We start from the raw sequence: 104,870 nt of genomic DNA, 5'->3' as shown, positions 1-104,870 counted from the left end.
CTTCGATGGCGTTATGGCGCAGCATCCGCCGCCTCGTCTGCGGGATTGGGTAGTCGGGTGGTCGCCAGTGAAACGTCCGCAAGATCACCCACTCCGTATAAGCCGTTGGGACGTCGGGTTTGAACTGAACAACTTTGTTCTGATCGGAATTCACAAGCCAACCCTCACCCCCTGCACTCACAGGTTGATCGTTGGGATTGGGGCGGTACAGGGGCATCGGAGAAGTCTGGCCAGCCATTTCGGATGGCATGGGCAACATGCAGCCAGCCAATCAGTAACAGAAGAGAGAGATCTGCCACAGTTTTAGCAGTGGGATCAATCAAACCCCTTTTCAGTCTCCCCCACATCCATGGGAAACCGCGTGGTGAACTCCTCGGCAATTCAGCAAATCTTGGAGGATGTTTATGCACGCTTTAGAGATCTTCGCGAAGGTCGGCCAGCTGACTACATCCCTGAGTTAGCCAAGGCCAATCCCGACGATTTCGGCATCGTCATCGCCACCACCGATGGTCGCCTTTAGCAAGTGGGGGATACAGCGAAGGACTTCACGATTCAGTCGATCTCCAAACCATTCGCGTTTGGGCTGGCCCTGAAGCTCCTCTCCTCAGATCACATGCTCGCGAAGGTAGGAGTTGAGCCCTCTGGCGATGCCTTCAACGCCATCAGCCTTCATCCGGTCACAGGAATTCCCCGGAACCCGATGATCAACGCCGGCGCCATTGCCACCACTGCCCTGATCTGGGCCCACGATCCCGAACGAGCGGAATCGCTCTTGCTGGATTTCCTCTCCGATATGGCTGGCACACCCAAACGCCTCTCTGTTGACGAAGACGTGTTCCGCTCCGAGCGGGACACCGGACACCGAAACCGGGCGATCGGATACCTGCTGCGCAACTCTGATGTGATCACATCCTCACCTGAGCAAGCGCTGGATCTGTATTTCCGAGAGTGCTCCGTGTCTGTGAGCTGCCGCGATCTTGCTGTCATGGCGGCCACTCTTGCCTGCCAAGGGCGAAATCCCATCACGAACGTGGTGGGGCTCGATGCCATGTGCAACACCGATGTCCTCGCGGTGATGGGCAGCTGCGGCATGTACGACTACACAGGCCAGTGGCTCTACAACGTGGGCATGCCTGCGAAGAGCGGTGTCGGTGGTGGCGTGATGGCCGTCGTGCCAGGGCGCCTTGGCATCGCTGTGTACTCACCGCCCCTGGATACCTACGGCAACTCCTGCCGGGGCATCGCTGTTTGTGAGGAGCTGTCGAAACGACTCGAGCTGCACCTCTTTGACCAGCCCAATCGTGGAGGAATGGTCATTCGTTCCTCCACCAGTGGCCAAAAGCGCTATTCGCGCCGCTGGCGAAGCAAAGTCGATTTCGATCTCCTGAAAGAACACGGCGAGCGGATCAAGGTGCTGCAGGTGCAAGGGGTTCTTGACTTTGCAGCCGTGGAAGAACTGCTGGCCCACCTCGAAGGCAGCACGACGAATGAGTCGTTCGTCGTGCTCGACCTGGCTCAGGTGTTGGCGTTACCGGAAGTCAGTGTCCAATTGCTTCGCGATGCCCTCAGCAATCTGCAGAAGCAAGGAATTTGTTGCCTGGCATGTCGAGGAGAACACCTCAAAAATTTCTGGCCAACGGAGGAAAGCGAAGCCGCGGGCTGGTTCGAAAGCCTTGATAGGGCACTTGAAACGGTCGAGAACCGCCTCCTGGAGCAGTTGCACCGCACGCAGGTTGGCGAACGACTCCCCCACAACTCCATCACCCTGTTGGCAGACCTCGGCGAGCAAACCAGGACTCGTTTGATGCCGCTGCTGGAGCGACGCCACTACAACACCAACGATCTGCTGTGCCGCAAAGGTGATGCAGGGTCCGAACTCTTTTTGGTGGAGACCGGCCTTATCAGTGCAGGAATCGAGAGTTCGACAAGAAGCAAACGGATCCGCTTCGCCACGTTCAGCTCAGGTGTATGCATCGGTGAAATTGCCTTCCTCAACAACCTGCCCCGCACCGCCGACCTCGTGGCGGATGAGGACAGCACCTGCCTTGTGCTGCACCGCGACACCTTCGAACAGCTTCAGCACGAGGAGCCGGACGTTGCGATCGACATCATCTTGGCCCTCCACCGCGACCTGGCACGCAAGGTGGATCGCGCCAATCAACAGCTCAGCCTTCTAAAGCAGCGATGAGCTTGGGCGGGCCAATGTCCGAGACTGATCCCATGACAGTTTCACCGTTAACGAAACCACTGCCTGGAGCCCCAGCAGCTTCCTCTAACCGTGGCAGTTACTGGATCACCACTTTCGGCTGCCAGATGAACAAGGCGGATTCCGAGCGGATGGCGGGGTTTGTTATTACTTGAGAAAAGAGTGGAACACTTCAGACAGTTACGTCTGACCCACAACGCCACACGCAAAGCCTCAACAGGCGAGACATGCCGCGTGACCATCAGGATTACCGGCCGATAGGCATGAGCTCGGACCCACCAAGGGCTTTCCCTTTGGTCGCTAAATCGTACATTTCCTGGTGAATATTCTCCGATTCCTTACTAAACCAGTTGGCTAACTCTGGCTGCACAATTATTTTTGGGCCAAGGTCAACGAATGAATACTCAAGCGTAATAAAGTCACCTCCAACAGTTCGATAACCAAGCTCAAGAAGAACCCGGCCGCTTGTAAATGGTATATCAATCTGTGCTTTTGTTGCGTTGGGGCCGAGTTCCACCACCTTTGTAGCAACAGTGCCATCACCGGACGCATCTCTGATTCTGATCATCAACGCTGCTTCTTTACTTTGGCTCAGCAAGACCTGAGTTTGCTTCCTAAGGCCCCATTGGCACGCGATGGCATTGGAGCAAACCGAGGTCTTCAAAAACGAGAGATCTTGCTTCAGGACCTGGGTTTTCTTGCCCTGTCTGAGCAAACCAAGTTTCGAGAGCAGCCATTTCATCGCATTGATTTCAAACGTGATCGTTGATAGCCCATTTTTGGGCTGGCATGAGAGATTCTTTTTAACGCTTAATCCGAGTATCTGTTGTTACCATGGAGCTTGAGCGATTCTTCCTGCTCAACCATGCGGCTGGGCTAATGAGCGAGAGACATTTTTGGCAATACGACTTGCCGCTAATTATTGCTGGATTGTGAGTTGGGAAGCCTGATGCCAAAGCAGAGCGGCTGAAAGCTATACAAAACCCGCGAGGTGAAGACTGGGCAGTTTGATTATGCTGATCGATCTTCCGACAAAACCTCACACACACTCCCTCCGTCTGCAATGGCGGGGTTTTGGTGGTCAGAGGAGTGCCGCCAGATAGGAGAATATCTATACCTCAAAATCCCTGGTACAGGTGATGACACAGTCGAGGCGAGAAGCCATTCTGTGTTGCCGGGGCGAGAGCTTCACACATCACAAGAATCAGATGAAACCCTTCAGCGCAATCACAGCTGCCACTGCGGTCGGTGCTTCTTTTTTTGCGGCTTCCCCTGTTCAGGCTGTTGATTTTCCCTTTAGGACACTTGGATTCGACTATGAGCAGAATTATCCTTGTACATTGATTGTCATAAGTGATCAGCCTTCTGAGAACCAAGATGACTTGGGTTTTTGGCTGTCTCCACCGAATCCTCAGGGCCTGGTGAGGTACCCAGCTGAGTGCGTTAACGAATACGAGGGAAGCAGTGAGAGTATGCCCACAAATTTAGAAGTTGATTGTACAAATAAGCGAATGAGTTCAAGTTCTTGGGGTCCACTCGGTGTCTTCTATGATGAAGACGAGAAAGTATTTACATCAAATGATTTTGGATCGGAGTTGTCAATCTATGGTAAGAATCATGAGTCCTATTTGCATAATGTTGTCTATAAGCCGATATACCAAGCGATTTGTCAAAGCTAAATTGCTGGATCAATAGAGGAGCCAATTCTGAAGATTCATTTCTGCAGCACGAAATAAGCTCTGGATGTTGATTTAACAAAACCTCCATCCCGTCACAATGGCGGGCTTTCTGTGTTTGTAGATCAGATACAGGCAGGTTTGGCTAAACAGAGCTATAGATCAATCATCCATGCACTCCTCAGGATGCCTCGTGTCACAACTGCCTTTGCTGCTGCGTTGGCCCTGATCCTGCCAATAGGACGCCCGTTGCTGGTTGGGCTGACGCCTGCCATTGGAATTGGTGCAGGGTTGCTGTCAACGCAGACGGCACAAGCACAAATCATAATGAGCCTTTATGAGTCAGGATTAGAGAAGTTTCAGAAAGGCGATTATGAAGGAGCAATTTCTGATTTCAGTAAGATGATCAAATTAGATCCTCAGAATCGGTCTGGATACTACGCTCGAGCTATGTCAAAATTAAATACAGGACAATATAAAAGCAGTGTCAAAGATTCCACCAAAGCGATAAAGATTGATCCCAATTTTGCCAGAGCCTATCTGGTGCGAAGCCAAGCAAAGATGAAATTAGGTAATATTCAAGGAGCCGTAAAAGATCTTGATAAGGTAATTATATTGGATTCCAAAAATGCTTTTGCATACAGAGTTCGTGGTCTCCACAAAGAAAAATTAGCTGACCTTGAAGGCGCTTGTGCTGATTGGAGAAAGGCAGCGGAATTAAGTGATAAGTCACCTGTTGCTGAATGGGTAAGAGATCAGTGCTGAAATCTGGCGCTGTCTGATTCAAACGCTTTCAAGGCATCCCTCCGTCATCGAATGGCGGGGTTTTTGTGTTTTTAGAGCAGATATAGACAGGGCTGGCTGATCAGAGCTAGAGATGAATCCATCCATGCAGCTCTTAGGATGACCCAGGCTACAACTGCCTTTGCTGCTGCCTTTGTCCTGCTCTTGCGAGTAGGACGTACGCTGCCGGTTGGGCTGACTCCTGCCGTTGGAATTGGTGCAGTGTCGAAATCATGAGTCACGTCGGATCAGAGACACCTGTCAAACTCAATGACGATTGCTGCCTGTTGGAAGGTTATAATATGAAATCAATCAAAACGCTGAATGACATGAAGGTATAACATGAGTTATTGCTTCGTGGAGAAGTATGTTCGCGTGAACTAGTCAACAATGAAGGCAGACAATTAATGCGTTAATCAGCATTGACTACCATGGCAAATAAAGGTGGTTAGGTCAGCTATTTAACTCTTGGGTGTGGTGTCTCAAGAGCAATTGTCAAAGCTACGTAGTCAGCCAAGACAATACCGACTGCAACGACGTTTCATTCCATTGCATGTCTGATCAATCGATCCCATAAACAAAGGCCCAGGCATGACGTCCGGGTTGTTTGGTTTGAATGTTAGAAATGCTTTTGCCTGCTTCAAATCTTTATGATATAACAGTAAAATTTATTTTTTTCCATAGCGACAAACATAAGCACCAGCGTATCTACAGCAACGTACGATGACGTTTTTGTTAAGCCCAAGCGCAATGGGAAAGCCGATCTGGTGATCAATCATGAACATGCAGGTGAAATGGCGAAGATGCATAAGAAGAATTTCAAAAAATATGGAGATAGCATCATCAGTTATAAGCCTTACGATGAAGATGAATTTTGCTCGTCTAAAATTAAAAAAATCAAAAGTAGCTCCAATCAAATGATCATCAAAGGTAAAAAGAGTAACTGTAAAAATTTGCCGTTGCCATTTGATTCGACCACTGTTTCCTTCGCCTGGGGTTACGATTCCTTTGGCGAGGCTGAAAAGGCTGCAGAAGGATATGGGGATTTATTCGCCTTGGTTGACTACTAAATTGTCAAGTACCAACACTTCAAAGTCCCGAATCTAACGGATCTCTCACGGCCAAGAATGCTTAACTACCCCTCAACGGGAATGTCGGTAGTTGACTACTGAATCTTGGTTAGTCACTGGAACTTGCCCATTCCTTGAGGAGAGCTTGGCATTTTGGAGAGTCCTCCAATTCTTGGATTACTTTAAAGACAAGCTGCTTATGTGTGTCGTCGATTTCTTTATCAGTTCCAATATTCGTAAATGTTTCAAGGACCATAGACCTGGGAATCATTCCTTTCTGGTAAGCGTTGCACTCTGCGGCAGCATATCCAATGTAAACACCATACAAGTAAATCTGCAATTCTTTTCCGCTGAGCTGGGCTGAAACTGGGGGATGCAAACTGCCCAGCAGCAGGGCTGTTACGGAAGTACAGATTGAAAGTTTTTTCATTGATTCATCATACGTCCTATCGATACAAACGCCAGCCGCGACTGATAAGCGCTTACGCTTTTAACCAGCCGCCGCAATGGCCTGTTGCTGTTGTTTGAATGCCGCTAGGCCTACAGGCTCTTGAGACCTGTTTTCACGGTCCTGCCGAGCCCGTTTCAGCAGCCTCTGCCGACTTTGTTCAGCACTGATTCCTTAGGATGTATTGGCGGCTTCCTCCCGACCTTTCATTTCAAAAGTGACGTTAACAACACTATAACCCATGCTAATAACTCTACTTAACACAATTAAAGTGTCAGGGTCAGTTTTTAAACCAAGGTCAATCCGAGTTTCGAAAAACAACACTATTTGGACAATTGATCCCAATCCGTAGTTTGTTCTAGCCGTTTCTATTCTTGACGTCTGTCAGATATGGACGAAGATCCTTTAAGGCATCCGCGTAACTGCCCCTTGCAGACATCAGGCTGCTTCATTAACGCTGATTAGAACCACGACTGACACCAGAAAAAGGTGACACCCCCATCACCAAATCCTGAAAAGTAGTTGTCAATTGCAGACTGATCGTGCGCCCTGCTAAGTGCGGCTTACTTAACGTACTGATCGTTGCCTGATTTTCAGCTTCCAGCTGCTCTGCAAAGGTAGATGGCTCACTTGCAAGGTGACGTCGACGACGGTCGAGATGATCACCCTGAGGGATCGGCCTGCCGGAGCAGCTGCAGCGATCAATCTGATCCAGGCAGAATCACGAGAGAGGATGGGATTCCAGCCGTCTGGGACTGCCCTTGTCTCCCGCCTCTTCCCTGCCGCCTCTGCGCTTGGCCGTCGTTGGCCATGTCGAGTGGGTGGAATTTCTGGCAGTGGACCAATTGCCCCGTCCCGGGACCATCGGTCACGCCCTGCGGACCCTTCAGGAACCCGCTGGTGGTGGTGCCGTCGTTGCTGTTCAGATGGCGCGGTTGCAGCAGCAGCCCGTCCAGTTCTTCACGGCCCTAGGCCGCGATTCGGTCGGTGAAGCCTGCGTCAAGCGGCTCGAGCATCTGGGTCTTGAGGTGCATGTCGCCTGGAGGGAGGTGCCAACCCGGCGGGGCCTGAGCTTGGTCGATGGCGAGGGGGACAGGGCGATCACAGTGATAGGCGAGCGGCTGACCCCAGCACTCGACGATCACCTGCCCTGGGAGATTCTCGGCGAATGCGACGGACTCTTCGTCACGGCAGCTGATGCGCCTCTGTTGAAAGCCTGCCGTTCTGCTGCGGTTCTAGCCGCGACGCCGAGGGTTCGTTTGCCTGTGCTGCAGGAGGCCAGGGTGTCCCTCGACGCCCTGATTGGCAGTGGCCTTGATCCGGGTGAGCGCGTGGAGCCGGAGCAGTTGCACCCAACTCCCCACACGCTGATTCGCACGGAAGGTGCCGCGGGAGGACTCAGTCTTCCGGGCGGTCGCTACGACCCTGCACCCCTCCCCGGGCCATTGGTCGAGAGCTATGGCTGCGGTGACAGCTTTGCGGCGGGGGTGGTCACCGGTCTTGCTGCGCGCTGGTCTTTGGCGAAGGCCATCGCCTTGGGTGCCCAGTGTGGAGCCGCCTGTGCGACGCGCTTCGGACCCTATGGCTGAGGAACTGAGACGGTTTTTGAACATCAGGTTCCGGAAGGGCGCGGCGCACGGTTGGTGTTGACGCCCACGACAATGCTTCGAGACACCTGGTCGTATGGCACCCACGAAAAGAGAGATTCTCGCCGCATCAGCAGGCTGGGTAGCCGTCACCTTGAACGTGATTCCGGGCATAGGCGCCGGGTACCTGTACCAGCGCCGCTGGAAGGCGTACTGGATTACATCTGCTCTGGCGACAACCTGGTTTGCACTTGGTGCAGTGCTGGGACAAGGTGCGGAGGGTGCCGAACAAATCCAAAATCAACTCATTGGCTTGCTCGGGCTGGTCGCTCTGGCGATTGGAACAGCCATTGAAGCCGGACTGGCCGCGAAGCAATCTCGTGAACAGAACTGAGATGGATTGAGGCAACAAAACTTTCAGCTGTGCCTCGGAACAAAGTTGAGGAACTCCTTGTCACTGGCGCAGCAACACAAAAGTCACCAGAGCTAGACGCGTTCTGTCACCCTGGGTTTTTTGTTGCCTGAGAACAACGGGGAATAGTTCAGGTCGTCACGACTGACCAACGACCCTCGAACCCCTCATTGTTCTGTTGCTCAATGAACTCCTCTCAGCGCTAAGGGCCAATGACCCTGACAGCTTCAAGAGGTGGCTACGTGGCGGGGTGCAGGACCTTGGAAAGCCTGCAGTGGAAGAGCTGCTTCTGGACTGGCTTGCCCCTTTTCTGACTGAAGACGAAAAGGACAGGTTGATTGCTTGGCATTTGGGGGTGAGCCTGTGAAACCCAGCCTTAGCAGTGCTTTAGAGGACCTGTGACCAAGATCACAGCTGCGGATGACCTGGGTCATCGCTTGAGTCGTTGATTGCAGAGATGGTGAGTTAGCTGAGGAGAGATATCTCCAAAGCAACAATCACCATTAACAGGTATTTTCCTCATGCCCAAAACCAATGCCATTGATGGAGAGTCTTTCTTTCACGACGGTTCAATAGGCCTAGGCCTATCAGAACCTCATCGCATGGAAGGATCAGATGAGTTGAATGAAAACTCCTCCGGGGTTCTGGCAATACAGGCAAATGGCGGTACTGGCCCAGAACTTTATGATCCCAATGCGGGTCCAGAGTTTCTCGAAGGTGTTCCTCAGCATCAGCATGATCTGCTCGATGTCAATCGAAATCAGGCATATATTGACCCGCTGATAGGTGTCAGTTTCCATGTACAGAAAGCCTACATGGCCCAGTCAAGCAATATTCAGCAATTGCTCAAGGACCAAGTGGTGCAAAACAGTACTGAAACCACTACCCAAGGAACATGGCCTTATTCGGTTGATATCACCACAACGTATAATGAACATGGGTACACAACAGGCAAACTATGGAAGCACGATAATGGTTATGAGGCGTATATCAATTCAGATGGGGAGACGACTTATAAAGATTCAAGTGGAAACGAGATAACTCATGATCAATACCAAGAAGGGAGCGGCAGCTGGTGGGAGCGGGTAAAGAAGTGGTTTTCCGACCACAAAGGTGACTCAAACATTACAGCCGAAACAGACATCTATTTGGGGAATTTAATTGACACTCCAGGAAGCCTCGGCTACGAAATGCAAGCCGGTCTTGATCTCAGGAGCGATAACCGCTTTGTCATCGAGCCCATCAACCTGTTTCAGGGGCTTGATGCTGGCGTCATGAATGATGCCGAAGCCAAAGGGCTTGACTCTCGTCTTACTAACCACGATGACTTCCTCCTGGTCAACAACCTCAGCGGCAGCGCAGATCCTGGTGGTAACGACATCTAGTACAACACCAGCGCTTCATCAACCCGTCAGCAATGGCGGGGTTTTTCTATTCGCAGACCAGACGTAGACAGTGTTTGTCAGCAAAGGCTAGAGATGACGTAGCCACCCACTGCAAAAGATGCTTCTTCGGGCTGCAGACTTTGGCTCAATATTATTTTTGTGCTTCCGCTGAGTCCCGTAGGTTTGGTTCCTGCTGAACACATGCATTGTAGGAACGGGCCTGCTGCGCAATGGGAGCGATCTGAATGGCTCCATAGATCACCGCGAAGGTCGCAAGCACTGGATAGAGGTGGGCGTTGATCAGGTCTCTGGATTTGGACATGTGGCAGGTCTTATTTGAATGGATTGTTTTCAGTGCAGATCTTGCGCGCCACCCCATTTCTGGCTGGGATCTCCGGGTAGCAACTCAAGTATCGCCATACATAGGACAAGCCTGATGTTCCTTTGGTTACTAGTGATCCCAGCAGTTAAGGCAAAGATCGAATGGTGTTGAGCTGTTTTTAGATGGCTTGCTTCATAATCCATTGGTGTGCTCCCGACCCCAACAACGAGAAATACGCCCAGGTGATGGTGGATTACGTCAAGGGCGGGAAGCCCATGGATGAATTCGTCGGCTTCAAAAAGCTCTCGCCTCAGATCCACCCTCACCAAGGTGGAGGCTTGCTTCTTTTGAAAGCAGATAATCTGGCAGTAGTGCAGGTACACACCTATCCCTGGACCAAAGGACTGGGTGTCACGGCGACTATCACCCCTGGTCTCAGCGATGGGGCGTAGTGCGATTGGTGCGAGCAAACAACTGAAGAGTTCAGAACGAACAGAGGGAGCGCGTTGCCATCTGGGCTGTGTTCACGGAAATCAAGCGGTATCCCGCTCTCACAGGTTGCCGTCTCTTAACCGTAATTGCTAAAGTAGTTTTATTTTAAAAATAGCAAGTGTTCAAATATCTACTGGGTAAAGGCTTCAAAATTAGCTTTGACGAAAAATTTAAGCCGGAGAACAAGGTTGCAAAAACTAATTTTGTTGTTCGTACGAGTCTAAAAGGATTCTAGAAATATGTAACCCAAAAGAACCTTATCCAAAACCAAGATGCCTATATTTCAATGGACGCAGTGGACGGAGAACATACGAATATTTTGACTGGAGATCTTGTTGGATCTTGGCTAGCTGCCCCACAAGAAAGCCCAGAGAGTTGGCGCATCAGTGGGAGAGCGGGTGATGATTTTATTCAAGGAAGCGATGCTGGATTGAACTACCTTTTGGGAGGTATTGGTAATGACATCATTCATGGTGGAATTGATACTGAAAATACGATTGTCGGAGGTCATGGTGACGACAAGATGTGGGGGATACAATGGTGAAGATACAATCCTTGGTGAACGCGGAGATGATGTAATTTACGCTGGTAAAAATGATGATCACCTTGACGGCGGCTTGGGTAACGACAGGCTTTACGGATACCATGGCAATGACACTCTCATTGGAGGCCAAGGAGATGATTTGCTTTTGGCAGGGATAGGCTCCAATGTCTACAATGGTTGAGCAGGTGCTGACAGATTCGGACTAATGAAGAAACATGAAAATACCATTTATGATTTCGATCCGTCCCAGGGTGATCAGCTTTTGATTCGCAGTAAGCATAGAGATTATATTGAAATAACGGTTATGCCAGATCATTCCGAAGGTTCTTCTTTTGAACTAAAATCCAAAATCGGAACGTGCATCATTTATGCAACTTTAGAAGCCTCGTCAGCTGATATTTTTAATTCTATTAAAGTTATGTAAGTTGTACTTTCAGCGCTGGCCGATCTTCCATTAAAACCCTACACTTCCCCCCTTCAGCAATGGCGGGGTTTTTGTTGTCCGTTGCTCAACGGCACACCCGGGGGAACACTTCAGACAGTCATGTCTGGTGTGCTCCAAGACGCATCATCTTTCATGTTCGACTTTTACGCCCGTAATGATGCCAAGCATGAGCTTTGGTTTCTGATGGTTAGATATCACCCTATGCCTTCAACCCCTCAGCAGAGCATTTGATCATCAGTATCATCGATTGATAAAGCGGTCAAATACCCAATTGTTTTCCAGTGGTCGCGTGATTAAATTGCATGGTAACAAACGAAATCATTGTGACTCACGTCGTTAGATTGGCCTTGGGTGCTGCTGTGGCTTTTTCAGCGTCTGCCGCCCAGGCATCCGACTGCATCACGATCATGAGTGGCAATGATCCAAGCCAAAAAAACGTGGGGGTGACGTGCAAGCGTGTTGCGCGTAACAGTAACAATGGCAATCTTGGCTTTTGGCGTTGCTGCCCAGACGACGAATGAAATGAATAACGCCAGCGAAGATTTCATTCAACTTTGTTGAGCAAACCGATTTCAAGTATTTATAGTTTGGCTTTCAGACTGAGTACATGTCATGCATAAATGGCAGTTCGTAGGGCTGAGTTATTTGGTTTGCTTTTACTGCCTAGTGATCTTGATTGATGAGCTCTATCTGGTCAGTGCGATTCATTTAATTTGGGAAGTGCATTGTGATCAGGTCAACAGAGGCAAGCTGACTCTGTGAAGTTTCTCTGATTCAGGCTTCCATTGAACAACATGATCAGGGTTGATTTTATTCCTTTTAAGGCAATCCCAGATGTCGTCTCCTGCCAAGGTGCCTTTGGACCAATGATCGCCTTGACTGATCATCTGTTTCCTGTTCTCGTCTTTCCAGTCGCTCCACTCCACTTGCGGATATGCAGTAACGTGCTCGTCGAGAATGACGATCGTGAAATTCATTGATTTACCTGACATAAAAGAAATCTTACCGTATTGCTATTGTCTGGTTCGTACGGTGTCGCACGGTATTCACCAGAAGGAATTGTCTTCAGAATAATCTGCTTTTAATGAAGAAAGAATTTTTCAACACCACGTTCACTGCTTTTGGCCTCCTGTCTGCTTTGACGCTGGCATTGCCTTGTTCAAACCTGGCTGAAGTGCGTGATCTTGTCAGGATTGAAGACTGTTATGACGGTGATACCTGTCGGGCGACATCAGGTGAGCGGATTCGTTTGGCCTGCATTGATGCTCCTGATCGTCGTGGCAACCCTGCCGATCAGGATCGTGCTGTTGCAGCGCGAGATCGACTCCGATTGATCGTTGTGGGCAAGACTGTTGATCTTCGACGGATCACCATGGATCGCTATGGCCGAACGGTGGGCGAATTGTTCCTCAATGGAATGAATATCCAGCAGTTGATGGTGGTTGGCGGTCATGCAGTTATTCTTCCAAGGTATGCCCACCAATGTCCCTGGTCACACGTACAAGTGCACCATGACGGGTATGAGTGGTATGCATGCTTGGCATCATACGGCGTTACTGCCACTGATTGGTTCCCACACTTTTGAATACGAGCTGGTATTGATCACCTTTGATTTCACGGCTTCTGTTGATCGTTTTACTTCAGAGTTTTTTCAAGCTGTTTCCAATATCGAACCTTCCAAGATGCGTTCTGTTCTTTCCACCTTTGAGAGATGCATTGGTGAATTAAATCAGTGTCCCAAGGTGTTCGTGGTTAGATTCCATTGGACTTGCGAGCATTTGTTGCGGCACGTCGCCTTTAAACGTTAAAACCCCTTTGCTCTGCGTTGATTGCAGAGTGAATGTTCACATCTTTGGCGAGTCTGATTCCCTTAGGAGTGACCTAAGGAACCTGGACCTACCCCACAAGCTCAGTTCCCATTCAGTCTCTGGATCGCTCCCAATGGATGCTGTCAAGGGAGTTGCCCGGGTGTTCTTAATACATTGAGATGAACAGGGAGGCGCCACGGCCCGGCTTGCTCTGATGATGCAACGAGGAGAGCACTTTTTCTGAAGAGATTGTGAAAATTTGGTTGTAGAGGCACACAAATTGCCTCTGGCGTTGATTTGACTGTAATTTCGTTTGCGACCGCAGGAGATCCAATGCCCGTCTGCACGTATCGTGGCGTCAGCTACCAGAAAGCTTCTCTTCCGAAGCAGGATCTTCTGAAATATGACCGTAAAATCTACAACGACCGTGTCAAGAATGCTTCGAAAGATTTTCGCATGGTCTACCGGTGGGTGAGGCACTAGGGCTCTCGACATCCTGAGCCCCACGTCTTGTACAATGATCTTGATATGTGTAGGCGAATCGTTGACTTTGGGCATGTCTCGAATTTCATTCGCTAAGAATCTTAATTGATATAGACTTTTACCCTCTGATATAAAAACAATGCAATTTGCATTCAGCGAATTGTTAAGCGATATGTTTTTATTTTGTTATGGTCTGTCCCTTCGTTTTGGAAGGCATCAACCTCTAATTCTTATCGTCAAGGCTATAAGAAAGCTTTTTGATGCGGTTTTGTTGTTTCATCGGCTCAATTTTGCAATGGCAATCATAGATGTCTTGAGAGGATTTGATTCGTTCATTTTTCTCGAGGATCTTGTTGTTCTTTGGGGGATGGATGCGTGAAGAGTTTCTGTCAGGTATGTCCTGGCATTGTCTGCGTTGCTTGTCTTTCTTTTTGCTGGCGCGGAACGATCTCCAGGTCGAGCTGAATCGTCTGGATGCTGGTTGTTTTGTAGTTGTTCCCCTTGAAATGTGTCTGAATGATGTGTCTTCACTTGATTCAACTTGAGCTTTGTCGTGCTGCTTTGCTCCCTTGGTGATGCTTTCTGCTTGCGCGTCGTTTTCAGGCGTCGGCCTTATTCATCTCTTCATGGCAGCGTTCATAGAACAGGAGTCGATCGATTGGCAGGCATGCCTTCGGTCCTGATCGACCTTTCCAATTGGTTGTGACGATTTTGAGAGTCTGTTCTGTGTCTTTTTTGATGGATTTGAGTCAGTATGAATAAAAGGTTTGATTTCTATGGAAAAGTTAACTTGAAGTCTTGTTTCGCAGGCTTTTTGCAGAGAAATTTTTTGTAGGTTGAAGTGACTGTTCTCAGATGTTGTGAAAACAGCTGCACGTCCTGAGAATGAGTCGGAACGCCTGGCAGCGCTCCACGAATACAGGATTCTCGGGACCAGGCCAGAGCAGTCCTACGACGACATCACCACAATCGCGTCTGAAACCTGCCGGACTCCCATTGCGCTGTTGAGTCTTGTCGATGCAGATCGCCAATGGTTTAAGTCCCGCGTCGGGCTCGATGTCGAGGAGACGCCTCGCGACTGGTCGTTCTGTGCCCACGCCATTCTCAGCGCAGAGCCGCTGATTGTTCCTGATGCCCACAGGGACGAACGCTTCAAAGACAACCCCCTGGTGTCCGGTGACCCGGGCATTCGCCTGTACGCCGGCTTTCCTCTTCAGAACGATGCGGACCATCGCATTGGGACCCTTTGTGTGATTGATCGCAGGCCTGGCGATCTCGATCCTGCTCAGTGCAAGGTGATGGAGGCTCTGGCTCGCCAGGCTGTGACCTTTCTGGAACTGCGTAAACGATCCATCAGATTGTTGGAGTCCGTCTGCCAGATGGAAAGCAAAGGCGGAATGATCTCAACGTGCTCCTACTGCCGCAAGGCCAAGGATGAGAAAGGACACTGGCTACATCTCGATCAATATCTTTCCCAGCACACCACCCTCAGCTTCAGTCACGGAATCTGCGATGCGTGCATGGAAACGCATTTCCCTGAAGTGATTGAGCTATGGCAGCAGGAGGGGCATCGATCAAACTGACCTCATGACTCTTTTTTTTCAAGGTCGCGCCTGATGAGGGCCAGTAGGTACGAGGGGGATTTGTAACGCGTCGGCAGGCAGCGGTTGAGGGTCTCGAGATGTCCCCAGCAGACGGTTCGTTCGATGTCTTTGGGCGACTTTCCCTGCTGAAGCAAGCGTCTCAAGGCCTTGCAGTACAGAGGGTATCCCGCCTCCAGTTCACCGATGGTCAGCTTCGCCTGGGGCATGAAATCCGTTCCACCACCACCTAAACCTATGAAACCGTCGGACTAGCTTCCCCGGCCCCTCGTCGGGCAAGGGGTGGCAGGTCAGTCGATGTCCTCCGGCGATCTGCTCAGTACAGATGGTCTGCATCCTGAAATGACTGTCGCTCGCAGGGATTTGGCTTGATCTCCGGCGCTGGGCGAAGGCAGTGAAAACGTTGAAGACACCCCCCTCAAACTGCAACACAACGAAGTCTTCTGCGTGGCGAGCGTGTCAAGCGGCGGTTGCGTCGGATCCAAGCCAGGCAATGCAGTCAATCTCAACGCGGGAGCCTTTCGGAAGAGCCGACACCTCCACGCATGCTCTGGCGGGACTGACGCCCTCTCCGAAAACCTCGGCGTACAGCGCATTCACCGTCTGGAAGTCTCCAAGATCCGTCAGGTAGACAGTGCAGCGCACCACCTGGCTGGGGTTGGCGCCAGCTTCCTTGAGAACGGCGATCAGATTGTTCAGCACCTGGCGTGTCTCTGCCGTCACATCCCCGTTGCCCACCATCGATCCCGTGGCCGGATCAATCGGGATCTGTCCTGAGCAGTACAGCCAACCACCCGCCAGCACAGCCTGGTTGTAGGGACCAACCGGCGCAGGGGCTGAGGACGTCGTGATCGCTCGAGCGGACATGACAGGAACGCAAAATGAGAGGCGATCATCGCGTTTCGCCGTTGTCCACCACACCTCCGCCGGTCATACCGCCACCGGTGGAGCTTCGCGACCTCTGGCATCGGTTTGACGGGGCTGGCCAGAGCTGGACGCTGAAGGGAATCGATCTGAAGCTGGCCGCCGGTGAGTTGCTGGGTCTGCTCGGTCCGTCGGGTTGCGGCAAGACCACGCTTCTGCGTCTGATCGCCGGATTTGAGAGGCCCTCCCGTGGCAGTGTTCACCTTCAGCAGGGCCTTGTGGCGGGTGACGGTCGCTGGGTCCCACCGGAACGCCGCGGTGTGGGAATGGTCTTTCAGGACTACGCCCTCTTCCCCCACCTGAATGCCTGGCAGAACGCCTGTTTCGGTCTGAGGCCTGGTCAGGATGTCAGCCGTGCTCGCTGGTTGCTTGAGCTGCTCGGATTGGCGGATCTGGAGGAACGGTTCTCCCATCAGCTGTCAGGGGGGCAACGGCAGCGTCTGGCGCTGGCCAGGGCTTTGGCACCGGCGCCCGCCGTTGTCCTGATGGACGAACCGCTGTCCAACCTCGATGTCGAGGTGCGTCTAAGGCTGCGTGGAGAGCTCACATCGGTCCTGAAGCTCTGTGGAGCCAGTGGCCTGATCGTCACGCACGATCCTGGAGAGGCGCTGGCGATCTGTGATCGCGTGGCGGTGATGAATGACGGCCGTTTTGATCAGTGCGCTGAGCCGCGACAGCTTGTTCAGGACCCATCAACGCCTTTTGTCGGACGCTTTGTGCTGCAGGCCAACCTGCTCCCGGTGATCTCCCGCTCATCAGAGACGCTGCATTGCGCCCTGGGTTCCATGCGGGCACACCATTCCGGCCAGGCGACGCTTCCTCCGGGGGCTGGGTCGGTGCTTGTCGATCCAGCCGCCATCAGCCTCGATGTCGACAGCTCAGCCAAAGCCTGTGTGATGGGTCGTGAATTTCTCGGTGAGGGATGGCAGTACCGGGTTCAGCTCGACTCGCAGAGCGTGAGGGTGAATCTTCCCCTCGACCAGGACCATCCCCGCGGGACCCGTTGCCGATTGGGTCTGCGGCCCGAAGCATCCGTTGTGTTGTTTCCTGAGCGGATCAGGCTGCGCGCCAGTGATCCTTGTGATGGCGCAAGCTCCCCAGCTCTTCGGCCGTCGCAGCCTGCATGAACAGATTGGTCTGCTGCTCCAGGGCGATCGTGCTGGGCAGGCTGAGCTCGCCCCGCACACGCAGGCTCTTCACCGCCTGGTAGCGCTGTTGGATGTCGGCGTTTTGCGGACATCGCTCGGCAGCCCAGCGCAGATTGTTCTCGGTGTATTCATGGGCGCAGCACACCTTTGTGGCAGCTGGTAGCAGGGCCAGTCGAGCCAGGGCCTGAAACATGTCGGACGGTGTCCCTTCAAACAATCGACCGCAGCCCCCGGCAAAGAGCGTGTCGCCACAGAACAGGACCGGACCGATTTCGTGATCAGCGCTGTTGGGGACATAGAAGGCGATGTGATGGCTGGTGTGAGCAGCCACATCGATGACGTGAACGTCCTGTCCCATCACCGACAGCCGATCACCGTCAGCGACGGAGATGGTCTGAAACGGGATCCGGCGTCGATCGCTCGCTGCTGCCACCACCTCTGCGTCAGGCCAGCGAAGCAGCAGTTCGGGGGTTCCTCCGATGTGATCGGCGTGGTGATGGGTCTGGAGAACGGCTGTCAATGTCAACCCTTGCTCCTCCAGCCACGTCTGGACAGGAGGAGCAACGGCTGGGTCCACGACAACGGCCTCTCCTCCGCAGATCCAGATCCAGATCACGTTGTCCTGCAGAACCGGAAGGGCGTGGAGGGCGGAGTGCATCGTTAAAGTCCAGCCTGGTTTCCAGGACGGTGCTGACACCATGATCACCGTCGCCTTGGCCAAAGGAGGGTTGCTCAAGCAATCCGTGGCTCGGTTCGCAGCGGCTGGACTGGACTTCTCGGCGTTTCTGGATCCTGATAATCGCCAGTTGATGTTGCCGACACCCTGCGGGCGTGCCAGAGCCCTGCTGGTTCGCAATGGTGATGTTCCGACCTACGTGTCCTACGGGCAGGCCCAGCTCGGGGTGGTGGGATACGACGTGCTGCGTGAGCACCAGCTCCCGGTGGCTCAGCTGGTGGATCTCGGCTTTGGTGGCTGCCGGATGTCCGTTGCCGTCAAGGAGAGCAGTGGCTACCGCCGTGCAGCAGATCTGCCTCCGCACTGCCGGGTGGCCAGCAAATTCACCAACTGCGCCCGGGAGTTTTTTGATGCCCTTGATCTCCCAGTCGAGCTGGTTCAGTTGAACGGATCGGTGGAGCTCGGGCCGATCACAGGCATGTCCGAGGCGATTGTCGATCTCGTGGCGACGGGGCGCACCCTGCGGGACAACGGACTCGTCGCGATCGAGGATCTGTTCCAGTCCACGGCGCGTCTCGTCGGCCACCCTCTCTCCCTTCGCCTCGATGGCGGCGATCTCAAGGCTGTTGTCGAGGCCATGCGAGGGACCTGCGCGACGGCAGGAGTGTCCGGCTGATGCCTGTCGTCAGCGACTGGCGAAGGACGGTTCGCCTCGGTCGATATCTCGGCCATGACCGGCGCCGTCTGCTGCTCACGCTTCTGCTTCTGGTCCCTGTGGCGCTTGCGGGAGCGCTGCAGCCTCTGCTGGTTGGTCAGGCGATCAGCGTGCTTCTTGGAGAGGCCAGCCTTCCCTGGTTGCAGGATCTCCCAGCCGCAGCAGCGATTCGTCTGCTTGTCAGCTGCCTCTTGGTCACCATCGTTGTGCGCATGGGCCTGCAGGGAGTCCAAACCTTCAACATTCAGGCCGTCGGCCAGCGTTTGACAGCCCGGATCCGTGATGAGCTGTTCAGGCATTCCCTATCGCTGTCGCTGCGTTTTCACGATGGAATGCCCGTCGGCAAGTTGCTGACCCGGCTCACCAGTGACGTCGATGCCCTGGCCGAGGTTTTCGCCAGTGGGGCCGTGGGAGTTCTTGGGGATCTGGTCAGCCTGCTGGTGATCGCGGCTTCGATGCTCTTCTTCGAATGGCGTCTTGGTTTACTCCTGCTCCTCACCCAGGTTCCTGTCACCCTGGTCGTCCTCTGGCTGCAAGGTCGCTACCGCAAGGCCAACTACCGCGTGCGCGAGGAACTGTCGCAGCTCAATGCCGATTTTCAGGAAAACCTTCAGGGCCTTGAGGTTGTCCAGATGTTCCGCCGTGAAGCCGTCAATGGTTCCCGTTTCGCCAGAACGGGATCGGCTTATCGCAGTGCGGTGAACGGCACAATTTTTTTTGACAGCAGCATCTCGGCCTTCCTCGAGTGGGTGGCGTTCTGCGCTGTCGCCCTTGTGATTGCTCTCGGCGGATGGATGGTGACCGGTGCGGCGATGGGTCTGGGTACGTTGACGACCTTCATCCTGTATGCACAGCGACTGTTTGATCCGCTGAGACAACTCGCTGAGCGATTCACCCAGATTCAGGGCGGACTCACCGCCGTTGAACGCATCGGTGAATTGCTTGAACAGCCCCTTGAGATCGTCGAGTCGCGCGACGCGGTTCCCCTCGGCTCCAACGGCTCAGGAGAGGTGGTGTTCGAGAACGTCAGCTTCAGCTACCGACCGGACGAACCCATCCTGAGCGATCTTTCGTTCCGGATTGCTCCAGGGGAGCATGTGGCATTGGTGGGTCCGACGGGCTCTGGTAAAACCACCGTGATTCGGCTGTTGTGTCGCCTTTACGAGCCCCAGCGTGGCCGCATTCTTCTCGATGGACTGGATATCCGGCAGCTGCCCATCGCAGACCTTCGCCGACAGCTCGGTGTCGTTCTGCAGGACACCTTTTTGTTCAGTGGCAATGTCGCCGACAATCTCCGCCTGAATGCCGACATCAGTGATCGCACTCTTGCAACGATCTGTCGGGACCTGGGGCTTGAGAGCCTGCTGGCGCGTCTGCCGAATGGTCTTCTCACCGAACTGCGAGAACGCGGAGGCAATCTCTCCTCTGGAGAGAGGCAGTTGCTGGCGGTTGCACGGGTGGCCATTCGTGATCCAGCGGTTCTGGTGATGGATGAGGCGACGGCCTTCATGGATCCTGCAACCGAGGCCTCTCTTCAGCGAGACCTTGATCGTCTGCTTCAGAAGCGCACCGCCGTTGTGATCGCCCATCGCCTTGCAACTGTGGAGGCATCGGACCGGATTCTGGTGTTGCGCCAGGGCCGCTTGATCGAGCAGGGCACCCATCTTGAGCTGCGTGCGCGTGGGGGGCTTTACGCTCAACTGGCAGAGCTACAGGAAAAGGGGTTGGCCAGACTTTGATGACCCAGTCGCTGCCGACGGTCACCGAGCCTCTCCAGCAGCTCTATGGATCTGAGGCGCGCCTGTGTCCCTGTGCCAATGACCAGCTCACCCTGATTTTCAGCCAGACACGCCCGTTTGATCTGGTGGAGCTGGAGCAGTTACTCGAGGCCGTGGGCTGGAGCCGCCGACCGGTGCGAAGGGTCAGGAAGGCCTTGGCCAACAGTCTGCTCAAAGTTGGCCTTTGGCGTCATGACCCACGGGTGCCTCGCTTGGTTGGATTTGCCCGCTGTACAGGCGATGGTGTCCTGGAGGCCACGGTCTGGGACGTGGCGGTCCATCCCCTGTATCAAGGCTCCGGCCTGGGAAGTCAGATGATGGTTTATGTCCTCGATGCGCTGCGGGAGATGGGGACTGAGCGCGTCAGTCTCTTCGCTGATCCCGGTGTGGTGAGCTTCTACCAGCGTCAGGGTTGGGAGCTGGAACCGCAGCAGCATCGTTGTGCTTTCTGGTACGCGAGCTGATCGACGACGCTCGGTAGGCATCGGCGAGCAGAACTGGGTCTTCTCCAGCGCGCCAGCGCGATCGCAAGCGGGCATTGCGCCAGGCGACCCTCAGCACACCCCTGTCGCTCCAGCGGCGTCCACTGGTTGTGAGGGGTAACCCGAGCTGCCGGATTCTCGCCTGGCCGTTCAGACGCATCACCAGGTCGAGATCCTCCATCAAGGCTAGAGGTTGATAGCCGCCAGCTTTAATCAGCAGGTCTCGGTGAATCAAGAGCCCCTGATCTCCGTAAGGGCGCTGCAACCAGCGGCTGCGCAGGGCCACCGCCCTCTCCAACATTCGCAGCATCAGACGATCTCCTTCAACCTGAAAGTCGAATGTCCAGGCCTGGCTGGCGTTGTCGGGATCGTTGATCACCTTCGAGACGGCTTCAGGCCACTGCGGATTCAGCCGGCTGTCGGCATGAAGCACCAGAAGCCAGTTCTCACGTGCGTTGGCGCTGCCGAGGCGCAGCTGTTGGCCCCGGCCACGTTCCGGACTGCTGAGCACCTCAGCCCCGGCCAGGTGAGCCACGTTGACCGTGGCATCCCGGCTTCCTCCATCCACGACCAGCAGCTGCATGGACCAGGGCCAGCGCGCGAGGTCCGCCAGCAGCAGGGGGAGTGAGCGCGACTCGTTCAACGTGGGAATCACCACTGAGAGCGGCTTCATGTCAGCCAGGGCTGAAGATCGCTGATGCGGTCGATGTCCTGCCGGGATGCGAGCAGAGCCGGATCGAGTCCGGCGGCCTGCGCTCTGTGCATCGTGCTCTCGAGAACGGTGGGGCTACCCCAGGGAATGTCCTGAATCGGCCAGCGCGCTGGCTGCTGGAGCAATGCCTCAGACAGGCCGATCAGCCAGTAGCCACCGTCATCGGCCGGTCCGAGAATGAGGTCTTCCTGCTGCAGGAACTCGACTGCTCTGAGCAGATCATGGTGATTCAGGCCAGGAAGATCGGTCCCGATCAGCAGCAGGCCACGTCCTGGATCGCTTCGTCTGAATGCCATCAGCAGATGCCGAAGCCGGCATCCCAGGGAGCCGCCACGCTGCAGCACCGTCCTGTCGACCTGGAGAGTGCGTCCCCAACGCCTTGCTCCACGAGGTGCGAGACCACTCACAGCGATCGCAAGTTCCAGATGTCCCTCCAGCCGCAGCCGGTTGGCTACCGCCATGGTGTGCGCCAGCAGCTGCCGCTGCAGGTGTGCAGCGCGCTCATCGGCGTGTTGCAAAGGCAGGGAACCCAGATCACTGGTGAGTCGTCTCTTGCAGCGCCCTGCTGATGGCCAGCGCGCCATCACCATCAGCACCGGTTTCGCCGGCATCTCATCCGTTGCGAGGAATTTCGATCGGCAACACCTCCACAATCACGTCCTGCCCTTCGCGCTCCAGGGTGACCTGCATCGGCTCACCGACCTGCCCCTGGTCAACTGCGATCTGAACCTCAGACGGGTTTCTCACCTTGTCTCCGTTCACCTGGCGAATCAGATCGCACTGGCGGATGTCAGCCGCGGCTGCCGGAGAGTCGGCCTCGACGTCGACCACCAGAACCCCATTCGCCTCAGGCACCTTGCATTGCGGGTTGGTGGCATTGATCTCCCTTGCAAGCTGGGGAGTCAGATCCCGTAAGCGCACCCCGAGATACGGATGGGAGGCCTGGCCTGTACTCACGATCTGCTGGGCGATTCGCTTCGCGGAGTTGATTGGGATCGCAAAGCTCAAACCGCCCCCCGGGGCAGCGCGGATGAAGGTGTTCATACCGATCACCTGGCCAGCTGCGTTGATCAGCGGGCCGCCGCTGTTGCCAGGGTTCACAGCGGCGTCCGTTTGGATGTACGGCACTCTTTGGCCGCCACCGTTGTTGGCTTGCGTGCGTCCCACGGCGCTGATGATTCCAGCGGTCACGGTGTTGTTCAGACCGAAGGGATTGCCGATGGCGATGGCCCACTCACCCGGCCGCAAATTGTTGGAGTCCCCGAGTGTCGCCACCGGTAATTCCTCGGCGACCACCTTCACAACGGCGACATCCGTCAGGTTGTCCCCGCCGAGCACCTTGCCGGTGAAACTGCGACCGTCCGGAAGGGTTACGGCCACCTTGTCGGCACCGCGCACAACGTGCTCGTTGGTGAAAATCAGCCCGTTGGAGCGAGTGATGAAGCCGGATCCCTGTCCCTGCTGTCGCTGCGTAGCCGGGCCAAGGCCGAACATCCGACCGAGTGGGTTGTTGATTTCCTTGACCACGTCGATGCGGACAACGGCCGGTCCGACGCGATCCACCGCTTTCACGATCACGTTGTCCCCAGGCTGCAGGGGAGCCGCACGGGGTGAATCGCTCACCACCGGTGGCGCTTTGTCAGGCTGTGCGGAATTCAATCCGAGCTGACTGCGCAACACGCCGCAGGACGAAAGCGTTGTGCTGAGCAGGCCGATCCCAATCCATCTCAGCGAACGCTGCATCATGGCTTCATATTTCCTGACTCATTTAAGACGGACTGCCCCTGAATGCATGCGTAGATTCAGCACTCAGGCAGCTGGGGGTCAGTGGGATACACGGGCGATGAGCTCTGGCGGAAGGTTCAGCAAGAGCTGCAGTCAACGCTCAGCAAGCCCACCTTCGAGACCTTCATCAGGCCAACGGGCTGCAGGGAGTTCGCCAACGGGGAACTGAAGCTGATGGCCCCCAATCCCTTTGCAGGGGTTCGTTTGAAGGAGCAGCTTCTGCCCACCATCGCCGAGTTGGCAGCGGCCGTCTACGGACGTCCGGTGCAGGTGACGGTGCTGACGGAGAGCGCCGTCCCTGCAGGGGTGGAACGGGACCGACAGGGTCCTCGCCGCGACACGGATTCAGCGCCATCTCCGCCGACCGCGTCAGCTCCGGCTGGATCATCGCCGGATCGAACCACCCCGAAGCGGTATCTGCCGGGACTGAATCCTCGCTACGTGTTCAACCGTTTCGTGGTGGGACCCAACAGCCGGATGGCCCACGCAGCGGCGCTCGCGGTGGCGGAGGCGCCAGGGCGCGAATTCAATCCCCTGTTCATCTGCGGTGGGGTGGGCCTTGGCAAAACCCACCTGATGCAGGCCATTGGCCACTACCGACTGGAAATCGATCCCGATTCCCGGGTCTCCTACGTGTCCACAGAAACCTTCACCAATGATCTGATCGACAGCATCCGGAAGGATGGGATGAAGGCGTTTCGTGATCGCTACAGGGCAGCAGACCTGCTGCTTGTTGATGACATCCAGTTCATCGAGGGCAAGGAGTACACCCAGGAGGAGTTCTTCCACACCTTCAATGCGCTGCATGAAGCGGGAAAGCAGGTGGTGATTGCCAGTGATCGCCCGCCAAGTCAGATCCCCCGCCTGCAGCAGCGATTGATCTCCCGTTTTCAGATGGGTCTGATCGCTGACATCCAGGCGCCTGACCTCGAGACCCGCATGGCCATTCTCCAGAAGAAGGCCGAGCAGGAACGCATGGCTCTGCCCAGAGATCTGATCCAGTACATCGCTGGGCGGTTCACATCCAATATTCGGGAGCTTGAGGGCGCGCTCACCCGCGCCGTGGCGTTTGCCTCGATCACCGGTCTGCCGATGACGGTGGAATCGGTGGCACCGATGCTGGATCCCACCGGCCAGGGGGTGGACGTGACCCCTCAGCAGGTGATCGACAAGGTGTCCGAAGTGTTCGACGTGACGCCCGAGGAGATGCGCAGCAGCACGCGCCGACGGGCGGTCTCTCAGGCACGTCAGGTGGGGATGTACCTGATGCGCCAGGGTACCGATCTGAGCCTTCCGCGTATCGGCGACACCTTCGGCGGCAAAGATCACACCACCGTGATGTATGCCGTCGAGCAGGTCGAGAAAAAACTCGCGACGGATCCCCAGCTGGCTGGGCAGGTGCAGAAAGTGCGGGATCTGCTTCAGATCGATTCCCGCCGCAAGCGCTGATCTACCGGCAGGAGCGTTTGTCGCCACGCCAACCCGCCAGGCTGGACGCTGAAGGAGAGCACACCAGGCGTCTGGCTGCTGGTAATGCTGGCTCCAGTTGTCTTGAACTGAATGGCGGAAGGGGACGTCGCCGCAGCCAGGCTCCCCAGCGAAACTCGTGATACGGGATCTGGGCCTGGGGTTTGATGGCGCCCTCCTTCTTCAGCTTCCACACCAGACTTCGGTAGGGATCGTCGTCCAGGTCCATGAGTGATGTGGGGAGCTCTTCGGAGGCCCTTGGTCCCTGGCCACGCCCGTCATAGAGGTACAACCAACCCTGTTGCTGCAGGAACCGGAGAACGTCGTCGCGCTCTGAGAACGGCAGGTCGGCGATGACGTATCCCCAGGCGCTGGCATGGGCATCAAGACCATGCAGCCCCCGCAGACGGTGGTGACGGTCCACCATCCAAAGTTTCCCGGCTGCGCTTCGCACCAGGGGGACGGGTTTGCCTTTCAGGTAGTCGAGCCGCTCCTCCCGGCTGTCCTTGGAGAAGTCCTCCTGGCGAGCCCACACTTCAGCGAGGCCGATGCACCACTGGGTGGGTTGCAGCTCGGCAATGGACACCTCGATCAGCTCAGTGTCTTTCCCCGCTTCCGGAATTCGTTGGTAAGGGGGGAGGGAGAGGGACACACCGGGTGCCATCGATCCCATCACTATGGCCGACTTGCGGCGTCAGCTTGCCGTTCGAAACGCTTCCGGGTTCTGGTCCAGCCGATCGTGAAGCGGCAGTGGTCGAGGATGTTCGGAACCATCCAGAGCCGCTGTTGCCTCGAGAGCCTGACGCAGAAGCCTGGCCGCGGGCAGTGGCATGTCGCGAGGAACCGAAACGCGATCGCGCAGATAGCGAAGAGCAGCAGCACTGCCGGCTCTGGGATGGCAATCCTGCTTGCTCATCAGATGGGTCAGGGCGCAGCGCAGGGGCTGGTCGAACCGCGCGGCACCAAGCAGGTTGCTTGCCAGCAAGGCCTTGCGGTGACGCAGAACCCTGCTGAGCGCTCGGGCCGCCATCCCCTGGTTCGAGGCATCAGGCCATTCCCCTTCGTCCTGGCCGAGGCCTTCTCCGCGATCGATGCGGCTGGCGAGCGCCGCCGCTTCGGGGTTGTCATCGGACCAGCACCCTCCCATCTGGGGAGGCAGGTCGTGGGCATGGGTGTGCATGTCGCTCTGGGTGCCGCGATAGGTCTCCAGCTGCTCAAGGGCGACGAACCAGCTGCCGATGGCCGGATGCTCCTGCCTCAGGCGAAAGCCCTTGTAATAAGCCAAGGAGGCATTCATCCGTTCCACATAGGGAACGAAGACGAGGTCCACGGAACCCGGGCCATCAGGATCCAGCCATGGACCCGGTAGGTGGTTCATCTCCTGTTCCAGCCGTCTTGCGACTGCCTGGAACTGATCACGGGCCTGATCCTGCTGACGTTTGGTCAGTCCAGGAGAACAGAGCCAGAGGCACCAGGCACGAAACAGCAGACGTTCAAGTTGCCTTAGATGCATCGCCCGATCTGATTCAAGGGGCAGGCCCAGAGCACCGAAGGCCCGTTCCAGCCTGAGAAGGATCACATCGCTTTCGGTGATCAGGTCCCCATCAAGTTCAAGGGCCGGCAGCATTCCTGAGGGCACTTTCTCGAGAAACCAGGGTTCCTTTCGCCCGTAGCAGCGCATTGTCACCTTGCGAATGCGGTACGGAATTCGCTTGCACTCCAGCCATAACCAGACCTTCTGGCAGTAGGGACACCAGGCGTGATGGTCCCTGTAGAGGGTCACTCGTACAGCGGCTTCGGGATGTCCAAAAAGTCGCAGATGCGACTGGGCGTTCGTCGCTCCGTTGATCCGATCCGTCTCGGGAACGGTCAAACGCTCCAGTTCAGGCCATGTCAGCGGTTCAACGGTTTCCGATGAAGGGGGCATGCAACACGGGTGCCCGGGCACCCCGTCCAAAGGCCTGCCATTCTCCCAGTTTCTTCATGGGAGCCGAACAGTCCTGCCGCCGCTGACCCATGTCCAGGCGTTCACCATGCACGGTCAGGATCGTGACAATGAATGCAGTGGTTGCTCCTGAATGGACGCCGATTTTGATCTTATCGTTCTTGGAGCCGGCTCTGGTGGCCTTGCAGCGGCGAAACGGGCAGCTCGTCATGGCGCCAGGGTCGCGATCGTGGAAGGTGACAGGGTTGGTGGCACCTGCGTGATTCGCGGCTGTGTCCCCAAGAAACTTCTGGTGTACGGGGCTCGGGCTCGCCACCAACTGAGGGATGCACCCGCCTACGGGCTCAGCATTCCCGAAGTTGATTCCGACGTCAGCGACCTGCTGCAACGGGTGCGTGCCGAGGTGGATCGCCTCAATACCCTGCACATCAACTTTCTCGAGAAAGCGGGAGTTGAGTTGATTCGCGGCTGGGGTCGCCTCACCGGGTCCCACAGCATCGGGATCGCTTCAGATCGTGATGGACCGATTCAGCATCAACTGACAGCCACCAGGATCCTGATTGCTGTCGGTGGACGTCCTGCTTCTCCGGCAGTGCCCGGTGTTGACCTTGCCTGGATCAGCGACGACATGTTCGAGCAGAAGACCTATCCGGACGCCGTGGTGGTGGTGGGTGCCGGATTCATTGCCTGTGAATTCGCATCCATTCTCAGGGGCCTCGGGCTCTCGGTCACGATGGTGGTGCGGGGAGATCGTCTGCTGCGCGGGTTTGATCACGAACTGGCTGACGCCGTGCTTGATGCGATGCGGGACAGCGGGATCCACGTGCAGTTCGGTGTGAGTGTCAAGGCCATCGATGGTGAACCTGGTCATCTCCGCGTTGAGCTCACTGACGGCCTGACCATTCCCTGCGGCGGTGTGTTGATGGCCACCGGACGTCGCCCCTGGCTGGCTGGACTCGGTCTGGAGTGTGCGGGCGTGCATCTGGAGGATGGCCGCATCCCCGTCGATGCTGATCAGTGCACGAATGTTCCCCACATCTATGCCGTTGGGGATGTCACCGATCGCGTCAATCTCACGCCTGTCGCGATCGATGAAGGTCGGGCATTTGCGGACAGTGTTTTTGGAGACCGTCCCCGCCAGGTCGATCATGATCTGGTCGCCAAGGCGGTGTTCTGCGACCCGGAACTTGCTTCGGTGGGTCTGTCGGAACAGCAGGCGACTGAACGTTTCGGACGAGACGGGATTGCGGTGCACCGGGCCCGTTTCCGTTCGATGGAGAGGGCTCTGCCAGCCGATGGTCACCGCTGCCTTCTCAAACTGATCGTCGATCAATCCACGGATCGGGTCGTGGGATGCCACATGGTGGGCGAGCACGCCGCGGAAATCATTCAGATGGCGGCGATTCCCCTCGGGATGGGCGCCACCAAGGCGGATTTTGATCGCACCATGGCCCTGCATCCATCGGTATCCGAGGAGTTCGTCACGATGAGCTGAACAGGCTTTGGCGTCTGTCAAGCAGGCCGGCAACAAGGCAAAACAGGCATTTGCACTTAACTTCTTGCGAGTCGCATCGACTGGGTGTTCGGGCCTGACGTGCTCAGGCAAGGAGGTGTTTTGATGGCACCTATTTTGCTGTTGTCCATCGCGGTCATGGCCGCCGGAGTGAATCGCCTCCAGCACTGGTTTCATTGGAGCCGCTCAGCCAGCAGTCGGATTGATGAGTTGAGGCAGAGTCTCCAGGTCCTTCAACCTCTGGACGCAGAACGGGAGCTGAACCAGCGCTTGCGTCGCCTGGATCGACAATTCAGTCGATGGGAACCCAGTCTCGATCGCCATGGTGCTGGGCCCTCTCCTGGGGCTTCTCAGCACGGTCCTTGGCCTGATGAAGCTGTTGCAGAAGCTCGGCCCCGAAATGCTTTTGCCTAGGGGAGATTCCCTGATCGTTGACTACGGTCAGATCCTGGTTGGAACGGCTTTGGGCCTGCTGGTGTCTGTCGTCGCGTTAATTGTTCAACGTTTGAACCGCATGCAGCGACGCTCGGTCATCGCTGGCCTGCGTGAGGCCTGTTCGTCGCTCTGATGCCTCTTGTGCTGGCTCTCACTGCGGTCACATTGATCCTGACCACCGCGATTGCGTTGTTCTCGTCATTGCTATCAGAGGTTGTTGTCATTGAATCAATGGCGATCAGCAGCCAAGGGGCTGAGGGATGGTTCCTGGTGCGATCCCCGAGCGGCAGTTGGTTTCTCAACGGTGAGCCAATCGCTGCCAATCGTCTCAATCAGACGCTGACCGGTGACGATCGACCGTCTGGAGGTGTCCGCTTCCTGCCGTCCAGCGGTCGCTCTGCAGAGCAGGTGGCGGTCGATCTGGCCTGGCTGCAGACAATCAGTGCTGTGCCGGTGCATCTGCAGCTCGAGGAGGTTCGTCCATGAACCGGACGGGATCGATGGCATGGTGTGCCGGACTTGCCGCTGTGGCTGTCTCGCAGCTGCTGCTGGTCACGGCTTTGATCGTGCTGCCTCAGTGGCGGGCCCAGCAGTCCGCCCGCCGTGGAATTGTCACGTTCTTCGTGGCAGGGGACAGTTCCATCCGCCTCTGGAACCGCCCGATCGACTCAGCCGTGATGCCCGGTCTGATCAGGCGGGCCGAGCAGCTTGATTCCTGCACCCGCATTCGCCTCGTGCTTTCCCCCGGGGTCCCCTGGGGTGTTGTTCACGACCTTGTGTCGCTTCTCGACGAAACAGCTCTCGATGTTGAGCTTCAACTCCCTGCGGCAGCGCGCTCCTGAGCTGCTCGCCGTTGCCATTCCCCTGGGAATGGCAACGGCGATTCACGGAGTCTGGATCTTGGTGGGAAGCCGTGCTGCTGCAGACCTGAAAGGCTCTGCCCTCGCCGAGGGCGGCGATTTCACCGTGGTCGACAACACGGCCAAGCTGGTGAGAATCACTCGACGTGTCGCCCAGCAGCAGACTCTTGCCTCCGTGGAGTTGGATCTGATCGACACGCTTCCGTCGCCGCCTGGTGATGAGGAGACGGTGGATCTTCCAGATGAGCCTGTGCCGGACTGTCCAGCCGATGCAGCGGCTGAGGGGCCTGTTCAACCCACGCAGAACTCTTCGGCCACGTCGTCGTCGAGCGCCAACCCAACGCAACGGCTGCCGCTTACGGCGCTGACACCAGCTCGCAAGGATCCGGCGCTGCTCGCCTCTGAGGAGCTGGCCCCATCCGCTGCCATCGAGATCAACGCCACGACGATCAAGCGGTTCTGGCAGCAGGCCATGGGAGTGCCGGTGTGGTCCAAGGAGCTAGGACCCAGACGCGAGGAGGTGGAGTTGCGCGAGTTGTCCCTGGAGGACTTCCAGGGACGCGAGGCACAACAACTTCACAAACTCGACGTGACGACAGACACCGCGACCTACCAGCTCAAGGTTCTCGGGGACAGGGTGCTGTTGCTCAAAACGTCCTTGAATCCTTAGGTGTCTCCCCGTTCAAACGGAAACACGTCCAGTTCAGTTGGGCAACGACGCCTGACAGATGCGATCTAGGTCAGTTTTGCGGCAAGGCGCAGGGCGAGGGCGATCACGGTGAGTCCAGGCCCCACACTCGGACAGCTGGGGAAAGCGCTGGCATCGGCCACATAGAGGTTCTCCAGTTCGTGGCAGCGCCCGTCTGAATTCAAAACCGAAGTGGTCGGGTCGTTGCCCATGCGACAGGACCCACATCCAAAGCCCACCACGCTCAATGGCGCCTCCCCTCTTGCATGGGTGGGGGCCTTCAGCACCACCTTGGTCACCGGATCGTTTTCGACCGCCTTGAGGGTGTCGATCCAGCGGTAAACCAAACGGTCGTGGGCTTCCCGGTTGTTGTGGATGTAGTTGATCCGGATCTGGTCGTTGTGCAACCAAATCTTGTTGTGGGGATCCGGCATGACTTCCGTCATTGCCCACCAGGCCACGGAACGTGAGGCCAGACGTTCCAGGCCGAAATCTGGAATCAATTTGCTCACCAGGGAGAGCACGGGGGGGGATTCGGCGAAAAGAGCATCCTGAAGGACCCCACCAGCGGTCTGAATATGGCCAAGCGGGAAGCTGACGTTCTTGTCTCCCCAGTAGTAGTCGTTGATCCCCAGTGAGCGTCCGTAGCGACCGCTGTTGCGCTCGCTGGCCAGCTGCAGAATCGAGGTGAGCTGCAGGTTCATCAGATTGCGCCCCACCTGGTCCGAGCCGTTGCTGATGCCCTTGGGGTGATGTGAGTTCGCCGAGCGCAGCAGGATCACCGGGGTATTGACGGCACCTGCGGCGAGCACCACCACATCACTGCGAAACATCCATGTGTCTCCATCAACCTCCGCCTCCACTCCTTTCACTTCACGACCGGAGGGGTTCACATGAAGGCGCAGCACCCTGGCGTTCTCGCGCAGGTTAAGACGATTGTTGTCGCCGGCTTCGAGGCCGAAGAGTTGAGCATCGCCGCTGGGGTCGTCCTTGTCTTCTGACCAGCTGATCGGGATGTCATAGGGCTGGCATCCCTGTCGCTTCAGGGCGGCGCGAAGCGGCTCCAGAAATGGTTCAAAGGGTTTCGGTTCGGAGGCGTAGGGACCCGCACGGCTCGGTTCTGATGGATCAACACCCGCTTTGCCATGCACGCGATAGAGCTGTTCGGCCTGCTCGTAGTAGGGAGCCAGTTCGTTGTAGTCAAAGGGCCAGGCAGGGGACACGCCCTCCTGCAATGGCACTTCCGTGAAGTCCTTCTCGCGCATGCGCTCAAGCACGGCGCCCCAGATTTTGGTGTTGCCGCCGCGGGCGTACGTGGTCTGCGGGGCGAAGGGATCGCCATCAGGGCCAAACCAGCGTTCGTTTTTGGGGTGGTAGCGGTCCTTGCGAAACAGGTCCACGTCGGCCACGTTTTGATCTTCGAGAGCCATGGCCCCGCCACGCTCAAGCACGAGGACGTTCTTGCCTGCCCTGCTCAGGGCACCGGCGAGGGTCCCGCCGCCTGCACCGCTGCCGATGACAATGACGTCGTAATGATGGTCGTCGATGATCATGGGATTACTGCCAGACGTAGATGAGGAGGAAGAGGATGATCCAGATCACATCGACGAAATGCCAGAACAGGCTCACTGAAGCGACGCCCATCTCTCCCTTGTCGTAATTGCCTGGACGGAAGGAGCGCGCCAGCATCAGACCCATCAGCAGGATGCCGGTGATCACATGCAAGCCGTGAAAGCCCGTGAGCAGATAGAACAATCCCCCGAAGACGCCGCTGCTGAGGCTGAAGCTGAGTTCTGACCATTCGACGTATTGCCCGTAGACGAAGTACGACCCCATCGCCATGGTGAGCAGCCAGACCGCCCGGAATCCCCAGAGGTTGCGATGGTGTAGGTAGCGCTCGGCAACGTACGCCACGAAGCTGGAACTCACCAGAATCACGGTGTTGATCAGTGGCGTGCGTACCTCCAAGCCGTCGACGCCGTCGGGAAGCCACTGGGGTGCAGTGAGTTTGAGCACGGCATAGCCAGCGAAGAACGCCAGGAAAATGACGCTTTCCGAGCAGAGGAAGATCACGAAACCGGTCATGTTGTGACCGTCGTGCTTCACATGGCCAGGGGTGTGATTGAGCGGAAGCTCCGGGTTGATGCTGGTCATCGGGTCAGGCCTCCTGGGAGCGGCGGATGTAGAACTTCTCGTCGTCGACGAGAGGGTGGCCCAGGCCGTAGCCGTAGGGCTCGCTGATCACGGTGGGGATGTCGTCCTCGAAGTTCTCAGCCGGAGGCGGTGAGGGCAGCAGCCACTCCAGGCCGATGGCCCGCCAGGGATTGGGGGGAGCCTTCGGACCCCGTGCCCATGAGCTCACCATGTTGAGGATGAAGGGGATCGAAGCGACGCCGAGCATGAAGGCGCCGATGCTGCCCAGAACGTTCCAGATGGCGAATTCAGGGTCGTAAGACGCCACCCGTCGCGGCATCCCGAGCAATCCGGCCCAGTGAATCGGGAGCCAGTTGAGTGTGGCGCCGATGAAGGTGAGCGCGAAATGCACCTTGCCGAGGCCTTCGTAGTACATCCGGCCAGTGAATTTGGGGAACCAGTGGTAGATGCCGGCGAAGACCCCAAATCCGATCGTGTTGAAGATCACGTAGTGGAAGTGAGCCACAACGAAGGCGGTGTTGCCGACGTGAATGTCGATGGGCACCGTGGCCAGCATCACACCTGTGATGCCGGCGAAAATGAAGTTGAACAGGCCTCCGAGGCAGAACAGCATCGGCGTGTTCAGGCGAAGGTTGCCCCTCCAGAGTGTGCCCAGCCAGGCGAAAACCTTCACCCCGGTGGGAACGGCGATCAACATCGTGGTGAACATGAAGATATGGCGCATCCAGTTCGGCGTGCCTGTGTAGAACATGTGGTGCGCCCACACGATCAGGCTGAGGAAGGTGATGCCGAAGGAGGCAATCGCCACAAAGCGGTAGCCAAATAGAGGCTTGCGGGCATACACCGGGAACAGTTCGGAAAAGATGCCGAACACCGGCAGCACCAGCACGTACACGGCCGGATGGGAATAGAACCAGAAGAAGTGCTGGAAGAGCACTGGATCTCCTCCTCCTTCAGGCCGGAAAAAGCTGGTGCCGAAGCTGAGGTCAAACAGCAGCATCACGGCACCACCGGTGAGAGCTGGCAGGCCGACCAGCTGGATGGTCTGGGCAGCCCAGGCGGTCCAGACGAACACCGGCATCTTGAAAAAACCCATCCCTGGGGCTCGCATTCGGATGATCGTCGTCACAAAGTTGACGGCACCCATGATCGAGGAGATGCCAGACAACGCCACCGCCAGGATCCAGAGGAACTCTCCATTGATGAAGTGCCCCAGAGGGTTCTGCAGGCTCATCGGCGGATAGGACCACCATCCCGAGGAGGCCGGACCGCCGGGAGCGAAGAAGCTGCCCATCAGCACAGTCGCAAACACCGGAACCAACCAGAAGGCTGCAGCGTTGAGCTTTGGAAACGCCATGTCCGGTGCGCCGATCATCGTCGGGATCAACAGATTGTTGAAGCCGTTGAGGATCGGGAACAGAAACAGGAACAGCATCACCGTTCCATGCATCGTGTAGAGGCCGTTGTAGACACTTGGGTCCACCAGATCGGCAGGCGGTGTAATCAGCTCACCGCGCACAATCATGGCCAGCAGACCTCCCACCAGCAGGAAGAACAGCGAGGTGGCGATGTACTGGATGCCAATCACCTTGGCATCGGTGTTGAAGCTGAAGAAGCGCTTCCAGTTGTCAGGCGCACCGGGCACCGGATGGGGCGCCTTGAGGACGCGGGGGTCGTAGTTGGTGGTGGTCATGGCTCAGGCGTCGTGGGGGATGGAGGGATCGCCGGGGTCGTTCACCATCGGGGCTGGTGCCGGTGGAACCGTGGCCCATCCCTTGTCACCGCTCGCGATGCGGCGGTCATAGAGCGCTCTGCCTGGATCGAGACCGGGCTGCAGCGGTCGCTTTGCGGTTGTCTTCAGCCAATCGCTGTAGGCCTGATCGGATTCAACGATCACATCGGTCTGGTTCTGGGAGAAATAGGCGCCGCTGAACATGGCGTCCCGCAACCGAAATCGCCCTTCTTTCGTTGGCGTGAGGCTGTAGGAAATGACGCTGCCGGGGATGATGTCCTGCTTGAGCCGGAATGCCGGTACGAAGAAACTGTGCAGAACGTCTTCTGATGTGAGCCGGAAGTTGACCCGCTGATCGACGGGGAGATGCAGTTCCGAGCTGCGGACTCCATTGGGGTAGATGAATTCCCAGCTCCATTGCCGTGCAATCACATCAATCGGTCCCACGTCGGCAATGGGATCGCTCTCCACTAGCGCGGTGGGATCGGTGCCGATGACGTATTTGTGCTTCGGACCGAGGTTCTGAAGCTTCATATTGACGTTCATCGTGTAAGTGGCGATCACAAAGACCGTCACCAGGGGGATGATTGTCCAGATGATTTCGAGCTTGGTGTTGCCTTCGATCGGAGCACCGTCGCTTTCGTCATATTTGTCCGCGCGGTTGAACAACAGCACCCAGCCCATCACGCCGGTGCAGCCGAAGAAAATGAAGGAGCCGATTCCCGTCTCCAGAGCGAACAGATCGTCAACGAAGGGCGCAGCAGTGGAGGCTTGAGGTGGGAACCAGCTGTAGGACCAGGTCGCCATCAACTTGGCGATCACCAGGTTGATCGCCACGGCCATCGCGATGATCACAATGGCACCGATGTTCGGTCCTGATTTGGGAGCAGTCGTCGTCATGGCAGCACCTCATTCAGATCAGCACCGGCAGCCAGAAGCTGGTCAGCGGTGATGTGGACGCCGAAATCGCTGGCCAGCCAGGCTCCGAGGCTGCCGTGCAGCCCCATCAACACAAGCATCGAGGCTCCTGCCAGGAGATAGAGCCAGGTGACCTGGCGACCCAGGTCCTTCCGCCAGACAAACCGTTGATAGCCGCGCCAGACGGTCATGGCGACGATCACCAGCAGAATGGCAACACCGCCTATGGCGTGCCAGAGCATGGTGTCGATGGCGGTTTGGCCGATGATGCTGCGGATGCCGGGCAGCGGCACCGCCAGCAACATTTCATAGAAACCGGCGGCCACGGTGAAGAAGGTGATGCCGCTGCAGGCCACCAGGTTGTACCAGCCCACATCGTGGAAGCCGCTTCGGGTGACCGGCAGAGCGAGGAAGCGGAAGACCCGCTTCTCGAGGGGGTAGAACGCGCCGGCGAAGTCAAAGGCGATGCCGATCGCGAATAGGCCAATCGTCAGATGCACCAGATTCGGGTGCAGAGGGATGGCGTAGGGAAGATCGTTGGCACCCAGTGAGTCGCTGATCTCGTTGATCGGCGAGCTGATTGAGGCGATCAGGCTCACGACAGCACCCCTTCTCGAATCGCATCAACCACGGGCACGGTGTGCAAGCCGTACACCCACACCAGCTTGTCTCCCAGGTAGACCTGGGCGAAGACAAGACCTGCCAGCACGAAGTCGACCGCCAGAAATCCTTTCGGCAGCATTGTTGGATCTTTCTGACGAGCGACATAACGCCATCCGGTCAGCAACGCCAGGACGCCGGCCAGGGACCAGCCGATGGTGCTGTGGTAGTTGAGGATGTCCCTCGAAGCCCCATAGGGATTGGCGAGGCCGGCTTCGACCTGGCCAAAGATGATGGCCACGAAGATGGCCACGGTGGCAACGATCAGATTCCAGAAGCTGACCTCGAACAGATTCTTCTTTCCCGTGACGACTCCGATCACGTCGAACACAACGGTGATCAGCGCCATGGAGATCACAAAGTGAACGACGATCGGATGAATGACGTCGAGCCAGGGAAGATTCTTGTCGTTAAGGGGAGGAAGCAGCTCGAGCATCGGCAAGCCGAGCGACGCCCTCAAAGCATGGACATTAAAGATCGAGTGGTCAGCCCCTCATGTGTAAATACAACTTGATTTTTTTGGGCCGATACACAAGCCGGTGATCGGCATTACGTGTGGCTTCAGCCCGCTTTTTTGAGCCGCAGGTGAATCACCACCTGGGTGATGATCACGGCCAGAAAGATGGGAAGCACAAGACAAAGTGCTGCCAACCGAAATTCCTCCTGCCAGGACGCCAGGGAAGTTCGGGGCAGAACGTTATCGGTGAGATAAACGGCGTAGCCCGTGAGCAGAATCGCGCCCTCAATCCGCGAAATGCTGCGCCGAGACCAGAAGATCGGCAGGCAGACCAGAGTGGCGATCATCATCACCGGCAGGTCCTCCGTGATCAGCTCACCGGTGACCTGCAGCCCTGCCTGACCGCTGATGGCTGCACAGCCCCCGAGCACCATCAACAGATTCAGCAGGCAGCTGCCGACCACGTTGCCGACGGCAAGGTCGGTCCGCCCCTTCATGGTGGCAACCACTGATGTGATCAGTTCGGGCGTTGACGTTCCCGTCGCCACGATGGTCAAACCGATCACGGCGGTGGGAACGTTCAGATAAGCCGCCGCTGCACTGGCTCCGCTCACCAGTGTTCGGGAGCCGAGAACGAGCAGCGTGATGCCAGCTGCCAACTGGATCATGGCGATCACAAGGGCCCGTCCTCGTCCGGTTGTCGCTGGCAGCGGCGTGTCCGCCTCCTGATCCTCATCGTGGTGGACTTCCTGGGCTGTACGGATCTCCCAGACGGTGTTGATCAGCAGTCCGATCAAAAGGGCCACACCGGCCTGCCAGGTCATCCGTCCCGCCGAGGCCATGCCCCAGGCTGCCGATGAGATGGCCAGAAGGACCGGTACGTCTCTGCGTACAAGGCGGTTCTCGACGCGAAGTGGCAACACCAGTGCCGAACAGCCCAGCACGACAAGGATGTTGAAAATGTTGCTCCCCACTACGTTGCTGACGGCCAGATCATCGGAGTTCTGGAGGATCGAGCTGACGCTCACGAACAGCTCCGGAGCGCTGGTGCCGAAGGCCACAACCGTGAGGCCGATCACCAGCTGGGGAATTCGGCAGAGCGTGGCCAGCGTGACGGCCCCTTTGACGAACTGGTCTCCTCCGAGGAACAGCAGCAGGATGCCTCCAATCACCTCAATGGTGTACTGGAGAAATTGCGGCACCTCGGGCATCCGGTTTCTCGAGGGATAGCTGGCCTGATTCTGCTCTGCCGGGAAAGCGACCTAAGGTTCACGCTCCCGAGTCACTGGTCCACTCTTGCTGAACCGCATCAACGCCACCAACATCCGCGGTGACGTCTTTGGCGGCCTGACAGCGGCAGTGATCGCTCTGCCGATGGCTCTTGCCTTCGGCATCGCCGTGGGCAACGCATTAGGGGCTCCGGAAGTTGGTGCCGCGGCAGGACTGTGGGGGGCCGTGATCATCGGCCTCGTCGCGTCCCTTTTCGGAGGTACCCCCACCTTGATTTCCGAACCCACCGGCCCGATGACGGTGGTGTTCACCTCGGTGGTGATCAGTTTCGCCAGCACGGCTGAGAGTCCGGAAAAAGCCCTTGCCATGGCCTTCACCGTGGGGGTGCTGGCCGGCATTTTCCAGATTCTGTTCGGCCTGTTTCGACTGGGCCGCTACATCACGATGATGCCGTACACGGTGATCTCGGGCTTCATGTCCGGCATCGGCATCATTCTCGTCCTGCTGCAGCTGGCCCCGTTCCTCGGTCAGGACCCGAAAGGTGGCGTGATCGGCACGCTGAGCCAGTTGCCTGCTCTGATCCAGGGCACGCGGCCGATGGAGCTGCTGCTGGCCGTGATCACCCTGGCCATCCTCTGGTTTACCCCTTCCAGCCTGAAGAAGTTCTGCCCGCCGCAGTTGCTGGCCCTTCTGGTGGGAACACTTCTTGCAGTCACAGCGTTTCAGGGCGCCGGCCTCCGCACGATTCCTGAATTTTCTGCGGAGTTTCCAACCCCCAGCCTTCCGGATTTCTCGGGAGGTCAGATTCGGATGATGGTGGTGAACGCCGCCGTGCTGGGCATGCTCGGTTGCATTGATGCCCTGCTCACATCCGTTGTCGCCGACAGCCTGACGCGAACGGAGCACGACTCCAACAAGGAGCTCATCGGTCAGGGCCTGGCCAATGTCGCTTCCGGTCTGTTTGGAGCTCTGCCTGGGGCCGGAGCCACGATGGGAACGGTGGTCAATATTCAGGCGGGAGGTCGCACGGCTCTTTCGGGCGTGGTGAGGGCCATGGTGCTGATGCTGGTGGTGCTTCTGGCGTCGCCGTTTGCCTCACGGATCCCCCTTGCCGTTTTGGCAGGGATCGCCCTCAAGGTTGGTATTGACATCATCGACTGGGAATTCCTGAAGCGGGCTCATCACCTCTCTCTCAAAGCAGCGGTGATCACCTATGGCGTGATTCTGCTGACGGTGCTTGTGGATCTGATCACCGCGGTGGGAATCGGGGTTTTCGTGGCCAACGTGCTCACCATTGATCGGATGAGTGCACTGCAGTCGAGGCGCGTCAAGACGATCAGCACCACGGATGATGATGTGGAGCTCAGTTCAGAAGAGCAGTCGCTTCTGGATCAGGCGGCGGGCAGGGTGTTGCTGTTCCAGCTGGCTGGCCCGATGATTTTCGGGGTGGCCAAGGCCATCTCCCGTGAACACAACGCCATCGGCAACTGTCAGGCGGTGGTGTTCGACCTCTCGGAGGTGTCTCACCTTGGTGTCACCGCGGCCATCGCCCTGGAGAATGCAGTGAAGGAAGCGATTGAGGTGGGACGTCAGGTGTTCATGGTGGGAGCGACGGGAAGCACCGAAAACAGACTTCGCAAGCTCAAGCTCCTGGATCGTCTGCCGGCGGAGAACATCACCGCCGATCGCCTGCAGGCCATCAGCCTGGCGGTGGGTTCCCTGCCGTCAGCAGCCCGGAATGCCTGACCGACTCACGCTGATCGCTCCCGACGACTGGCACGTTCACCTGAGGGATGGGGCGATGCTGGAAAAGATCGTGGCTCACACCGCCCGCAGCTTTCGTCGGGCGATTGTGATGCCAAACCTGAAGCCGCCCGTGACCACCACAGCTGCGGCAGAGGCTTACCGGGAGCGGATTCGATCAGCCTGCCCAGCCGATCTGGACTTTGAGCCCCTGATGACGGCGTACCTCACTGATTCCACTGATCCTGCTGATCTGGAACAGGGATTTCGCAGGGGCGTCTTCACGGCGGCAAAGCTCTATCCCGCCAATGCCACAACGAATTCCGCGGCTGGCGTCACCGACCTGCAGAGGATCAACGGCGTTCTGTCCTGCATGCAGCGCATCGGCATGCCACTGCTGATTCATGGTGAGCTCACCGATCCAACGGTAGATGTGTTTGACCGAGAGGCGGGTTTCATCGACCAGCATCTCAAGCCACTGTTGAAGCGATTTCCTGATCTGCGGGTGGTTTTTGAACACATCACCACAGAAGAGGCGGTTGAGATTGTGATGTCAACGGACTCCAATCTGGCGGCCACCATCACGCCCCACCATCTCCACATCAATCGGAATGCCATGTTCGCTGGCGGCCTGAGAAGTGACTTCTACTGTCTTCCAGTGGCCAAGAGGGAACGTCATCGGCTTGCCCTGCGCCACGCCGCCACCAGCGGAGATCCCAGATTTTTTCTGGGGACTGATTCGGCGCCGCATTCGCGGCAATCGAAGGAGACCTCCTGCGGTTGCGCCGGGATCTTCAATGCTCCCTACGCACTGGAAAGCTATGCGCAAGTGTTTGAGCAGGAGGGAGCACTGGCGCACCTTGAGGGATTCGCCAGTCGCTACGGGCCCGCGTTCTATCGCCTGCCGTTGAACACCCGGACGATCACGCTGGAACGCGTTGATCAATTGATTCCCGAACTTGTGGATGGCCTGGTGCCCTTCCATGCTGGAGAAATCCTTCCCTGGAAACTGTCCCCATGCACCTGATCAAGTTCAGCTCCGAGGACTGCGGTACGTGTCACCGCATGAGTCACTACGACGGCAAGGTGGCTGAAGAACTGGGTTGCGACTTCGTTTCCGTCATGCTCCAGGACACGGAGGCCTACCGCAAATACAGGAAAATTCTTCTGGCCCAGTATCCGAACAAGGAAGGAATGGGCTGGCCCACCTATCTGCTGGTGACAGACCCCGAGGGAGACTTTGCCATTCACGGGGAAATGAAGGGGGGGATGCAGAAGGGAGAGTTCCGAGAACGGCTCAGCGAGCTACTGCCAGCCAGCTAGGAATATCGATTGAGCTGGGTAATCATCTTGGAGACAATGGCCGTCCATCCGGTTTGATGGCTGGCGCCCAGACCTCTGCCATTGTCTCCATGAAAATATTCATTGAAGCGAATCAGATCTCTCCAGTGAGGATCGTCGTCGAAATACGAAATCGAACCATTAAATGGTCTCGCATCGGCCTGATTTCGCCTGAAAAGATTGATCAGCCGCTCTTCAAGCCTTAGGGAGATTTCCCATAAATTCAGCCAATGCCCAGAACCGGTTGGGAACTCCATTTTCAAGTCGTCGCCGAAGTAGTGCGCGTATTTCTGCAGGGCTTCAATGATCAGGTAATTGATCGGGAGCCAAACGGGGCCTCGCCAATTGGAATTGCCTCCAAACATGGGCACAGGACTATCTGCCGGGCTGTAATTGATTGTTCCTTCTTCGTCACCTTCGCGGTAGGTGTATGGATTCTCTTCGTAGTGTTTTGATAATCCTCTGATCCCATAGGGGGACAGGAATTCTTGTTCATCAAAGACACGCCTGAGAATTCTTACGAGACGACTTTTCGGGACCAAAGAGTAAAGGATTCGGTCTTGATGCCATTCACCGAGATAGTCGAGCTCTGGGAAGGGCTCACCACGATCAATCGCCCGTTGTTTCAGCAGTGGTTGAATGTCGAGCATTGGAAACTGTTGCACCGTTTCTCGATCAAACGATGCCACGGCTAGTAAGGGGATCAGTCCCGCAAGAGATCGCGTTCTGAGATAGTCAGCACTGCCATCCAATCGGTAAAGCACGTCATAATAGAAGCCATCTTGTTCATCCCAGCACACATAATTTCGCCCGTCATCGGAATTCAGAGCATAGGCAAGTTTCCAGAAATCCTTGATGAAGCGCCCAATTGAATCGCTGTAACCCCTCTCTTCGCGGCCAATCTCAACGACGATTTCCAACATGTTGAGGCTGTACATTCCCATCCAGGATGTGCCATCAGGCTGCTCAATCGTGCTGCCGTCTTGCAGAGGTCTTGATCGGTCAAAGATCGCAATGTTGTCGAGACCGAGAAAGCCACCATCGAACATGCTGTCTTTATTCAGGTCGGTTCGATTGGCCCACCAGCCGTAATCAAGCAGCAATTTGCGGTAATCAGACGCCAGATTGTCCAGACAGGCTGTTGTTTCCCTCTTTTTCTCAATCTGATGGATTCTCAGTGTTGCCCATGCTCCGATTGGAGGGTTTGGATCTGAGAGGGACCATTCATAGGCCGGGGATTGTCCGTTCGTTGCCGTGTAGTTGTAAGTCCTGAGAATGCCTGCCTGGCGCCTTGCTTCGTGAGGGTCGTATTCCGCAAAGGCGACTGCATGAAACATCAGATCCCACTGGCAGAAATAGGGATATTCCCAGGCATCCGGCATGGAGATGATGTCGCTGGCTTTCATGCTCCGCCAGTAGGACTGTTCGGTCTGCCAGCGTTCGGCGGGTGGCTTTGGTCCCGTGGTGTCTCCAACAAGCCAACGATGAACGAACCAGTTGTAAAACTGACGGCCCCAGTAGAGGCCAGCGCCGGCGGCGGCGTGGATCCGACGTTCATCCTCGCCAAGCCCAGGTGCCACCCAGTGAAGGAACTCCTGCCACTCGGTCTGACGCTGCTCGAGGATCTGATCGAAGTGCCGCTGGCCAAAGCGTTCCGTGGGCTTCTCGCGATCTGATCGTTGGAGTCGCAGGTCCACTGTCCAGATCTTGCCGCTTTCAATCAGCTGCTCGAGATGGAACGCGCTTTTGCTCCCGATCTGTTGAGGATTGATGGCGTCCTTGTCACCGTCGATGAGATACCGGTGGAAGGCGTCTTTGACGTAAGGCGATTGCAGAGCCTGGTTGTACAGCGACTGCGTATTGGTTTCATTGTCTGTGAACCAGAGATCAGCGCTGTCCCGGCAGCGGAGTTCGTAGGCAGGTAGCGAAGAGATCGGTGGTGTGACGACGGCTCCATCCTGGTGATGCATGGTGCGTTTCGACTCCCCTTCGGTGCCCCAGCTCCAGGTGTTTCGCAGCCACAGCTGAGGCAGCAGATGGAGCGTTGCCGGTTCGGGTCCTCGATTGGTCGCTGTCACCCTGATCAGGATGTCTTCGGGATCGGCTTTGGCGTATTCAATGGCGACGTCGAAGTAGCGATTCTCTTTGAAGATGCCTGTGTCGACGAGCTCGAATTCCGGTTGAGAACGATCTCTCTGCCTGTTTTCCTCGCGAAGCGTTTCGTAGGGAAAGCGGCGCTGGGGATATTTGTAAAGCGCTTTGGCATAACTGCCGGTGGGCGTCCCGGCCAGGTGAAACATGTAGTCCTTGAGATCTTCGCCGTGATTGCCTTCCGGATTGCTTAGGCCGAAGAGTCGCTCCTTGAGGATGGCATCCTCGCCATTCCAGAGGGCCATCGCAAAGCAGATCAGCCCCTGTGTATCGCAAAGCCCGAGCAGACCGTCCTCGCCCCAGCGATAGGTCCTTTGGTGGCTGTGATCAAAGGGGAAATGATTCCAGGCGTCGCCGTCATGGGAATAGTCCTCCCGCACCGTTCCCCACTGACGTTCAGCGAGATAGGTTCCCCAAAGATCCCAGTTGCATTCACCAGCGTCACGTTGTCTGCGACGTTGAATTTCAGCCGGTTCTGCCATCCCCAAACTGGCCACATTCACAAGTTAGTCAGCTGCCCAGAAGCTGCTACCGGCAAGACTTGGGATAAAGAAAACGTATGGGGGCAGGGGGACTTGAACCCCCACAGGCCTTACGGCCCAAACGATTTTAAGTCGCGTGCGTCTACCGATTCCGCCACGCCCCCTTGGTGGCCATTCTAAATTTCAGTGAGTCGCAGGACCGCCTTGGATCTCCTGACCCTGCTGAACGGGATACCGCAGCAGAGCCTGCTCGCCATTGCGGCCTATGGGGTCCTCGCAGGTCTCTACCTGCTGGTGGTGCCTCTTGCGCTGTTTTTCTGGATGAACAAACGCTGGCATCAGATGGGGAATATCGAGCGGCTCGTGGTCTATGGATGCGTTTTTCTGTTTTTCCCGGGCATGGTGGTGTTTGCTCCATTTTTGAATCTGCGCATGAACGGCCAGGGAGAGATCTGAATTGACCCGCGCCAAGGTTCTCTTCATCGGGCTGATCGTCCTGGCACTTGGAGGAGTTGGTTATCTCGGTTTTGAGGCCCTTGGTATCCGTGGTTTCTCAGCCGGGATTGCAGCTCAGTCACTGCTGGTGCTGATTGTGGTGGTCTGGACGGGGTCCTATTTGTTCCGTGTTGTCACCGGGCAGATGACCTATATGAATCAGCGTCGTCGTTACCGAGAGGTGTATGACGCCAAGGAGCGTGCGGATCTTGAAGCTCGCTTTGACGCACTCCCTGAGGATGAGCAGCGGGCTCTGTTGCAACGGCTTGGTCTGGATGGGGATGACGTCAGGGCGGACTCATAGGCTCATCGGGTTGATTCGACGACGGCCGGGACATGCATGCCATCCATCAGCGTTTTGAGCAACTGAAGCGGGACGGCCGCATGGCTTTGATGCCGTTTCTGATGGCAGGTGATCCTGATCTGGCGACCACCCGTGAGGTGTTGCTCGGCCTTCAGCGTGGTGGCGCTGACATGGTGGAGCTGGGCATTCCCTACAGCGACCCCCTTGCAGATGGTCCTGTGATTCAGGCCGCTGCCAGTCGAGCACTTCAGGCTGGAACAACGCCAGCCAACGTGATGGAGATGTTGTCGTCGCTTCCGGATGACTTTGACCTTCCCCTGATCCTCTTTACGTACAGCAATCCTCTGCTGAACCTTGGAATGCAGCGCTTCTGTGAGAAGGCTGCCATGGCCGGTGCGTCGGGCCTGGTGATACCCGATTTGCCTCTTGAGGAAGCAGATCGTCTTTCACCAATCGCTTCACAGCAGGGTCTTGATCTTGTGCTGCTTGTTGCGCCCACAACTCCGGAAGCTCGGATGGCCAGAATCGCTCAGAGAAGTCGAGGTTTCACCTATCTCGTCAGTGTGACCGGTGTCACCGGTGAGCGGGCCCAGATGGAAACCAGAGTTCAGGGGCTGGTCCAGCAGTTGAAACAAAGTTCCCCAGTTCCTGTTGCCGTGGGATTCGGTATCTCAGGACCTGATCAGGTCAGACAGGTGCGTCGTTGGGGGGCAGATGGTGCCATTGTCGGCAGCGCTCTGGTAAAGAGAATGGCGGCTGCAGGTGCAGGCAACATCGCTTCAGAGGCAGAAACGTTTTGCCGTGAGCTTTGGGAAGCATGTCGTTGAGCCTGTGCAGGCCAGCTGTTAATTGGCTTTGATCAAGCTAAAAAAAAGCCCCTACATCAGCCGGGGCATCTGCGTTTGAGGAGTTGATTCGATCGGACGTGAGAGAATGCTCGGATCATTCTTCGTCTTCATCAGAGCCACCAACGGGAACAAGGCGGATTTGCTTACGACCAAGCTTGATTTCAAACTCGTCGCCTGGCTTGAGATCCAACAAAGCGGTGTAAGCCTTACCAATCAGGAGATTTCCGTTGCCCTGAACTGTGGCGATATAGCTCAGCTTGCGTCCACCTTTGCCGACTCCTGCAACCCCACCGACTCCAAGGTTGACACCTTTGGCATCGAGAAGTGCCTCGTAGAAGGCAGTGAAGTTTAAACGCTCGCCACCATCTTTCTTGTTTGAGACGTAGCCACAGGCGCGTACGAGATCAGATTTACTGACATCGCCCAGTTCTTTGACTTTGTTGAGAAGGTCGCTCCCTGTGAGCATTGTTTTGAAGTTGATTCAACATCCTCAACATAGCGTTAGGCCTCGCCTGTATGCCATCCTTTTTCAGACATTGTTTCCGCGGATCGGATCTTTACCGATGGCACGTTTTGTTCTCTGGGGGACATATTGCTCTGATGCGCTTGAGAAGCGAACTCCCTTTCGTGAAGAGCATCTAGCGCGCTTGCAGTCTCTCAAGCAGCAGGGAACCTTGATCACACTCGGGCCAACGGAGGGAAGTACCCACGTGTTTGGGATCTTTGAAGCGCAGAATCTGTCAATTGTGCGCGACCTTATCGAGTCAGATGTCTACTGGAAGCAGGGAATCTGGACGAATTTTGAGGTTTATCCCTGGATCCAGGCGTTCTGAGCCTGCTGCCAGATCCACTCGGCGACCACTCGATCGCCCGAGTCTCCAAGCTCTTTCTCGTATCCGCCCATCTGGCCAATCCCGTGACGTGCGATCTCTGCAATTGCCTCGGGAGATGCAAGATCACGTCGCCTCAGTGCTGCCAATTTCAGGGTGCGGCCTCGGCGGATGATGTTTCCCCCATGGGGATGACAAGCGGCACAGTGAAGCTCAAATAGTGCGGAGCCTTCCGTTGGAATTGGTTCGGCCCTGGCTGCCGGGCTTGTGAAAGCAATCAGGTTGATCGTGAGAACGACAACGACAAGGAGCGCTTTCATCCAGGCAGGACTGCTTTGATCAGTTTGTTACACCTGTTGGCAGGGAGCGTTGGCTGTTGCCAGGGAGCGTTGGTAACGCTGCACCAACTCTTCAGGCGAGCGGTAGCTCTGCGGGAGAGATCGGTGGAGCCGTTGCAGGTAGTCCCAGCACAGGGTTCGTCGGATCGATTCCAGATCACGACCCATGATCACGAGTTGGCGAAGGGCCTGGCAGTAACTGGGGAATCCGGCCTCGAGATCGCCAATGGTGAGTACCTTGGTCGTGGGCGGCATGGTCTGTTCGATCAGCATCTCCTGACTTTCTTCGCAATCCCGTTCACTCGTCTGTTGCCAGGAGCACGCCTTTGCAAGACCGGTTGTGAACCATGCCAGAAGAGGATCTCATTCGTTTTCTCGACAAGGTTGCGCAGCTCCAGAGCCTTGTTGAAAGTCTCAGCGGCAATCCGGCGCGTCGGGATCAATTGGCCCGGTGCGTCAGCCACAACGACGTGGTGATGCTGGCCAGGACCTGGGGCTATGAGATTGGACGCCGCTGGGGTGAGGTGCCAGCAGCTTCAGGAGTGAATCCAGAGAATCTGTTCGGTCAGGAGTTGCCGCCGGATGGGGAGGAGTCTGAACAGCAGCTTCAGAAGGGGAACAGCTGGTCGCTCAAAATCATCCGTTCGAATCGGTTCAGGTCACCTGAGGGATCCTGGCTTGATCAGGAGGACCATGAGTGGGTGATGGTGCTCCGGGGGAGCGCCAGGATTCGCTGCTCTGAACCCGATCGAATCCTCGATCTCAGTGTAGGCGACCATCTCCATCTTCCGCCGCATCGACGTCATCGTGTGGAAAGAACGGATCCGGATCCTGGAACTCTCTGGCTCGCTTTGCATTGGAGCGATTCCTCACGGGAGGGATCGCCCGCCTGACCAGCCAATAGGCCGCTGCCAGGGACAGGGTCGCAATCCCCAGGCCGAACAGAAGCTGGGGTTTGTCTTCAGCCCCCGAGGGCAGAACGATCACCTTGCGCGCGACGGCCGTGAGCGCCGTGACCAGCACGAGCTCGATCTGCACAACATGGCGGCGCAGATAGCTGGTGATGTTCTGCAGGACCTCAAGAGCGATCAGCACGGTCAACAGATCTCCCAGAACGTTGATCAGGTCATCTCCCAACCAATTCGCGTCCGTGCCTAAAAGAAGCTTGTTGCCAAGCAGGAGGATCAGCTGAATCAGGGCGGCGGCGATGACCACGCCGGTGATCATCGTGAGAATGCGAGCGACGATTCGCTCCCCTGCGTCCACGAGGGACAGGAAGCCAGTACCGGGGCGCCGACGTTGATTCACTGAGCGATTCAGTCCTTGAAGGGGTTGTAATAGGGCCTTGCGGGCGTATCTCCTGCTGGATTGACCACTTTGGTGTCGCAGGTGATCGATCCGTCCAGCGAGGTGATGCAATTGGTCGGCACGATTTCGCTTTGTTCTCCAACAGCGCTGCTGGGTCCAAGCAACCAACCCTCCGTTTGTGCCGAACCGTCTCCCGCTGCCAGGACCGGCAGGCCCAGGATCAGAACCAGTGAGGAAAGCAATCTGGGCACGAGTGTGTTCTCACCTTGGAAACCACCACTTTGCCGTTGATCAGTCTTCGCTGGGTATGTCGTCGCGAATTGCCTGCAGAAGAAGGTCCAGCTGACCGAACGGATCATCTGATTCGGTTGACGTGCCCTCCGAACCCACGTCTTCGCCTTGCCATTCCTGTTCCACCTTGCACAGCCGTCCAACCAGGCCAGCAAGACCGTTCAGTCGATAGTCCCGTTCCAGAACCTCCAGCAGAGCAGGCATCCTGGTGGAGACGGCTCGCAGGCTTCGCCTCAGGTCGGCCTGAGTCCTGCCTTGCTGCTTCAGCCAATCCTTGAGCAAGGACGTCAGCTCCTGCTCGAAATCTGGCGTCCAGGTGGCGTTCGGCATGGCTGTCAGCGGCCGTAGGGGAACCAACGGTCCAGTCTGCGCCTGGCTCTGTCGCGAATCTCTGGAGTGATGTGCTGATTCCAGATGCCCATCATCGCCGTGAGAGCGACCAGGTCGTCACTGAAGCCGGCCACTGGAAGAAGGTCAGGAATCAGATCCGCAGGCATCAGCAGATAACTGAGTGCGGCCATCATCGTGAGACGAGCCGGGGCCGGGGTCGACGCATCCAGCATCATCTCCAGAGCTTCGAGGGCGGGTGCGGCAAGTGTTCGTCCAGCGCGCCGCAGCAGACGTTTGAGCAAATGTTCGTCCACCACGGTGCTGTCGATGAGCTCAGCGTCGACGGTGCTGCCACCAGCTTCAAAGGGCGTTGCAGAATCTTGTGTTGCCGAACGTTCGTTCATGGCATTGATCCGCACTCGAGACACTCTCGCCTGAGCTGGCTGACCTGACCAGAGGGTTGCCCGAACAGTCAGTGGGTGGTTTCCACCAGTCCACTTTGGATGCCTGTTTTACGCAGTTTGCGCAGTGCTCTCTGAACCACCTGGCGGCAATATTCTCTCGAGCAATTCATGTGGCGAGCGACCTCGGCGAGGGTGCGCCATTCGTGGGTCCCATCGAGACCGAAACGCAGGGTCACCACCGTTCTCTCTTTCGGGGTGAGGTTGGCCTTGTTCAGCAGCGTCCAGACAGATGCTGTGCGTTCGGCAATTTCCGCCCGTTCCATGGGAGGAAGTTCATCGCTGGGTAGAACATCAACGAGTTCGGAAGGATCAGATTTCGACTTGACAACGCCCTGCAGGCTCACGGTGACGCTGCGAAGCTCACAAGCCAGCAGATCCTCCACGTCTGACATCGGAATCTCCATGTATTCGGACAGCTGCTCGGTGGATGGGCTCAGCCCATTGCGCTGCATCAGACGAGCTTTGGCTGCGCGCAGTTTGGTGAGTTTCTCGTTGACATTGACAGGGATACGGATGGTTCGGCTCTGGGTCGAGAGAGCACGGTTGAGCCCCTGACGGATCCACCAGTAGGCGTATGTGGAAAAACGATGGCCTCGGGTGGGGTCATATTTTTCGACTGCACGCGTCAGTCCCAACGTTCCCTCCTGAATGAGATCGAGAAGATCCAACCCTTTGCCTTGGTATCGCTTGGCCAGATTGACGACGAGACGAAGATTCGACGTGATCATCTGATTTTTGGCACGCTCGCCACGCCGAATCACAATTTTTTCTTCATCGTTGAAAACACAGGATGGTCCACTCCCTCCTGCAAGGTGGCAGCGTTCAGTGATGGCTACCATCGCCTGAACCTTCCTGCCCATCATGAGTTCTTGCTCTGGGGTGAGTAGCTGGTGGCGGCCAATTTCACCTAAAAATGCACTCAGAGAGCTCACCATCAGAAATTCGGCAATGAATTGAACCTAGAACCAAAGTGTTTTCATTCTGTGGGTGTAATAAAGACTGCGGAATTCATTTTTAATGCATGTTTAAACAGTTTCTTCTCTCTGTTGAAGACAATCTTCAGAGATGTTGGTCGCTTTGCCGCTAAGGTCCACGTCGTTTCGTAATCCGCTGCTATGCATCTGGCGGTTGCACTCACGACGGACATCGCCAAAAGCGCTGGCGTCGCCTATCTGCACTATCTGAGCTTCATGGTGTGCTTCGGCGCACTGGTCCTTGAGCGTCGTCTGATCAAAGCCGATCCGAATCGCGGTGAAGCAACCGCCATGGTGATCACCGACATCGTTTATGGCATCGCTGCTCTGGCATTACTGGTCAGCGGCATCCTGAGGGTGATCCACTTCGGCCAGGGGTCGGACTTCTACACCCAGAATCCCCTGTTCTGGTGGAAGGTCGGCATCTATCTTTCCGTGGGTGGACTGTCCCTGTACCCCACGATCACCTACATCCTCTGGGCCATCCCACTGCGCAAGGGTGAGCTGCCCAAGGTGAGCGAGGTTCTCGCGACGCGTTTGGGTTGGATCATCAACGTTGAACTGCTGGGATTCGCTTCGATTCCCATGCTTGCGACGTTGATGGCCCGTGGTGTTGGCCTTCCTGCAGCCTGATGCAGGCAGATCCCTGCCCCCCGGCTGCTGAGATCCGTCCGCTAGACGACAAGCTCCAACGACAATCCCTTTCAGCGCCAGGCTCAAAGGGTGAACCGGCACCGGGGTATGGGCAACGCCTTGCGACAACAACCTTTGGCTTCCCGACGTTGCCCCGGTGGTGTATCTGGATCGATCCGGACCCAACGCCCGTTGACCGTTGGAGCCGCCGTTGGCGACTGGGTGTTGAGTCCGCACTGCAGCACTGGAGCGAACTGGTTCCGATCACGCGGGTTGTCGACATCAACCGCGCCCAGATTCGAATTTATCGTCAGCGCCCTCCACGACGCCGGCTGAATGGTGGTTGGAGAGCCAGCAACGGCCGCAGCATCCTGCAGCTTGCGCTGCTCACACGTTCTGGGATCAGGCGCCGCGAGCCACTTGTGGATGTTTTGGTGTCGCCCGAGCTGAGGGCAGAGGTTCTCGAAGCGACGGCTTTGCATGAGCTTGGTCATGCCCTGGGATTGTGGGGGCACAGCAATGACCCGCTCGACTCCCTGGCGGTGCATCAGGGAGCCAACCCGGTGCTGCGTCCCAGCACACGCGATCAAACAACTCTTGAATGGGTGCGCAGCCTGAGCAATCGCTTTGGCCCCATCAGTGAGCCTGATCAGTAGCTGCTCAGTGACGTCGGGGGGCGCCTCGCCTTGCAGCCAGGACCGCTTGGACATCTCTCCAGGCGACGCCGTGGTGGGCTAACGCGACTTGCATGTGGAAGATCAGATCAGCGGCTTCGCCGGCAATCTCGTTGGCGTTGTCGTCTTTGCAGGCCATCACGAATTCGGCTCCCTCTTCACCGATTTTCTTGAGGATGGCGTTGTCGCCGCCCTGAAGAAGCTTGTTGGTGTAGCTCCCCTCCTCCGGTTGGGTTTTTCGATCCAAGATCACGCGGAACAATTCAGTGCAGGCATCTGCAGGAGGTGGCAGTGCATTAACTCCGCCCTCCGTCGGCCTGTCGTCGTCTTCATAAAAACAGCTGCGAGCTCCGGTGTGGCAAGCGACATCGCCTGTCTGCTCGATGGTGAGCAGCAGAACATCCGCATCACAGTCGTAGCGGATTCCACGCAGGATCTGGGTGTGGCCGCTTGTCGCTCCCTTGTGCCAAAGCTCGGCTCTGGAGCGACTCCAGTAATGCACTTCTCCGCTCTGCAGGGTCTTCTCAATCGATTCGCGGTTCATCCAGGCCACCATCAGAACGGCACCATCGAGCCAATCCTGTGCCACAGCTGGAATGAGCCCCGCTTCGGTAAAACGGAGTTGATCCATAAAAGCGGGGCTGAGGGGGTGCATTCGTCCTCCTGCGCAGAGCCATTGTCCCGATCCTCCCGCAGCGTTCTTCCGCTCCTGCCTCGTGCTTTCACCGCCGTCTCCGCACACCTGCAGCAAATCGTTCGAGGGCTATCCCTGTTGTCATCGGCAATGGAGGCACAGCGGACACTGCCGTTTCGTGCATGGTTACAGCCGCAGTTTTGTGCTTCATTTCGCAGCAACTCAGCTCGATGCCTGTGGGTTTGTCGTTGATTTCTCCAGCCTGAGACCACTCGATCAACAACTACGTGAGCAGTTTGATCACACCTTTCTGGTGAATGCCGATGATCCGTTGTTGAAGGAATGGGAGCGCCTTCATGAGCTTGGTGCCCTCGATCTGCGCGTGATGACGAATGTGGGGATGGAAACCACGGCTGAACTGGTTTGGAGCTGGGCCAATCAGCTGCTCCGGGAGCGTGATCAGGGCCGCACCTGCTGCTGGGCGGTGGAGGCGCGTGAGAACGTGCGCAATGCCGCCACCTACAGCTCTGTACCGAAATGGTTTGGGAATGAATCCGCTCGGCTATAAGGAACTGTTCGGTTCCAGCGGAGATCAGCTGCTGGAGGTAACGGGGAAAGATCGGTGAAAATCCGGCGCTGTCCCGCAGCTGTGAAGCGATTCCATCGGTCACTCCGCCCGATCGTCGTCAGTCAGAACGCCCGCCGACTTGTTCATCGACGAGGATCGACCACGATGCATTCCAATCAGATTGTCCGGACGGCAGGGCCTTTCTTGAGCCTGTCACTGCTTTCATTGATTGCTGCAACTCCCGCCCTGGCCCATCACCCCTTCGGAATGCCGGAAGGATCCGGAATCACCGCTTGGCAGGGCGTGATCAGCGGGATCGGCCACCCCCTGCTGGGCCCTGACCATCTTTTGTTTTTGCTGGCCGTCGCCCTCGTGGGTTTGAAACAGCCACGTCGCTGGGTGCTTCCGCTGCTTGCGCTGGGCCTGGGCGGCAGTCTCGTTTCTCAGCTCGTCCCCCTGCCGTCAGCACTTGAGACCGCCGCTGAGGCACTGGTCTCACTCACCCTCGTGCTGGAGGGTCTGGTGATTCTCGGGCGTCTGCCGGTGTGGCTTCTGCTGCCGGCCATCAGCCTGCACGGATATCTGCTGGGAGGAGCGGTGATCGGCGCTGAGCCGGCGCCGTTGCTTGCCTATGGCCTGGGACTGCTGATCGGTCAGGGGCTGCTGCTGGTGGTCGTCACCAGTGCCTCAACCCGCCTGATGAAGAGGTTCGGCAGCAACGGCCGCCAGATTCTTGCCGGCATCTGGATCGGTCTCGGCGCCGCCTTCACCTGGTCGCTGCTGGTCCCCTGAACGCAGATCAGCTAAGAACCAATCGCTCGGTTTCGCCCCCCGCGGCCTCGACCTCAACGCAGATCTGTTGGCCTTCGCTGAAGAGTCCCCTAAGTATAGCTTTGGCGATCGGGGTCTCCAGTTCCCGCTGGATCGCCCGCTTCAGGGGTCTTGCCCCGTACACAGGGTCATAACCGACATTGGCAAGCCAGTCTGAGGCTCCATCGCTGAGCTGCAACTCCAGTTTTCGCTCCTCCAGACGCTGTCGCAGGCGTTCCACCTGCAGGTTCACGATCTCTCGGAGTTCCTGCCGTTCGAGGCTGCGGAAGATGATCTGATCGTCCAGACGATTGAGGAACTCAGGCCGGAAGTGGCCGCGGAGTGCCTCATTCACCCGCCGTTCCATCTCTTCATGCTGGTCCGGGTTCCCGGCCAGCTCCAGGATCGACTGGCTGCCGATGTTGCTGGTGAGGATCAGCACCGTGTTGGTGAAGTCCACCGTGCGTCCCTGTCCGTCGGTGACGCGCCCGTCGTCAAGGATCTGCAGCATCACATTGAACACATCGGGGTGGGCCTTCTCCACTTCGTCAAAGAGGATCACTGAGTAAGGCCGCCGTCGCACGGCTTCAGTCAGCTGTCCGCCGGCTTCGTAACCCACGTAACCGGGAGGCGCACCGATCAACCGGCTGACGCTGTGTTTTTCCATGTATTCCGACATGTCGATCCGCACCATGGCGTCATCGCTGTCGAACAGCCGGTTGGCCAGGGCTTTGGAGAGTTCGGTCTTGCCAACACCGGTGGGCCCGAGAAAGAGGAAGCTGGCGATGGGGCGGTTCGGGTCGCTCAGGCCTGCCCTGGAGCGCTGAATCGCATCGGCCACGGCAGTGACGGCCTGGTGCTGTCCGATCACCCGTTGATGCAGATCGTCCTCGAGAGCAAGCAGTTTCTCCATCTCGCCCTGCACCAGCCTGGCGACGGGGATGCCCGTCCATTTGGCGATCACCTCGGCAATGTCGTCCTCGCTGACCTCCTCGCGCAGCAACGTCTTGTCACCACCATCGCTTTCCGACAGCAGCACTTCCTGTTCACGCAGCTGCTTCTGCAAACCGGCGAGGGTTCCGTATTCGAGTTCGGCGGCTTTGTTGAGGTCGTAACTGCGTTTGGCTTGATCCACCTGCAGTTGGACGCGTTCGATCTCCTCCTTCAGAGAAGAAAGATCATCAATCGCCCCTTTTTCCTGCTGCCACTGGGCATTGAGCGTGGTCTGCTGCTCGCTGAGTTCGGCAAGCTCACGCTCCAGGCGTTGCAGCCGTTCCTGACTGGCGCTGTCGGACTCCCGTCCGAGTGACAGTTTCTCCATTTCCAGCTGCAGGATCTTGCGATCGATTTCATCGATCTCCTCCGGTTTGGAGGTGATCTCCATTTTCAGGCGCGCAGCGGATTCATCCACCAGGTCGATGGCCTTGTCCGGCAGAAAACGATCAGCGATGTAGCGGCTGCTGAGTACAGCTGCTGCCACCAGAGCGCTGTCGGCGATTCTCACGCCGTGATGCACTTCGTAGCGTTCTTTCAGACCGCGCAGGATCGAAATCGTGTCCTCCACCGTGGGCTGATCAACGAGCACCTGTTGGAAGCGGCGTTCGAGGGCCGGATCCTTTTCGATGTGCTGACGGTGTTCATCCAGGGTTGTGGCGCCGATGCAGCGCAGTTCTCCCCGCGCCAGCATCGGTTTGAGCAGATTGCTGGCGTCCATGGCACCACCGGTTGCTCCAGCGCCGACCACGGTATGGATTTCATCAATGAAGAGAACGATCTGGCCTTCGGAAGCCGTCACTTCCTTGAGCACGGCTTTGAGCCGTTCCTCGAATTCGCCACGGTATTTCGCTCCTGCGATCAGGGCTCCCATGTCGAGAGCGATGAGCTGACGGTTCTGCAAAGCCGACGGCACATCGCCGTTCACAATGCGCTGGGCGAGGCCCTCAACGATGGCCGTTTTGCCAACACCGGGTTCACCAATCAGAACCGGATTGTTTTTTGTGCGTCTGCTGAGAATCTGAATGGTGCGACGGATTTCGTCGTCCCGCCCAATCACCGGGTCCAGCTTTCCCTCACGCGCTGAGGCTGTGAGGTCCCTGCCGTATTTTTCGAGCGACTCGTAGGTTCCCTCAGGGTTCTGATCGGTCACCGTTTGATTGCCGCGCACCGTCGTGATGGTCTCCTTGAGCGTCTTGCTGTTCAGACCAACCTGGCTGAGCAGCTGCCTGCCACAGCGATCATCCTCGCTGAGCGCGAGCAACAGATGTTCGATCGAGATGTAGCTGTCGCCGAAGCTGCTGCGTTCTTGATCCGCTCGATCCAGCGTGGCGTTCAAGGCTCGGCCGAGAAACACCGACTCAGGTGGTGATGTCATGCTCGGCTGCCGTTGCAGGTAGCTCCGTACCGCAGTCGCGAAATTGTTCGGCTCGACTCCAGCCTTGGCAAGGATGCGCTCTGCCAGTCCCTTCTCTTCAATGAGCGTCAGCAGCAGATGTTCTGTTTCCAGCTGCTGGTGACGGGAGGACGTCGCGAGTTGCTGGGCGGCGACGATCGCGGCCCAGGCTTTTTCAGTGAACTGTTCCGCCGTTGGTTGCATTCAGGCGTTCATGGGAATGAGCCAACCGTATGGGGCATCCCGGATCAACAGGGGCGGTTTGCCGATGGCATCGGTAGGGCCCCCACGCCACGGGGCGGAGAACCGGATCCACTTTTTAGAGTTCGCCGAACAATTCTTCGATGTTGATGAGATGAATGCCAACGCAATGGATGCGGAAACGACGAATGCCGATGTCGTTGACGCATTGACCTCGAAGGCCCGACAGCTGTCCAGTGAGGCCGGTGGAGAATTGGAACGCTGCTGCTGGATGGTGGTTCATGAGCATCATCACGGAGTGAAACCCACGGAGTACGACATCCGTGAAATCGACGAACAGCTGTATCTCGCTGTCCTGAAAGGGGCCAGAACCGCGTCAGACCTCTGATCAGCAATGGATCGTCAGCTGTTGATCTCTATTCGGAATCCGAACGGCACATTTGCTGCTCCAGAAGCAACGAAGGGGTCTGAGCTTCCATGGCCAGGAACTGAGCCCAACCACTGATCAGGCGCTGAAAGGTGCTGATGGCCTTGATCTGTTCATCAGAACCTGGACGGGTGTACTTGAAGTCCATGAACAGGCGATCAGCGCTGTTGCGTTGCTCTCGGCAGAACTTGTCGATGCTCATGAGACGAGCCAGCGCACTCATCAAACTGTAAAGCTTTGTTTCGTTGGCTTGACGATTTCGCACGGATTCAATCCCTGGATTCAGTGCCCTTGACGAGGTGCACGGAAGGGCCGGCGGATTCGACTCTGTTCAAACCATCGGCTGAGTTGCGATTCCTGGGCATCAGAGTTCAGGTCCTTTGGCGTGATCGGGAATCCGTGATGTCCAGCGACGGCAATCCATTGCTCAACGCTGCTGCAGGCCTTCAAAGACTGACGAAGAGCAGGGCTTCGTTCACAGGCATTGACCAGTCGTTTGAGGGCGGATCGACTCACCAGCCCAGTTCCGCCTGCTGTTCCACGTAGGTGGCAACCGCAATGATTTCGGCTTCGCTCAACTTGCCGGCGTAGGAGGGCATCGCATTCTTGCCGTCTTCGATCTGGTGTTCGATGGCTTCCAGCGGATCCTGTTGATATTCCTCGAGATGCGCGTTCAGATCGCGGATCTTGAGGCTGCGACTGGCACGAATCACATTGCCACCTCCCATATGACACGCCGCGCAGTTGCTGCTGAAAATCTGCTCCCCTCGATCGTTACTCGCATCAAACGCGAACCCTGGCTGGGCTGCCGTGAACGGGAGCATCAAGGCAAGAACCAACACAAGCAGACCGGTGATCCGGCTCATGCAACCTCTGTTTCTCAGTTAAAGGTATCCAGAGCTTCCCTCAAACGTAAGAACCCCTACCTGTGAATGACACAAACAGGCAGGGTCCTGATATAGACGACTCGATTCAGAGCCGCAGTTCGCTAGCGATCACTCAACAATCACTTTCCCGACCATGCCAGCTCCGCGGTGGGGCTCGCAGTAGTAGTCGAACGTGCCGGCGCTGGCGAAGGTCGCTTCCCAGGATTCTCCTGGGGCGAAGGCCAGGTCGGAATGGCTGTATTCGTCGTGGCCATCAAATACCGCATTGTGGGGAGCCAGCTTGTTGTTGATGAACTTGACGGTGTCACCGGCCTTGATGGTCACGGTGGCGGGCTCAAAAGCGAGCATGCCGCTGTCGGTACCGAGCTTCACTTCAACGGTGGAAGCCTGTGCTGAACCGACATTGAGGCCGATCAGCATCAAAAGTGCGCAGCAGGCAGCTGCCAGGGTGCGAAGGAGAGAGCCCATGGGAATCAGGTCATTGCAGTGACTTTACGCCGGCTTCTTAGACCTTCGCGCCTCGGAAGTCCGGAATCGCCAAGAACTGTCTCAAGATCGGGGGCATGGCTGCTCTCCCCAAAGCGCTCCGGCGTGCTGGCAGGCTCATGCACGAAATGCCGCTGACGGATGCTGAAACGGTCCCAGGCCGTCACATCGATCGGCAGAACACGGATCAGGGTTTCAATCAGCCAGGGAATCAAAGGGATTCCCGGCGTGCGCCAGACACCTCGCCAACGGCAGAGCGTGGCGACGGCATCGTCCACGTAGAGCGCCGGCTGCCCCATCACGATCCGGCGCAGCGCTCCCTGCCCTGGTTCCTGGTTCGCTGCATGGGGGGTGATGGCGAACTGGCCACAGATGCGGGCAATGTCTTCGGCGTGGATGAAGTGGAAGCTGGCATCCGCCCTCAGCCAGCGGGCGAGCCACAGCCAACGGCTTGCTTCCCCAAGTCCCTCGGTGAGGTAGCTCGTAGGAAAGGGACTGGAGCCATCCAGTCGTCCCCCGAAGACGAGGGTTGGGAACACTGCGATGATCCGTGCAGCGAGAGGATGCACCTCGAGATCCTGGAGACACCGTGCTTTTGTCTGGATGTACTCCGTTCCATAGGCAAGGGCTTCAGGCAGCGGCTGGAGATGTCGATCCAGGATGCTGGCGGTTGAGAAGTAGATGATCTGTTCCACAACGCTGGGGTCGAGGAGTTCCAGCATTCGTTTCACCGCCACCACATTCACCTGTTCCGCCCGATCAGGATCTCCCCAGGCTGTGGCGGTGTGAATCACCCGGTGGACCGATGCCAGCTCTTGGGCGAACCGGTCGGTATCCCGCAGATCGCCCACCAGCAAACGGATTCGTGGATGCTCAGCTGAGACGGCCTTGAGTTTCTCAGGATCACGCAGCCAGAGCAGAAGCTCTGCATCCGAGTGCTGCAGAAGCCAGCTGCTGATGTACTGGCCGACGCAGCCGCTTGCGCCAGTGATCAGAATTCGGCTCAAGCGGCGGCCCCGACGCGATCCATCACGGTTTTGCCTGCCTCGAAGAAGGCACGACCGTTCTCCTCTGGAGTTCCCGGCAGGATGCCATGACCAAGGTTGAGGATGTGCCGACGTCCGCGTGCCTTGCGCACGGTGTCGTCTATTCGGTCACGGATCGCCTCAGGTGTTCCGAACAGCAGACCAGGGTCCACGTTCCCCTGAACGCCGATGTGTTGAGGCAGCCGTTTGCAGGCTTCGGCCATGTCGACGGTCCAGTCCAGGGACACAATGTCAACACCCGTCTGTGCCATTCGCTCGATCACACCGGCGCTGCCGGAGATGTAAAGGATGAAGGGTGTGTCCGGATGGGTCTGTTTCACCAGTTCAACCACCCGACGTTGATACGGAGCGGCGAAGGTGTCGTAGTCGGTGGGGCTGAGCTGGCCAGCCCAGGAGTCGAACATCTGTACAACCTGGGCCCCGGAATCGATCTGGTATCGGAGATAACTGGCAATGGATTCGGCGAAGTGGCCAAGCAGTCGATGCAGGAGTTCAGGCTCCTGGAACGCCATCGCTTTGATCACGGCGTAATTCTTGCTGCTTTTCCCTTCCACGACGTAGGCCGCAAGGGTCCAGGGCGCACCAACAAAACCCAGCACCGCAGCCTGGTTGCCAACGCTTTCGCGCAGCCGACCGAGAACTTCTCCGACGAAGGGCATGGAGTCGGCGGGATTCAGAGGGCGAAGCGCTTCCACCTGACTGATGGAACGAATCGGGTCGTTGATCAGCGGCCCCTTGCTTTCGACGATGTCGAAATCGATGCCCATTCCCGGCAGTGGAGTGAGGATGTCCGAGAACAGGATCACGCCGTCGGGTTGAAACGCCTCGAACGGCTGCATCGAGATCTCGTAGGAAAGATCCGGATTTTCAGATCGCTCGCGAAAACTCGGATGGCGCTCGCGAAGATCTCGGTACACCTTCATGTAACGGCCCGCCTGGCGCATCATCCAGACGGGTGGCCGCTCCACAGATTCACCGCGCGCGGCTCGTAGCAGCAGGGGCAGTGAATCGCTCATCCGGAATTCGAGATCAAGCGGGCAACCTACCTGAGCTCATGGGTGAGCTTCACATCGTGTTGCTTGCGGTCGCTGTGTCTTCCGGCAGGAGGCTTCGCTTGGGGTCGTGTTTGAACACCATCACGCTCAGGGGAGGCAGGCACAGCTCCAGTGAGTTCTCATAGTCGTGGATGCTCCATTCCTCGCTGCGTTTTCCTCCCATATTGCCGAGATTGCTGCCTCCATAGCGGGCTGCATCCGTGTTGAAGATCTCTTCATAGAAGCCGGAGAGTGGTACCCCTACTCGATAATGAGAATGGCTTGATGGCGTGAAGTTCGCTACCACAACAAGCCAAGTGCCGCCGGTTGTTTCACGGCGCATGAAGCTGATCACGGAGTGGCGATTGTCGTTGCAGTCGATCCATTGGAAACCGTATTGATCAAAATCATCTCGCCAGAGAGCTGGCTCTGCTTTGTAGAGGACATTGAGATCGTCAACCAGTCTCTGAATGCCCTGGTGAGGTTCGTAATTGAGAAGATCCCATTGCAGATCGCCCCAAACATTCCACTCAGAACGTTGGCCGAATTCCATCCCCATGAAAATAGTCTTCTTGCCGGGGTGGGTCCACATATAGGCAAGAAGTGCACGGGTGTTTGCGTATTTTTGCCAGTCGTCCCCGGGCATCTTGTGAAGAAGATGACTCTTCCCATGCACAACTTCATCGTGGCTGAGCGCCAACATGAAGTTTTCGGTGTAGTTGTACCAGATTGAAAATGTGATGTTGTTCTGGTGGAATTGCCGGAACCATGGATCAAGCTCGAAGTAATCGAGCATGTCGTGCATCCAGCCCATGTTCCATTTGAGGTTGAACCCAAGTCCGCCCATGTCCGTGGGTTGGGTCACCATCGGCCAGGTGGTGGACTCCTCGGCGATGGAGAGAGCGCCGGGGAAGTGCTGGAACATCACATGGTTGGCCTGCTGAAGGAAGCGCACTGCCTCGGTGTTTTCGCGGCCGCCGTGTTCATTGGCCAGCCATTCACCATCGGGTCGCAGGTAATCGCGGTAAAGCATCGATGCCACAGCGTCGACACGAATTCCATCGATATGGAACTGCTCCAACCAGAACACGAGGTTGGCGACCAGAAAGTTACGCACCTCATTGCGGCTGTAATTGAAGATCAGAGTTCCCCACTCCTTGTGTTCTCCAATGCGGGGGTCACCGTGTTCGTACAGGTGGGTCCCATCAAAAAAGGCCAGGCCGTGTCTGTCCTTGGGGAAATGGCCAGGAACCCAGTCGATGATCACGCCAATCCCCTCGGCATGACAGCGATCCACAAATGCGCGGAATTCATCCGGTGTTCCGTAGCGGCTGGTCGGTGCATACCAACCGGTGACCTGGTAGCCCCAGGACCCATCGAAGGGATGCTCCGTGATCGGCATCAGTTCGACGTGGGTGAAGCCCCTCTGCTTCACGTAAGGGATCAGGCGGTCGGCCAGTTCCGCATAGGTGAGCATGCGGGCACCAGGTTTCATGTCAGCGGCAGGTACCGGAGCCCGCGGCGTTCCATCGGGCTGGATCCAGGGGGCATCAGCTGATTCATGGATCCAGCTGCCCAGGTGCATCTCATAGACGGAAATCGGCTGATCCAGGGGATTGCGGCTGTCTCTCTCCTGCATCCAGTCGCCGTCTGACCACTGGAAGCCGTCCAGATGGGAGACCACGGAACTGTTGGCGGGGCGAACCTCGTGCTGGAAGCCGTAAGGATCGGCTTTCTGGTAGCAATGTCCCTCCGGAGAGCGGATTTCGTACTTGTAGAAACAGCCCTCCGACATCCCCGGAATGAACAACTCCCAGATGCCACCGAGGCGTTGTTGCATGGGGTGATGGCGTCCATTCCAGGAGTTGAGGTCGCCGAGGACCGACACACTCAGGGCATGGGGAGCCCAGACGCAGAACATCACACCGGCAACACCCAGACGCTGCGTCACATGGGCACCCATGCGCTGCCAGATGTGGTGATGGTTGCCTTCGGCGAAGAGATGGCGATCCATCTCACCCATCCAGTCCTCACGGAAGGCCCAGGGGTCGTGTTGCTCGTGGGTGATGCCGCCACGTAGAACGCGGACCCGGTAGCTGCTTCCTGGATCGTTTGGCAACTCCGTTTCGAAGATCCAGGGGTGGTGCGGGCAGTCCATGGCCTGTTCGCGGCCATCGACAAGCAGCGTCACCGAATCGGCTTCAGGCATCCAGACCCGGACGACCCAGCCGCTCTCGATTGGTTGGGGACCAAGAACCGAAAAGGGGTGGTCATGACGACATTCCGCCAGACGTTCGCCGTCCTGAACCATCCAGTTGAGGACTGCCGCGCCACCCATGACCCATCGTTGAAGTGGTCGGGAGCTTAAGCCGAATTCCCGAGGCCTTGAGGCGGAGAGGTCAGACGAAATCGCGGGAGATGTCGACGTTGATGATGCGGCCCTGGTCGTCAAAAATCACGAACAGATTGGTGGTGGCTTTGCCGAATTCAACGCAGACCAGGACCAGTTGCTGTTCTCCACCCTGGCTGGCGACCACAGCATCTTTCACGGCCCGAAAACCGCCTGAAAGTTTGGTCAGCTTGGTCCATTTGCGTTCCAGATCCCCAGGCTCCAGCTCTCTCTGAAAGTCGATCTGGAGACGGCTGCGTGCCTGGACCCAGCGACCCGCTGCCAACTCTTCGGTGAAGCTCTGGGCCGAGGCTTCAATCGGAATGTCATCGCCACCAACCTTCCATGCCAGCAGCTTGCCGTCGTCATCGAGGATGAGCAGCACGGGGATTTCCCCCTCGTCTGAGGTGACCAGGGCATCAACGGTGGTGTCGCTGTACCCGGACCCCACCTTCACCACACGGCTGGCACTGATGGCCAGATCGGTATCGAGTCGCTTCTGGACCGACTCGATGCTGACGCTGCTCTGGATGCTGTCGGCCAGTTTGCTGTGGACCGCGGCTCCATCATTCTTCTCAAGAGCGCTGAGCAGCAGCTCCGTTGCGGCTTGCGCCTGGGCAGGGGTGAGGCTGGTGGCTGCCGCTTCCTGAGCAGCCACGGGAGCGATCGAAAGAAGTCCCGGGCTGAGGGGAGCCGTCAGAGACAGGGCCAGCAGAGCGGCAGACAGCTTCACGTCATGGTTGATGAGTTGGACTGCAGTCTGCCGGAGTCCAAGGGGTTCAGGGTCAGTTGTGAGCCGGCAAGTCGCAGTGTCATGGCGATGACGCGATGGCCGGCTGAAGGTGCATCGCAGGGGATATCGGGGTGGCCGGAATTGACCCCGATCGCGGGCCAGGCTGCTCCTGCGATCGACAGCCTCAGCCGGTCTCCCGCGCTCAGCTTGGCCAGCAGAGGCTGCATCGCGACGCGTCTGATCCGGGGTTTCAGGGCGTCGGGTCCGCGTTGGCGCAGCACCCCTGTACTGAGTTGCTCCACGGCATCGGATCCGGCCGGAAGTCTTGAGAGAGCCACGCACAGATCGAATCCGGGTTGATCGGCATGGACTTCAAGCGAGAGCTGGGGGTATCCCTGAAGCGTCAGTGGTTGCAGACAAGGGGGTGAGCTGAAGGTGGCCACATCGGAGCGCCCATCAACATGTCTCCGGTCAGCAGCCCCCGCATCCGGGCTGAGATGGCCGCCGATGGCCGGGGCCGGCCGCCAGGGATCGTGAACGATGGTGACCTCTCCGTCTCCGCCTCTGACCGGGTCCAGGTGTCCGTGCTGCTGATCAAGACAGGTCAGACCATCACCACAGAGCTGCCAGCTGATTCGGCTGCTGGGCTCCGGTTGCTGCCAGCTCTGCGATGTGAGATTCCAGAGCTGTATCGCTGGCGGTGCGTTCTTGTCCTGATGTTCTTTGAGGTGCGTGTCGAAAAAATCCAACAGCAGGGTTTGCGCTCCGCTCCACCACTCCAGATGGCTGGCAGGACCGATGTGCAACTGGGGTGTCCCGCCGACATCGACACTTCGTTTCCATAGATCCAGGATCCCCAGCAAATGGGGGTCCCACCATCCGCCAAGGAGCAGCATCGGCTGCCGCAACCAATGCACTGGGGGACGGTGCACCACCCAGTCCTGCTCGCTGGAGGGGTCCTGTTCAAGCCATCGCAGGGCCATCCCCTGTGGATCATGGTTCTGGAGCAGGGTTCGGCCATCGCGCAGATAGCTTCCATCGTCGAGACTGCGTCTTATCGCCTCCCAGGCCTGGTGATCGCCACGGCGGCAGGCCTGCAGTGCCGCAAGCTGCAATCCCCAGCCCACGCCCAGATGCCACCAGTGAGCGCCGCCTTCACAGCTCCAGTGAAGGCGCTCGTCCAGCCCTGTCATGGCTGGCGCAAGGCAGTCCGGCGCGGGCGCGGTCTCCGGCGCGAGCAACTGAGTCAGTCCCTGATAGGAGAAGCCGTAACAACCAAGTCGTCCATTGCATTGCGGCAACCCCCTCACCCAGCTGTGGATTTGTTCGGTATCGGCGGCTTCCTGTGCGAATCCCTCGAAGCGTCCGCCGGAGTCTCCCTGCCCTCGAACGTCCTGCACCACTACCAGATATCCCTTGGATGTCCACCAGCCGGGATGCGCCAGGGTGATCGTTGAAGCAATGCGCCGTCCGTAGGGTTGACGCATCAACAGCGCCGGCCAGGGGCCCGACCCCTCAGGGATCCAGATGTCGGCAATCAGGTCGGTCCCATCCTTCAGGGTGAGACAGGACTGCTGCGGTTCAGCGGACATCCGGGCAGTACATGCCCACCACGTAGGTCACAAACACTTCGGCATCGACCATGGTGAGGTCGCGACTCGATGCCACCCGTTTTGTGGCCTTTTTGGAGTAGGCCGATTTCCCCGTGGAGTTCATCTTCTTGAACTTCTTGCAGAGCGCCTTGGCTTCGGCTGGATTGCGCTTAACGGTTTCCAGCAGCTTGGATTCCGCACCACTGACGGGAACAGCAGCTAGCAGGCCCACTGAAACAATTGTCAGCAGCTTCAGCACAAAATTCGTTCGTATTTCTCACAACTACCCAGCCCGCTCCTGGAGTGGAAGGTCGAATGGGTCAGTTCGTCAGTTGCCTGGCCCGACGAATCCAGTTCTGGGCGACCCGGAGATCGACGACAGCGCGTCGTCCGCTGCCAAGGCTGCGTTCCAGGCGTCCGGTCTGACGCACCAGTCGTTCCGGGGTGCATTTGGCCAGAGCCGAGGCACTGGCGATGCCGGCATGCATCAGCAGAGCAGCGTCCTGTGGGGCCAGCTCCAGGTCGCAGACCAGAACAGCCATGCCGCGAAGGCGATGCAGGTTGCGGGCTGAGGAGCGACCGGTGCGGACCAGGCGGCTCAGTTCAAGGTCACTGAGATCACGGAGATCCGGCCAGGTGTCGATACCAGCCGCTGCCAGATCGGCCTGTTCATGACGAAAGGATTGCGGAAGATCGTTCATCGAATCGGTGCTGAGCGGAAATCGCGCAGCGTGTCGCCGAGAACCACAGGACGGCTGCTTCCGTCGCCTGTAGATTCAATTGCTCGCAATCGAATCTGAACCACGCTGCTGCTTCGTCCTGCTCCGCGGAGGTTGGCGGCGAGTTGCTCAAGGGTCGGCGCCACGTCTGCCTGGTTCAGCCCGTCCGGTGCCTGGGCCACCACCAGATCGTCGCCGTTGTCAAACACGATCGGGGCCCGGACAGCACCCTCCACCACCACAGGTGGGCTGTAGCTGAGTGCGAAAGCCCAACAGCTGATGGCCAGCAAAAAGGTGAAGCTGCTGACTCCCACCAGCCGGAAGCGCAATCCCCATCCAGCCAGAAAGCCGATCACGGTTAAAACACTGAATCCGACACCAGCCCACGCCAGCCAGGGAGCCGTGGTGAGCAGCAGCTGATCGAAGGCCATGGACGCTGGTCGTGATGAAGGGATCTCCTTATATTGCGCGCACTTCGGGGGACAACGTCGCGGTTCATGGGAGAAACGCGGCGGATTCCACGAGCCGGAATCGCCCTCGCCAGCAGCGCTCTTCTGGTGGGTGGTCTAGCGATCGGCTTCCTGGCCGTTGATCGGGGTGCTTCGGATCTGGTGAACCGGCTGCGACCGGAGCTGGAACGTTCCCTGTCCGGTCCCCTCGGCCATCCAGTTCAGATCGGCGCTTACGAGGGCCTGCGTTCCTGGGGGCTGGCCATCGGTCCCTCCAAAATCCTGCCGACGGCGAAGGATCGATCGACGGGATCTCTCGACCAACTGGAGATTCGCCTGGATCCCCTGGCCAGCCTGCGCAACTGGCAGCCGGTTCTGGCGCTTGATGTGCGCGGCGTTCGCCTTGATCTGCGCAGGGATGCCCAGGGGCGTTACTGGACTCCTGGGGCCGCGAAGGGATCTCAGAAACTGCCGCGGATCCGACTGAATGTTCGCCTCCTGCAGCCCGCCCAGATCAATCTCTCCCCCGTGGGGGAGGCCTTTCGTCTTTCAGGTCGTGGTGCAGTCGAGCTGGCCGACAGCTGGTTCAGTTCTTCAACCCGTCTGCAGTGGCTTGACCAGGGAGGATCCGTCGCCCTGCAGGCCAGCGGGCGCTGGGATCAACCGCAGCTGCTGCTGCGGACCAGCTTGAAGGACCTGAAACTGAACCGTCTGGTCAGGGTCCTCTCCCAGCAGGCCAACGCTGATGTTCAGGGGCGTCTGGATGGTGCTCTGCGGTTGCAACTCCAGAAGGGACGGATCGGCTGCCGCGGCAATGTTCAGTTTCAGAACGTTCAGGTCCGTCGCGACAAGCGCTCCGAACCGTTGCGCTCAAAACGTCTGGGAGTGTCCTGCAAGGACGAAATCCTGACGTTGCAGGGCGGTCAGCTGCGTTACGGCGACTGGTCCGCTGAGGCTTCTGGGTCCGTTGCTCTGAATCGCTCCTTCGACCTCAGGTTTGATGTCCGGAACGCCAGGCGAAACGATCGGCTGGACCTGCAGATGGATGGTCCCTGGGGGCAACCGCGCTGGCGTGTTGAAGGCTTGGTTCAGCTGCCTGAGAACAGTCCTGTGAATGGGCCGATCACCCTGAATGGCCAGTTGACGACACCCTGGACCGATCGTCAGCAACCGCTTGCCCGTGTTGATTCCCTGCAGCTGAAGGCTCCGGGTCTGCAACTTGCGCTTCAAGGAGAGGTGTTTCCGGCGTTGCGTCTTCGCAGTACGGAGCTGAGAGCTGAGCCCTTGAGTTGGCGCTCGCTTCCCGGAATGCCCCAGGCCCTCGGAATGAACGGTCCGATTGAGGGCATGCTGCTCTCCCAGGGCACGTTGACTGAACCTGCTCTCGAACTGCAGCTTTCACAGGCAGCTAACCCCTTCCTGGATCACTGGGATCTCAAAGCCAGCTGGTCCAGGGCCAGTGGTCTTGCCGTTCTCGAACGGTTCAACAGCCTCGCCCTCCAGGCCGAGGGTCGGCTGCCGCTCAGCCTTGATCCCGATGGTGTCCAGGTCGGAGACCTGCAGGCCGGTCTCAACCTTCGCGATATCGATCTCAGTCGCCTCACACCACTGTTGAAGGTCCCGATGGCGGGAGCACTCTCGGCCCGCGGCAGTGTCAGCGGACCCCTGCAGGCTCTGCGGCCAGACCTGGCACTGATGCTGCGTGAACCCAGGGTGGGATCGCTTCAGGTGCCTGAGACCTGGCGAGGTCATCTGCGTGGTGTGATCGGACGGGGAGCGACGCTTGATCTGGCTTCAAAGGCTCCCGGCCAGGTCAGCGGCGAGCTGCGAGCTCAGCTCGCCGCTGACTTCTGGCCGACCCAGCTCAAGCTTCAGCGTGGTGAGGGTCGACTCTCGATGGTTGGCAGCGACCGCGACTACAGCTGGCAGGCGGATCGCTTCGTTATGGATGGGCTCCAGCTGGCCCTTCCCCCGCAGCAGCGTTTTCAGGGTGTATCCGGTGACCTGAGCGGTGAGGGTCGCGTGGCCTTCGCTCCACTGGCGTTCAGCGGTGCCGCCCGCATCGAGGAGCTGGCGACCATGGGAGTCCCCCTCGACACGCTAACGCTGGAGGGGCGTCTCGCCGATGAGCGTTTCCGGCTTGAGGGGACGCTCAACCCAGCGGATGGTGAGGTCCACGTTTCAGCCGATGGTGTCCTCCAGGGCGCACTCCGCAGTCGTGCTGAGGTCTCAGGATTGAGCGTTCCCTGGCTGATCAACCTGGCGCGTCAGTTGCGGGGCCAGGATCCCCTGGATGGGAAGGATCCAGGCAGCGCTCAGGATCTGGGGAGCTTTGTCATCGATACCTTCGGCGGCAGCATTGACGGCCAGCTGAAGGCGTTGTCCCTCTCGAAACAGGCCCTGCAGGCGTATGCGGAAGAGAATCCTCAGAAGGGTTTCGATCCGCAGGATCTGCATGGCCGGATCGATGCGGTCATGACCCTCAACGGTCCACGCCCTTCAGCGCTCGAGCTGGATCTGCAGGCCCAGGGTCATCTCTGGCTCAACGACGAGGATCAGGATCGGGCTCTTCAGATGGAGCCCGTTGTCGCGGTACTTCGGGGCCCGATCAGTGGTGGAGAAGGTGAATTCACCCTGCTGCACCTGCCGTTCTCCTTGATGGCGTTGTTCGCTCCCGTTCCGGCAGCCCTGAAGGGCGCCGTCGGTCTCACGGGGCGTTACCGCTTTGATGCTGAGGGGCCATCGATCGAATCGGCTCTCGCCTTTGAAGACGCCTCACTTGGCGGAACGCCACTGATCCTTGACCGTCGCGCTTTGACTTATGGACCCGACGGCATCAGCATGGATCTGGCGCTCCGGGGCAAGAACACCAAGGAACCGATCACGGTCCTTGGCACCGTGCCACTCGGCGGCAGCGACTCCCTGGATCTGGAGATTGAAAGCCATGGGGACGCCCTCGATGTTCTGACCCCTCTGGCTGGGAACTCGGTTGACGTCAAACGCGGCGACATCGATCTGCGCCTGATCCTGCGAGGAACGCTGGAGGACCCCGAAGCCAACGGCTTCCTCGTGATGCGCAACGGAGATGTCGTGATCGCCGATCAGGAGATCCGCAAGCTCAATGCGTCGATCTTCTTCGACTTCAATCGAGTGGAGGTCCAGACACTTGCTGCTGAGCTGGCTGAGGGAGGAACCCTCAAAGCCTCCGGCGCCATTGGCTTGCTGGAGTCCCGTCAGGAAGACAAGCCACTCTCGATCGAGCTGACCAACGGACGCATTCGTCAGTCGATTGTCGAAGTGACGGCGGCGGGCCGGGTCACGGTGGATGGCTCGCTGCGGGCGCCTATTCTCAGTGGAGACCTGTCTCTCAACCATGGTGTGATCCGCCCGCGTCAGAGCCTGCTGACGCGGGTCCGCGGCACGATCACCGGATCGCAGTCCGATACGGGCTCTGGCCGCTCGATGAGCTCCGGTTTGGTGCGCTCCCCTGTCAAACCCGTATCTCTGGATTCATTGATCGAGGAGAACTGGGATTTCAAGGAGCCTCTTGTGCTGTTCGGTCCAGGGACCACGCCGAAGCCCTCCCGGCAGCTCAAGGCGTTCATGCCGGATCTCCCGGCTGTGCAGTTCCGGAACCTGCGCCTCAAGCTGGGACCGGATCTGGCGGTTCGGATGCCGCCATTTGTGAACTTCCGCGGCGGTGGTCAGCTGCTGCTGAATGGTCCTTTGGACGACTCTCTCCAGGCCCGCGGTTTGATCCGTCTCAACCGAGGGCGTATCAGCTTGTTCTCCACCACGTTCCGTCTGGATCCAAGCGCTCCGAACGTGGCCGTCTTCACCCCCTCGCTCGGCCTCGTGCCCTACGTCGACATCGCCATGAAGTCGCGGGTGTCTGATTCGGTCCAGGCGAATGCGGCCAGTGGCACCACCTCCAACATCTTCGAAACCAACGGTCAGGGAAGCCTTGGGTTGGCGGGTGGACAGCTGCGTCTGGTGAAGGTGACGGTGCAGGCTTCCGGCCCTGCCAACCGGCTGCTGGGCAATCTCGAGCTGCGCAGCTCACCTCCGATGTCCCAGTCGCAGTTGCTGTCCTTAATTGGTGGAAACTCCCTGGCTGGTCTCGCTGGAGGCAGTGCAGGTGCGGCCCTTGCCACCGTGCTCGGTCAGACCCTCCTGTCACCGGTTCTGGGCACCCTCTCCGATGTGATGGGGGAACGGCTGCATGTCGCTCTGTATCCCACGTACGTCACCCCGTCGGTGAAATCCGAGGAGGAGCGCAAATCCGGCCGTGTGCCGCCAACCTTCACGATCGTCACTGAAGCCGGACTTGATGTTAGCGACCGATTCGATTTCTCCGTCCTGGCCGCACCAGACAATTCCGATGTTCCACCTCAGGCTTCGGTGACATATCAGGTGAATCCCAATACGACGCTCTCTGGTTCGATCGATACCGATGGGACCTGGCAGACCCAGCTGCGGCTCTTCTTCCGCTTCTGAGCATGGATCAGGTCATCGGGATCGATCTCGGCGGCACGGCGATCAAGTTGGCCCGTTTCACGGCGGAGGGTGAGCTGCTGGCGCAACTGGAGCGGCCCACTCCCCAACCGGCCGTGCCGGGGGCCGTCACGATGGCCCTCTGCGAAGCAGTCGCGGAGCTCGATCCTGGCCGACAGGCCGCGTCGGTTGGTGTCGGTTTGCCGGGGCCCATGGATGCCCAGGCCAGGGTGGCCAGGGTCTGCATCAATCTCCCTGGCTGGGAGGAGGTTCCTCTTGCGGAATGGCTCGAACCCCGTCTGCAGCGGCGCGTCACCCTGGCCAACGACGGCAACTGCGCCGTGGTTGGAGAGGCCTGGCGTGGAGCGGCCAAGGGATTTGAAGATGTGGTGCTGCTGACCCTTGGCACTGGGGTCGGAGGCGGCGTTCTGATCAATGGAGCCTTGTTCACCGGTCACAACGGTGCCGCTGCTGAGCCTGGACTGATTGGGGTGGATCCAGCGGGGCCGCCGTGCAACAGCGGCAATCGAGGCTCTCTCGAGCAATACGCCAGCATCACCGCCCTGCGCCGACTCTGCGACCGGGAACCGCGCGAGCTGAGTGAGGCAGCGGACGCCGGCCAGTCCGAAGCGATCCAAACCTGGGATCAGTACGGCCGTCAGCTGGGCGTGGGCGTGAGCTCGCTTGTTTATCTGTTCACCCCTCAGTTGGTCTTGCTGGGGGGAGGACTGGCCGGAGCCGCTCATCATTTCCTGCCTGCGGTCCGCCGTGAGGTGGAGCGTCGGGTGCAGGCGGTCTCCCGGGAAGGTTTGAGGATCGAGGCCTGTGCTCTCGGCAATGGAGCCGGTCGGCTGGGAGCGGCCAAACTCGCTCTGCAAAGGCTGGGCGGGATGATGACGCATGACTGATTCGCATCACAGCCATGTCGTCCGTCCCAGAGCCTTCGGCGGAACTGTTGCAGAGGGCTGGAGCCGTCCGCATGGCGGCGGTGTCCCTCGGGCAGACCTCGGATCTCCAACGTGCTCAGGCCCTCAACGCCATGGCCGATGCATTGGCCGAAGCTGCGGAGGCGATTGTTGCAGCCAATCGGGAGGATCTGGATCGCTCAGCTGCTGAGGGTCTTGCCCCAGCGTTGATGGCTCGGCTGAAGCTCAACGAAACCAAGCTGGCCGGAGCGATCGAAGGTGTGCGGAAGGTGGCTGCTCTGCCAGACCCCTTGGGCAGTCGGCAGTTGCACCGAGAACTGGATGAGGGCCTGGTGCTGGAGCGGCTCACGGTGCCGCTCGGGGTTGTGGGGGTGATCTTTGAGGCACGCCCGGATGCGGTGATGCAGATCGCTTCCCTGGCGATCCGATCCGGCAATGGCGCCATTCTGAAAGGAGGCAGTGAGGCCCGTTGCACCAATGAAGCGGTGATGCAGGCCCTTCAACAAGGGCTCAGCCGCAGCGAGGTGTCCCCTAACGCGTTGGCATTGCTCACCACACGTCAGGAGAGCCTCGCCCTGTTGCGGCTGGATGGCCTGGTGGATCTGATCATTCCCCGCGGCAGCAACGAGCTGGTGCGCTTCATTCAGGACAACACCCGCATTCCGGTGCTTGGCCATGCCGATGGCATCTGCCATCTCTACGTGGATGCTGCCGCTGATGTGGGGCAGGCCGTACGGGTGGCCATCGACAGCAAGACCCAGTACCCGGCTGCCTGCAACGCCATTGAGACCTTGCTGGTGCACGAGTCGGTCGCCAAGGCCTTCCTCTCGGCAGCGATCCCGGCGTTTGCGCAGGCCGGAGTCAGCCTGCGTGGGGATGCGGCCAGTCAGAGCATTGGTGTTGCGGAAGCTGCCACGGAGGAGGACTGGCAGACGGAATATCTCGATCTGATCCTTGCGGTGCGGGTGGTCTCCGATCTGGACGTCGCCCTTGATCACATCCGCCGCTACGGCTCGCGCCACACCGACGCCATCGTCACCGGCGATTCGGCGGTGGCTGATCGCTTCACGTCCGCCGTCGACAGTTCAGGGGTGTACCTGAACTGTTCGACCCGTTTTGCCGATGGCTTCCGCTACGGCTTCGGAGCGGAGGTGGGCATCAGCACCCAGACCCTGCCGCCCCGCGGTCCCGTCGGTCTGGAGGGACTGGTCACCTACCGCTATCGCCTGCGCGGTGATGGCCACATCGCCGCTGATTACGCCGCTGGAACGCGCCAGTTCAGCCATCGCGATCTGCCGCTCTGACCGTCATGGATGCGATCCATGTGCGAGATCTACGGCTTTGGGCTCACGTTGGGGTCCTGGACCATGAACGGCGCGATGGCCAGTGGTTCCGACTGGATCTGAGCCTCTGGCTGGATCTCAGTCAATCCGCTGCCGATGATGATCTCGCCTTCAGCGCCGACTACAGCCTGGCGATCCGAGATCTGCAGCAGCTTTCGCGGTCGATCCGCTGCCTCACGATCGAGCACTTCAGTGAGCAGGTTCTGAATCGCCTGGAGTCGCTTTACGGACCCGTTCCGATGCGCGTGGAACTGAGCAAATGTGCGGCACCGGTGCCTGGATTCAGCGGCGTGGTGTCTGTCGAACGCTTCCGACATCAGCCTCCAACCCATGCTGATTCATGAGTCGCGCACTTGTGTTAGTACATGGGCTCTGGGACACCCCGCGCCTGTTCCGGCGGTTGATCCAGACCCTGGATGATCCTGAACGGCCACTGCTTGCTCCCCACCTGCCCCATCGCCTGGGAGCCGTGCCGTTGCGCCAGCTGGCTCGTGATCTCGATCGCGAGATCCGAGCACGGTTCGCTGCGGATGAGGTGATTGATCTGCTTGGATTCTCGATGGGTGGCGTGGTGGGCCGCATCTGGTTGCAGGAACTGAACGGGGCCCAGCGCACGCGCCGATTTTTCAGTGTTGGAAGTCCTCAGCATGGAACCCTTGCCGCTCAACCGATTCCACGGGCGTTGCTGGCCGGTGCAGCGGACATGAAAGTGGGGAGTGCCCTGCTGCGGGATCTCAGCCGCAGCTCCCAGACCCTGGAACGGCTGGACTGTCGCAGTTATTTCTGCCATTGGGATCTGATGGTGTGCCCGTATTGGACAGCCATGCTTCCCTGTGGGGATCAGCAGGTGATTGACGTCTTGACGCACCAGCAGCTGATGTCCCACCCCAGGGCCTTAGGCGTCTTTCGGGAGCACCTCGCCGAGGACTAGGCCGCGGCAACCAATCCGGAGTGGCGGATCAGCGCCTCGCTACTGGCCTGGCGACCACGGAAGGCAGCGAACACCTCAGCCGGTGCGCGACTGCCGCCAAGGCTCAGCACCGTGTCCCGGAACCGTGCACCCGTGGCCCGAACCTGGTCCTCGTTGTCCAGGCCAGCTTCCTCAAACGCTGCGAAGGCATCGGCGCTGAGCACTTCCGCCCATTTGTAGGAGTAGTACCCGGCTGAGTAACCGCCGGAGAAGATGTGGCCGAAGGCGCAGAGGAACTGATCCTCCGGGATCGGATCGATCACCGCGGTGTTGCAGGCCACCTCACGGCGCAACTGATCCGGTGTCAGGCCCAGCTCCGGTGTCCAGCGGCTGTGGAGGCGCAGATCGGTGAGGGCAAAGTGCACCTGCCGCAGGGTGGCTAATCCGGCATTGAAGGTGCGGTTGCGTTGCAGTTTGTTGAATTCCTCCTCCGGAAGAGGTTCTCCGGTCTGCCAGTGGCGGGCCATGCCCATCAAGGTTGCGCGATCGAGACACCAGTTCTCCATGAACTGACTTGGCAGCTCGACGGCGTCCCACTCGACATTGTTGATCCCAGCCGCTTCCGGTTCGTCAACGGTGGTCAGCATGTGCTGAAGACCGTGACCGAACTCGTGGAACAGGGTCTCGACTTCTTCAAAGCTCATCAGGCTGGGGGTGTCCCCAACCGGTGGTGTCTGATTGCAGATCAGATAGGCCACAGGCAGCACCTGGTGTCCATCGCTGCCGATGCTGCGGCCGAGACAGCAATCCATCCAGGCACCGCCCCGTTTGCTGGCCGGTCGACTGAAGGGATCGAGATAAAACGCCGCGATGGCCTGCCCGTTGCGCCTCAGAACCCGGAAGAAGCGGACATCCTTGTGCCAGATCGGTGCCTCCCCGTCCGCAGCCTGGATCTCGACATCGAAGAGGCGTTCACAGAGGCCGAACAGGCCCTGGAGCACCTGGGGAAGCGGGAACCAGGGCCGCAGAGCCTCCTGATCCAGATCAAAACGTTCCCTGCGGAGGCGTTCGGACCAGAACGGCAGGTCCCATGGAGCGAGGTCATTGGCCTCAGCTGCTCCATGGCGTGCTGCACAGTCCCTGAGATCCGCCAGTTCGCGTTCCGCTGCGGGGTAGGCCGCAATGCGCAGTTCCTCGAGCAGTGCCTCAACAGCGTCCACGTCCTCAGCCATCTTGCTGGCGAGGCTGCGTTCGGCCCAGTGGGCATAGCCGAGACGCCTGGCCTGCTCGATGCGCAGCCTCAGAATTTCATCGATCAGGTCCCTGTTGTCCAGCTCGCCGCTGCTGGCACGGCTGACATGGGCTCGGTAGATGGTTTCACGCAGACCGCGATCCTCCGCATGGGTGAGAAAGGGCAGGTATCGCGGCATGTCAAGGCCCAGAAGCCAGGGCCCATCAGCAGCTGTGGCTTCGCCGTCTCCCGCCTCTCGGGCTGCGGCGGCAAGGGCCTCGAGAGCGCGTTGAGGCAGGCCGGACACCTGGGCCTTGTCGGTCAGCTTCAGCGTCCAACGCTGGGTGGCATCCAGAACATGGTTGCTGAAGGCCGTTGAGAGTTCCGCCAGCCGTTCACTGGTTCGGTTGAAGGCCTGCTGTTCTTCGCCACTCAGACCGACGCCCCGTTGATCCATCGAGAGCAGCTCGCTGGCCAGGATGCGTTGGCGGGTTTCATCCAGGGGTTGGTTGGGGGCATCGCGGAGGTGGCTGAGAGCCTGGTGGAGCACAGCGCTCTGGCCAAGGCGATTGCCGAGACGCACGACATCACCGAGCTGACTGGCGTGGGCATCGCGTAACTCCGGTGAGTTGCAGACACCGTTGAGGTGGGAGACCACGCCCCAGCTCCAGCGCAGCCGTTCTCCAATGCGCTGCAAGGCTGGCATCACCGCTTGCCAGTCGAGGAGTTCATCCTTCGCCAGAGCCTCACTCAGCCTGCTCTCCAGTGCGCTGAACTCCTCCTCAAGGGTGGAGATCAGAACTGGGATATCGCTGCGGACCAGGTCAGGCGTGATGGACTCGAATCGGGGCAGCCCAGATCCTTTGAGGAGTGCAGAGGTGGTGGTCATCGTCATCAACCGAGGGGAAGGCGTTGGATCAGAGCCATCAGGCTGTGTTCTCCAAGGCGTGTGGCCAGGGCATCGGTGGATGCCTCGTAGAGATCCATCGCGACCCGAGGCCAGACGCCAATCACCAGCGTGGGGACCAGCAAGGTGAGTCCGATCACCAGTTCACGCGGGCGCATGTCGTCGATGACGGCAAGAGCTGGGATCCTCGGCCCGAAAAACACACGCCGGCACATGGACAATAGGTAGATGGGCGTCAGCACCAGGCCGATCGCTGCGAGAAGAACGCTGATCGACCGGAACAGGGATGTGAACCCTTCCTGGCTTGTGATGCCAAGGAAAACGGTGATCTCGCTGATGAAGCCGCTCATGCCAGGCAGTGCCAGGGAGGCGAGGGAGCTGGCCAGAAAGAAAGCGAAGGTGATCGGCAGAGCTTTGGCCAGGCCTCCCATGTTGGGAATCGACAGGGTCTTGGTGCGTTCGTAGAACACCCCGGTGACGAAGAACATGGCCGCGGCGATCAGGCCGTGACTCACCATCTGCAGCATGGCGCCGCTGACTCCAAGCGCATCGACAGCGCCGATCCCAAGCAGGACAAAGCCCATGTGGCTCACGGAACTGCAGGCGATGCGACGTTTGACGTTGTCCTGGGCAAAGGCATTCAGTGCTCCATAGACGATGTTGACGATGCCGAGGATCACCAGAGCCGGTGCCAGCTGAAGGTGGGCATCGGGCAGCATCTGGACGTTGAACCGCAGCAGGGCATAACCGCCCATCTTCAGCAGCACGCCCGCCAGCAGCATGGAGACCGGCGCATTGGCTTCACCATGGGCGTCCGGCAGCCAGGTGTGGAGGGGGAACATCGGCAGCTTCACGCCGAAACCAACCAGGAAACCCAGGTAGCAGAGCAGTCCAAAACTGCCCCCTGGCGAGCGAGCCGCGAGTTCCCCCAGATTGAGCGTGAACTGATCGCCGGAGAGAGCAAGGGCCAGGCCACTGATCAGGATCAGCAGCGAGGCCAGGGCTGTGTAAAGGATGAACTTGGTGGCGGCGTACTGCCTGTTCTGACCGCCCCAGATCGCGATCAGCAGGTACACCGGCACCAGTTCGAGTTCCCAGGCCAGGAAGAACAGCAGAAAGTCCTGGGACAGAAACACAAGTCCCTGGGCGGATGCCTGCACGAGCAGCAGGGCGAAATACAGGCGGGATTTACTGGTGACCGACCAGCTTGCAGCGACGGACAGCAGGGTGACGAGGCCGCTGAGGACAACCAGCGGGGCTGACAGGCCATCAGCGGCCAGGGACCACTCAAGACCAATCACGGGGAGCCAGCTGACGCGCTCCACCAGCTGCAGTCCCGACTGGGAGGGATCAAAGCGTGTGGCGAAGACCGCGACCATCAGCAGCAGGTCGACCAACAGCACGCCGAGGGCGAGGTTGCGAGGCAGTGGCGACGGTTTGCTTTCGTCTCCCGGCAGAAGCGGCATCAGCATCGCGCCGACCGCTGGAAGGAGAACAATCAGGGATAACCACGGAAAGCTGGCCTGGGACGCGGCCAACAACGGCAGTTCTGCGTCCATTCCCTGACCTCAATCGTGAACAAACCTAACAGCTCCATTGGCCCTTTTTGGGTAGATCTACCCATCATCGGCAGGTTGCCAGTGGCTGCCTGAAGTCTGCAGATCCAGAACCGGCGCCCGACTGGCCACACCAGCAGCTTCCCATGCGCGCACCATCGCCGCGCTGACGGCTTTCCCCTTGTCCTCTGAACACAGGGCAATGATGCTCGGACCAGCTCCACTGATCGCGCAGCCCCAGGCACCGGCCTCGAGGGCGGAGGACTTCACCTGATCACCTCCCTTGATCAGTCGCCAGCGATAGGGCTCGTGCAGGCGATCGTGCATTCCATCAGCGATCAGATCGCCATTGCCTGTCCGCAGTCCCTGCAGCAAGAGGGTCAGGGCTCCGAGATTCACCACGGCATCACTGAGCGGGATCGCTTTGGGCATGGCACGGCGCGCTTCACTCGTGCTGAGGCGGATCGACGGAATCGCAACGACAGCCTTGATCGCTGACGTCCACTCACAGCGCACAACGCGCCAGCGCTGGGACGCGGCCTTGGCGGTCATGCACAAGCCTCCCAGCAGCGAGGGGACCACGTTGTCCGGGTGTCCCTCGATGTCAATCGCCAGCTCAAGAAGCTTTTCTTTGCTGAGAGGGTCTCCCACCAGGGCGTTCGCGCCTATCAGTCCCGCCACGATGGCGGTCGCGCTGCTGCCAAGACCGCGGGCCGGAGGAACGGCCAGGCGAACCCTGGCCTCCAGGGCAACCGGTTCGAGTCCTGCTGCTTTCCAGACCCGCTGGGCAGCTCTGTACACGAGGTTGTCAGGCCCTCCGCGCAGATGACTTCCCTCCGTTCCCTCAATGATGAGTTCAAACCGCTCACCATTGCCTTCGATCCGTCGCATCGCGAAGCGGTTGTTCAGATCGAGTGCCGCACCGAGACAGTCGAAACCGGGCCCCAGATTGGCGGTGGTCGCGGGAACATCCACCACCACTTTCTGCCCGATGCGCGGCTGCGACATCCCATGCGATCCGTTCAGGTCAGTGTCTCACCTGGCTCCGCAAGCATCCGTGCCCGGCAGCCGGCGCTGAACAGTCCTGCCAGTGGATCGATGACGGCGGTGACGTTCAGGCTGCCCATGAACTCCTTGAAGCGCCCCTTCTCTCGCAGCGGGGTCAGGAAGGTGTCTGAGCGCAGTCCCGCCAACTGTTTGGCTGCTGTGCCCCCTCCGATCCAGAGCCCGCCGCTGCAGAGTTCATGCAAGGCCACATCGCCGGCTGCAGCGCCGTAGGCCGAAAGCCAGAGCTCCTGGGCATGGTGCATGAGATCGTCACCGTCGGACGCGGCACGGCTCACCTGGGCCGGGAAGTCATCGGCTGTGTTGCTCCGCCATGAGGTCGCCATCTCTCGCAGTGGGTGGTTCTGGGCATGGGGTTGATTGAGAAGCCAATGGGCCACGTGCCCCAGGCCTGTCCCACTCACGATCCGCTCCACCGACAGTCGATCAAGGCCGAGATCACGCTTCAGCCAACAGGCCAGCTGCCATTCCTTCTCGGTTCGGGCAGCGAATTCACGGTGTCCACCCTCACAGGACAGGGAGATCAGACCTCGATCCGTGTGCATTCCCCGGGCCATGCCCAGTCCGGTTCCGGCTCCGAGAATCGCCACCGGCCCCTGATCCCGGTGTCCGTCCTGGAGCACCACCTGTTGTTCCGCGTCGAAATGAGGAAGCCCATAGATCAGCACGCCGAAATCGTTGACCAGTTCAAGCCGCTGCGTGCCGGCCGCCGCCGCCAGGTCCTCCTCCTTCAGCTGCCAGGGGAGATTCGTGATCTTCGCTGTCCTGTTCCGGACGGGGCCTGCCACTGCGATGCAACCGTGATCAGGGGCCGGGATCTCGGCAGGTCGTTGGCTGATGAAGGCCTGAAGCATCGGCTCCAGAGAGCTCCATTCACTGGACTTGAACTTCTCCTGATGGAGGGTCGTCAGGCGACCGTTGTTCAACCCGTAAAGCGCCAGGAGGGTCTTGGTTCCTCCCATGTCGCCTGCGAGAAGGGTGGTGCCGGCCATGCGGGTTCCGAGAATCCGTCTTTCCTCAGGCTGCGGCTCGCAACACAACTCGGCAACGGCTGATGTTGTTCAGGGCATCGGAATCAGAAAAAATCAAGCGGTAGCGGCCCCCAGGTGTTGACCATGCCGGCCTGATCGTCGGGTGTTTCATGACGATGACCGCTGATCAGGATCCCCTGCCCGAGCCCATGCTCGATTCGGATGCGAATCGAACCATTGATCTGGTTGGCTTTGAGAAACACCGGCCCTGCTTCTTCGGTGGTCTGCACCACCTGCATGGGGTTCCACCCCTGTTGGGTTTCAAGACGCCTCAGAGCCTCCAGAGCAGCGCCGGACGACGGGGCCATCACCCCGATGGTGAACCATTCGGCCTCCGCCATGGCGGTGGCAAGCTCCCGGCGCAGGCGATCAGCAAGGTCGTCCTCAAGCGTTGGTGCCTCGCGCCAATGCACAAGATCAGCGAGGTTGTTCGGCCTGGGCATCACGCTGGATCCAGCTCCAGTCCGGAAAGCCGCTCCCGCCCGGCTCGTCCTGACGCTTCCACGAGTCGGCTTGCTGTGACCATGCCGAGGTCCCCATCCCGGCGGCTGCGAAGACTGACCGACTGCTGTTCCGACTCCTTGGCTCCGATCACGCCAAGCACCGGAATTTTCATCTGTTCACCGATGCGGATCAATTTGCCGAGGCGTTCACCGCTGCGATCGATCGTGGCGCGGACGCCAACATCTGTGAGTTGCTGCAGGAGACGCTCTGCGTAGGGCTGAACCTCGTCGGTGACCGGCAGAAGCCGAATCTGCTCAGGGGCCAGCCAGAAGGGGAAATCACCGGCGTAGTTCTCGGTCATGATCCCGAAAAATCGTTCCAGCGAGCCGAAGATCGCCCTGTGGATCATGATCGGACGCTGCCGCGACCCGTCCACGGCCACGTACTCGAGATCGAAGCGTTCGGGGAGGGTGAAGTCCAGCTGGATTGTGGAGCACTGCCACATCCGTCCGATCGCATCCTCGATCTTCAGGTCGATCTTGGGGCCGTAGAACGCGCCGCCGCCTTCGTCGATCTTGTAGGACCAACCCTTGCGTTCGAGCGCTTCGACCAACCCCTTTGTGGCCAGATCCCAGACGGCGTCTTCCCCGATCGATTTCTCAGGCCTGGTTGAGAGATTGATTTCGTAGGTACTGAAGTCGAAGGTGGAGAGGATGCGTTCTGTGAGATCGAGGATGCGGAGAATCTCATCACTGATCTGATGAGGGAGGCAGAACACATGGGCATCGTCCTGGGTGAATCCACGCACCCGCATCAGCCCATGCATCACTCCAGGGCGCTCGTAGCGATACACCGTGCCGAGCTCAGCCCAGCGGATCGGCAGCTCTCTGTAGCTGCGCAATTTGCTCGCGTAAGTGAGCACGTGAAACGGACAGTTCATCGGTTTGAGCTGATATTCACGTTCGTCCACCTGCATCGGTCCGAACATCGACTCCTGGTAGAAGTCCAGATGACCTGAAGTTTTCCACAGGCTGATGTCGGCCACATGTGGGGTGTAGAGCAGGTCGTAACCGCCCTCGAAGTGAGCCTGGCGCCAGAAGTCTTCGATGAGGAGACGCAGACGCGCCCCGCGCGGATGCCAGAACACAAGGCCAGCGCCGGCTTCATCCTCGATCGAGAAGAGGTCGAGATCCTTGCCGATGCGTCGGTGATCCCGGCGTAAGGCTTCCTGCTTGCGGCGTTTGTGTTCGGCCAGCTGCTCGGGGGTCTCCCAGGCGGTTCCATAAATCCGTTGCAGCTGCGCACGGTTCTCATCACCGCGCCAGTAGGCCCCAGCGACGCTCTCCAGTTCGAAGGCCTTCGGATTGAGCTCTTTCGTGTTTTCCACATGCGGCCCGGCGCACAGATCCCACCACTGATCCCCGAGGGTGTAGAGGGTGATGGGTTCCGACAGCCCATCCAGGATTTCAAGCTTGTAGGGCTCGTTCTGCGCCTTGATCTTCGTTGCGGCTTCCTCACGGCTCACCTCGATGCGCTCGAGGGGAAGGCGGCGACCGATGATCTTGCCCATCTCCTTTTTGATGGCCTTCAGGTCGGCTTCGGTGAAGGGGTCTGGATTGTCGAAGTCGTAGTAGAAACCGGATTCGGTCCAGGGACCGATGGTCACCTGGGCCTTGGGGAAGAGCGTCTGAACCGCCATGGCCATCACGTGGCTCATCGAGTGACGGATCTTCAGAAGCTGATCGCTTTCGCTGGTCTTGGGAAGAGCGACGGGTGCTGTGGGGGTTGCGGCCGCGCTGCTCACCGGTTCCTGCTCGGGGCCCGCCATCCTATGGGCGTGAGTTCAGCGGCCTCTTCATGTCCTCCGGACAGCCCATCCCCAATGCCTCGTCGGATGCAGAGGAGCTGATGTCGTCGCTCCTGGACTCCCTGCTGGATGACTTCGAACACTGGTTCAACCGCGGGGAGGAACTGCTCGCGCGCTGCCCAACCCGCGTGATGGCCAGCGACGACCAGCAGAGGCTCGCTGACCGCCTGCTGGAGGGCAGGCAGGCCATTGCAGCCACCCGCGCTCTCGTGTCAGCCGCATCGCAGCCGATGGCGGTGTCGATGGACGCGATGACGCCCTGGCACGGCCTCGTCACTGAGGTGTGGAGTCTTGCTGCCCGACTTGGGTCGGTCGAGCATTGAGACGTCAGGTTCCGAGCTGAGTGCGAAGTCTTTCCAGATTGTCGTTGTAGAAACTCGCCAGATCGCTGTGAGACTTCACGGGCTGTCCGTAGGCGCTTTCTCCTGAAGGCATTGGAAAGGACGCCCACTCCGGAGCCAGGCGAGCCATGGCTTCGGTCGTCAGGCCCTTGCGATCAATCTCCTCAAGTGCTCCTCTGCGCTCGGCAAGGTGAAGCGCTGCCTGATCCTGATGCTTTGGTTCGAACGTCTTCAGCTTCAGTTCCTTGGCCACTCCGGCCCAGGTGGAGGGCAGAAACTGGTAGGCACCCGCAGCAGCACTGGCGTAGCGCTTCACGACAATGCGCTCGGGATGACGCGACAGGTCATCGAACTCACCACCGCCGTAGAGAACCTTGTATCCCTTGTCCTCCCCATCCTTCCAGGTGCCTTCCGCGTAGCGGATTGTGTTCAGCAGGGCGCGACGTTCCGGAGTGAGTTCATAGCGACCCTCCTCACTGACATTGGCGAGCATGACGCGGTCCACCAGGTTGCGTGCCTTGGGACGATCGTTATCGGCAGTTGCTTCAGCAAGGGGGGCAACACCTGCGCAGAGAACAAGGCAGGCCACAACGGCAAGCCGCTGGGATGTCCACGAAAGAGCTTTTGTCCTCAGGCCTCTGGAGAGCAGATGCACGCAGTGGTTTTAAAAGTGAGCGACAACCTGATCGACCGGAACCACCAATGGCGAGAGCGGTCACTATGGGGTTGACGTTCCAGGCTGAGTATGTGTACGCAGGGCGGTCTTCGCCATGAGACTCGCGGGACTCGCCCTGCCGCAACAAGTCTCAACGGCCTTTCCGATCGCCTGATCCCGGGCGATTGAGTCGGGTTGACTGATTAGGCAGCCTTATGTGCCTTTGGTGTCCTGATCAGGTTCGCGGGGCGAACCCCATCGCGGAACGCACGCGTTCGAGGGTGGCTTGCGCCACGGTTTCGGCGCGCTCCCGGCCGCTGGCGAGCACACGGTCGAGCTCCGCTGGATCGGCCATCAGTTCACGGTGACGCTGCTGGATCGGATCCAGCGCCGCCACGGTCGCTTCAGCCAGCAGCGGCTTGAACTGACCCCATCCCATCCCGGAGCATTCCTCAGCGGCGGCGTCGCGGCCGCACCCGCTGAGGATGGCGTAAAGCCCCAGCAGGTTGTCTGTTTCAGGGCGATCGGGGTTCCCGAACTCCAGACCCCGCTGTGGGTCCGTCTTCGCCCGCTTGATCTTTTTGTTGATGACATCAGGCGGATCCAGAAGGGTGATGCGGCTTCCTTCATTGGGATCGCTCTTGCTCATCTTGCTTCGGCCATCGGTCAGGCTCATCACCCGAGCTCCCTCCTTGAGAATCAGAGGCTCAGGGACTTTGAGAACAGGCTGGTCCTCACGGCCGAAACGAGCATTGATGCGCTGCTGTGCGATGTCGCGAGCCAGTTCGAGGTGCTGTTTCTGGTCTTCACCAACCGGCACCAGATCTGCGTCGTACAGAAGAATGTCTGCCGCCATGAGCACGGGATAGTCGAGCAGGCCGACCGAGACGTTGTCGCCCTGCTTCATCGCCTTTTCCTTGAACTGGATCATGCGCTCAAGCCAGTTCAGGGGCGTGACGCAATTCAGCAGCCAGCACAGTTCGCTGTGGGCCGATACCTCGCTCTGGACGAACACTGAACAACGGTCGGGATCCATGCCACAGGCCAGATAAAGCGCTGCGGTGGTTCGTGTGTCCCCAGCAAGCCTGGCTGGGTCGTGGGGAACGGTGATCGCATGCAGATCCACCACGCAGACAAACGTGTCGTGGCTGTTTTGCAACTCAACCCAGTTGCGGATCGCCCCCAGCCAGTTACCCAGATGCAGGGCGCCAGTGGGTTGGACGCCGGAGAGAACCCGGGGGCGCGTCATGGTTCAGGCCTCAGCTGACTTGGTGTCCTCGTCTGACTGTGCCTCTTCACCAGTGATCTGATCGGCTGCCGCTGTGTCTTCTGAAGCAGGCGTCTCCTCCGCAGAAGCATCGGCGATCTCGGATTCCGCCGGTTCGGGTTCGGGTTCCGCCGGCTGTGGTTTTGAGGGCCTTGCAAACGGATCAGGCCTGGATCCACGCCCGCCGCCGCCGGAACGTTCATTATCTTGACGTCGGCCCCGCCCGCCGCCGCCGTCTCGCCGTCCACCTCTGGGGGCCTGGGATCGCTGCTGCTGCACCAGCTCATCCAGCTGACCGTCCTCCAGCATCTGGCCGAGGGTTCTCAGAGCAAACCCGAGAACGGCGACTGTGGAGCGGAGTTGGAAGGCCTCTTGAAGCGCTCGTGCGGAGCGCATCTCGTTGTCGCTCAGGCGAATGCGGAATCCGCCACCCTCACGGCCTCCGGGGCGTCCGCCGCGCTGACCGCCGCGCCCCCCTTCTCCGCGATAGCCCTCTCGGCCACCTTCACCCTGATTCCCCTGTTGGGAATCGCTGCTGTAGGAATCACTCATGGCCTGCGGCCCGAATCAGGCGCAAGTGTGGCGCATCGTCGGTGAGCTGTCCGTGACCCAGTGTAAGCGGTGGCCTTCGCGACTCCCCTGTTGAGCCAGCACGAGCAGCGGCAGCACAGTCTCGCCATGGTCGATCCGGTGTCGGTAGTGGCTCACCAGATCGAGATAGCGGCTCAGGGTCCATCCGTCCCTGATGCTCTCGTTCCCTTCCCAGAAGCGACGAAGTGCCCGATGACAGTCCTCCATGCCGAACTCAGCCCAGCAACGCTGCTGGGCCTGTAGTGGGTCAAACCCCTGCTCCAGCAGCGCCCGAAAGCGGCTGAGCTCAGGAGCGTCCTCGCGTCCGTCAGGCGGCAGATGGCGGCTGAGATCCCTGAGATTGATCCGCATCAGCCTCAGCCAGCTGCGCTCCTGAAGCAGGACAGGCAACTGCCAGGACCAGCCGGATGCCAGTCGCACTTCATTGAAGATCTCAGCCAGTCCGAGACGTTGTCTGGCTGTGAGAACGTCCAGAGGATCAGGGCTTCCCTTGTGCTCAGCCATGGGTTCCTGAATAGGTGATTCCCTCCTCCACGTAATCCTTCGGCTCGAGGTGAATCGTGCATCGCACGGGGCCAAAGCTGTGATCCAGCTTCTGTTCCACATGCTCGGTGATGCGGTGCGCTGTGGTCAGATCGTCGGCCTCCACCACCATGTGCATATCGATGAACACCTGCTGACCGAGAACTCCCCGACTGGCGATGTCATGGCAGTTGAGCACCCCCGGCACATCCATCACCTGGGCGTGGATCGCTTCTGGAGCGATGGCGATGTGATCCACCAGCCAGGGCAGCGTCTTGCGCAGCACCTGCCAGCAGACGCGGATCAACAGCAGGGCCATCGGAATCGCCAAGGCGACATCAAGCCAGCTGATCTGAAACCAAAAGGTCCCGGCCATGCCGACCAGGACGAGGACGGTGGTCCAGACATCGCTGGCGGCATGTTGTGCATCCGCCTTCAGCAGTGTGCTGTTCAGGCGACGCCCCTGCTGGTGTTCGTAGCCGGCCAGCAGCAGATTGAAGCCGAGCGCCAGGAACAGCAGCAACAGTTCCGAGGCCGAAACACGGATCGCGGGCAGACCCTCGACCATGCGCTCCCCGGATCGCAACAGGATCTCCAGTGCGGTGAACAGGATGAAACCGGCGATGCCAAGGGCACCGATCGCTTCATATTTGTGATGGCCGTAGGGGTGGTCCCGATCCGGTCTGGGATCGGACAGTGTGTTGGTGATCAGGCCGGTCAGGCTGGACAGGGCATCGGTGGCACTGTGCATGGCATCGGCAATGACTGCCAATGAACCACTGATCACACCCACGATCAGCTTCAGCAGAGACATGCTGACGTTGACGGCCAGCGCCGCCGTCAGGACGGAACGCACCTCCTGGCGGTGATCCAGGCTTGTTGGTGCGCCGGCGTGGTTGTGGGCCACTTTCCCCTGCATGCACCGAATCGGATCTGCTTCCCAAAGTATGGAAAATTGCGCTGTTTGATCTGTGTCGCTGGTCGCATCCGCGACAGTGAGCTAAGACGATTCGTCTGCGGACCTTTTCTTTTCCGTTGAAACTCCCGGTCCTTCTGACACAGGTTGCTCCGGTGTCTCCGGCCTTGATCGGAAAGGTGGCGCTTGCCGGGAGTGGTGTGCTGGTCGGTCAATGGCTGCTGGGTGATGTTCTGCACCTTCCCGGCGGCGGCTTCTCTCTTCTGACCATTGGTGCGGCGGTGTGGTGGCTTGGGCGTGGTTCGGGCCCACCAAGGTTTCAGCAACCTGAAACGCTCTACGGCTGGACCAAGCGATGCAGGGAGGTTCTGGAGCAGTTTGAGGCTCTCGAGGGTGGATCGAGCGCCGATGCGCGTGCTCGAGAGGCCGCTCTTCAGAAGGTTCTGGACCGATCCGCTCCTCAGACGGTCGCCGTTGTGTCGGTGCCGGGTACCGAGATGTTCCCGGTTGAGTCGTGGCAACAGGCCCTGGCTGGATCAGCGCCTCTCACGCTGTCCATGGCCTATCCGTTGGCTGCGACAGATGGTGCCAGATGCTGGCCGGACGCTCTGCGCCAACAGGATGTAGTGGTGCACGTGTTGCGTGCCCCATTGATGGCTGCCGACCTGCTCTGGCTGAATCAGGTGCCAGAGGATCAACCAGCCTGGCTCGTGGTGGGCGGACTCAGCAGCCCGCTGCAGCAGGATCTGCTAAGCCAGCTGCCGCAGCGCTGGCATGAGCGCCTGTTGTTCAGTGCCGTTGATGTCGAACTGCGCGACACGCTGCAACCGCTGAGATTGAGTCTTGGCTCGGCCGAGTCCACCCTGACGATGACGCGCCGCCGTTTGCTGGCGGATCTGCACCGTCGCTGGCAGGCCGATCTCGAGCAGTTGCGGCGACGCCGCTTCCAGGCCCTGCAGCAGCGCACGCAGTGGATCGTCGCAACATCCGTGCTGGCTTCACCGGTTCCCAGCCTCGATCTGCTCGCCATCGCTGTGGCCAACGGGTTGATGATGCGTGAGATGGCCGATCTCTGGGGGTGCCGTCTCCAGCTTGATGTTTTGCGGGAAGCAGCGGGCCAGCTGGCTCGGGCGGCTCTGGCCCAGGGTGTCGTCGAGTGGAGTTCTCAGATGCTTCTGGGACTCGCCAAGATCGACAGCGGCAGCTGGCTGGTGGCTGGAGCGATGCAGGCCCTGAGCGCTGCCTACCTCACCCGTGTGGTGGGTCGTTCGATGGCGGATTGGCTGGCGATCAATGCGGGGGTTGCCGAGCCGGATCTGCAGCTGCTGAAACAACAGGCACCTCTTCTCGTTGCCAGGGCCGCAGAGGAGGAACGACTCGACTGGCCAGGCTTTCTGCAGCAATCAAGGCACTGGTTGCTTCACGAAACTTCATGACGGCTTCATGAAGTCGTCATGAAGAATGATTGAGACCTGCATCGGAATATTTAATCGCCGTGATTTAAGCGCATCACTCCATAGTCTTTGCTCAGCCTTCCTTGCAATAAGGGTGGCTATTTCCTGTCTTCTTTTCTCCTATGTCCACCGCCATTCGCAGCGGACGCCAGAGCAACTGGGAAGCCTTTTGTCAGTGGGTCACTGATACCAACAACCGCATTTATGTGGGCTGGTTCGGTGTGCTGATGATTCCCTGCCTCCTGGCAGCCACCATCTGCTTCATCGTTGCCTTCGTCGCCGCACCTCCGGTCGACATCGACGGCATCCGTGAGCCTGTCGCTGGTTCTCTGATCTACGGCAACAACATCATCTCCGGTGCTGTTGTTCCGTCCTCCAACGCCATCGGCCTGCACTTCTACCCCATCTGGGAAGCTGCTTCCCTCGATGAGTGGCTGTACAACGGCGGCCCCTACCAGCTGGTTGTCTTCCACTTCCTGATCGGTATCTCCGCCTACATGGGGCGTCAATGGGAACTCTCCTACCGCCTCGGCATGCGCCCCTGGATCTGCGTTGCCTACAGCGCTCCCCTGTCAGCGGCCTTCGCCGTGTTCCTGGTGTATCCCTTCGGTCAGGGTTCCTTCTCTGACGGCATGCCCCTGGGCATCTCTGGCACCTTCAACTTCATGCTGGTGTTCCAGGCCGAGCACAACATCCTGATGCACCCCTTCCACATGATGGGCGTCGCAGGTGTCTTCGGTGGATCCCTGTTCTCCGCCATGCACGGCTCCCTGGTGACCTCCTCCCTGGTGCGTGAAACCACCGAGACCGAGTCCCAGAACTACGGCTACAAGTTCGGCCAAGAGGAAGAGACCTACAACATCGTGGCTGCCCACGGTTACTTCGGTCGCCTGATCTTCCAATACGCATCCTTCAACAACAGCCGCAGCCTCCACTTCTTCCTGGCTGCCTGGCCGGTCGTGGGCATCTGGTTCACGTCCATGGGCGTGTCCACCATGGCCTTCAACCTGAACGGTTTCAACTTCAACCAGTCCATCCTTGATGGTCAGGGCCGTGTCATCAACACCTGGGCAGACATGGTGAACCGTGCTGGCCTCGGCATGGAAGTGATGCACGAGCGCAACGCTCACAACTTCCCCCTCGACCTGGCTGCTGCTGAGTCCACCCCTGTGGCTCTGCAGGCTCCCTCCATCGGTTGAGGATTCTGCTTCGTTCAACACGTCCCCACCGAAAGGTGGGGATTTTTTTGGTCTTTTGTCCAGGAATTCACCCCCTGTCTCCGCTGAAGCACCACGGGTTTTCAGGCGTTCTGGAGGGGGATCCGACTCCCTAGCGTGCTTCAGGGCGTGCTGCTGTGCTGTTGCTTTTCTGCCCGCCGGTTCTGAGCCTCAGGCCGCTTCCGGGCAGGAGCTCATCTCGCGTTCCAGCCGTTGTGTCCACTGGTGGCAGCGATGGCTGAGGTGGGCCCCCTGGGGCAGAAGTCGTTCATGGCGATGGCACGCCGGAACCGTGATTCCGATCGGGGTGAGTGCGTGGCGGAACTGCTGACAGGTGATGCAGACCATCAGAGAACGGCTGGGACGCAAATGTCCGTGGTCGATTGGAGGCCACGGCTCTGGATCATGGGAATTGGAGGCCAAGAAACAAAGATGCGTGCGTACATATGTACTAAGACGTCTCGTTGTTGGCGTCAAGCGCAGCTGCCATGAAGATGGGTTGATGACAGATTCACGCCCTACCCTTCATTTCGAGTTGGATGTGGATGCCATCCGGCTGCTCCATCGTTCGGTTCGCTTTCATCTCGAAAAGTGGCCTGGAGGGCCTGATCCTCAGGAGCAGGAGGATCTCCACCGGCTGCAGACCCTGCTTTATGCAGCACTGCTCGAGTGTTCGTTTGAGCAGGACGGAGAGCGCTGACCCCTTCACAGCCCTTCATCCAAGCCGACAGTGATCCCTGGTGGAACTACAACGGATGAAGGAGCCGGAGCCGTTGTGTCGCAGGACAACAAGAGCATCACGTCATCCGAATCCCGGCAATGGGATGCCGTTGATGCCTGGTTCGAGTGCATCACCCGATGTCCTGTTGATGGTGGTGACGATTGCATCTCCAGTTGCATGCGAACTCATCTGGGTGAGGAGCAGGAGCTTTGGCAGAGCAGCCTCTGCATGTGAGCCGTGACGATTTGGTTCGTGCTTGTCGTCGTGGTTCTGATGCTGTCCCTGATTGGCTGGCGTTGGAATCAGCTGGAGATGGACAACCTGCGTCGCCGTTCAACACGGATGGTGAAGGGGGGGCGTCATCGACGACGTTCGTTTCGATGAAGCCCAATCATTTATGGCCTGCCATCGTCATGGCCTTTCGGTCAGGTCCGTGAACGACACCTGCAAGCCTGGATTCCGAGCAGGATTTTGAACTGACGGGGTTGAGAGGCAAGCGATCTGCTCAGCAAGCAACCATGGCTGCAATGCGGAGAAAAATCAGCTTGGAAGGAAGGAATCCCTCGCGAGTTCTGCTGCATGAGAGTTCTCTCAGATTGATCTCATGTCTCACTCAGTCCATTGGTGGAGCATTGAGCTGCCATGGGACTGTTATGGACAGTCTTCGCTTCCATCGCAAGCATCCAGGACGTGTTGCCTTGTTGCGCCTGCGCGATGCAGGTCTATGGATCCTCTATCCATGGCTGTTGACAGAGCTGGCATTGCCAATGCAGCCGGATGAGATGGCATTGCAGCCTTTGATTTTGAGGGTCCTCGTGTATCTCCCCTGCTGGGTCATGGGGCTCTGGTTTTGCAGCAGCAGCGGACTCATCGGCATGAAGTCTCTTCGGCAGGGAAGAGAACCCCTTCTGTCTGGATTTGCAGTGGGCGTGGCGCTGTTGACCTGGACATTGTTTCTGGGAAAACTCTCAAATTCGAACCACCTTTTTCAATTTGTCACGACCGAATGGCTGTTGCGATGACTGGCTGTTGCGATGACAGCCTGTTGCGGCGCATCTTTGTTTCCGTGATCTTTTTCGTTGAAGAACCTTTGAACCCGCTGCAGCTGTCATCAGATCGGGATTGATCAACGAATCAGATCGTTGCGAGGGTGAATCTCAACAGCACTTGGAGACGGAACATCAACAGAATATTTGAAAGGATTTCGATCTCATCCAACAATTTTAATCAATCGCTCATTCCTTGTACGTCAGGGCTCTGAGCATTAGAGATGTTCAGAGCATGGTTGTAAAAATGATGGCAACGGTTCTGATCCTCAGGAAACGAAACGCTTGTACATCCAGCGAACAAAGCCACCGATCACAGGCACTGGTTCAAACGTCGGACCGACAAAATCGAAATAATCCCTGTGCTTGATAATGCGACCATCGCTGCCGAAAACCAGGCGTGTTGTGCCTGGGTAGATAAATTCGACACCCTTGATCTTGAGACCCATTCTCCATTCGATAAAAGCAACATCATTGTTCAAAGCGATACATTCCGTTTCGAGGAAAACGTCATCACAACGTTGCATCAGACTCTGCTGCGCTCGGATGTATGACTCAACTCCGGATGAGCTTTGTGTTGGGTCTACGAACTCAACATCATCCGCATAAACGGCTTTCCATTGTTCGGCCGTTGGAGCATCCTCTCCATAGGGCTTCGTGAACAGCGCACGGATGGTTTGTGCATCAAGCGGCGGTTTCAGCATGGTTCGAAGTTCTCGTTCACGGGCGGACCTCCCTGGGGAGGGGAAGCACAACCTTCGCTCAGATTGGTTGTTTTCGTGGGTAGACGCGTCTCAACCGTTTGCTCACTCGGTATTGGCCTTGATCCGACGTCCTGGGACTCTGGCGTCTCCACTGACTGCGGAGAATCTTGGTGTGTTCGCAGCAGCGACAGACCGAGCCCACACCCGAGGCCTGCAAGGGTTCCAGCCAGGGCGAAAAGACAGCGACGTGGCCACTTGGTCATGGCTTGCTGCTTGGTTGTTGCTCCCGAAGGACTCAGAGGGCTAGAAGTCAACGCCCACTTGTCCGGACACCGTGTTGTTTGATGTTGGCGAGCTCATGCTCTGATAGATGGATTGAAATTTCAGAGATGTGAACAGGTTGGTCTGGGTTGATGGGATGAATTTGAAGGTTGCGGTGAAGGAGTTGTAGGGCTTCACCTCAGACGCGAAGGCTGCTGAAAACTGGTTCACTGCGCCGAAACGGAACCACGTTGTGGGTTTCCAGCCGAAGTCAACGGTCAGTGCTGCTCCCCCGTAGCTGTTTCCGCAGTACTCATCGTTCGAACAATCATCTCCTCCTCCTATCCAGCTCAAGGAAGGTCCAGCTTTGACGCTCAAAGTGGTCGTGTCAGAGTCGATCAGAGGAAAACCGACACCGATTGAAGCAAGAATATTATTGACTCCTGAGTCTTTTAAATAATCGTAATTGTAATCCGTTAATGCATAAAGGCTTATATCGGGGTTAAGGAATTTGTCGTAGGAGATTTGGAGATTTCCTTTTTTGGTTTTTATTTCGGGGTCCTTGTCTTTGTCGTTGTTGCGGTTGTAGTTGATGCTGCCCGACAACTTCAAAGTCTGGTCAGCATCTTTGTATCGGGTCGCAGCACTGATATCTCCACTGAAGGTTCCATCACCATCGCTGTCGTTGCCACTGAATCCACCACTGATGCTGGTTTTCCAGAGCGGCTCGGGGTCAGGAACCTTGATGGAGGCCACATCGATTTCGAGTCGTCCAAGCACAGGACTGATCAGAACCTTCAGGGAATCCGTGCTTTCGCTCTCAACAAGCTCACCACTGACGGTGTCGCCATTCACGAGGGTGTATTTCACCGTTTCGGCCATCACGGCGGTTGATCCGACCAGGGAGAAGGTGCCTAGAACGAAGGCATGAACGAGTTGTTTGGAGGGCAGCATCAAAACATCAACTGAAAAAACCTATGGATTGCAGCCAGATTCCGATCGCAACGAGAGGGCCGATGCCTGCCACCAGAACGGTGATTTTCATTCTCAAAGAAGACACCTGGCGTTCGCTTTGTTTCAGGGCCACAGCGGAATGACGGGCGTCAGAGCTTAGACGCCCCAATCGTTAATCGCCGGACAAAGTTAGATGCCCTGAGCGTGTTGACGAATGATCCAGTCGGTGGCGGCTCTCTGGCTTTGCCAGGCCTGCAGGAGTTGTTTGGCCAGGGTTTGAAGCTGGACAGGGTCCGTGGTGGATTCAATCGCCCTGGTCAGACGCTCCTGTTCGAATTGCTGGGAGACCGTCAGCTGAATTCCATCGGGCATGAGAGGGCAAAAGCCGCTGAGCCTTTATCGCCGGGCCTGTTCAGCCTGATCGTCACAGATGTGACAGCTCTGTGCCTCTGTCAGGCGATCCAGATCAGAGGCTGGATAAAGAAGTGTTGAGGTCTGTTCGCACATCGCCCCAACGACCGTCTATAACCGTTCTGTAGCAACGGCTACAAAACGTTCACTCTGCTACCAGCAGAGCGCAGTTCGATCGACGCCATGGAACGGGGACGTCGGTCTTTCTTCGGACTCGAACCATGACAACACTGCTTTATCGGGGCCAGAGCTACGAGCAAGGCTCCCTCTCCGCCACCCAGTTGCGCTACGACCGCAATGTCTACGGTAATCGGCAGAAGGATGCCCGCCGTCATCCCGTCCTCACTTATCGGGGCTGCACCTACACCGCTGGACAGGCAGAATCGTCTGCTGTTGTCGGCAACTTCTGCTATCGCGGCGTCTCCTACAGCCGCTGAAGCCAGCTGCTCAGCTCAGAGCTCGTATTCCTCCTCGAAACGGTCGATCAATCCGCGGTACAGCGCCAGCGTTCCTTCGGTTTCCTCGCAGAAGCCGTCTGTGATGTAGGTCGCCTGAAGGTGGACAACGGCTGCTCTGACCTGAGCGAACGCATCCAGGTATTCCCCTTGGATGTCCTCGTCACGAATGTCGTTGATCAATGCCGTGAAAAGCTCAACCTTGCGTTTTGCGGCTGCGATCTCCGCTTCCATGTCCTTGTTGAGTTTGCGCCGCTTTCTTGGCATCCCTTCGTCCTGGTCAGGGGCTGACATTACGGGACGAGGGCTCATCAGCCCTGGGTTTGCTGCTAAACCTTTGGCCCCTTGCTAGCTGACAGATGGGCGGGACCCTCCGTGGCGTTGTTTATGTCTCCGTCTGGGTGGTGATCTGGGGGACTGTGGCTTCCCTTATGGATTGGTTGCTGCTCGAAGGAGAGGTCTACGTCACTGGATCGTCCGGACAAGCGGTCACCTTCATTGCATATGGGGCTGCAACGATCGTTCTGGCAACTCGGTTCTCCAGCCGTTTTCTGGTCTCTGCCGGTCACGATGGAAACGATGACGGACAGGATGGCCCTCCTTCGAACTGATTCAGTTGTCCGGTCTGGTGAGAAAGGCGATGGGAATCGAAAACGTCAGGATTTTGTGGGGATCACCTGGAAAGATGGCCAGACAGGCCACTTCATGATCGGCGTGGGCTTCCCGGGACTTGAGAACAAAGTCCGTGGCGTCCTCGATGCTCCACATCGGTTGTTCCGCTTGCCTGCGTTCATCGCGGTAGGCCTGCCAGATCTCCTCAAAGGCCTCCGCGTCCTCGCCTGAGCGTGTCTCCTCCAGGGCTGCATCGAGCCCGATGTCGTCGAAGCGTTGGAAAAAGCTTTGCATCAATGGGTGTCCGATGGTGGCTGATGCCTTGACCATCGAGTTGATCGTTCCCACCGCGGACACCATCAGCCGTGGTTTTGTTCTGCGGGCATCGATGACTCCCACAGGAAGGGAGAGATCCCAGTTTGGATGCCCGCTGACGGCACAGGCAAGGTCAAAGAGGCCCAGGGCGCACTGCTGAACGAGAGTTTGGACCCGTTGCTGATCCATCTTGTGTCGCTATCGAGGCTGTTGTTGTCGCGGAGATCCTCCGATCATGAGGTGCGGTTGCCAGGATTGCCTGGTCCGACACCCGCTCAATGTCTCTGGTTCAGATCTACCTGGATGCTGTGACCCATCAGGTCATCACCAGCGAGGAGTTGGCGTATCTGGCCGGACATCAGGATCTTTTCGATCGCACGGAACTGAAGTTGTCAGCGCGGCTCGAGCAATTGATCAGCAGCGGCACGATCAGCGTTGGGCTGCGCTGAAGATTTTGTCGATGCGATTGGGGTGGTCCTTGATGTAACGGTTGAACTCCATCGCTAAAAGTCGAGCCTGAAAGGCATCCGTCGCATAAAAGCAGTTCTCGAGGGTGTTGTTGTCCGGGGTTCTGAAGCGAACGGTGTAAGGCCTGCGCGCGCTCATGAAAGCTTTGCCATGGCGTTTTCACCATGGCTCAGGTGATCTCCCGAAATCAGCACTTCTTGTTCGTCTGCTGACCGAATGCTGGTTCTGAGGGCCCTCATCCGAAAAAAAGTTGTCTAAAGGCTTTCAGCCAGCCGCTCACACCTCGCTTATCCCGACGGAAAATGGTCCGTTCAGCGCTGCTGCCCACCGTTGAGTCTCGCGACTTGGCTGTCTGATAGATCCCCAGGGCCTGCGCGTCAAGCGGTCGATGACTCAGGGAAGGGCGACCACACCCGACCAGCTCTGAAGGACATCGGGTGCTCCCTGGGTCAGGGACGACACAGCGGAAGCGGACCCGATCGCAATTCCGATCACCAATCCCATCGCGAAAAGGATGGTTCCCGTCATCACCGCTCGTTCGGAGGGTTGCATGGTTTCCGTGGATCCAGAATCAGCCTCACTGTCACTGTGCCTGGAAACCAGTGCATGTCCGCTTTTAGACATAAAGGTAGAAATACCTGCTGATCAATGCGTTAAGCGGCCGCTACGACTGAATCAGATCAGAAGCTCTCTTGTCATCATGAAAACGATCGACGAGCACATCCAGAAAGATCAAGAGGAATTTCTGAAAGCTCTGGCTGAGCACAACGACGGCAAGGTGCGACACCTCACCGAAGAACTTCAATGGCTTCTGGATCACAAGAAGCAGTTCCCCGACGACACCCACGATCCCTCTCCACTCGAGTTGTTCTGCGAGCAGAATCCCGACGAGCCCGAGTGTCTCGTGTATGACGACTGAGCTGGTCGATCGTCTTGGTCGTCTCGCACTGGCGTCGATGTTCATCGCAGCCGTGCCTGGAAAGATCAGCGATTTTTCAGGCACGGCTGCCGGGATCGCTTCCAAGGGTGTTCCTGAGCCTCTGGCGGCTCTGCTTCTGGCTGGAGCTATCGCCTTTCTTGTCCTTGGGTCGATCCTTCTGGTCTTCGGTCGCACCACCCGTATCGGAGCTGCACTTCTTCTGGTTTTCCTGGTGCCGACAACCCTGTTGTTCCATGCCTTCCCGCCGGACTCAGGACTGATTCGGAACCTCACGTTCTGCGGAGCGCTTCTGCTGGCGATCACCCGGCCTCGACTGTCCACACGATGATCAGGCGCGTTGCCGTGAGTGGGGCATCAGGCAAGACGGGCTACCGCGTTGCCGAGGAGTTGCTGAACGAAGGCCTTGAGCCACGCCTGTTGCTTCGGCCTGGATCGGTGCTGCCCGATCAGCTCAGCAGCTGCGACCAGCAGCGTCTCAGCCTGTTCGATCAACAGGCCCTTGATCGAGCCCTCCAAGGTCTTGATGCGCTGGTGATTGCCACGGGTGCTCGACCGTCAGTCGATCTGTCAGGGCCAATGCGCGTTGATGCCTGGTCTGTGACATCCCAGGTGGAGAGCTGCAGACGTGTTGGGGTGAATCGGGTGATCCTGGTGAGTTCCCTCTGCGCTGGCCGCTGGAGACATCCACTCAACCTGTTTGGACTGATCCTGATCTGGAAACGGGTGGGAGAGAGCGCTCTTGAAACCAGTGGACTGGACTGGACGGTGATCCGGCCGGGTGGGCTCTCAGAACGTGAGGACAACGTGGCCGCTGAGGGGATTCGCTGGAGTGGTGCTGATCAACAGAACAGCAACTCGATCCCGCGACGTTTGGTGGCGCGGTGTTGTGTCGAGGCACTGCTCGTGCCGGCTTCGATCGGTCGCATCATCGAAGTCACCAGTGATCCGGATCTGCCGCAGAGATCCATGCAGGAGGCACTGACCTAGGGACGGGAGGCACAGGTCCTCTTTGGTTGAGCTGTCTTGAAGAGCACGTTGACCTGGCTCCGGTCAGTTCTAAAAAGACGTACGTCCTCTCACAGATCCGGCATGCAGTTCTACGTCGTCAACGGTCAGGTTCCATCGGAAACCCAGGACGAGGGCTACACCGCTTTCATCGACTACATGGAAGCCGGAGCAGCAGAGGACAAGGCCAATGGCTTTGAACTTGTTGCCCGCCTGCACATGCCGGAGTCAGGGCGCATCTGTGTGATCTGCAAAGCCGTGGATGCCAAGGCTTTGTTCCGCCATTTCATGGTCTGGCGTTCGATGTTCGGCGTTGAGTTTGAGTACAGCCCGGCACTCACCTGCGGAGAGATGGTGGAGATGCAGAAGCAGCACAACGCCCGGCTGGGAGCTGCTGACTGATCGGCCTGCACGCCGTCAGCCCGCTCTGCTGCGTATAAATACTCAACCTGGTTATTTGTGCCTAGACGAGGCGCGCCGAGTCAACAAAACTTCTTAAATTCATGTAAACGATCACAGGTCTATGGTCCGCGCCATTCTCACCAAGCCGTTCGTCGGCGATCTGGGTCTGCTGCTTTTGCGCGTGTTCACAGGAGCGCTGCTCATTCACCACGGCTACGAAAAGCTTGCCAATATCGAAAACTTCGCAGACGCCTTCGTCAGACCCCTCCATCTCCCCTTCCCGATTCTTCTCTCCTACGTCGCAGCGTTTTCAGAGGTGGTCGGCAGTTGGCTTCTCATCACAGGTTTGCTGACTCGTTTCGGTGCCCTGGCTGTTGCCGGCACGATTTCAGTAGCGATCTATCACGCCATCATCACGGCTGGCTTCAACATCTACCTGCTGGAGTTGCTTGGTCTCTATTTCGCGTCAGCGGTGGCCATTCTTGCCGTTGGACCGGGTTGTTTCTCCATCGATGAACTCGTCAGCCGCCGTCTTGAGCCGGATCTGGAGTTCACCTCAGATTCACTCGAGCAGCTCCTTAAGCGCACGCCAAGCCTTAGCGACGTTCCTGCAGCTCGCTGACAGTTCTCCCTCCAAGCTGGGACGCTGATCCGTCCAGGCGATGCAGGAAACACGGCTGTTTGATTGTTGCGGTTCTCCCAAGGCGAATCTGCTTTTCGCCCATGGAGCTGGATCCGGAATGGAGTCCTCCTTCATGGAAACATCTGCCAGATCGCTTGGGAGCCTTGGCTGTCGCGTCATTCGATTTGAATTTCCCTACATGCAGCGCCAGAGGCTTCTCGGCAAGGAGCGGCCTCCTGACAGGATTGAGGTGCTGACCGGCCACTTCCAGGCAGAGGTCAATCAACTCACAGAGCCTCTCCCTCTGTTCATTGCAGGCAAGTCAATGGGAGGCAGTGTGGCCAGCATGATTGCGGAACCGTTGTTCGTGGCAGATCGCATCAGGGGTTGCCTCTGTCTTGGCTATCCCTTCCATCCCATGGGGCGTCCGGACCGTCTCAGGATTGAGCACCTGCAGCGATCAACAGTCCCAATGTTGATCGCTGCAGGGTGAACGCGACGCCATGGGCCGTTTCGAGGAGGTGAGGGACTATGACCTCGCGCCGGCGGTTCAGCTGGCCTGGATCCCCGATGGAGACCACAGCTTCAAACCGCGCCAGCGTTCAGGGCACAGCGTCTCGACGAATCTGCAACTCGCTGTCGAGAAAGTCGACGATTTCCTCTGCAAGCTCCTGTAATATTATTTCACAATTGCAGCAGCAATATGTCCGATTCCGCCAGCCAAGCGCGCGAAGACTGGTATCAGGAGGCTGCGAAATCCCAGATCCAGGGAGAGCGCATGAATCGTGCCGAGCTGCTGAATGGACGCGTGGCCATGCTCGGTTTCCTCATCGGACTGCTCACTGAAGTGATCACCGGCCACGGCATTGCCAGTCAGATCAGCTTCGGATTGTTCGGTCAGGGCTGATCAACCGTCGCTGAGGTCCCAGAACATGAACGGCCTCTCCGTCCTGTCGTCCTTGCGATCACCGGCCGTTTGGGTTTTTTTGAACAGTCCTCTCCACCAATGAAGGAAACGTTCCTGCGGGCCTTGCTCAGCCACCATTGAGCGGTTCCTGATCAGTTTGGTCATGGAACGGTCAGGCCTGGACTCAACTCCTTGATACTCATCAATCGATGATTTGACCGTGCCAGGCCAGCTCTTGGCCAATCTGTCGCCTGGGCGGTCAAGATCTGTGCCAGTTGGACCGGGTGCATGGTCGACATTCCATCTTCCGTGAGGTTTTGGCACTGTTGAATGGTGAGGAGATCTCACGACGTGGAAACAAGGTCACACCCGTGAGAATTCAGCCCTGCCTTCGGCAGGACTTTTTTTTGGATCAGTGCCGTTTCAAGCCAATCCACAGCCACCAGACCATCAGGCCGACCACAAGCCAGGTCAAAGGCAGCTTGACAAGCAGACCAAGCAACAACACTCCAACGCTGATTCCTAATCGACGCGCAGAACGTTGTGAATTCGGCGTCATGTAACGCCAGCGGGGCAAAAGCGGCATGGCGTTGACGCCTTGTTGCCCTTTGAGGCTGCCACATCAGGCGGTTTCAGGGTTCTTGCAGGCAGAATCACTGAGATCGACCCCGCCGTTATGAAAGAGATCAGCCTGCTTGAAATGATCGGGCGCTCCCTGGCGAAGATCGCTGCCGGGGCCGGTGTTGCGGCCCTGCTGATCTGGCTGGTCTACGTGATGCTCGATATCGGACACATGCAGTCGGGCTTCACCCTGCCGCAATCCAGCTATTGAGGCTTCGGCATGGAATGGAACAGCGCCTCGGTCAGCCTGCTGACCACTGGAGTGCTGTTTTCTGCACTCCAGATCTGGTGGATCGCGTCGCTGTTGCAGCGCAATCGACGACGCCGTGGATCGGCTCCGCTCAGTAGCCGGGACTTTCGTCGTGAACTTGACCGTATTTTCCGTGACAGTCCCTAGACGGTGTGGAGATCCCCCTGTCAACCGAACTGGATGGCTTGGCCCGGCCTCCATAGGGTCGGGTCATGACACAGCAGAAATCGATGAAGGATGCTGAACACCTGATGGTTCCAGACGCTCTCAGTCACCGTGATCTGTCGGGATTGCTGAAGTCGGCACTCAGGGACGTTGACATTGACGTCTCCTCCTTGGAAGCGGACCCACTCGCCGACGACCTTCAGGCCTGGAGCGAGCAAACGCAGCAGTTGTTGCAGCGCATCTCCGACCATGGCGACGCCATAGGACGTCACCGTTCCCCTCAACAGGTGATGGCACTCGGCAGTTTCCGGACCCACATGATGCTTGGGTTGCAAGCGCTCAGAGCCGCCCAGTCCTGAAGGCATGAAGAAGCTGCCCGGCCGTCGATCTCCCCAGTGGATCCGGTTGCTGCTGACCGGCGTTGGGATGGCGGTGGCCACCGTCTGGATGATGGCGCTGTTGCCGTTCCTGTTGCTGATGGCACTGATCCTGGCGGTGTTGCTGGTACCGGTTCTCCACCGGCTGCGACGGGACATGCAGGAGGTGGCATCCGGGATTCAGCCACCACGTCCAACGCACGACGTCACGCCATGGCATCGGCAAGTGATCAATGTCTGGCGTTCACCAGTAAACCGTCCTTCGGGGAGGGACTGGGGATCAACTGAAGGTCGAGGTTCTGGTCGGTACAGAGACTGATCGACACCTGTTTCAGCAGGCCAACCGTCATCAGCCGGATCTCCAGTTCAGCCAGAGCTTTGCCCAGGCAGACACGTTCGCCTCCTCCAAATGGCAAAAGGGTCTTCCGGAAAGATCCGTCGAGATGACGCTGCGGACGGAACCTTTCGAGATCCCCTGAGCCATGACGGTTGGATGAGGCGAGGGCCACCTGGATCACCCGTCCCGCCGGGATCTCAACGCCAGCCAATGCGATCGGGCGGGTGGTGATTCGGAAGAAGCCCCCCACCGGTGGCGTCATCCGCATGACTTCGTTCACTACGGCCTGCAGGCGCGGTGCCCGCGCAGAGTCATAGCTGCTGGTGGGATCATCGGTGTGTGGCCAGACCAGATGGTCCAGCTCTTCCTGAAGCCAGATCAGAAGCTCTGGTTGCAGCAGCAGTTCCCTCATCAGACAGGACAGGGACGATGCCGTGGTCTCGTAACCAGCAAAAAGCAGCAGCAGAAGTTGCTCCACGAGGTCTTCATCACTGAGGGGCAGTCCCGCCTCATCCAATCCTCCGGCCAGCAGGTCGAGACCGCCACGACGGTCATCGGCTTCCGAGAGAACCTGCTGCAGCTTGCTGAGTAAACGGGATCGGGCCTTCAGAGCCTTCGCAAACGGGCTGCCGGGGATGGCCAGAGGCACCGAGAAGAGGGCCTTGGTCCAGATCTCAAAGTCTCTGAACAGGTCATCGCGATCACGGCCATCGAGACCCAGCACGGTGGTGGCGATCACCGAGAAAGCGAAGCGCCTCATCCGCTCGGCCAGAGCGATGGGTGTGTCGGCTGCCTTGACCTCCTCCGCCAGGCTGTTGACCATGGCCATGATCTTGGGGCTGTAACGACGCAGGGCAGCCGTCGTGAACAGCTGCCCGACGACCCTCCGACGCGCCTTGTGGTCAGGACCGTTGCGGTTGGCCAGGGATCGGCTACCAAGCAGCGTTCGCACACTGCCTGGCCACCAACCCTGAACGGCGTCAGATTGCTGGAACAGATCCTCAATCGCCTGATCTCCACGGACGAAGATCAAACGCTGACCGATCAGGGTTGTTTCGAAAACATCCCCGAAGGCTTCGAATCGTCGTGATGCGAACTCGGGATCCCGGAAAAAACCGACGGCTTCAAGCAAGCCGCTGATGGCGCCAGTGGATGGAAGAGATCGGAGACTCTCGCTCACGACGTCAGCTTCGGAACAGGTCTTCCACCATGCCTCGGTAGCCCTTCAGCGATGCGCCTGGTCTGCGGTTGCGACTCGGCAACGTGCCGCCGGGTGCAAGGTTCTGGGGCGCGAAGGTCACAAGTTCGACAGGGGGCGCCTGGTCCTGCGCCGCAGCCAGTTCAGCCGCGATGGCTTCCGCTGTGGTCAACACCCCGTTGGATGGCGATGCAGGTACATCGTCTAACTCAGCCGGAGCAACGGCTGTTTCCGACGCTGCTTGCGGGTCTGATTCCTGAACCGGTTCCGGAGTTCCGGTCTGTTCGGATGCTTCAGCAGGTTGAGGTTTGCTTTTTAGCTGAATGGTGATCGGCTGATTCGGTCGACGGGAGCCGATCGGCCAGAGAAAAGGGATGCTGAGCAGCAGGGCAACCACGGAGGTGAGGGTTCCACTCAGCCCGAATGCCACTCCCTGAAAGTTCCAGAGGATGCCCGAGGCGGCCAGGCCGAAGGTGCCGATCCCAGCCAGAGTGATGCCGATCAGTGAGGCCTGCGGTCGCTTCAGCGTGATCGTGGATGGAGCTGTGGTGGGAGCTGGCAGATCGCTGATGTCGATAAGCTCGAGATCAAAGGGTTCGTTCGGCAGAGGACGAAGCAGCACCAGGCTGATGGCAATCAGGACCAGGGAGGTGATGGTGCTGCTGAGACCGAGGGTGCGGCCCTGAAAATTCCAGAGAATTCCGCTGCCTGCAATGCCGAGGGTTCCAAGGGTGGCCAGTCCGATACCGGCGAGAAGTCCGAGTCGTTGCATGAGGAGTCAGCTGCGGTTGCCGGATTGCATGGCGGCGTAAGCCACGGCACCACCTGCGACGACGGTCAGCACACCGGTGGTGATCAGAAAACCGATCAACATGGCGAAGCCGAGGACACTGCCGAGCAGCGACATCTTGAGGCGCAGCATTTTTGACTTGAACAACAGCACTAGCAGCAGCATCACCGTGGCTTTGAGGCTGGCGATCTTTGCTGCGCTGACAGGACAGAACGGCATCGGTAGAAGCATGCGATGGCTTCAAGTGAGTTGGAGTCTGGCGAAACCCGACCGTCTGGTGTGACGCATCGGGTCTTGAGTCCCGCGCCGCCCTGAACAGGTGCCATCATCTGAAGCGACAGCAGGCGTCAGCCTGACAACGGTCTCCCGGATCGATAGAGCGCACAACGGCCTTGAGAGTCGGCGCAGTAGGGCTTTGGCTGTATGGGAGGACGATCCGAGCCACAGTCCATGTTCAAGTCGCTGCTGAGGCGATGGATGCGTTGGATGTGGTGGTTAAGCGGATGACCTATTCGTCTGCTGCCTGCATGGTTCGAGCCGGTGATCGATTCAGTTCAGATCGACCCGTGGACCTTGAAGGCTCGTTTAACGACGGCGATTGCGGGACCGTTGCTTCAGCTTGCGCTTGTACTTCTCAACAGGTGTTTCGTGGTGACGAATGCGTCGCAGATCAGAGAAGATGCCAGCTTTTGCCACTGAGCGCTTGAAACGACGCAGTGCTGATTCGATCCCCTCGTTTTCACCGACTGTGACCTGACTCATCCGTTCTCCGAAACAAAGCAAAAACTCAGCTTATCAGCGAGGAGTCCCCTGATGACACGACTTGGCCGTGTGGATTTGAAGCGCATCCAGCAATTGAATGTCGAGGGCGATTCTGGTCTGGTGCGCTGGCATAAGCAGCAGCTCAATGCCTTGATGCGTCGCTTCGGATTAGGCGTTTACGGCATGCTTTGGATCTCATTTTTCAGGAGTGTGCTGCTCGCATCGCTTCTGTTCTGGTTGTTGGGATGATCATCAAGAAATTCGTCAATCCCTGCTGCAGTGGGAGGCAGGCGTCGAAGCTTTTGGCATGGGATTGACACACTGTCCGATCTGTCTTGGCCTTGCCTTGCTGTCTGCAAGCCGCTTCATGGCCCATCTCCTGATGGCCAGCCAGCTCATGCCACGCGCTGGAGAGGTGGTGAGCAGGGGAGAGGTGATTCAGGTCTGACAACCGATCGTGCTGTTCAGATCTCTCCGCTTTGAAAAAGGTTTTCCATCAGAGCGGCATAGAGCTGCTGACGCATGGCGGCAAGAAGGTTCTGTTCCTCTGGATCACCTCCGCTCCAACGGTCGTGAGCATCAACAACCACACGATGGAGAACACGGAGAGCATTCAGATCCATCTCCATGTGGGCCGCGATGTCCTGTTCCGGCATGGAAAGACCAGCAACTGGACTCTTTTAAAATCTTGTAACACTAGTCGCGGTATCAGGTGCGACTGTGATAGTAGAATGATGTTGAACTGCTGATGACGGTTCCGATCAGTTGTGCCCGTGCAGGACCAGAAGTGGGTGCCCAAGCGTCAGTTCAGCAGCCGTTGCCGCCAGCACGGCAAGCATGGCAACGCGCCCGTTGAAGCGCTCGATCCGGCACAGGAAAGCGTCTCGGCGCTGTTGCCTTGCCATTTGCACGTAGCGAGCTGAGTTGACCGAGCGCATCGCATGGCGTCGCAGGATCGCAACTTAATGGTCTCAGGACGAGACTGTGGCGCTTGACAGGTGTCAGATTGAGCATTTTTGCTCAAGCTTGTGCGGGCGTAGCCATCGCAACGCTTTGTAAATGCTTGTAAATTATGTTTAAGCGCTAAAACAGACGAGCTGATGGAAATTCTTGTCATTGCGTCTGTATTTGTTCCATTCGCTGCGTTGGTGATGAATGCCTTCGATGGTGAATCTGATGACGATTTCGACTTCCTCTGATGGAAACTAAACTCTTGGCACTACTTGCATTTGGAGCTTCCGTGAGCACCCTATGGGCCTGGATGATGGCGAACGTTCGTCAACCAAAGCGCTGATTGCTGTCAGCTCATTTCGCTCCATGCTTCGGCACTAGGTGTCTGCCCTGAGCAGGCCAGACATCCGCCATTGATCCTGTAAGGGGCGATATGTCCTCTTAAACATCGCACTCCTCGAAAAAACAGGGTCTGTTTCAGTTCGCGCGCATGTGCATCCGTCAGCGGCAGCGATAGCCAGCGGTCGGGAACAACGCCGATCAGTTCCTTTCGTTTCTGCTGCGCGTCGATGCGTCGTTGTCGCTCCTCCCGATCGTTTTTTTTGCAGACCGCCTCAATCTGGCGCTCTCTGGCGCAGCGTTCGCAGGCAGTGACTGTCGGTTTTCGTCGCTTGGTGTTGTGAGAAAGCTTGTCTCCCGGAACCTCTCTCTCCCGGCCACAGCTGCAACGACACCACCAGTAGGCATTGCCCCCCTTGGTACGGCGCTCGGAACCACGTATCACTGTGAGCTGGCCATAGACCTCTCCGATTCGGTTTCGCGGCGAGGAGGGCATGGTCTGAACAGGCGCAGCGTCGGGCATCACAACCTCAAGTGTGTCCCTGAAAACCATCAACTGGGTCGGGTCGTTGGCTTCGTCGAATCAATTGGCTTGCTGGCCTTGGTCACCTGTTTGTCATCGATGACCATGGAGATCAGCTGACAGCACGTCATGGGTCGTCGGGAGGCATGAACCCCATGGATATTCCGCCGCAGCACGCATTGGTAGGTTGAAGCTGCGTTCAGTCGTGGATGTGGATCTGTCGCTGATGTCATGCCCTGTTTCATCGACGACCCTCCGGGACCTGGTTAGGGGAACACCCTCGCGATGAGCTGATGCGAAGTCTTGCCTGTGGACTCCTTTGCGTGATGGCCAGCGCGGCCATGGCGAGAGCTGAAACATCAATGGCAGAGGGACCAACCCAGGAGCTGGCGATCTATGCCGTTCAACGGTTGTTTCCCAGAAAGGCAACCGTGAAAGATCTCGTTTGCAGGGAGCAGCTGCAGATGATCAAGGTTCGCTGGCGCTGCACGGTTTACTGGGAGGAATGATGGGCTGGGAGAACGGATCAGACTGAATCAGGAACTCTGTTGTTGATCACGCACCTCTGCGAATTTGGCCGCCATGGTCGGATTGCGCCGCGTCAGTTTTTTGATTGAAACGTCCTGCGCTTTGTCGTTGGCGAGCCGCAGATTGTTGTCCGCACCGATCAGTGCATCTTTGGTTTTCTGAAGGTGAAGAATGGACTTGTCAATTTCATCAATCGCGGTCTGAAAGCGTCGTCGTGCCAGATCGGTATTGCGCGAGAAGTTGCCCTTGAATGTTTCCAATTCATTTTCGAAATTGGTGATATCGATATTCTGCGCTTTAACCAAGGCAAGTTCGGCTTTGGCTTCCAGTGATTTCAACGATGCATTGCGTAAAAGTGT

137 protein-coding genes, 1 tRNA gene, 2 pseudogenes and 1 riboswitch (2 of these 141 cut by a window edge) are annotated in these 104,870 nt (G+C 58.2%); of the genes and pseudogenes, 65 read left to right on the top strand and 75 right to left on the bottom strand.

The annotated features are described in order from the left end of the window. A protein-coding gene (locus KR100_RS10410; RefSeq protein WP_369793794.1) for a DUF1651 domain-containing protein crosses the window boundary here: on the bottom strand, nt 1-238 show its 5' portion. It extends 56 nt beyond the left edge of the window; the window shows 238 of its 294 coding nt (coding positions 1-238); its start codon is at nt 236-238; its stop codon lies beyond the left edge, outside the window. A gap of 111 nt (nt 239-349) precedes the next feature. Here KR100_RS10410 and KR100_RS17065 point away from each other — a divergent pair, with 111 nt between their 5' ends. Together KR100_RS17065 and glsA are read left to right on the top strand one after the other, a co-directional pair. Continuing rightward, nucleotides 350-520: a glutaminase gene (locus KR100_RS17065; protein ID WP_369793793.1), complete on the top strand. Its 171-nt coding sequence runs from the start codon at nt 350-352 to the stop codon at nt 518-520. Nucleotides 521-523: 3 nt separating this feature from the next. Further along, nucleotides 524-2,188 carry a glutaminase A gene (glsA, locus tag KR100_RS17060; RefSeq protein WP_071839891.1) on the top strand — a complete coding sequence of 555 codons (1,665 nt, stop codon included), beginning with the start codon at nt 524-526 and terminating at the stop codon, nt 2,186-2,188. Between the two features lie 265 nt (nt 2,189-2,453). On the opposite strand, the gene KR100_RS10400 is transcribed toward glsA, so the two are convergent. Further along, nucleotides 2,454-2,948: a hypothetical protein gene (locus KR100_RS10400; protein WP_038545612.1), complete on the bottom strand. Its 495-nt coding sequence runs from the start codon at nt 2,946-2,948 to the stop codon at nt 2,454-2,456. 1,120 nt (nt 2,949-4,068) lie between these two features. Between KR100_RS10400 and KR100_RS10395 the strand changes: the two genes are divergently transcribed. Both KR100_RS10395 and KR100_RS10390 read left to right on the top strand, forming a co-directional pair. Further along, a complete protein-coding gene (locus KR100_RS10395) occupies nt 4,069-4,647 on the top strand; it encodes a tetratricopeptide repeat protein (protein ID WP_156098040.1) in 579 nt (192 codons plus the stop codon). A gap of 785 nt (nt 4,648-5,432) precedes the next feature. Next, nucleotides 5,433-5,735 (top strand): hypothetical protein, encoded by a 303-nt coding sequence (locus KR100_RS10390; protein ID WP_156098039.1) that lies wholly within the window; start codon nt 5,433-5,435, stop codon nt 5,733-5,735. Nucleotides 5,736-5,844: 109 nt separating this feature from the next. On the opposite strand, the gene KR100_RS10385 is transcribed toward KR100_RS10390, so the two are convergent. Further along, a complete protein-coding gene (locus KR100_RS10385; RefSeq protein WP_038545606.1) occupies nt 5,845-6,165 on the bottom strand; it encodes a hypothetical protein in 321 nt (106 codons plus the stop codon). Between the two features lie 773 nt (nt 6,166-6,938). On the opposite strand from KR100_RS10385, the gene KR100_RS10380 reads away from it, so the two are divergent. The 3 genes from KR100_RS10380 to KR100_RS10360 all read left to right on the top strand — a co-directional run bounded on the left by KR100_RS10380 (nt 6,939) and on the right by KR100_RS10360 (nt 9,566). Then, complete coding sequence (locus tag KR100_RS10380) at nt 6,939-7,772, top strand: PfkB family carbohydrate kinase (protein WP_038545603.1); 834 nt, start codon at nt 6,939-6,941, stop codon at nt 7,770-7,772. 94 nt (nt 7,773-7,866) lie between these two features. Beyond that, on the top strand, nt 7,867-8,163 hold the full coding sequence (locus KR100_RS10375) for a hypothetical protein (RefSeq protein ID WP_038545600.1): 297 nt from the start codon (nt 7,867-7,869) through the stop codon (nt 8,161-8,163). A 539-nt stretch (nt 8,164-8,702) separates the two neighbouring features. Beyond that, nucleotides 8,703-9,566 (top strand): hypothetical protein, encoded by an 864-nt coding sequence (locus KR100_RS10360; protein ID WP_156098038.1) that lies wholly within the window; start codon nt 8,703-8,705, stop codon nt 9,564-9,566. 151 nt (nt 9,567-9,717) lie between these two features. Here the strand turns inward: KR100_RS10360 and KR100_RS16605 are convergent, their stop codons facing one another. Continuing rightward, nucleotides 9,718-9,888, bottom strand: coding sequence for a hypothetical protein (locus tag KR100_RS16605; protein ID WP_204207691.1), 171 nt, complete (start codon nt 9,886-9,888; stop codon nt 9,718-9,720). A 182-nt stretch (nt 9,889-10,070) separates the two neighbouring features. On the opposite strand from KR100_RS16605, the gene KR100_RS10355 reads away from it, so the two are divergent. The 3 genes from KR100_RS10355 (at nt 10,071) to KR100_RS17055 (ending at nt 11,105) form a co-directional block, all read left to right on the top strand. Continuing rightward, the gene (locus tag KR100_RS10355) at nt 10,071-10,340 is read left to right on the top strand and encodes a DUF3303 domain-containing protein (protein WP_038545588.1); all 270 of its coding nucleotides are present in this window, start codon (nt 10,071-10,073) and stop codon (nt 10,338-10,340) included. Between the two features lie 335 nt (nt 10,341-10,675). After that, the gene (locus KR100_RS16395) at nt 10,676-10,924 is read left to right on the top strand and encodes a hypothetical protein (protein ID WP_162176516.1); all 249 of its coding nucleotides are present in this window, start codon (nt 10,676-10,678) and stop codon (nt 10,922-10,924) included. Beyond that, nucleotides 10,839-11,105, top strand: coding sequence for a hypothetical protein (locus KR100_RS17055; protein WP_038545586.1), 267 nt, complete (start codon nt 10,839-10,841; stop codon nt 11,103-11,105). The genes KR100_RS16395 and KR100_RS17055 overlap by 86 nt, the downstream gene beginning before the upstream one ends. 632 nt (nt 11,106-11,737) lie before the next feature. On the opposite strand, the gene KR100_RS16030 is transcribed toward KR100_RS17055, so the two are convergent. Beyond that, complete coding sequence (locus KR100_RS16030; RefSeq protein WP_156098037.1) at nt 11,738-11,917, bottom strand: hypothetical protein; 180 nt, start codon at nt 11,915-11,917, stop codon at nt 11,738-11,740. A gap of 183 nt (nt 11,918-12,100) precedes the next feature. After that, nucleotides 12,101-12,346, bottom strand: a complete 246-nt coding sequence (locus tag KR100_RS10345; protein ID WP_038545582.1) for a hypothetical protein — start codon at nt 12,344-12,346, stop codon at nt 12,101-12,103. A gap of 107 nt (nt 12,347-12,453) precedes the next feature. Here KR100_RS10345 and KR100_RS15060 point away from each other — a divergent pair. From KR100_RS15060 to KR100_RS10325, 4 genes and pseudogenes are all read left to right on the top strand, one after another. Then, nucleotides 12,454-12,786: pseudogene (locus tag KR100_RS15060) on the top strand (thermonuclease family protein); the annotation flags it as partial. A gap of 34 nt (nt 12,787-12,820) precedes the next feature. Continuing rightward, the gene (locus KR100_RS16800) at nt 12,821-13,177 is read left to right on the top strand and encodes a hypothetical protein (RefSeq protein WP_038545577.1); all 357 of its coding nucleotides are present in this window, start codon (nt 12,821-12,823) and stop codon (nt 13,175-13,177) included. An 854-nt stretch (nt 13,178-14,031) separates the two neighbouring features. Beyond that, a complete protein-coding gene (locus tag KR100_RS16025; RefSeq protein WP_156098036.1) occupies nt 14,032-14,205 on the top strand; it encodes a hypothetical protein in 174 nt (57 codons plus the stop codon). A gap of 315 nt (nt 14,206-14,520) precedes the next feature. After that, a complete protein-coding gene (locus KR100_RS10325; protein ID WP_038545572.1) occupies nt 14,521-15,243 on the top strand; it encodes a GAF domain-containing protein in 723 nt (240 codons plus the stop codon). A 2-nt stretch (nt 15,244-15,245) separates the two neighbouring features. Here the strand turns inward: KR100_RS10325 and KR100_RS10320 are convergent, their stop codons facing one another. Further along, entirely contained in the window at nt 15,246-15,470 is a 225-nt protein-coding gene (locus tag KR100_RS10320) for a DUF3136 domain-containing protein (protein ID WP_038545570.1), read from the bottom strand. A 250-nt stretch (nt 15,471-15,720) separates the two neighbouring features. Further along, nucleotides 15,721-16,128, bottom strand: coding sequence for a Rid family detoxifying hydrolase (locus KR100_RS10315; protein WP_038545568.1), 408 nt, complete (start codon nt 16,126-16,128; stop codon nt 15,721-15,723). 14 nt (nt 16,129-16,142) lie between these two features. On the opposite strand from KR100_RS10315, the gene KR100_RS10310 reads away from it, so the two are divergent. Continuing rightward, nucleotides 16,143-17,312, top strand: a complete 1,170-nt coding sequence (locus tag KR100_RS10310; protein WP_038545566.1) for an ABC transporter ATP-binding protein — start codon at nt 16,143-16,145, stop codon at nt 17,310-17,312. Here KR100_RS10310 and gloB read toward each other — a convergent pair. After that, nucleotides 17,242-17,991: a hydroxyacylglutathione hydrolase gene (gene gloB / locus KR100_RS10305; protein ID WP_038548605.1), complete on the bottom strand. Its 750-nt coding sequence runs from the start codon at nt 17,989-17,991 to the stop codon at nt 17,242-17,244. The genes KR100_RS10310 and gloB overlap by 71 nt on opposite strands. A 40-nt stretch (nt 17,992-18,031) precedes the next feature. Here gloB and hisG point away from each other — a divergent pair, with 40 nt between their 5' ends. The 3 genes from hisG to KR100_RS15055 are packed head-to-tail and all read left to right on the top strand — an operon-like array spanning nt 18,032 to nt 20,966. Next, entirely contained in the window at nt 18,032-18,685 is a 654-nt protein-coding gene (hisG, locus tag KR100_RS10300; RefSeq protein ID WP_038545564.1) for an ATP phosphoribosyltransferase, read from the top strand. Continuing rightward, nucleotides 18,685-20,463 (top strand): ABC transporter ATP-binding protein, encoded by a 1,779-nt coding sequence (locus KR100_RS10295; protein WP_038545561.1) that lies wholly within the window; start codon nt 18,685-18,687, stop codon nt 20,461-20,463. The genes hisG and KR100_RS10295 overlap by 1 nt, the downstream gene beginning before the upstream one ends. After that, nucleotides 20,463-20,966, top strand: coding sequence for a GNAT family N-acetyltransferase (locus tag KR100_RS15055; RefSeq protein WP_071839994.1), 504 nt, complete (start codon nt 20,463-20,465; stop codon nt 20,964-20,966). Before KR100_RS10295 ends, KR100_RS15055 begins: the two co-directional genes overlap by 1 nt. Here the strand turns inward: KR100_RS15055 and KR100_RS10285 are convergent. From KR100_RS10285 to KR100_RS10275, 3 genes are read right to left on the bottom strand one after another with little or no spacing between them, the layout of a single operon-like run. After that, nucleotides 20,866-21,657: a TIGR04283 family arsenosugar biosynthesis glycosyltransferase gene (locus tag KR100_RS10285; protein ID WP_071839889.1), complete on the bottom strand. Its 792-nt coding sequence runs from the start codon at nt 21,655-21,657 to the stop codon at nt 20,866-20,868. The two genes, KR100_RS15055 and KR100_RS10285, sit on opposite strands and share 101 nt — an antisense overlap. Continuing rightward, nucleotides 21,654-22,307, bottom strand: a complete 654-nt coding sequence (locus KR100_RS10280) for a TIGR04282 family arsenosugar biosynthesis glycosyltransferase (protein WP_038545555.1) — start codon at nt 22,305-22,307, stop codon at nt 21,654-21,656. Before KR100_RS10280 ends, KR100_RS10285 begins: the two co-directional genes overlap by 4 nt. Nucleotide 22,308: 1 nt before the next feature. Beyond that, a complete protein-coding gene (locus KR100_RS10275) occupies nt 22,309-23,439 on the bottom strand; it encodes a trypsin-like peptidase domain-containing protein (protein WP_038548599.1) in 1,131 nt (376 codons plus the stop codon). A gap of 84 nt (nt 23,440-23,523) precedes the next feature. On the opposite strand from KR100_RS10275, the gene dnaA reads away from it, so the two are divergent. Beyond that, nucleotides 23,524-24,930, top strand: a complete 1,407-nt coding sequence (gene dnaA, locus KR100_RS10270) for a chromosomal replication initiator protein DnaA (RefSeq protein WP_038545551.1) — start codon at nt 23,524-23,526, stop codon at nt 24,928-24,930. Nucleotide 24,931: 1 nt separating this feature from the next. On the opposite strand, the gene KR100_RS10265 is transcribed toward dnaA, so the two are convergent. Then, entirely contained in the window at nt 24,932-25,621 is a 690-nt protein-coding gene (locus tag KR100_RS10265) for a ParB-like protein (RefSeq protein WP_239420313.1), read from the bottom strand. Nucleotides 25,622-25,642: 21 nt separating this feature from the next. Then, on the bottom strand, nt 25,643-26,875 hold the full coding sequence (locus tag KR100_RS10260; protein WP_038545548.1) for a glutathione S-transferase family protein: 1,233 nt from the start codon (nt 26,873-26,875) through the stop codon (nt 25,643-25,645). Between the two features lie 151 nt (nt 26,876-27,026). Here KR100_RS10260 and gorA point away from each other — a divergent pair, with 151 nt between their 5' ends. From gorA to KR100_RS10235, 5 genes are all read left to right on the top strand, one after another. Beyond that, nucleotides 27,027-28,388, top strand: a complete 1,362-nt coding sequence (gorA, locus tag KR100_RS10255; protein ID WP_038545545.1) for a glutathione-disulfide reductase — start codon at nt 27,027-27,029, stop codon at nt 28,386-28,388. 340 nt (nt 28,389-28,728) lie between these two features. Beyond that, nucleotides 28,729-28,974, top strand: coding sequence for a MotA/TolQ/ExbB proton channel family protein (locus KR100_RS15395; protein WP_051847459.1), 246 nt, complete (start codon nt 28,729-28,731; stop codon nt 28,972-28,974). Nucleotides 28,975-29,072: 98 nt separating this feature from the next. Beyond that, nucleotides 29,073-29,327: a hypothetical protein gene (locus tag KR100_RS10245; RefSeq protein WP_156098033.1), complete on the top strand. Its 255-nt coding sequence runs from the start codon at nt 29,073-29,075 to the stop codon at nt 29,325-29,327. After that, nucleotides 29,324-29,683, top strand: coding sequence for a hypothetical protein (locus tag KR100_RS10240; protein WP_038545539.1), 360 nt, complete (start codon nt 29,324-29,326; stop codon nt 29,681-29,683). The genes KR100_RS10245 and KR100_RS10240 overlap by 4 nt, the downstream gene beginning before the upstream one ends. After that, a complete protein-coding gene (locus KR100_RS10235) occupies nt 29,646-30,371 on the top strand; it encodes a hypothetical protein (protein ID WP_038545536.1) in 726 nt (241 codons plus the stop codon). Before KR100_RS10240 ends, KR100_RS10235 begins: the two co-directional genes overlap by 38 nt. Nucleotides 30,372-30,436: 65 nt before the next feature. Here KR100_RS10235 and KR100_RS10230 read toward each other — a convergent pair whose 3' ends face one another. The 7 genes from KR100_RS10230 to KR100_RS10200 form a co-directional block, all read right to left on the bottom strand. Further along, a complete protein-coding gene (locus tag KR100_RS10230) occupies nt 30,437-31,942 on the bottom strand; it encodes a GMC oxidoreductase (protein WP_038545532.1) in 1,506 nt (501 codons plus the stop codon). 4 nt (nt 31,943-31,946) lie between these two features. Beyond that, the gene (locus KR100_RS10225) at nt 31,947-32,543 is read right to left on the bottom strand and encodes a heme-copper oxidase subunit III (RefSeq protein WP_038545528.1); all 597 of its coding nucleotides are present in this window, start codon (nt 32,541-32,543) and stop codon (nt 31,947-31,949) included. 4 nt (nt 32,544-32,547) lie between these two features. Next, a complete protein-coding gene (locus tag KR100_RS10220; RefSeq protein WP_038545524.1) occupies nt 32,548-34,236 on the bottom strand; it encodes a cbb3-type cytochrome c oxidase subunit I in 1,689 nt (562 codons plus the stop codon). A 3-nt stretch (nt 34,237-34,239) separates the two neighbouring features. After that, entirely contained in the window at nt 34,240-35,175 is a 936-nt protein-coding gene (locus tag KR100_RS10215; protein WP_038545521.1) for a cytochrome c oxidase subunit II, read from the bottom strand. Continuing rightward, nucleotides 35,172-35,792, bottom strand: a complete 621-nt coding sequence (locus KR100_RS10210; protein ID WP_038545518.1) for a DUF2231 domain-containing protein — start codon at nt 35,790-35,792, stop codon at nt 35,172-35,174. Before KR100_RS10210 ends, KR100_RS10215 begins: the two co-directional genes overlap by 4 nt. Then, nucleotides 35,789-36,289: a DUF2231 domain-containing protein gene (locus tag KR100_RS10205; protein WP_038545515.1), complete on the bottom strand. Its 501-nt coding sequence runs from the start codon at nt 36,287-36,289 to the stop codon at nt 35,789-35,791. Before KR100_RS10205 ends, KR100_RS10210 begins: the two co-directional genes overlap by 4 nt. A 125-nt stretch (nt 36,290-36,414) precedes the next feature. Beyond that, the gene (locus KR100_RS10200; RefSeq protein ID WP_038548593.1) at nt 36,415-37,512 is read right to left on the bottom strand and encodes a calcium/sodium antiporter; all 1,098 of its coding nucleotides are present in this window, start codon (nt 37,510-37,512) and stop codon (nt 36,415-36,417) included. 94 nt (nt 37,513-37,606) lie between these two features. On the opposite strand from KR100_RS10200, the gene KR100_RS10195 reads away from it, so the two are divergent. The 3 genes from KR100_RS10195 to KR100_RS10185 are packed head-to-tail and all read left to right on the top strand — an operon-like array spanning nt 37,607 to nt 40,606. Beyond that, entirely contained in the window at nt 37,607-39,286 is a 1,680-nt protein-coding gene (locus KR100_RS10195; protein ID WP_038545510.1) for a SulP family inorganic anion transporter, read from the top strand. Next, nucleotides 39,279-40,310 (top strand): dihydroorotase, encoded by a 1,032-nt coding sequence (pyrC, locus tag KR100_RS10190; RefSeq protein WP_038545507.1) that lies wholly within the window; start codon nt 39,279-39,281, stop codon nt 40,308-40,310. The genes KR100_RS10195 and pyrC overlap by 8 nt, the downstream gene beginning before the upstream one ends. Then, nucleotides 40,301-40,606: a thioredoxin family protein gene (locus tag KR100_RS10185; protein ID WP_038545504.1), complete on the top strand. Its 306-nt coding sequence runs from the start codon at nt 40,301-40,303 to the stop codon at nt 40,604-40,606. The genes pyrC and KR100_RS10185 overlap by 10 nt, the downstream gene beginning before the upstream one ends. Here KR100_RS10185 and KR100_RS10180 read toward each other — a convergent pair. Then, nucleotides 40,603-43,257 (bottom strand): glucosidase, encoded by a 2,655-nt coding sequence (locus KR100_RS10180; RefSeq protein WP_051847458.1) that lies wholly within the window; start codon nt 43,255-43,257, stop codon nt 40,603-40,605. The two genes, KR100_RS10185 and KR100_RS10180, sit on opposite strands and share 4 nt — an antisense overlap. A 78-nt stretch (nt 43,258-43,335) precedes the next feature. Next, nucleotides 43,336-43,421 (bottom strand) — tRNA-Leu (locus tag KR100_RS10175). Between the two features lie 40 nt (nt 43,422-43,461). Between KR100_RS10175 and KR100_RS10170 the strand changes: the two genes are divergently transcribed. Genes KR100_RS10170 through trpA form a run of 3 tightly spaced genes read left to right on the top strand, consistent with a single transcriptional unit; the run spans nt 43,462 to nt 44,883 of the window. Beyond that, complete coding sequence (locus KR100_RS10170) at nt 43,462-43,713, top strand: NAD(P)H-quinone oxidoreductase subunit L (protein ID WP_038545498.1); 252 nt, start codon at nt 43,462-43,464, stop codon at nt 43,711-43,713. 1 nt (nt 43,714) lies between these two features. Further along, nucleotides 43,715-44,056, top strand: a complete 342-nt coding sequence (locus KR100_RS10165) for a DUF3007 family protein (RefSeq protein ID WP_038545495.1) — start codon at nt 43,715-43,717, stop codon at nt 44,054-44,056. Between the two features lie 32 nt (nt 44,057-44,088). Further along, nucleotides 44,089-44,883: a tryptophan synthase subunit alpha gene (trpA, locus tag KR100_RS10160; RefSeq protein WP_038545493.1), complete on the top strand. Its 795-nt coding sequence runs from the start codon at nt 44,089-44,091 to the stop codon at nt 44,881-44,883. A gap of 115 nt (nt 44,884-44,998) precedes the next feature. Here the strand turns inward: trpA and KR100_RS10155 are convergent, their stop codons facing one another. Further along, entirely contained in the window at nt 44,999-45,370 is a 372-nt protein-coding gene (locus tag KR100_RS10155) for an AbrB family transcriptional regulator (RefSeq protein ID WP_038545490.1), read from the bottom strand. A 97-nt stretch (nt 45,371-45,467) separates the two neighbouring features. Here KR100_RS10155 and KR100_RS10150 point away from each other — a divergent pair, with 97 nt between their 5' ends. Continuing rightward, the gene (locus tag KR100_RS10150; protein ID WP_038545487.1) at nt 45,468-45,737 is read left to right on the top strand and encodes a YciI family protein; all 270 of its coding nucleotides are present in this window, start codon (nt 45,468-45,470) and stop codon (nt 45,735-45,737) included. On the opposite strand, the gene KR100_RS10145 is transcribed toward KR100_RS10150, so the two are convergent. Then, nucleotides 45,713-46,054, bottom strand: coding sequence for a c-type cytochrome (locus tag KR100_RS10145; protein ID WP_038545484.1), 342 nt, complete (start codon nt 46,052-46,054; stop codon nt 45,713-45,715). The two genes, KR100_RS10150 and KR100_RS10145, sit on opposite strands and share 25 nt — an antisense overlap. A gap of 27 nt (nt 46,055-46,081) precedes the next feature. After that, nucleotides 46,082-46,327 carry a DUF3136 domain-containing protein gene (locus tag KR100_RS10140; RefSeq protein ID WP_038548590.1) on the bottom strand — a complete coding sequence of 82 codons (246 nt, stop codon included), beginning with the start codon at nt 46,325-46,327 and terminating at the stop codon, nt 46,082-46,084. 92 nt (nt 46,328-46,419) lie between these two features. Here KR100_RS10140 and KR100_RS15045 point away from each other — a divergent pair. After that, a pseudogene (locus tag KR100_RS15045) lies at nt 46,420-46,872 on the top strand (Nif11 domain/cupin domain-containing protein); the annotation flags it as partial. Here the strand turns inward: KR100_RS15045 and KR100_RS10130 are convergent. The 5 genes from KR100_RS10130 to KR100_RS10110 form a co-directional block, all read right to left on the bottom strand. Next, nucleotides 46,835-47,380 (bottom strand): phosphate-starvation-inducible PsiE family protein, encoded by a 546-nt coding sequence (locus KR100_RS10130; protein WP_038545478.1) that lies wholly within the window; start codon nt 47,378-47,380, stop codon nt 46,835-46,837. The pseudogene KR100_RS15045 and the gene KR100_RS10130 overlap by 38 nt on opposite strands. A gap of 8 nt (nt 47,381-47,388) precedes the next feature. Continuing rightward, a complete protein-coding gene (locus KR100_RS10125; RefSeq protein ID WP_204207689.1) occupies nt 47,389-47,622 on the bottom strand; it encodes a hypothetical protein in 234 nt (77 codons plus the stop codon). 49 nt (nt 47,623-47,671) lie between these two features. Further along, complete coding sequence (locus KR100_RS10120) at nt 47,672-48,001, bottom strand: hypothetical protein (protein WP_038545473.1); 330 nt, start codon at nt 47,999-48,001, stop codon at nt 47,672-47,674. Nucleotides 48,002-48,006: 5 nt separating this feature from the next. Further along, the gene (locus KR100_RS10115; RefSeq protein ID WP_038548587.1) at nt 48,007-48,405 is read right to left on the bottom strand and encodes a YkvA family protein; all 399 of its coding nucleotides are present in this window, start codon (nt 48,403-48,405) and stop codon (nt 48,007-48,009) included. 68 nt (nt 48,406-48,473) lie between these two features. After that, nucleotides 48,474-49,400, bottom strand: a complete 927-nt coding sequence (locus KR100_RS10110; RefSeq protein WP_038545470.1) for a sigma-70 family RNA polymerase sigma factor — start codon at nt 49,398-49,400, stop codon at nt 48,474-48,476. Nucleotides 49,401-49,580: 180 nt separating this feature from the next. Here KR100_RS10110 and KR100_RS10105 point away from each other — a divergent pair, with 180 nt between their 5' ends. After that, the gene (locus tag KR100_RS10105; RefSeq protein WP_038545468.1) at nt 49,581-50,072 is read left to right on the top strand and encodes a DUF2214 family protein; all 492 of its coding nucleotides are present in this window, start codon (nt 49,581-49,583) and stop codon (nt 50,070-50,072) included. Beyond that, nucleotides 50,072-50,728, top strand: coding sequence for a peptidase (locus KR100_RS10100; RefSeq protein WP_038545466.1), 657 nt, complete (start codon nt 50,072-50,074; stop codon nt 50,726-50,728). Before KR100_RS10105 ends, KR100_RS10100 begins: the two co-directional genes overlap by 1 nt. Before the next feature lie 4 nt (nt 50,729-50,732). Here the strand turns inward: KR100_RS10100 and hisIE are convergent, their stop codons facing one another. Further along, nucleotides 50,733-51,401, bottom strand: a complete 669-nt coding sequence (gene hisIE / locus KR100_RS10095) for a bifunctional phosphoribosyl-AMP cyclohydrolase/phosphoribosyl-ATP diphosphatase HisIE (protein WP_038545463.1) — start codon at nt 51,399-51,401, stop codon at nt 50,733-50,735. Between the two features lie 61 nt (nt 51,402-51,462). Between hisIE and KR100_RS10090 the strand changes: the two genes are divergently transcribed. After that, a complete protein-coding gene (locus KR100_RS10090) occupies nt 51,463-51,948 on the top strand; it encodes a 6-carboxytetrahydropterin synthase (RefSeq protein ID WP_038545460.1) in 486 nt (161 codons plus the stop codon). Beyond that, nucleotides 51,941-52,102: riboswitch (cobalamin riboswitch) on the top strand. It overlaps the preceding gene by 8 nt. A gap of 50 nt (nt 52,103-52,152) precedes the next feature. Then, nucleotides 52,153-52,740 carry a HupE/UreJ family protein gene (locus KR100_RS10085; protein ID WP_239420312.1) on the top strand — a complete coding sequence of 196 codons (588 nt, stop codon included), beginning with the start codon at nt 52,153-52,155 and terminating at the stop codon, nt 52,738-52,740. 7 nt (nt 52,741-52,747) lie between these two features. Here KR100_RS10085 and clpB read toward each other — a convergent pair whose 3' ends face one another. Continuing rightward, complete coding sequence (gene clpB, locus KR100_RS10080; RefSeq protein ID WP_038545457.1) at nt 52,748-55,351, bottom strand: ATP-dependent chaperone ClpB; 2,604 nt, start codon at nt 55,349-55,351, stop codon at nt 52,748-52,750. A 166-nt stretch (nt 55,352-55,517) separates the two neighbouring features. Between clpB and KR100_RS10075 the strand changes: the two genes are divergently transcribed. Then, on the top strand, nt 55,518-55,736 hold the full coding sequence (locus KR100_RS10075; RefSeq protein ID WP_038548581.1) for a hypothetical protein: 219 nt from the start codon (nt 55,518-55,520) through the stop codon (nt 55,734-55,736). A gap of 28 nt (nt 55,737-55,764) precedes the next feature. Here KR100_RS10075 and KR100_RS10070 read toward each other — a convergent pair whose 3' ends face one another. The 12 genes from KR100_RS10070 to KR100_RS10015 all read right to left on the bottom strand — a co-directional run bounded on the left by KR100_RS10070 (nt 55,765) and on the right by KR100_RS10015 (nt 65,092). Then, on the bottom strand, nt 55,765-55,998 hold the full coding sequence (locus tag KR100_RS10070; protein WP_239420311.1) for a hypothetical protein: 234 nt from the start codon (nt 55,996-55,998) through the stop codon (nt 55,765-55,767). A 59-nt stretch (nt 55,999-56,057) separates the two neighbouring features. Beyond that, nucleotides 56,058-56,291, bottom strand: coding sequence for a Nif11-like leader peptide family natural product precursor (locus tag KR100_RS16390; protein WP_038545455.1), 234 nt, complete (start codon nt 56,289-56,291; stop codon nt 56,058-56,060). After that, nucleotides 56,288-56,641, bottom strand: a complete 354-nt coding sequence (locus tag KR100_RS10060; protein WP_038545452.1) for a c-type cytochrome — start codon at nt 56,639-56,641, stop codon at nt 56,288-56,290. The genes KR100_RS16390 and KR100_RS10060 overlap by 4 nt, the downstream gene beginning before the upstream one ends. Nucleotides 56,642-56,770: 129 nt before the next feature. After that, on the bottom strand, nt 56,771-57,130 hold the full coding sequence (gene petE / locus KR100_RS10055; RefSeq protein ID WP_038545450.1) for a plastocyanin: 360 nt from the start codon (nt 57,128-57,130) through the stop codon (nt 56,771-56,773). Nucleotides 57,131-57,135: 5 nt separating this feature from the next. Beyond that, nucleotides 57,136-58,155: an NAD-dependent epimerase/dehydratase family protein gene (locus tag KR100_RS10050; RefSeq protein ID WP_038545447.1), complete on the bottom strand. Its 1,020-nt coding sequence runs from the start codon at nt 58,153-58,155 to the stop codon at nt 57,136-57,138. Then, complete coding sequence (gene hemE, locus KR100_RS10045) at nt 58,152-59,210, bottom strand: uroporphyrinogen decarboxylase (RefSeq protein WP_038545444.1); 1,059 nt, start codon at nt 59,208-59,210, stop codon at nt 58,152-58,154. The genes KR100_RS10050 and hemE overlap by 4 nt, the downstream gene beginning before the upstream one ends. Before the next feature lie 49 nt (nt 59,211-59,259). Continuing rightward, entirely contained in the window at nt 59,260-61,566 is a 2,307-nt protein-coding gene (glgB, locus tag KR100_RS10040; protein ID WP_038545441.1) for a 1,4-alpha-glucan branching protein GlgB, read from the bottom strand. 61 nt (nt 61,567-61,627) lie between these two features. Then, complete coding sequence (locus KR100_RS10035) at nt 61,628-62,350, bottom strand: DUF3887 domain-containing protein (protein WP_038545438.1); 723 nt, start codon at nt 62,348-62,350, stop codon at nt 61,628-61,630. Next, nucleotides 62,347-63,942, bottom strand: coding sequence for a CocE/NonD family hydrolase (locus KR100_RS10030; protein WP_038545435.1), 1,596 nt, complete (start codon nt 63,940-63,942; stop codon nt 62,347-62,349). Before KR100_RS10030 ends, KR100_RS10035 begins: the two co-directional genes overlap by 4 nt. Continuing rightward, the gene (locus tag KR100_RS10025; RefSeq protein ID WP_239420310.1) at nt 63,932-64,174 is read right to left on the bottom strand and encodes a hypothetical protein; all 243 of its coding nucleotides are present in this window, start codon (nt 64,172-64,174) and stop codon (nt 63,932-63,934) included. Before KR100_RS10025 ends, KR100_RS10030 begins: the two co-directional genes overlap by 11 nt. 88 nt (nt 64,175-64,262) lie before the next feature. Continuing rightward, on the bottom strand, nt 64,263-64,643 hold the full coding sequence (locus tag KR100_RS10020; RefSeq protein WP_038545432.1) for a DUF4332 domain-containing protein: 381 nt from the start codon (nt 64,641-64,643) through the stop codon (nt 64,263-64,265). Then, nucleotides 64,640-65,092, bottom strand: a complete 453-nt coding sequence (locus tag KR100_RS10015; protein ID WP_038545428.1) for a DUF2518 family protein — start codon at nt 65,090-65,092, stop codon at nt 64,640-64,642. Before KR100_RS10015 ends, KR100_RS10020 begins: the two co-directional genes overlap by 4 nt. Nucleotides 65,093-65,125: 33 nt before the next feature. Here KR100_RS10015 and KR100_RS10010 point away from each other — a divergent pair, with 33 nt between their 5' ends. The 5 genes from KR100_RS10010 to KR100_RS09990 are packed head-to-tail and all read left to right on the top strand — an operon-like array spanning nt 65,126 to nt 72,804. Further along, nucleotides 65,126-69,607 carry a translocation/assembly module TamB domain-containing protein gene (locus KR100_RS10010; protein ID WP_162176514.1) on the top strand — a complete coding sequence of 1,494 codons (4,482 nt, stop codon included), beginning with the start codon at nt 65,126-65,128 and terminating at the stop codon, nt 69,605-69,607. A 2-nt stretch (nt 69,608-69,609) separates the two neighbouring features. Next, entirely contained in the window at nt 69,610-70,512 is a 903-nt protein-coding gene (locus KR100_RS10005; protein WP_038545422.1) for an ROK family protein, read from the top strand. 14 nt (nt 70,513-70,526) lie between these two features. Continuing rightward, nucleotides 70,527-71,834: a glutamate-5-semialdehyde dehydrogenase gene (locus KR100_RS10000; RefSeq protein ID WP_038545417.1), complete on the top strand. Its 1,308-nt coding sequence runs from the start codon at nt 70,527-70,529 to the stop codon at nt 71,832-71,834. A gap of 5 nt (nt 71,835-71,839) precedes the next feature. Beyond that, entirely contained in the window at nt 71,840-72,217 is a 378-nt protein-coding gene (locus KR100_RS09995; RefSeq protein ID WP_038545414.1) for a dihydroneopterin aldolase, read from the top strand. Then, nucleotides 72,214-72,804, top strand: coding sequence for a triacylglycerol lipase (locus tag KR100_RS09990; protein ID WP_038545411.1), 591 nt, complete (start codon nt 72,214-72,216; stop codon nt 72,802-72,804). The genes KR100_RS09995 and KR100_RS09990 overlap by 4 nt, the downstream gene beginning before the upstream one ends. Here KR100_RS09990 and KR100_RS09985 read toward each other — a convergent pair. The 6 genes from KR100_RS09985 to thrS all read right to left on the bottom strand — a co-directional run bounded on the left by KR100_RS09985 (nt 72,801) and on the right by thrS (nt 80,845). Continuing rightward, a complete protein-coding gene (locus KR100_RS09985) occupies nt 72,801-74,903 on the bottom strand; it encodes a M3 family metallopeptidase (protein WP_038548572.1) in 2,103 nt (700 codons plus the stop codon). The two genes, KR100_RS09990 and KR100_RS09985, sit on opposite strands and share 4 nt — an antisense overlap. Before the next feature lie 5 nt (nt 74,904-74,908). Further along, nucleotides 74,909-76,480, bottom strand: a complete 1,572-nt coding sequence (locus KR100_RS09980) for an NAD(P)H-quinone oxidoreductase subunit 4 (protein ID WP_038545408.1) — start codon at nt 76,478-76,480, stop codon at nt 74,909-74,911. A gap of 57 nt (nt 76,481-76,537) precedes the next feature. Then, entirely contained in the window at nt 76,538-77,485 is a 948-nt protein-coding gene (thrB, locus tag KR100_RS09975; protein ID WP_038545405.1) for a homoserine kinase, read from the bottom strand. Between the two features lie 14 nt (nt 77,486-77,499). Beyond that, nucleotides 77,500-78,534: a glucokinase gene (locus tag KR100_RS09970; RefSeq protein WP_038548568.1), complete on the bottom strand. Its 1,035-nt coding sequence runs from the start codon at nt 78,532-78,534 to the stop codon at nt 77,500-77,502. Nucleotides 78,535-78,617: 83 nt separating this feature from the next. After that, nucleotides 78,618-79,016: a DUF1824 family protein gene (locus KR100_RS09965; RefSeq protein ID WP_038545401.1), complete on the bottom strand. Its 399-nt coding sequence runs from the start codon at nt 79,014-79,016 to the stop codon at nt 78,618-78,620. Continuing rightward, complete coding sequence (thrS, locus tag KR100_RS09960; protein WP_038545398.1) at nt 79,016-80,845, bottom strand: threonine--tRNA ligase; 1,830 nt, start codon at nt 80,843-80,845, stop codon at nt 79,016-79,018. Before thrS ends, KR100_RS09965 begins: the two co-directional genes overlap by 1 nt. A gap of 29 nt (nt 80,846-80,874) precedes the next feature. Between thrS and KR100_RS09955 the strand changes: the two genes are divergently transcribed. Then, nucleotides 80,875-81,207: a DUF2605 family protein gene (locus KR100_RS09955; protein ID WP_038545393.1), complete on the top strand. Its 333-nt coding sequence runs from the start codon at nt 80,875-80,877 to the stop codon at nt 81,205-81,207. Between the two features lie 4 nt (nt 81,208-81,211). Here KR100_RS09955 and KR100_RS09950 read toward each other — a convergent pair whose 3' ends face one another. The 5 genes from KR100_RS09950 to KR100_RS09930 form a co-directional block, all read right to left on the bottom strand. Next, nucleotides 81,212-81,874: a glycoside hydrolase family 104 protein gene (locus KR100_RS09950; protein WP_156098166.1), complete on the bottom strand. Its 663-nt coding sequence runs from the start codon at nt 81,872-81,874 to the stop codon at nt 81,212-81,214. 241 nt (nt 81,875-82,115) lie between these two features. Then, nucleotides 82,116-83,129, bottom strand: a complete 1,014-nt coding sequence (gene trpS, locus KR100_RS09945; protein ID WP_038545391.1) for a tryptophan--tRNA ligase — start codon at nt 83,127-83,129, stop codon at nt 82,116-82,118. A gap of 3 nt (nt 83,130-83,132) precedes the next feature. Then, nucleotides 83,133-83,699, bottom strand: a complete 567-nt coding sequence (locus tag KR100_RS09940) for a hypothetical protein (RefSeq protein ID WP_038545388.1) — start codon at nt 83,697-83,699, stop codon at nt 83,133-83,135. A gap of 15 nt (nt 83,700-83,714) precedes the next feature. Further along, entirely contained in the window at nt 83,715-84,242 is a 528-nt protein-coding gene (locus KR100_RS09935) for a hypothetical protein (protein WP_038545384.1), read from the bottom strand. Next, nucleotides 84,235-85,179 (bottom strand): cation diffusion facilitator family transporter, encoded by a 945-nt coding sequence (locus KR100_RS09930; RefSeq protein ID WP_051847456.1) that lies wholly within the window; start codon nt 85,177-85,179, stop codon nt 84,235-84,237. The genes KR100_RS09935 and KR100_RS09930 overlap by 8 nt, the downstream gene beginning before the upstream one ends. 116 nt (nt 85,180-85,295) lie before the next feature. On the opposite strand from KR100_RS09930, the gene KR100_RS09925 reads away from it, so the two are divergent. Next, entirely contained in the window at nt 85,296-86,612 is a 1,317-nt protein-coding gene (locus KR100_RS09925) for a YcjF family protein (protein ID WP_038545381.1), read from the top strand. A gap of 140 nt (nt 86,613-86,752) precedes the next feature. Next, nucleotides 86,753-87,829: a photosystem II q(b) protein gene (gene psbA, locus KR100_RS09920; RefSeq protein ID WP_038545378.1), complete on the top strand. Its 1,077-nt coding sequence runs from the start codon at nt 86,753-86,755 to the stop codon at nt 87,827-87,829. Between the two features lie 189 nt (nt 87,830-88,018). Here psbA and KR100_RS09915 read toward each other — a convergent pair whose 3' ends face one another. Continuing rightward, the gene (locus tag KR100_RS09915) at nt 88,019-88,216 is read right to left on the bottom strand and encodes a galactose oxidase (protein WP_239420308.1); all 198 of its coding nucleotides are present in this window, start codon (nt 88,214-88,216) and stop codon (nt 88,019-88,021) included. A gap of 133 nt (nt 88,217-88,349) precedes the next feature. On the opposite strand from KR100_RS09915, the gene KR100_RS09910 reads away from it, so the two are divergent. The 4 genes from KR100_RS09910 (at nt 88,350) to KR100_RS09900 (ending at nt 89,590) form a co-directional block, all read left to right on the top strand. Next, complete coding sequence (locus KR100_RS09910) at nt 88,350-88,547, top strand: hypothetical protein (RefSeq protein WP_038545374.1); 198 nt, start codon at nt 88,350-88,352, stop codon at nt 88,545-88,547. Nucleotides 88,548-88,577: 30 nt separating this feature from the next. Continuing rightward, nucleotides 88,578-88,802 carry a hypothetical protein gene (locus KR100_RS16385; RefSeq protein WP_038545371.1) on the top strand — a complete coding sequence of 75 codons (225 nt, stop codon included), beginning with the start codon at nt 88,578-88,580 and terminating at the stop codon, nt 88,800-88,802. A 3-nt stretch (nt 88,803-88,805) separates the two neighbouring features. After that, nucleotides 88,806-88,952, top strand: coding sequence for a hypothetical protein (locus tag KR100_RS16010; RefSeq protein ID WP_156098031.1), 147 nt, complete (start codon nt 88,806-88,808; stop codon nt 88,950-88,952). A 134-nt stretch (nt 88,953-89,086) separates the two neighbouring features. Further along, nucleotides 89,087-89,590 (top strand): hypothetical protein, encoded by a 504-nt coding sequence (locus KR100_RS09900; protein ID WP_156098030.1) that lies wholly within the window; start codon nt 89,087-89,089, stop codon nt 89,588-89,590. 293 nt (nt 89,591-89,883) lie between these two features. Here KR100_RS09900 and KR100_RS09895 read toward each other — a convergent pair whose 3' ends face one another. The 3 genes from KR100_RS09895 to KR100_RS09885 all read right to left on the bottom strand — a co-directional run bounded on the left by KR100_RS09895 (nt 89,884) and on the right by KR100_RS09885 (nt 91,905). Beyond that, nucleotides 89,884-90,318 (bottom strand): nuclear transport factor 2 family protein, encoded by a 435-nt coding sequence (locus KR100_RS09895; RefSeq protein WP_038545366.1) that lies wholly within the window; start codon nt 90,316-90,318, stop codon nt 89,884-89,886. A 303-nt stretch (nt 90,319-90,621) separates the two neighbouring features. Beyond that, on the bottom strand, nt 90,622-91,533 hold the full coding sequence (locus tag KR100_RS09890; protein ID WP_051847451.1) for a DUF481 domain-containing protein: 912 nt from the start codon (nt 91,531-91,533) through the stop codon (nt 90,622-90,624). Nucleotides 91,534-91,722: 189 nt separating this feature from the next. After that, nucleotides 91,723-91,905 (bottom strand): hypothetical protein, encoded by a 183-nt coding sequence (locus KR100_RS09885; RefSeq protein ID WP_038545364.1) that lies wholly within the window; start codon nt 91,903-91,905, stop codon nt 91,723-91,725. A gap of 260 nt (nt 91,906-92,165) precedes the next feature. Here KR100_RS09885 and KR100_RS09880 point away from each other — a divergent pair, with 260 nt between their 5' ends. Beyond that, entirely contained in the window at nt 92,166-92,381 is a 216-nt protein-coding gene (locus KR100_RS09880) for a DUF4278 domain-containing protein (protein ID WP_038545361.1), read from the top strand. 15 nt (nt 92,382-92,396) lie between these two features. Here KR100_RS09880 and KR100_RS09875 read toward each other — a convergent pair whose 3' ends face one another. After that, complete coding sequence (locus tag KR100_RS09875; protein WP_038548551.1) at nt 92,397-92,666, bottom strand: hypothetical protein; 270 nt, start codon at nt 92,664-92,666, stop codon at nt 92,397-92,399. Nucleotides 92,667-92,758: 92 nt separating this feature from the next. Here KR100_RS09875 and KR100_RS09870 point away from each other — a divergent pair, with 92 nt between their 5' ends. Continuing rightward, complete coding sequence (locus tag KR100_RS09870; protein WP_038545358.1) at nt 92,759-93,010, top strand: hypothetical protein; 252 nt, start codon at nt 92,759-92,761, stop codon at nt 93,008-93,010. 1 nt (nt 93,011) lies between these two features. Here KR100_RS09870 and KR100_RS09865 read toward each other — a convergent pair whose 3' ends face one another. Further along, on the bottom strand, nt 93,012-93,515 hold the full coding sequence (locus KR100_RS09865; RefSeq protein ID WP_038545355.1) for a hypothetical protein: 504 nt from the start codon (nt 93,513-93,515) through the stop codon (nt 93,012-93,014). An 89-nt stretch (nt 93,516-93,604) separates the two neighbouring features. On the opposite strand from KR100_RS09865, the gene KR100_RS16600 reads away from it, so the two are divergent. After that, complete coding sequence (locus tag KR100_RS16600; RefSeq protein ID WP_204207687.1) at nt 93,605-93,775, top strand: hypothetical protein; 171 nt, start codon at nt 93,605-93,607, stop codon at nt 93,773-93,775. On the opposite strand, the gene KR100_RS16595 is transcribed toward KR100_RS16600, so the two are convergent. Together KR100_RS16595 and KR100_RS09860 are read right to left on the bottom strand one after the other, a co-directional pair. Beyond that, the gene (locus KR100_RS16595) at nt 93,756-93,932 is read right to left on the bottom strand and encodes a hypothetical protein (protein ID WP_204207685.1); all 177 of its coding nucleotides are present in this window, start codon (nt 93,930-93,932) and stop codon (nt 93,756-93,758) included. The genes KR100_RS16600 and KR100_RS16595 overlap by 20 nt on opposite strands. Before the next feature lie 255 nt (nt 93,933-94,187). Then, entirely contained in the window at nt 94,188-94,346 is a 159-nt protein-coding gene (locus tag KR100_RS09860; protein ID WP_156098029.1) for a hypothetical protein, read from the bottom strand. A 148-nt stretch (nt 94,347-94,494) separates the two neighbouring features. On the opposite strand from KR100_RS09860, the gene KR100_RS09855 reads away from it, so the two are divergent. The 8 genes from KR100_RS09855 to KR100_RS09825 all read left to right on the top strand — a co-directional run bounded on the left by KR100_RS09855 (nt 94,495) and on the right by KR100_RS09825 (nt 97,670). Continuing rightward, nucleotides 94,495-94,713, top strand: a complete 219-nt coding sequence (locus tag KR100_RS09855) for a CP12 domain-containing protein (RefSeq protein ID WP_028952348.1) — start codon at nt 94,495-94,497, stop codon at nt 94,711-94,713. Further along, nucleotides 94,703-95,062, top strand: coding sequence for a DoxX family protein (locus KR100_RS09850; RefSeq protein WP_038545346.1), 360 nt, complete (start codon nt 94,703-94,705; stop codon nt 95,060-95,062). The genes KR100_RS09855 and KR100_RS09850 overlap by 11 nt, the downstream gene beginning before the upstream one ends. Beyond that, nucleotides 95,059-95,721: an SDR family oxidoreductase gene (locus KR100_RS09845; protein WP_038545343.1), complete on the top strand. Its 663-nt coding sequence runs from the start codon at nt 95,059-95,061 to the stop codon at nt 95,719-95,721. The genes KR100_RS09850 and KR100_RS09845 overlap by 4 nt, the downstream gene beginning before the upstream one ends. A 102-nt stretch (nt 95,722-95,823) precedes the next feature. After that, nucleotides 95,824-96,141, top strand: coding sequence for a DUF3303 domain-containing protein (locus KR100_RS09840; RefSeq protein ID WP_038545340.1), 318 nt, complete (start codon nt 95,824-95,826; stop codon nt 96,139-96,141). A gap of 121 nt (nt 96,142-96,262) precedes the next feature. Next, a complete protein-coding gene (locus KR100_RS09835) occupies nt 96,263-96,763 on the top strand; it encodes a DoxX family protein (protein ID WP_038545337.1) in 501 nt (166 codons plus the stop codon). Between the two features lie 40 nt (nt 96,764-96,803). Beyond that, entirely contained in the window at nt 96,804-97,256 is a 453-nt protein-coding gene (locus KR100_RS09830) for an alpha/beta family hydrolase (protein ID WP_369793792.1), read from the top strand. 10 nt (nt 97,257-97,266) lie between these two features. Continuing rightward, entirely contained in the window at nt 97,267-97,440 is a 174-nt protein-coding gene (locus tag KR100_RS17050; RefSeq protein WP_369793791.1) for an alpha/beta family hydrolase, read from the top strand. Between the two features lie 26 nt (nt 97,441-97,466). Further along, complete coding sequence (locus tag KR100_RS09825) at nt 97,467-97,670, top strand: chlorophyll a/b-binding protein (protein WP_038545335.1); 204 nt, start codon at nt 97,467-97,469, stop codon at nt 97,668-97,670. On the opposite strand, the gene KR100_RS16005 is transcribed toward KR100_RS09825, so the two are convergent. Both KR100_RS16005 and KR100_RS16000 read right to left on the bottom strand, forming a co-directional pair. Further along, complete coding sequence (locus tag KR100_RS16005) at nt 97,671-97,835, bottom strand: hypothetical protein (RefSeq protein ID WP_156098028.1); 165 nt, start codon at nt 97,833-97,835, stop codon at nt 97,671-97,673. 247 nt (nt 97,836-98,082) lie between these two features. Next, nucleotides 98,083-98,256: a hypothetical protein gene (locus KR100_RS16000; protein ID WP_156098027.1), complete on the bottom strand. Its 174-nt coding sequence runs from the start codon at nt 98,254-98,256 to the stop codon at nt 98,083-98,085. 90 nt (nt 98,257-98,346) lie between these two features. Here KR100_RS16000 and KR100_RS16590 point away from each other — a divergent pair, with 90 nt between their 5' ends. Beyond that, on the top strand, nt 98,347-98,502 hold the full coding sequence (locus KR100_RS16590; RefSeq protein WP_204207683.1) for a hypothetical protein: 156 nt from the start codon (nt 98,347-98,349) through the stop codon (nt 98,500-98,502). A gap of 9 nt (nt 98,503-98,511) precedes the next feature. Then, nucleotides 98,512-98,688, top strand: a complete 177-nt coding sequence (locus tag KR100_RS16585; protein ID WP_204207681.1) for a hypothetical protein — start codon at nt 98,512-98,514, stop codon at nt 98,686-98,688. Nucleotides 98,689-98,708: 20 nt separating this feature from the next. On the opposite strand, the gene KR100_RS15995 is transcribed toward KR100_RS16585, so the two are convergent. The 5 genes from KR100_RS15995 to rpsU all read right to left on the bottom strand — a co-directional run bounded on the left by KR100_RS15995 (nt 98,709) and on the right by rpsU (nt 102,170). After that, nucleotides 98,709-99,242 (bottom strand): hypothetical protein, encoded by a 534-nt coding sequence (locus KR100_RS15995; RefSeq protein WP_038545328.1) that lies wholly within the window; start codon nt 99,240-99,242, stop codon nt 98,709-98,711. A gap of 71 nt (nt 99,243-99,313) precedes the next feature. Next, nucleotides 99,314-100,600 carry a cytochrome P450 gene (locus KR100_RS09805; RefSeq protein ID WP_038545325.1) on the bottom strand — a complete coding sequence of 429 codons (1,287 nt, stop codon included), beginning with the start codon at nt 100,598-100,600 and terminating at the stop codon, nt 99,314-99,316. Between the two features lie 4 nt (nt 100,601-100,604). Continuing rightward, nucleotides 100,605-101,390 (bottom strand): hypothetical protein, encoded by a 786-nt coding sequence (locus KR100_RS09800; protein WP_051847450.1) that lies wholly within the window; start codon nt 101,388-101,390, stop codon nt 100,605-100,607. Nucleotides 101,391-101,396: 6 nt separating this feature from the next. After that, on the bottom strand, nt 101,397-101,639 hold the full coding sequence (locus KR100_RS09795) for a hypothetical protein (RefSeq protein ID WP_038545320.1): 243 nt from the start codon (nt 101,637-101,639) through the stop codon (nt 101,397-101,399). Between the two features lie 354 nt (nt 101,640-101,993). Then, nucleotides 101,994-102,170, bottom strand: a complete 177-nt coding sequence (gene rpsU / locus KR100_RS09790) for a 30S ribosomal protein S21 (protein WP_009790002.1) — start codon at nt 102,168-102,170, stop codon at nt 101,994-101,996. Between the two features lie 51 nt (nt 102,171-102,221). On the opposite strand from rpsU, the gene KR100_RS09785 reads away from it, so the two are divergent. Both KR100_RS09785 and KR100_RS16580 read left to right on the top strand, forming a co-directional pair. Continuing rightward, complete coding sequence (locus KR100_RS09785) at nt 102,222-102,419, top strand: hypothetical protein (RefSeq protein WP_038545316.1); 198 nt, start codon at nt 102,222-102,224, stop codon at nt 102,417-102,419. A 58-nt stretch (nt 102,420-102,477) separates the two neighbouring features. After that, on the top strand, nt 102,478-102,618 hold the full coding sequence (locus KR100_RS16580) for a hypothetical protein (RefSeq protein WP_204207679.1): 141 nt from the start codon (nt 102,478-102,480) through the stop codon (nt 102,616-102,618). Nucleotides 102,619-102,634: 16 nt separating this feature from the next. Here KR100_RS16580 and KR100_RS09780 read toward each other — a convergent pair whose 3' ends face one another. From KR100_RS09780 to KR100_RS09775, 3 genes are all read right to left on the bottom strand, one after another. Further along, entirely contained in the window at nt 102,635-102,826 is a 192-nt protein-coding gene (locus KR100_RS09780; RefSeq protein ID WP_038545313.1) for a hypothetical protein, read from the bottom strand. A gap of 105 nt (nt 102,827-102,931) precedes the next feature. Then, nucleotides 102,932-103,108 (bottom strand): chlorophyll a/b-binding protein, encoded by a 177-nt coding sequence (locus KR100_RS15990; protein WP_162176513.1) that lies wholly within the window; start codon nt 103,106-103,108, stop codon nt 102,932-102,934. Between the two features lie 362 nt (nt 103,109-103,470). Continuing rightward, nucleotides 103,471-103,956: a hypothetical protein gene (locus KR100_RS09775; protein WP_038548544.1), complete on the bottom strand. Its 486-nt coding sequence runs from the start codon at nt 103,954-103,956 to the stop codon at nt 103,471-103,473. 320 nt (nt 103,957-104,276) lie between these two features. On the opposite strand from KR100_RS09775, the gene KR100_RS09770 reads away from it, so the two are divergent. Next, the gene (locus KR100_RS09770) at nt 104,277-104,492 is read left to right on the top strand and encodes a hypothetical protein (protein WP_038545311.1); all 216 of its coding nucleotides are present in this window, start codon (nt 104,277-104,279) and stop codon (nt 104,490-104,492) included. Between the two features lie 27 nt (nt 104,493-104,519). Here the strand turns inward: KR100_RS09770 and KR100_RS09765 are convergent, their stop codons facing one another. After that, nucleotides 104,520-104,870: the end of a DUF2130 domain-containing protein gene (locus tag KR100_RS09765; RefSeq protein ID WP_038545308.1), read on the bottom strand. 1,053 nt of this gene lie beyond the right edge of the window; 351 of the gene's 1,404 nt are visible here — the last part of the coding sequence; the start codon falls outside the window, past its right edge — the gene reads right to left on this strand; its stop codon occupies nt 104,520-104,522.

The organism is Synechococcus sp. KORDI-100, from assembly GCF_000737535.1.
Lineage (GTDB): Bacteria > Cyanobacteriota > Cyanobacteriia > PCC-6307 > Cyanobiaceae > Parasynechococcus.
The sequence above is the reverse complement of the archived record's forward strand: the minus strand, read 5'-3'. Positions and strand labels throughout refer to the sequence as shown.

What these genes read in the sequence shown, in the direction of transcription:
- KR100_RS17065 (WP_369793793.1), top strand. Translation starts at nt 350, where the DNA reads ATGGGAAACCGCGTGGTGAACTCCTCGGCAATTCAGCAAATCTTGGAG.
- KR100_RS10400 (WP_038545612.1), bottom strand. Translation starts at nt 2,948, where the DNA reads ATGAAATGGCTGCTCTCGAAACTTGGTTTGCTCAGACAGGGCAAGAAA.
- KR100_RS10395 (WP_156098040.1), top strand. Translation starts at nt 4,069, where the DNA reads ATGCCTCGTGTCACAACTGCCTTTGCTGCTGCGTTGGCCCTGATCCTG.
- KR100_RS10385 (WP_038545606.1), bottom strand. Translation starts at nt 6,165, where the DNA reads ATGAAAAAACTTTCAATCTGTACTTCCGTAACAGCCCTGCTGCTGGGC.
- KR100_RS10375 (WP_038545600.1), top strand. Translation starts at nt 7,867, where the DNA reads ATGGCACCCACGAAAAGAGAGATTCTCGCCGCATCAGCAGGCTGGGTA.
- KR100_RS10360 (WP_156098038.1), top strand. Translation starts at nt 8,703, where the DNA reads ATGCCCAAAACCAATGCCATTGATGGAGAGTCTTTCTTTCACGACGGT.
- KR100_RS16605 (WP_204207691.1), bottom strand. Translation starts at nt 9,888, where the DNA reads ATGTCCAAATCCAGAGACCTGATCAACGCCCACCTCTATCCAGTGCTT.
- KR100_RS10355 (WP_038545588.1), top strand. Translation starts at nt 10,071, where the DNA reads ATGGCTTGCTTCATAATCCATTGGTGTGCTCCCGACCCCAACAACGAG.
- KR100_RS17055 (WP_038545586.1), top strand. Translation starts at nt 10,839, where the DNA reads ATGACATCATTCATGGTGGAATTGATACTGAAAATACGATTGTCGGAG.
- KR100_RS16030 (WP_156098037.1), bottom strand. Translation starts at nt 11,917, where the DNA reads ATGAAATCTTCGCTGGCGTTATTCATTTCATTCGTCGTCTGGGCAGCA.
- KR100_RS10345 (WP_038545582.1), bottom strand. Translation starts at nt 12,346, where the DNA reads ATGAATTTCACGATCGTCATTCTCGACGAGCACGTTACTGCATATCCG.
- KR100_RS16800 (WP_038545577.1), top strand. Translation starts at nt 12,821, where the DNA reads ATGCAGTTATTCTTCCAAGGTATGCCCACCAATGTCCCTGGTCACACG.
- KR100_RS16025 (WP_156098036.1), top strand. Translation starts at nt 14,032, where the DNA reads ATGCGTGAAGAGTTTCTGTCAGGTATGTCCTGGCATTGTCTGCGTTGC.
- KR100_RS10320 (WP_038545570.1), bottom strand. Translation starts at nt 15,470, where the DNA reads ATGCCCCAGGCGAAGCTGACCATCGGTGAACTGGAGGCGGGATACCCT.
- KR100_RS10315 (WP_038545568.1), bottom strand. Translation starts at nt 16,128, where the DNA reads ATGTCCGCTCGAGCGATCACGACGTCCTCAGCCCCTGCGCCGGTTGGT.
- KR100_RS10310 (WP_038545566.1), top strand. Translation starts at nt 16,143, where the DNA reads ATGAGAGGCGATCATCGCGTTTCGCCGTTGTCCACCACACCTCCGCCG.
- gloB (WP_038548605.1), bottom strand. Translation starts at nt 17,991, where the DNA reads ATGCACTCCGCCCTCCACGCCCTTCCGGTTCTGCAGGACAACGTGATC.
- hisG (WP_038545564.1), top strand. Translation starts at nt 18,032, where the DNA reads ATGATCACCGTCGCCTTGGCCAAAGGAGGGTTGCTCAAGCAATCCGTG.
- KR100_RS10295 (WP_038545561.1), top strand. Translation starts at nt 18,685, where the DNA reads ATGCCTGTCGTCAGCGACTGGCGAAGGACGGTTCGCCTCGGTCGATAT.
- KR100_RS15055 (WP_071839994.1), top strand. Translation starts at nt 20,463, where the DNA reads ATGACCCAGTCGCTGCCGACGGTCACCGAGCCTCTCCAGCAGCTCTAT.
- KR100_RS10285 (WP_071839889.1), bottom strand. Translation starts at nt 21,657, where the DNA reads ATGAAGCCGCTCTCAGTGGTGATTCCCACGTTGAACGAGTCGCGCTCA.
- KR100_RS10280 (WP_038545555.1), bottom strand. Translation starts at nt 22,307, where the DNA reads ATGCCGGCGAAACCGGTGCTGATGGTGATGGCGCGCTGGCCATCAGCA.
- KR100_RS10275 (WP_038548599.1), bottom strand. Translation starts at nt 23,439, where the DNA reads ATGCAGCGTTCGCTGAGATGGATTGGGATCGGCCTGCTCAGCACAACG.
- KR100_RS10265 (WP_239420313.1), bottom strand. Translation starts at nt 25,621, where the DNA reads ATGGGATCGATGGCACCCGGTGTGTCCCTCTCCCTCCCCCCTTACCAA.
- KR100_RS10260 (WP_038545548.1), bottom strand. Translation starts at nt 26,875, where the DNA reads ATGCCCCCTTCATCGGAAACCGTTGAACCGCTGACATGGCCTGAACTG.
- gorA (WP_038545545.1), top strand. Translation starts at nt 27,027, where the DNA reads ATGGACGCCGATTTTGATCTTATCGTTCTTGGAGCCGGCTCTGGTGGC.
- KR100_RS15395 (WP_051847459.1), top strand. Translation starts at nt 28,729, where the DNA reads ATGGTGCTGGGCCCTCTCCTGGGGCTTCTCAGCACGGTCCTTGGCCTG.
- KR100_RS10245 (WP_156098033.1), top strand. Translation starts at nt 29,073, where the DNA reads ATGGCGATCAGCAGCCAAGGGGCTGAGGGATGGTTCCTGGTGCGATCC.
- KR100_RS10240 (WP_038545539.1), top strand. Translation starts at nt 29,324, where the DNA reads ATGAACCGGACGGGATCGATGGCATGGTGTGCCGGACTTGCCGCTGTG.
- KR100_RS10235 (WP_038545536.1), top strand. Translation starts at nt 29,646, where the DNA reads ATGTTGAGCTTCAACTCCCTGCGGCAGCGCGCTCCTGAGCTGCTCGCC.
- KR100_RS10230 (WP_038545532.1), bottom strand. Translation starts at nt 31,942, where the DNA reads ATGATCATCGACGACCATCATTACGACGTCATTGTCATCGGCAGCGGT.
- KR100_RS10225 (WP_038545528.1), bottom strand. Translation starts at nt 32,543, where the DNA reads ATGACCAGCATCAACCCGGAGCTTCCGCTCAATCACACCCCTGGCCAT.
- KR100_RS10220 (WP_038545524.1), bottom strand. Translation starts at nt 34,236, where the DNA reads ATGACCACCACCAACTACGACCCCCGCGTCCTCAAGGCGCCCCATCCG.
- KR100_RS10215 (WP_038545521.1), bottom strand. Translation starts at nt 35,175, where the DNA reads ATGACGACGACTGCTCCCAAATCAGGACCGAACATCGGTGCCATTGTG.
- KR100_RS10205 (WP_038545515.1), bottom strand. Translation starts at nt 36,289, where the DNA reads ATGCTCGAGCTGCTTCCTCCCCTTAACGACAAGAATCTTCCCTGGCTC.
- pyrC (WP_038545507.1), top strand. Translation starts at nt 39,279, where the DNA reads ATGCCTGACCGACTCACGCTGATCGCTCCCGACGACTGGCACGTTCAC.
- KR100_RS10185 (WP_038545504.1), top strand. Translation starts at nt 40,301, where the DNA reads ATGCACCTGATCAAGTTCAGCTCCGAGGACTGCGGTACGTGTCACCGC.
- KR100_RS10180 (WP_051847458.1), bottom strand. Translation starts at nt 43,257, where the DNA reads ATGGCAGAACCGGCTGAAATTCAACGTCGCAGACAACGTGACGCTGGT.
- trpA (WP_038545493.1), top strand. Translation starts at nt 44,089, where the DNA reads ATGCATGCCATCCATCAGCGTTTTGAGCAACTGAAGCGGGACGGCCGC.
- KR100_RS10155 (WP_038545490.1), bottom strand. Translation starts at nt 45,370, where the DNA reads ATGCTCACAGGGAGCGACCTTCTCAACAAAGTCAAAGAACTGGGCGAT.
- KR100_RS10150 (WP_038545487.1), top strand. Translation starts at nt 45,468, where the DNA reads ATGGCACGTTTTGTTCTCTGGGGGACATATTGCTCTGATGCGCTTGAG.
- KR100_RS10145 (WP_038545484.1), bottom strand. Translation starts at nt 46,054, where the DNA reads ATGAAAGCGCTCCTTGTCGTTGTCGTTCTCACGATCAACCTGATTGCT.
- KR100_RS10140 (WP_038548590.1), bottom strand. Translation starts at nt 46,327, where the DNA reads ATGCCGCCCACGACCAAGGTACTCACCATTGGCGATCTCGAGGCCGGA.
- KR100_RS10120 (WP_038545473.1), bottom strand. Translation starts at nt 48,001, where the DNA reads ATGCCGAACGCCACCTGGACGCCAGATTTCGAGCAGGAGCTGACGTCC.
- KR100_RS10115 (WP_038548587.1), bottom strand. Translation starts at nt 48,405, where the DNA reads ATGAACGAACGTTCGGCAACACAAGATTCTGCAACGCCCTTTGAAGCT.
- KR100_RS10110 (WP_038545470.1), bottom strand. Translation starts at nt 49,400, where the DNA reads ATGGTGAGCTCTCTGAGTGCATTTTTAGGTGAAATTGGCCGCCACCAG.
- KR100_RS10105 (WP_038545468.1), top strand. Translation starts at nt 49,581, where the DNA reads ATGCATCTGGCGGTTGCACTCACGACGGACATCGCCAAAAGCGCTGGC.
- KR100_RS10100 (WP_038545466.1), top strand. Translation starts at nt 50,072, where the DNA reads ATGCAGGCAGATCCCTGCCCCCCGGCTGCTGAGATCCGTCCGCTAGAC.
- hisIE (WP_038545463.1), bottom strand. Translation starts at nt 51,401, where the DNA reads ATGCACCCCCTCAGCCCCGCTTTTATGGATCAACTCCGTTTTACCGAA.
- clpB (WP_038545457.1), bottom strand. Translation starts at nt 55,351, where the DNA reads ATGCAACCAACGGCGGAACAGTTCACTGAAAAAGCCTGGGCCGCGATC.
- KR100_RS10075 (WP_038548581.1), top strand. Translation starts at nt 55,518, where the DNA reads ATGGATGCGGAAACGACGAATGCCGATGTCGTTGACGCATTGACCTCG.
- KR100_RS10070 (WP_239420311.1), bottom strand. Translation starts at nt 55,998, where the DNA reads ATGAGTGCGCTGGCTCGTCTCATGAGCATCGACAAGTTCTGCCGAGAG.
- KR100_RS10060 (WP_038545452.1), bottom strand. Translation starts at nt 56,641, where the DNA reads ATGAGCCGGATCACCGGTCTGCTTGTGTTGGTTCTTGCCTTGATGCTC.
- petE (WP_038545450.1), bottom strand. Translation starts at nt 57,130, where the DNA reads ATGGGCTCTCTCCTTCGCACCCTGGCAGCTGCCTGCTGCGCACTTTTG.
- hemE (WP_038545444.1), bottom strand. Translation starts at nt 59,210, where the DNA reads ATGAGCGATTCACTGCCCCTGCTGCTACGAGCCGCGCGCGGTGAATCT.
- glgB (WP_038545441.1), bottom strand. Translation starts at nt 61,566, where the DNA reads ATGGGTGGCGCGGCAGTCCTCAACTGGATGGTTCAGGACGGCGAACGT.
- KR100_RS10030 (WP_038545435.1), bottom strand. Translation starts at nt 63,942, where the DNA reads ATGTCCGCTGAACCGCAGCAGTCCTGTCTCACCCTGAAGGATGGGACC.
- KR100_RS10020 (WP_038545432.1), bottom strand. Translation starts at nt 64,643, where the DNA reads ATGAACGATCTTCCGCAATCCTTTCGTCATGAACAGGCCGATCTGGCA.
- KR100_RS10015 (WP_038545428.1), bottom strand. Translation starts at nt 65,092, where the DNA reads ATGGCCTTCGATCAGCTGCTGCTCACCACGGCTCCCTGGCTGGCGTGG.
- KR100_RS10005 (WP_038545422.1), top strand. Translation starts at nt 69,610, where the DNA reads ATGGATCAGGTCATCGGGATCGATCTCGGCGGCACGGCGATCAAGTTG.
- KR100_RS10000 (WP_038545417.1), top strand. Translation starts at nt 70,527, where the DNA reads ATGTCGTCCGTCCCAGAGCCTTCGGCGGAACTGTTGCAGAGGGCTGGA.
- KR100_RS09995 (WP_038545414.1), top strand. Translation starts at nt 71,840, where the DNA reads ATGGATGCGATCCATGTGCGAGATCTACGGCTTTGGGCTCACGTTGGG.
- KR100_RS09990 (WP_038545411.1), top strand. Translation starts at nt 72,214, where the DNA reads ATGAGTCGCGCACTTGTGTTAGTACATGGGCTCTGGGACACCCCGCGC.
- KR100_RS09985 (WP_038548572.1), bottom strand. Translation starts at nt 74,903, where the DNA reads ATGACCACCACCTCTGCACTCCTCAAAGGATCTGGGCTGCCCCGATTC.
- KR100_RS09980 (WP_038545408.1), bottom strand. Translation starts at nt 76,480, where the DNA reads ATGGACGCAGAACTGCCGTTGTTGGCCGCGTCCCAGGCCAGCTTTCCG.
- thrB (WP_038545405.1), bottom strand. Translation starts at nt 77,485, where the DNA reads ATGTCGCAGCCGCGCATCGGGCAGAAAGTGGTGGTGGATGTTCCCGCG.
- KR100_RS09970 (WP_038548568.1), bottom strand. Translation starts at nt 78,534, where the DNA reads ATGGCCGGCACCACCCTTCTCGCAGGCGACATGGGAGGAACCAAGACC.
- KR100_RS09965 (WP_038545401.1), bottom strand. Translation starts at nt 79,016, where the DNA reads ATGCCCAGGCCGAACAACCTCGCTGATCTTGTGCATTGGCGCGAGGCA.
- thrS (WP_038545398.1), bottom strand. Translation starts at nt 80,845, where the DNA reads ATGGCGGGCCCCGAGCAGGAACCGGTGAGCAGCGCGGCCGCAACCCCC.
- KR100_RS09955 (WP_038545393.1), top strand. Translation starts at nt 80,875, where the DNA reads ATGTCCTCCGGACAGCCCATCCCCAATGCCTCGTCGGATGCAGAGGAG.
- trpS (WP_038545391.1), bottom strand. Translation starts at nt 83,129, where the DNA reads ATGACGCGCCCCCGGGTTCTCTCCGGCGTCCAACCCACTGGCGCCCTG.
- KR100_RS09940 (WP_038545388.1), bottom strand. Translation starts at nt 83,699, where the DNA reads ATGAGTGATTCCTACAGCAGCGATTCCCAACAGGGGAATCAGGGTGAA.
- KR100_RS09935 (WP_038545384.1), bottom strand. Translation starts at nt 84,242, where the DNA reads ATGGCTGAGCACAAGGGAAGCCCTGATCCTCTGGACGTTCTCACAGCC.
- KR100_RS09930 (WP_051847456.1), bottom strand. Translation starts at nt 85,179, where the DNA reads ATGCAGGGGAAAGTGGCCCACAACCACGCCGGCGCACCAACAAGCCTG.
- psbA (WP_038545378.1), top strand. Translation starts at nt 86,753, where the DNA reads ATGTCCACCGCCATTCGCAGCGGACGCCAGAGCAACTGGGAAGCCTTT.
- KR100_RS09910 (WP_038545374.1), top strand. Translation starts at nt 88,350, where the DNA reads ATGACAGATTCACGCCCTACCCTTCATTTCGAGTTGGATGTGGATGCC.
- KR100_RS09900 (WP_156098030.1), top strand. Translation starts at nt 89,087, where the DNA reads ATGGCTGCAATGCGGAGAAAAATCAGCTTGGAAGGAAGGAATCCCTCG.
- KR100_RS09895 (WP_038545366.1), bottom strand. Translation starts at nt 90,318, where the DNA reads ATGCTGAAACCGCCGCTTGATGCACAAACCATCCGTGCGCTGTTCACG.
- KR100_RS09890 (WP_051847451.1), bottom strand. Translation starts at nt 91,533, where the DNA reads ATGCTGCCCTCCAAACAACTCGTTCATGCCTTCGTTCTAGGCACCTTC.
- KR100_RS09885 (WP_038545364.1), bottom strand. Translation starts at nt 91,905, where the DNA reads ATGCCCGATGGAATTCAGCTGACGGTCTCCCAGCAATTCGAACAGGAG.
- KR100_RS09880 (WP_038545361.1), top strand. Translation starts at nt 92,166, where the DNA reads ATGACAACACTGCTTTATCGGGGCCAGAGCTACGAGCAAGGCTCCCTC.
- KR100_RS09875 (WP_038548551.1), bottom strand. Translation starts at nt 92,666, where the DNA reads ATGCCAAGAAAGCGGCGCAAACTCAACAAGGACATGGAAGCGGAGATC.
- KR100_RS09870 (WP_038545358.1), top strand. Translation starts at nt 92,759, where the DNA reads ATGGGCGGGACCCTCCGTGGCGTTGTTTATGTCTCCGTCTGGGTGGTG.
- KR100_RS09865 (WP_038545355.1), bottom strand. Translation starts at nt 93,515, where the DNA reads ATGGATCAGCAACGGGTCCAAACTCTCGTTCAGCAGTGCGCCCTGGGC.
- KR100_RS16600 (WP_204207687.1), top strand. Translation starts at nt 93,605, where the DNA reads ATGTCTCTGGTTCAGATCTACCTGGATGCTGTGACCCATCAGGTCATC.
- KR100_RS16595 (WP_204207685.1), bottom strand. Translation starts at nt 93,932, where the DNA reads ATGAGCGCGCGCAGGCCTTACACCGTTCGCTTCAGAACCCCGGACAAC.
- KR100_RS09860 (WP_156098029.1), bottom strand. Translation starts at nt 94,346, where the DNA reads ATGCAACCCTCCGAACGAGCGGTGATGACGGGAACCATCCTTTTCGCG.
- KR100_RS09855 (WP_028952348.1), top strand. Translation starts at nt 94,495, where the DNA reads ATGAAAACGATCGACGAGCACATCCAGAAAGATCAAGAGGAATTTCTG.
- KR100_RS09850 (WP_038545346.1), top strand. Translation starts at nt 94,703, where the DNA reads ATGACGACTGAGCTGGTCGATCGTCTTGGTCGTCTCGCACTGGCGTCG.
- KR100_RS09845 (WP_038545343.1), top strand. Translation starts at nt 95,059, where the DNA reads ATGATCAGGCGCGTTGCCGTGAGTGGGGCATCAGGCAAGACGGGCTAC.
- KR100_RS09840 (WP_038545340.1), top strand. Translation starts at nt 95,824, where the DNA reads ATGCAGTTCTACGTCGTCAACGGTCAGGTTCCATCGGAAACCCAGGAC.
- KR100_RS09835 (WP_038545337.1), top strand. Translation starts at nt 96,263, where the DNA reads ATGGTCCGCGCCATTCTCACCAAGCCGTTCGTCGGCGATCTGGGTCTG.
- KR100_RS09830 (WP_369793792.1), top strand. Translation starts at nt 96,804, where the DNA reads ATGCAGGAAACACGGCTGTTTGATTGTTGCGGTTCTCCCAAGGCGAAT.
- KR100_RS17050 (WP_369793791.1), top strand. Translation starts at nt 97,267, where the DNA reads ATGGGCCGTTTCGAGGAGGTGAGGGACTATGACCTCGCGCCGGCGGTT.
- KR100_RS09825 (WP_038545335.1), top strand. Translation starts at nt 97,467, where the DNA reads ATGTCCGATTCCGCCAGCCAAGCGCGCGAAGACTGGTATCAGGAGGCT.
- KR100_RS16005 (WP_156098028.1), bottom strand. Translation starts at nt 97,835, where the DNA reads ATGACCAAACTGATCAGGAACCGCTCAATGGTGGCTGAGCAAGGCCCG.
- KR100_RS16000 (WP_156098027.1), bottom strand. Translation starts at nt 98,256, where the DNA reads ATGCCGCTTTTGCCCCGCTGGCGTTACATGACGCCGAATTCACAACGT.
- KR100_RS16590 (WP_204207683.1), top strand. Translation starts at nt 98,347, where the DNA reads ATGAAAGAGATCAGCCTGCTTGAAATGATCGGGCGCTCCCTGGCGAAG.
- KR100_RS16585 (WP_204207681.1), top strand. Translation starts at nt 98,512, where the DNA reads ATGGAATGGAACAGCGCCTCGGTCAGCCTGCTGACCACTGGAGTGCTG.
- KR100_RS15995 (WP_038545328.1), bottom strand. Translation starts at nt 99,242, where the DNA reads ATGTCCCGTCGCAGCCGGTGGAGAACCGGTACCAGCAACACCGCCAGG.
- KR100_RS09800 (WP_051847450.1), bottom strand. Translation starts at nt 101,390, where the DNA reads ATGCAACGACTCGGACTTCTCGCCGGTATCGGACTGGCCACCCTTGGA.
- KR100_RS09795 (WP_038545320.1), bottom strand. Translation starts at nt 101,639, where the DNA reads ATGCTTCTACCGATGCCGTTCTGTCCTGTCAGCGCAGCAAAGATCGCC.
- rpsU (WP_009790002.1), bottom strand. Translation starts at nt 102,170, where the DNA reads ATGAGTCAGGTCACAGTCGGTGAAAACGAGGGGATCGAATCAGCACTG.
- KR100_RS09785 (WP_038545316.1), top strand. Translation starts at nt 102,222, where the DNA reads ATGACACGACTTGGCCGTGTGGATTTGAAGCGCATCCAGCAATTGAAT.
- KR100_RS16580 (WP_204207679.1), top strand. Translation starts at nt 102,478, where the DNA reads ATGGGATTGACACACTGTCCGATCTGTCTTGGCCTTGCCTTGCTGTCT.
- KR100_RS09780 (WP_038545313.1), bottom strand. Translation starts at nt 102,826, where the DNA reads ATGCCGGAACAGGACATCGCGGCCCACATGGAGATGGATCTGAATGCT.
- KR100_RS15990 (WP_162176513.1), bottom strand. Translation starts at nt 103,108, where the DNA reads ATGCGCTCGGTCAACTCAGCTCGCTACGTGCAAATGGCAAGGCAACAG.
- KR100_RS09775 (WP_038548544.1), bottom strand. Translation starts at nt 103,956, where the DNA reads ATGCCCTCCTCGCCGCGAAACCGAATCGGAGAGGTCTATGGCCAGCTC.
- KR100_RS09770 (WP_038545311.1), top strand. Translation starts at nt 104,277, where the DNA reads ATGCGAAGTCTTGCCTGTGGACTCCTTTGCGTGATGGCCAGCGCGGCC.